The sequence below is a fragment of the Microbacterium sp. GW823-FHT02G05 genome, assembly GCF_058797175.1.
Genome location: NZ_JBXAJK010000001.1, coordinates 1584184 through 1691638 on the forward strand (window position 1 = coordinate 1584184; position 107455 = coordinate 1691638).

134 protein-coding genes and 5 tRNA genes (2 of these 139 running past the window's edge) are annotated in these 107455 nt (G+C 66.5%); 100 read left to right on the forward strand and 39 right to left on the reverse strand.

All coding sequences use genetic code 11. The features are described from left to right. From AC1REM_RS07580 to AC1REM_RS07595, 4 genes are all read left to right on the forward strand, one after another. Positions 1-1144, forward strand: the 3' portion of a protein-coding gene (locus AC1REM_RS07580; RefSeq protein WP_492514071.1) for a DNA polymerase III subunit delta'. Its footprint begins 14 nt before the window's first position; 1144 of the gene's 1158 nt are visible here — the last part of the coding sequence; its start codon lies off the left edge, out of view; its stop codon occupies positions 1142-1144. An 8-nt stretch (positions 1145-1152) separates the two neighbouring features. Continuing rightward, positions 1153-2685, forward strand: coding sequence for an alpha/beta hydrolase (locus tag AC1REM_RS07585; protein WP_492514480.1), 1533 nt, complete (start codon positions 1153-1155; stop codon positions 2683-2685). A gap of 69 nt (positions 2686-2754) precedes the next feature. After that, positions 2755-2830, forward strand: a tRNA-Thr gene (locus tag AC1REM_RS07590). A 126-nt stretch (positions 2831-2956) separates the two neighbouring features. Continuing rightward, a complete protein-coding gene (locus AC1REM_RS07595) occupies positions 2957-4231 on the forward strand; it encodes a tyrosine-type recombinase/integrase (protein ID WP_492514072.1) in 1275 nt (424 codons plus the stop codon). Positions 4232-4274: 43 nt separating this feature from the next. On the opposite strand, the gene AC1REM_RS07600 is transcribed toward AC1REM_RS07595, so the two are convergent. Both AC1REM_RS07600 and AC1REM_RS07605 read right to left on the reverse strand, forming a co-directional pair. Further along, complete coding sequence (locus AC1REM_RS07600) at positions 4275-4721, reverse strand: ImmA/IrrE family metallo-endopeptidase (protein WP_492514073.1); 447 nt, start codon at positions 4719-4721, stop codon at positions 4275-4277. Positions 4722-4728: 7 nt separating this feature from the next. Continuing rightward, positions 4729-5199: a helix-turn-helix domain-containing protein gene (locus tag AC1REM_RS07605; RefSeq protein WP_492514074.1), complete on the reverse strand. Its 471-nt coding sequence runs from the start codon at positions 5197-5199 to the stop codon at positions 4729-4731. A 168-nt stretch (positions 5200-5367) separates the two neighbouring features. Between AC1REM_RS07605 and AC1REM_RS07610 the strand changes: the two genes are divergently transcribed. The 40 genes from AC1REM_RS07610 (at position 5368) to AC1REM_RS07805 (ending at position 26280) form a co-directional block, all read left to right on the forward strand. Beyond that, on the forward strand, positions 5368-5616 hold the full coding sequence (locus AC1REM_RS07610; protein ID WP_492514075.1) for a helix-turn-helix domain-containing protein: 249 nt from the start codon (positions 5368-5370) through the stop codon (positions 5614-5616). Continuing rightward, the gene (locus AC1REM_RS07615; RefSeq protein ID WP_492514076.1) at positions 5613-5819 is read left to right on the forward strand and encodes a hypothetical protein; all 207 of its coding nucleotides are present in this window, start codon (positions 5613-5615) and stop codon (positions 5817-5819) included. Before AC1REM_RS07610 ends, AC1REM_RS07615 begins: the two co-directional genes overlap by 4 nt. A 625-nt stretch (positions 5820-6444) precedes the next feature. Next, positions 6445-6579, forward strand: a complete 135-nt coding sequence (locus tag AC1REM_RS07620) for a hypothetical protein (RefSeq protein WP_492514077.1) — start codon at positions 6445-6447, stop codon at positions 6577-6579. 4 nt (positions 6580-6583) lie between these two features. Beyond that, complete coding sequence (locus AC1REM_RS07625; RefSeq protein WP_492514078.1) at positions 6584-7528, forward strand: SPFH domain-containing protein; 945 nt, start codon at positions 6584-6586, stop codon at positions 7526-7528. Between the two features lie 278 nt (positions 7529-7806). Next, complete coding sequence (locus tag AC1REM_RS07630; protein ID WP_492514079.1) at positions 7807-8229, forward strand: hypothetical protein; 423 nt, start codon at positions 7807-7809, stop codon at positions 8227-8229. Then, positions 8166-8750 (forward strand): hypothetical protein, encoded by a 585-nt coding sequence (locus AC1REM_RS07635; protein WP_492514080.1) that lies wholly within the window; start codon positions 8166-8168, stop codon positions 8748-8750. Before AC1REM_RS07630 ends, AC1REM_RS07635 begins: the two co-directional genes overlap by 64 nt. A 140-nt stretch (positions 8751-8890) precedes the next feature. Further along, positions 8891-9247, forward strand: coding sequence for a hypothetical protein (locus AC1REM_RS07640; RefSeq protein ID WP_492514081.1), 357 nt, complete (start codon positions 8891-8893; stop codon positions 9245-9247). Beyond that, entirely contained in the window at positions 9244-9501 is a 258-nt protein-coding gene (locus AC1REM_RS07645; protein ID WP_492514082.1) for a hypothetical protein, read from the forward strand. Before AC1REM_RS07640 ends, AC1REM_RS07645 begins: the two co-directional genes overlap by 4 nt. Beyond that, positions 9498-9680: a hypothetical protein gene (locus AC1REM_RS07650; RefSeq protein ID WP_492514083.1), complete on the forward strand. Its 183-nt coding sequence runs from the start codon at positions 9498-9500 to the stop codon at positions 9678-9680. The genes AC1REM_RS07645 and AC1REM_RS07650 overlap by 4 nt, the downstream gene beginning before the upstream one ends. Next, a complete protein-coding gene (locus AC1REM_RS07655; RefSeq protein ID WP_492514084.1) occupies positions 9670-9819 on the forward strand; it encodes a hypothetical protein in 150 nt (49 codons plus the stop codon). Before AC1REM_RS07650 ends, AC1REM_RS07655 begins: the two co-directional genes overlap by 11 nt. A 50-nt stretch (positions 9820-9869) precedes the next feature. After that, complete coding sequence (locus AC1REM_RS07660) at positions 9870-10379, forward strand: hypothetical protein (RefSeq protein WP_492514085.1); 510 nt, start codon at positions 9870-9872, stop codon at positions 10377-10379. Continuing rightward, a complete protein-coding gene (locus AC1REM_RS07665; RefSeq protein WP_492514086.1) occupies positions 10376-10546 on the forward strand; it encodes a hypothetical protein in 171 nt (56 codons plus the stop codon). Before AC1REM_RS07660 ends, AC1REM_RS07665 begins: the two co-directional genes overlap by 4 nt. Further along, on the forward strand, positions 10543-11442 hold the full coding sequence (locus tag AC1REM_RS07670) for a PD-(D/E)XK nuclease-like domain-containing protein (RefSeq protein WP_492514087.1): 900 nt from the start codon (positions 10543-10545) through the stop codon (positions 11440-11442). Before AC1REM_RS07665 ends, AC1REM_RS07670 begins: the two co-directional genes overlap by 4 nt. Before the next feature lie 50 nt (positions 11443-11492). Beyond that, on the forward strand, positions 11493-12146 hold the full coding sequence (locus AC1REM_RS07675; RefSeq protein WP_492514088.1) for a helix-turn-helix domain-containing protein: 654 nt from the start codon (positions 11493-11495) through the stop codon (positions 12144-12146). After that, entirely contained in the window at positions 12143-12304 is a 162-nt protein-coding gene (locus AC1REM_RS07680) for a hypothetical protein (RefSeq protein WP_492514089.1), read from the forward strand. The genes AC1REM_RS07675 and AC1REM_RS07680 overlap by 4 nt, the downstream gene beginning before the upstream one ends. Next, positions 12301-12678 carry a hypothetical protein gene (locus AC1REM_RS07685; protein ID WP_492514090.1) on the forward strand — a complete coding sequence of 126 codons (378 nt, stop codon included), beginning with the start codon at positions 12301-12303 and terminating at the stop codon, positions 12676-12678. Before AC1REM_RS07680 ends, AC1REM_RS07685 begins: the two co-directional genes overlap by 4 nt. Before the next feature lie 30 nt (positions 12679-12708). Further along, positions 12709-13605, forward strand: a complete 897-nt coding sequence (locus AC1REM_RS07690) for a phosphatase domain-containing protein (protein ID WP_492514091.1) — start codon at positions 12709-12711, stop codon at positions 13603-13605. Further along, positions 13605-14666: a hypothetical protein gene (locus AC1REM_RS07695; protein ID WP_492514092.1), complete on the forward strand. Its 1062-nt coding sequence runs from the start codon at positions 13605-13607 to the stop codon at positions 14664-14666. Before AC1REM_RS07690 ends, AC1REM_RS07695 begins: the two co-directional genes overlap by 1 nt. Then, the gene (locus AC1REM_RS07700; RefSeq protein ID WP_492514093.1) at positions 14663-14995 is read left to right on the forward strand and encodes a hypothetical protein; all 333 of its coding nucleotides are present in this window, start codon (positions 14663-14665) and stop codon (positions 14993-14995) included. Before AC1REM_RS07695 ends, AC1REM_RS07700 begins: the two co-directional genes overlap by 4 nt. After that, the gene (locus tag AC1REM_RS07705; protein WP_492514094.1) at positions 14995-15579 is read left to right on the forward strand and encodes a hypothetical protein; all 585 of its coding nucleotides are present in this window, start codon (positions 14995-14997) and stop codon (positions 15577-15579) included. The genes AC1REM_RS07700 and AC1REM_RS07705 overlap by 1 nt, the downstream gene beginning before the upstream one ends. A gap of 2 nt (positions 15580-15581) precedes the next feature. Next, positions 15582-16283, forward strand: a complete 702-nt coding sequence (locus AC1REM_RS07710) for a hypothetical protein (protein WP_492514095.1) — start codon at positions 15582-15584, stop codon at positions 16281-16283. A gap of 73 nt (positions 16284-16356) precedes the next feature. Further along, positions 16357-16599, forward strand: a complete 243-nt coding sequence (locus tag AC1REM_RS07715) for a hypothetical protein (RefSeq protein ID WP_492514096.1) — start codon at positions 16357-16359, stop codon at positions 16597-16599. Next, positions 16596-17351, forward strand: a complete 756-nt coding sequence (locus tag AC1REM_RS07720; protein ID WP_492514097.1) for a hypothetical protein — start codon at positions 16596-16598, stop codon at positions 17349-17351. The genes AC1REM_RS07715 and AC1REM_RS07720 overlap by 4 nt, the downstream gene beginning before the upstream one ends. Further along, a complete protein-coding gene (locus AC1REM_RS07725; RefSeq protein ID WP_492514098.1) occupies positions 17348-18661 on the forward strand; it encodes a DNA methyltransferase in 1314 nt (437 codons plus the stop codon). The genes AC1REM_RS07720 and AC1REM_RS07725 overlap by 4 nt, the downstream gene beginning before the upstream one ends. A gap of 38 nt (positions 18662-18699) precedes the next feature. Then, the gene (locus AC1REM_RS07730; RefSeq protein ID WP_492514481.1) at positions 18700-20661 is read left to right on the forward strand and encodes a DNA cytosine methyltransferase; all 1962 of its coding nucleotides are present in this window, start codon (positions 18700-18702) and stop codon (positions 20659-20661) included. Next, positions 20658-21194 (forward strand): hypothetical protein, encoded by a 537-nt coding sequence (locus tag AC1REM_RS07735; RefSeq protein WP_492514099.1) that lies wholly within the window; start codon positions 20658-20660, stop codon positions 21192-21194. The genes AC1REM_RS07730 and AC1REM_RS07735 overlap by 4 nt, the downstream gene beginning before the upstream one ends. Beyond that, complete coding sequence (locus AC1REM_RS07740; RefSeq protein ID WP_492514100.1) at positions 21191-21487, forward strand: hypothetical protein; 297 nt, start codon at positions 21191-21193, stop codon at positions 21485-21487. Before AC1REM_RS07735 ends, AC1REM_RS07740 begins: the two co-directional genes overlap by 4 nt. After that, on the forward strand, positions 21487-21978 hold the full coding sequence (locus tag AC1REM_RS07745; RefSeq protein ID WP_492514101.1) for a single-stranded DNA-binding protein: 492 nt from the start codon (positions 21487-21489) through the stop codon (positions 21976-21978). The genes AC1REM_RS07740 and AC1REM_RS07745 overlap by 1 nt, the downstream gene beginning before the upstream one ends. Then, positions 21978-22163 (forward strand): hypothetical protein, encoded by a 186-nt coding sequence (locus AC1REM_RS07750; RefSeq protein WP_492514102.1) that lies wholly within the window; start codon positions 21978-21980, stop codon positions 22161-22163. Before AC1REM_RS07745 ends, AC1REM_RS07750 begins: the two co-directional genes overlap by 1 nt. Positions 22164-22233: 70 nt before the next feature. Beyond that, positions 22234-23079, forward strand: coding sequence for a hypothetical protein (locus AC1REM_RS07755; protein ID WP_492514103.1), 846 nt, complete (start codon positions 22234-22236; stop codon positions 23077-23079). Beyond that, entirely contained in the window at positions 23076-23768 is a 693-nt protein-coding gene (locus AC1REM_RS07760) for a hypothetical protein (RefSeq protein WP_492514104.1), read from the forward strand. The genes AC1REM_RS07755 and AC1REM_RS07760 overlap by 4 nt, the downstream gene beginning before the upstream one ends. A 64-nt stretch (positions 23769-23832) precedes the next feature. After that, positions 23833-23973, forward strand: a complete 141-nt coding sequence (locus AC1REM_RS07765; protein ID WP_492514105.1) for a hypothetical protein — start codon at positions 23833-23835, stop codon at positions 23971-23973. A gap of 79 nt (positions 23974-24052) precedes the next feature. Continuing rightward, positions 24053-24250 (forward strand): hypothetical protein, encoded by a 198-nt coding sequence (locus AC1REM_RS07770; protein ID WP_492514106.1) that lies wholly within the window; start codon positions 24053-24055, stop codon positions 24248-24250. After that, positions 24247-24459 carry a hypothetical protein gene (locus tag AC1REM_RS07775; RefSeq protein ID WP_492514107.1) on the forward strand — a complete coding sequence of 71 codons (213 nt, stop codon included), beginning with the start codon at positions 24247-24249 and terminating at the stop codon, positions 24457-24459. The genes AC1REM_RS07770 and AC1REM_RS07775 overlap by 4 nt, the downstream gene beginning before the upstream one ends. Further along, entirely contained in the window at positions 24456-24695 is a 240-nt protein-coding gene (locus tag AC1REM_RS07780) for a hypothetical protein (RefSeq protein WP_492514108.1), read from the forward strand. Before AC1REM_RS07775 ends, AC1REM_RS07780 begins: the two co-directional genes overlap by 4 nt. Continuing rightward, positions 24688-25077, forward strand: a complete 390-nt coding sequence (locus tag AC1REM_RS07785; RefSeq protein WP_492514109.1) for a hypothetical protein — start codon at positions 24688-24690, stop codon at positions 25075-25077. The genes AC1REM_RS07780 and AC1REM_RS07785 overlap by 8 nt, the downstream gene beginning before the upstream one ends. Continuing rightward, on the forward strand, positions 25070-25531 hold the full coding sequence (locus tag AC1REM_RS07790) for a DUF4326 domain-containing protein (protein ID WP_492514110.1): 462 nt from the start codon (positions 25070-25072) through the stop codon (positions 25529-25531). Before AC1REM_RS07785 ends, AC1REM_RS07790 begins: the two co-directional genes overlap by 8 nt. Continuing rightward, complete coding sequence (locus AC1REM_RS07795) at positions 25528-25776, forward strand: hypothetical protein (protein ID WP_492514111.1); 249 nt, start codon at positions 25528-25530, stop codon at positions 25774-25776. The genes AC1REM_RS07790 and AC1REM_RS07795 overlap by 4 nt, the downstream gene beginning before the upstream one ends. Then, positions 25773-26021 (forward strand): DUF3039 domain-containing protein, encoded by a 249-nt coding sequence (locus AC1REM_RS07800; RefSeq protein WP_492514112.1) that lies wholly within the window; start codon positions 25773-25775, stop codon positions 26019-26021. Before AC1REM_RS07795 ends, AC1REM_RS07800 begins: the two co-directional genes overlap by 4 nt. Beyond that, positions 26011-26280 carry a hypothetical protein gene (locus AC1REM_RS07805; RefSeq protein WP_492514113.1) on the forward strand — a complete coding sequence of 90 codons (270 nt, stop codon included), beginning with the start codon at positions 26011-26013 and terminating at the stop codon, positions 26278-26280. Before AC1REM_RS07800 ends, AC1REM_RS07805 begins: the two co-directional genes overlap by 11 nt. Positions 26281-26517: 237 nt before the next feature. On the opposite strand, the gene AC1REM_RS07810 is transcribed toward AC1REM_RS07805, so the two are convergent. Both AC1REM_RS07810 and AC1REM_RS07815 read right to left on the reverse strand, forming a co-directional pair. Then, positions 26518-26886, reverse strand: a complete 369-nt coding sequence (locus tag AC1REM_RS07810) for an antitoxin HicB (protein ID WP_492514114.1) — start codon at positions 26884-26886, stop codon at positions 26518-26520. Position 26887: 1 nt separating this feature from the next. Continuing rightward, entirely contained in the window at positions 26888-27082 is a 195-nt protein-coding gene (locus AC1REM_RS07815; protein ID WP_492514115.1) for a type II toxin-antitoxin system HicA family toxin, read from the reverse strand. 68 nt (positions 27083-27150) lie between these two features. On the opposite strand from AC1REM_RS07815, the gene AC1REM_RS07820 reads away from it, so the two are divergent. Next, positions 27151-27279: a hypothetical protein gene (locus tag AC1REM_RS07820; RefSeq protein WP_492514116.1), complete on the forward strand. Its 129-nt coding sequence runs from the start codon at positions 27151-27153 to the stop codon at positions 27277-27279. Positions 27280-27619: 340 nt separating this feature from the next. On the opposite strand, the gene AC1REM_RS07825 is transcribed toward AC1REM_RS07820, so the two are convergent. From AC1REM_RS07825 to AC1REM_RS07850, 6 genes are all read right to left on the reverse strand, one after another. Further along, positions 27620-27835 carry a helix-turn-helix transcriptional regulator gene (locus AC1REM_RS07825; protein WP_492514117.1) on the reverse strand — a complete coding sequence of 72 codons (216 nt, stop codon included), beginning with the start codon at positions 27833-27835 and terminating at the stop codon, positions 27620-27622. Positions 27836-28172: 337 nt separating this feature from the next. Beyond that, a complete protein-coding gene (locus AC1REM_RS07830) occupies positions 28173-28478 on the reverse strand; it encodes a hypothetical protein (RefSeq protein WP_492514118.1) in 306 nt (101 codons plus the stop codon). A 113-nt stretch (positions 28479-28591) separates the two neighbouring features. Beyond that, positions 28592-29164, reverse strand: a complete 573-nt coding sequence (locus AC1REM_RS07835) for a hypothetical protein (RefSeq protein ID WP_492514119.1) — start codon at positions 29162-29164, stop codon at positions 28592-28594. After that, the gene (locus tag AC1REM_RS07840; protein ID WP_492514120.1) at positions 29161-29451 is read right to left on the reverse strand and encodes a hypothetical protein; all 291 of its coding nucleotides are present in this window, start codon (positions 29449-29451) and stop codon (positions 29161-29163) included. Before AC1REM_RS07840 ends, AC1REM_RS07835 begins: the two co-directional genes overlap by 4 nt. Before the next feature lie 99 nt (positions 29452-29550). Beyond that, complete coding sequence (locus tag AC1REM_RS07845) at positions 29551-29979, reverse strand: hypothetical protein (RefSeq protein WP_492514121.1); 429 nt, start codon at positions 29977-29979, stop codon at positions 29551-29553. 2 nt (positions 29980-29981) lie between these two features. Next, complete coding sequence (locus AC1REM_RS07850; protein WP_492514122.1) at positions 29982-30311, reverse strand: hypothetical protein; 330 nt, start codon at positions 30309-30311, stop codon at positions 29982-29984. 522 nt (positions 30312-30833) lie between these two features. On the opposite strand from AC1REM_RS07850, the gene AC1REM_RS07855 reads away from it, so the two are divergent. The 25 genes from AC1REM_RS07855 (at position 30834) to AC1REM_RS07975 (ending at position 53881) form a co-directional block, all read left to right on the forward strand. Continuing rightward, complete coding sequence (locus tag AC1REM_RS07855) at positions 30834-31121, forward strand: hypothetical protein (protein ID WP_492514123.1); 288 nt, start codon at positions 30834-30836, stop codon at positions 31119-31121. 9 nt (positions 31122-31130) lie between these two features. Next, positions 31131-31202, forward strand: a tRNA-Gly gene (locus tag AC1REM_RS07860). A 150-nt stretch (positions 31203-31352) separates the two neighbouring features. Then, positions 31353-31424 (forward strand) — tRNA-Asn (locus AC1REM_RS07865). Between the two features lie 61 nt (positions 31425-31485). Then, on the forward strand, positions 31486-31983 hold the full coding sequence (locus AC1REM_RS07870; RefSeq protein ID WP_492514124.1) for a phage terminase small subunit: 498 nt from the start codon (positions 31486-31488) through the stop codon (positions 31981-31983). Positions 31984-31986: 3 nt separating this feature from the next. Further along, a complete protein-coding gene (locus AC1REM_RS07875) occupies positions 31987-33741 on the forward strand; it encodes a terminase TerL endonuclease subunit (RefSeq protein WP_492514125.1) in 1755 nt (584 codons plus the stop codon). A gap of 19 nt (positions 33742-33760) precedes the next feature. After that, positions 33761-35191: a hypothetical protein gene (locus AC1REM_RS07880; RefSeq protein ID WP_492514126.1), complete on the forward strand. Its 1431-nt coding sequence runs from the start codon at positions 33761-33763 to the stop codon at positions 35189-35191. Further along, on the forward strand, positions 35181-36272 hold the full coding sequence (locus AC1REM_RS07885; RefSeq protein ID WP_492514127.1) for a hypothetical protein: 1092 nt from the start codon (positions 35181-35183) through the stop codon (positions 36270-36272). The genes AC1REM_RS07880 and AC1REM_RS07885 overlap by 11 nt, the downstream gene beginning before the upstream one ends. A 78-nt stretch (positions 36273-36350) precedes the next feature. Beyond that, complete coding sequence (locus tag AC1REM_RS07890; protein ID WP_492514128.1) at positions 36351-37139, forward strand: hypothetical protein; 789 nt, start codon at positions 36351-36353, stop codon at positions 37137-37139. 14 nt (positions 37140-37153) lie between these two features. Continuing rightward, the gene (locus tag AC1REM_RS07895) at positions 37154-37558 is read left to right on the forward strand and encodes a head decoration protein (RefSeq protein WP_492514129.1); all 405 of its coding nucleotides are present in this window, start codon (positions 37154-37156) and stop codon (positions 37556-37558) included. A 3-nt stretch (positions 37559-37561) separates the two neighbouring features. Beyond that, positions 37562-38557: a major capsid protein gene (locus AC1REM_RS07900; protein WP_492514130.1), complete on the forward strand. Its 996-nt coding sequence runs from the start codon at positions 37562-37564 to the stop codon at positions 38555-38557. 71 nt (positions 38558-38628) lie between these two features. After that, the gene (locus AC1REM_RS07905; protein WP_492514131.1) at positions 38629-39099 is read left to right on the forward strand and encodes an SAP domain-containing protein; all 471 of its coding nucleotides are present in this window, start codon (positions 38629-38631) and stop codon (positions 39097-39099) included. 4 nt (positions 39100-39103) lie between these two features. Further along, positions 39104-39508 (forward strand): hypothetical protein, encoded by a 405-nt coding sequence (locus AC1REM_RS07910; protein WP_492514132.1) that lies wholly within the window; start codon positions 39104-39106, stop codon positions 39506-39508. Continuing rightward, positions 39508-39858 (forward strand): hypothetical protein, encoded by a 351-nt coding sequence (locus tag AC1REM_RS07915; RefSeq protein WP_492514133.1) that lies wholly within the window; start codon positions 39508-39510, stop codon positions 39856-39858. Before AC1REM_RS07910 ends, AC1REM_RS07915 begins: the two co-directional genes overlap by 1 nt. A gap of 2 nt (positions 39859-39860) precedes the next feature. Continuing rightward, the gene (locus AC1REM_RS07920; RefSeq protein WP_492514134.1) at positions 39861-40202 is read left to right on the forward strand and encodes a DUF5403 family protein; all 342 of its coding nucleotides are present in this window, start codon (positions 39861-39863) and stop codon (positions 40200-40202) included. Continuing rightward, positions 40202-40624 carry a hypothetical protein gene (locus tag AC1REM_RS07925; RefSeq protein ID WP_492514135.1) on the forward strand — a complete coding sequence of 141 codons (423 nt, stop codon included), beginning with the start codon at positions 40202-40204 and terminating at the stop codon, positions 40622-40624. Before AC1REM_RS07920 ends, AC1REM_RS07925 begins: the two co-directional genes overlap by 1 nt. Positions 40625-40677: 53 nt before the next feature. After that, entirely contained in the window at positions 40678-41451 is a 774-nt protein-coding gene (locus AC1REM_RS07930) for a phage tail tube protein (protein ID WP_492514136.1), read from the forward strand. Positions 41452-41538: 87 nt separating this feature from the next. Further along, the gene (locus AC1REM_RS07935) at positions 41539-41973 is read left to right on the forward strand and encodes a hypothetical protein (RefSeq protein WP_492514137.1); all 435 of its coding nucleotides are present in this window, start codon (positions 41539-41541) and stop codon (positions 41971-41973) included. Between the two features lie 71 nt (positions 41974-42044). Beyond that, positions 42045-42362 (forward strand): hypothetical protein, encoded by a 318-nt coding sequence (locus AC1REM_RS07940; protein ID WP_492514138.1) that lies wholly within the window; start codon positions 42045-42047, stop codon positions 42360-42362. Continuing rightward, positions 42359-45886: a hypothetical protein gene (locus AC1REM_RS07945; protein ID WP_492514139.1), complete on the forward strand. Its 3528-nt coding sequence runs from the start codon at positions 42359-42361 to the stop codon at positions 45884-45886. Before AC1REM_RS07940 ends, AC1REM_RS07945 begins: the two co-directional genes overlap by 4 nt. Positions 45887-46724: 838 nt before the next feature. Further along, positions 46725-50231: a fibronectin type III domain-containing protein gene (locus AC1REM_RS07950; RefSeq protein ID WP_492514140.1), complete on the forward strand. Its 3507-nt coding sequence runs from the start codon at positions 46725-46727 to the stop codon at positions 50229-50231. Then, a complete protein-coding gene (locus AC1REM_RS07955; RefSeq protein WP_492514141.1) occupies positions 50224-52170 on the forward strand; it encodes a DUF859 family phage minor structural protein in 1947 nt (648 codons plus the stop codon). The genes AC1REM_RS07950 and AC1REM_RS07955 overlap by 8 nt, the downstream gene beginning before the upstream one ends. 10 nt (positions 52171-52180) lie before the next feature. Beyond that, entirely contained in the window at positions 52181-52378 is a 198-nt protein-coding gene (locus AC1REM_RS07960; RefSeq protein ID WP_492514142.1) for a hypothetical protein, read from the forward strand. Then, positions 52378-53226 carry a hypothetical protein gene (locus AC1REM_RS07965; protein WP_492514143.1) on the forward strand — a complete coding sequence of 283 codons (849 nt, stop codon included), beginning with the start codon at positions 52378-52380 and terminating at the stop codon, positions 53224-53226. Before AC1REM_RS07960 ends, AC1REM_RS07965 begins: the two co-directional genes overlap by 1 nt. Further along, on the forward strand, positions 53226-53519 hold the full coding sequence (locus AC1REM_RS07970; RefSeq protein WP_492514144.1) for a hypothetical protein: 294 nt from the start codon (positions 53226-53228) through the stop codon (positions 53517-53519). The genes AC1REM_RS07965 and AC1REM_RS07970 overlap by 1 nt, the downstream gene beginning before the upstream one ends. 8 nt (positions 53520-53527) lie before the next feature. Further along, entirely contained in the window at positions 53528-53881 is a 354-nt protein-coding gene (locus AC1REM_RS07975; protein WP_492514145.1) for a hypothetical protein, read from the forward strand. 54 nt (positions 53882-53935) lie between these two features. On the opposite strand, the gene AC1REM_RS07980 is transcribed toward AC1REM_RS07975, so the two are convergent. Beyond that, complete coding sequence (locus AC1REM_RS07980) at positions 53936-54211, reverse strand: hypothetical protein (protein ID WP_492514146.1); 276 nt, start codon at positions 54209-54211, stop codon at positions 53936-53938. A 9-nt stretch (positions 54212-54220) separates the two neighbouring features. After that, the gene (locus AC1REM_RS07985) at positions 54221-54547 is read right to left on the reverse strand and encodes a hypothetical protein (protein WP_492514147.1); all 327 of its coding nucleotides are present in this window, start codon (positions 54545-54547) and stop codon (positions 54221-54223) included. A 68-nt stretch (positions 54548-54615) separates the two neighbouring features. Between AC1REM_RS07985 and AC1REM_RS07990 the strand changes: the two genes are divergently transcribed. The 3 genes from AC1REM_RS07990 to AC1REM_RS08000 all read left to right on the forward strand — a co-directional run bounded on the left by AC1REM_RS07990 (position 54616) and on the right by AC1REM_RS08000 (position 56272). Next, positions 54616-54939: a hypothetical protein gene (locus AC1REM_RS07990; protein WP_492514148.1), complete on the forward strand. Its 324-nt coding sequence runs from the start codon at positions 54616-54618 to the stop codon at positions 54937-54939. 209 nt (positions 54940-55148) lie between these two features. Continuing rightward, a complete protein-coding gene (locus tag AC1REM_RS07995) occupies positions 55149-55736 on the forward strand; it encodes an isochorismatase family protein (protein ID WP_492514149.1) in 588 nt (195 codons plus the stop codon). Then, a complete protein-coding gene (locus AC1REM_RS08000; RefSeq protein ID WP_492514150.1) occupies positions 55733-56272 on the forward strand; it encodes a DUF1697 domain-containing protein in 540 nt (179 codons plus the stop codon). Before AC1REM_RS07995 ends, AC1REM_RS08000 begins: the two co-directional genes overlap by 4 nt. Before the next feature lie 15 nt (positions 56273-56287). On the opposite strand, the gene AC1REM_RS08005 is transcribed toward AC1REM_RS08000, so the two are convergent. The 3 genes from AC1REM_RS08005 to AC1REM_RS08015 all read right to left on the reverse strand — a co-directional run bounded on the left by AC1REM_RS08005 (position 56288) and on the right by AC1REM_RS08015 (position 58636). Then, entirely contained in the window at positions 56288-57679 is a 1392-nt protein-coding gene (locus AC1REM_RS08005) for a pyridoxal phosphate-dependent decarboxylase family protein (RefSeq protein WP_492514151.1), read from the reverse strand. A 106-nt stretch (positions 57680-57785) separates the two neighbouring features. Continuing rightward, positions 57786-57861 (reverse strand) — tRNA-Lys (locus AC1REM_RS08010). Positions 57862-57973: 112 nt separating this feature from the next. Further along, entirely contained in the window at positions 57974-58636 is a 663-nt protein-coding gene (locus tag AC1REM_RS08015; RefSeq protein ID WP_492514152.1) for a fasciclin domain-containing protein, read from the reverse strand. A 141-nt stretch (positions 58637-58777) separates the two neighbouring features. Between AC1REM_RS08015 and AC1REM_RS08020 the strand changes: the two genes are divergently transcribed. The 5 genes from AC1REM_RS08020 (at position 58778) to AC1REM_RS08040 (ending at position 63660) form a co-directional block, all read left to right on the forward strand. After that, positions 58778-60496 carry a cytochrome c biogenesis protein DipZ gene (locus tag AC1REM_RS08020; RefSeq protein ID WP_492514153.1) on the forward strand — a complete coding sequence of 573 codons (1719 nt, stop codon included), beginning with the start codon at positions 58778-58780 and terminating at the stop codon, positions 60494-60496. Positions 60497-60540: 44 nt separating this feature from the next. Next, entirely contained in the window at positions 60541-61140 is a 600-nt protein-coding gene (gene sigK, locus AC1REM_RS08025; protein WP_492514154.1) for an ECF RNA polymerase sigma factor SigK, read from the forward strand. After that, positions 61137-61961 carry an anti-sigma factor gene (locus AC1REM_RS08030; RefSeq protein ID WP_492514155.1) on the forward strand — a complete coding sequence of 275 codons (825 nt, stop codon included), beginning with the start codon at positions 61137-61139 and terminating at the stop codon, positions 61959-61961. Before sigK ends, AC1REM_RS08030 begins: the two co-directional genes overlap by 4 nt. Before the next feature lie 33 nt (positions 61962-61994). After that, positions 61995-62624: a DNA-directed RNA polymerase subunit beta gene (locus AC1REM_RS08035; RefSeq protein ID WP_492514156.1), complete on the forward strand. Its 630-nt coding sequence runs from the start codon at positions 61995-61997 to the stop codon at positions 62622-62624. Positions 62625-62778: 154 nt separating this feature from the next. Continuing rightward, complete coding sequence (locus tag AC1REM_RS08040; protein ID WP_492514157.1) at positions 62779-63660, forward strand: aminodeoxychorismate lyase; 882 nt, start codon at positions 62779-62781, stop codon at positions 63658-63660. Between the two features lie 133 nt (positions 63661-63793). Here the strand turns inward: AC1REM_RS08040 and AC1REM_RS08045 are convergent, their stop codons facing one another. The 8 genes from AC1REM_RS08045 to AC1REM_RS08080 all read right to left on the reverse strand — a co-directional run bounded on the left by AC1REM_RS08045 (position 63794) and on the right by AC1REM_RS08080 (position 72899). Further along, on the reverse strand, positions 63794-64642 hold the full coding sequence (locus AC1REM_RS08045) for an endonuclease domain-containing protein (protein WP_492514158.1): 849 nt from the start codon (positions 64640-64642) through the stop codon (positions 63794-63796). Between the two features lie 192 nt (positions 64643-64834). Further along, positions 64835-65614 carry a phosphate ABC transporter ATP-binding protein PstB gene (gene pstB, locus AC1REM_RS08050; RefSeq protein WP_204939335.1) on the reverse strand — a complete coding sequence of 260 codons (780 nt, stop codon included), beginning with the start codon at positions 65612-65614 and terminating at the stop codon, positions 64835-64837. A gap of 40 nt (positions 65615-65654) precedes the next feature. Next, positions 65655-66755: a phosphate ABC transporter permease PstA gene (gene pstA / locus AC1REM_RS08055; protein ID WP_492514159.1), complete on the reverse strand. Its 1101-nt coding sequence runs from the start codon at positions 66753-66755 to the stop codon at positions 65655-65657. 1 nt (position 66756) lies between these two features. Then, entirely contained in the window at positions 66757-67701 is a 945-nt protein-coding gene (gene pstC, locus AC1REM_RS08060) for a phosphate ABC transporter permease subunit PstC (RefSeq protein ID WP_204939337.1), read from the reverse strand. Positions 67702-67785: 84 nt separating this feature from the next. Further along, positions 67786-68889 (reverse strand): phosphate ABC transporter substrate-binding protein PstS, encoded by a 1104-nt coding sequence (locus AC1REM_RS08065; protein WP_492514160.1) that lies wholly within the window; start codon positions 68887-68889, stop codon positions 67786-67788. A 141-nt stretch (positions 68890-69030) separates the two neighbouring features. Beyond that, a complete protein-coding gene (locus AC1REM_RS08070) occupies positions 69031-69969 on the reverse strand; it encodes an NUDIX hydrolase (RefSeq protein WP_492514161.1) in 939 nt (312 codons plus the stop codon). Beyond that, a complete protein-coding gene (locus AC1REM_RS08075; protein WP_492514162.1) occupies positions 69966-72134 on the reverse strand; it encodes an RNA degradosome polyphosphate kinase in 2169 nt (722 codons plus the stop codon). The genes AC1REM_RS08070 and AC1REM_RS08075 overlap by 4 nt, the downstream gene beginning before the upstream one ends. 69 nt (positions 72135-72203) lie before the next feature. Further along, the gene (locus AC1REM_RS08080) at positions 72204-72899 is read right to left on the reverse strand and encodes a winged helix-turn-helix domain-containing protein (RefSeq protein WP_492514163.1); all 696 of its coding nucleotides are present in this window, start codon (positions 72897-72899) and stop codon (positions 72204-72206) included. A 72-nt stretch (positions 72900-72971) separates the two neighbouring features. Here AC1REM_RS08080 and AC1REM_RS08085 point away from each other — a divergent pair, with 72 nt between their 5' ends. From AC1REM_RS08085 to ygfZ, 3 genes are all read left to right on the forward strand, one after another. Further along, positions 72972-73262: a hypothetical protein gene (locus AC1REM_RS08085; RefSeq protein WP_204939342.1), complete on the forward strand. Its 291-nt coding sequence runs from the start codon at positions 72972-72974 to the stop codon at positions 73260-73262. Positions 73263-73440: 178 nt separating this feature from the next. Beyond that, positions 73441-74046: a heme-binding beta-barrel domain-containing protein gene (locus AC1REM_RS08090; protein ID WP_492514164.1), complete on the forward strand. Its 606-nt coding sequence runs from the start codon at positions 73441-73443 to the stop codon at positions 74044-74046. Next, positions 74046-75173, forward strand: coding sequence for a CAF17-like 4Fe-4S cluster assembly/insertion protein YgfZ (ygfZ, locus tag AC1REM_RS08095; protein ID WP_492514165.1), 1128 nt, complete (start codon positions 74046-74048; stop codon positions 75171-75173). The genes AC1REM_RS08090 and ygfZ overlap by 1 nt, the downstream gene beginning before the upstream one ends. 2 nt (positions 75174-75175) lie before the next feature. On the opposite strand, the gene AC1REM_RS08100 is transcribed toward ygfZ, so the two are convergent. Continuing rightward, positions 75176-76000 carry a class I SAM-dependent methyltransferase gene (locus AC1REM_RS08100; RefSeq protein WP_492514166.1) on the reverse strand — a complete coding sequence of 275 codons (825 nt, stop codon included), beginning with the start codon at positions 75998-76000 and terminating at the stop codon, positions 75176-75178. 78 nt (positions 76001-76078) lie between these two features. Here AC1REM_RS08100 and AC1REM_RS08105 point away from each other — a divergent pair, with 78 nt between their 5' ends. Next, positions 76079-76828, forward strand: coding sequence for a phosphoglyceromutase (locus AC1REM_RS08105; protein ID WP_204939346.1), 750 nt, complete (start codon positions 76079-76081; stop codon positions 76826-76828). A 91-nt stretch (positions 76829-76919) separates the two neighbouring features. Here AC1REM_RS08105 and phoU read toward each other — a convergent pair whose 3' ends face one another. Beyond that, the gene (gene phoU / locus AC1REM_RS08110) at positions 76920-77606 is read right to left on the reverse strand and encodes a phosphate signaling complex protein PhoU (RefSeq protein WP_204939347.1); all 687 of its coding nucleotides are present in this window, start codon (positions 77604-77606) and stop codon (positions 76920-76922) included. Between the two features lie 194 nt (positions 77607-77800). Between phoU and AC1REM_RS08115 the strand changes: the two genes are divergently transcribed. Together AC1REM_RS08115 and AC1REM_RS08120 are read left to right on the forward strand one after the other, a co-directional pair. Then, complete coding sequence (locus AC1REM_RS08115; RefSeq protein ID WP_492514167.1) at positions 77801-79063, forward strand: sensor histidine kinase; 1263 nt, start codon at positions 77801-77803, stop codon at positions 79061-79063. Continuing rightward, positions 79060-79743 carry a response regulator gene (locus AC1REM_RS08120; protein WP_492514168.1) on the forward strand — a complete coding sequence of 228 codons (684 nt, stop codon included), beginning with the start codon at positions 79060-79062 and terminating at the stop codon, positions 79741-79743. The genes AC1REM_RS08115 and AC1REM_RS08120 overlap by 4 nt, the downstream gene beginning before the upstream one ends. A gap of 9 nt (positions 79744-79752) precedes the next feature. Here the strand turns inward: AC1REM_RS08120 and AC1REM_RS08125 are convergent, their stop codons facing one another. Together AC1REM_RS08125 and AC1REM_RS08130 are read right to left on the reverse strand one after the other, a co-directional pair. Next, positions 79753-80673 (reverse strand): endonuclease/exonuclease/phosphatase family protein, encoded by a 921-nt coding sequence (locus AC1REM_RS08125; RefSeq protein WP_492514169.1) that lies wholly within the window; start codon positions 80671-80673, stop codon positions 79753-79755. Between the two features lie 120 nt (positions 80674-80793). After that, positions 80794-81261 (reverse strand): DNA modification methylase, encoded by a 468-nt coding sequence (locus tag AC1REM_RS08130; RefSeq protein WP_492514170.1) that lies wholly within the window; start codon positions 81259-81261, stop codon positions 80794-80796. A gap of 149 nt (positions 81262-81410) precedes the next feature. On the opposite strand from AC1REM_RS08130, the gene AC1REM_RS08135 reads away from it, so the two are divergent. From AC1REM_RS08135 to AC1REM_RS08155, 5 genes are all read left to right on the forward strand, one after another. Then, the gene (locus tag AC1REM_RS08135; RefSeq protein ID WP_045273462.1) at positions 81411-81893 is read left to right on the forward strand and encodes a CarD family transcriptional regulator; all 483 of its coding nucleotides are present in this window, start codon (positions 81411-81413) and stop codon (positions 81891-81893) included. Between the two features lie 92 nt (positions 81894-81985). Continuing rightward, a complete protein-coding gene (gene ispD, locus AC1REM_RS08140; protein WP_492514171.1) occupies positions 81986-83167 on the forward strand; it encodes a 2-C-methyl-D-erythritol 4-phosphate cytidylyltransferase in 1182 nt (393 codons plus the stop codon). A 58-nt stretch (positions 83168-83225) separates the two neighbouring features. After that, positions 83226-84629 carry a cysteine--tRNA ligase gene (cysS, locus tag AC1REM_RS08145; protein WP_492514172.1) on the forward strand — a complete coding sequence of 468 codons (1404 nt, stop codon included), beginning with the start codon at positions 83226-83228 and terminating at the stop codon, positions 84627-84629. After that, positions 84622-85623 (forward strand): 23S rRNA (guanosine(2251)-2'-O)-methyltransferase RlmB, encoded by a 1002-nt coding sequence (rlmB, locus tag AC1REM_RS08150; protein WP_492514173.1) that lies wholly within the window; start codon positions 84622-84624, stop codon positions 85621-85623. The genes cysS and rlmB overlap by 8 nt, the downstream gene beginning before the upstream one ends. 98 nt (positions 85624-85721) lie before the next feature. Then, complete coding sequence (locus AC1REM_RS08155) at positions 85722-86366, forward strand: NAD(P)-dependent oxidoreductase (protein WP_492514174.1); 645 nt, start codon at positions 85722-85724, stop codon at positions 86364-86366. Positions 86367-86373: 7 nt separating this feature from the next. Here AC1REM_RS08155 and AC1REM_RS08160 read toward each other — a convergent pair whose 3' ends face one another. Further along, positions 86374-87678, reverse strand: a complete 1305-nt coding sequence (locus AC1REM_RS08160; RefSeq protein WP_492514175.1) for a DUF4032 domain-containing protein — start codon at positions 87676-87678, stop codon at positions 86374-86376. Positions 87679-87756: 78 nt separating this feature from the next. Next, on the reverse strand, positions 87757-88860 hold the full coding sequence (locus AC1REM_RS08165) for an ABC transporter ATP-binding protein (RefSeq protein ID WP_492514176.1): 1104 nt from the start codon (positions 88858-88860) through the stop codon (positions 87757-87759). Between the two features lie 209 nt (positions 88861-89069). On the opposite strand from AC1REM_RS08165, the gene AC1REM_RS08170 reads away from it, so the two are divergent. Both AC1REM_RS08170 and AC1REM_RS08175 read left to right on the forward strand, forming a co-directional pair. Continuing rightward, positions 89070-90017: a DsbA family protein gene (locus AC1REM_RS08170; protein WP_492514177.1), complete on the forward strand. Its 948-nt coding sequence runs from the start codon at positions 89070-89072 to the stop codon at positions 90015-90017. A gap of 54 nt (positions 90018-90071) precedes the next feature. Next, positions 90072-90144, forward strand: a tRNA-Thr gene (locus AC1REM_RS08175). A 49-nt stretch (positions 90145-90193) separates the two neighbouring features. On the opposite strand, the gene AC1REM_RS08180 is transcribed toward AC1REM_RS08175, so the two are convergent. Continuing rightward, on the reverse strand, positions 90194-90841 hold the full coding sequence (locus AC1REM_RS08180) for an SOS response-associated peptidase family protein (RefSeq protein WP_492514178.1): 648 nt from the start codon (positions 90839-90841) through the stop codon (positions 90194-90196). A gap of 68 nt (positions 90842-90909) precedes the next feature. Between AC1REM_RS08180 and AC1REM_RS08185 the strand changes: the two genes are divergently transcribed. After that, a complete protein-coding gene (locus AC1REM_RS08185; RefSeq protein WP_492514179.1) occupies positions 90910-91857 on the forward strand; it encodes a DMT family transporter in 948 nt (315 codons plus the stop codon). Here the strand turns inward: AC1REM_RS08185 and AC1REM_RS08190 are convergent. Continuing rightward, a complete protein-coding gene (locus tag AC1REM_RS08190) occupies positions 91854-92489 on the reverse strand; it encodes a nitroreductase family protein (RefSeq protein WP_492514180.1) in 636 nt (211 codons plus the stop codon). The genes AC1REM_RS08185 and AC1REM_RS08190 overlap by 4 nt on opposite strands. Continuing rightward, positions 92486-92899, reverse strand: coding sequence for a peptide-methionine (R)-S-oxide reductase MsrB (gene msrB / locus AC1REM_RS08195; RefSeq protein ID WP_204939361.1), 414 nt, complete (start codon positions 92897-92899; stop codon positions 92486-92488). Before msrB ends, AC1REM_RS08190 begins: the two co-directional genes overlap by 4 nt. A 113-nt stretch (positions 92900-93012) precedes the next feature. Here msrB and AC1REM_RS08200 point away from each other — a divergent pair, with 113 nt between their 5' ends. From AC1REM_RS08200 to groL, 3 genes are all read left to right on the forward strand, one after another. Then, positions 93013-93270, forward strand: a complete 258-nt coding sequence (locus AC1REM_RS08200; protein WP_492514181.1) for a DUF3263 domain-containing protein — start codon at positions 93013-93015, stop codon at positions 93268-93270. Between the two features lie 46 nt (positions 93271-93316). Further along, positions 93317-93925: a LytR C-terminal domain-containing protein gene (locus AC1REM_RS08205; RefSeq protein WP_492514182.1), complete on the forward strand. Its 609-nt coding sequence runs from the start codon at positions 93317-93319 to the stop codon at positions 93923-93925. A 130-nt stretch (positions 93926-94055) separates the two neighbouring features. Then, on the forward strand, positions 94056-95675 hold the full coding sequence (gene groL / locus AC1REM_RS08210; protein WP_492514183.1) for a chaperonin GroEL: 1620 nt from the start codon (positions 94056-94058) through the stop codon (positions 95673-95675). A 91-nt stretch (positions 95676-95766) separates the two neighbouring features. On the opposite strand, the gene AC1REM_RS08215 is transcribed toward groL, so the two are convergent. The 6 genes from AC1REM_RS08215 to AC1REM_RS08240 all read right to left on the reverse strand — a co-directional run bounded on the left by AC1REM_RS08215 (position 95767) and on the right by AC1REM_RS08240 (position 102545). After that, entirely contained in the window at positions 95767-96054 is a 288-nt protein-coding gene (locus tag AC1REM_RS08215; RefSeq protein WP_204939364.1) for a WXG100 family type VII secretion target, read from the reverse strand. Between the two features lie 118 nt (positions 96055-96172). Then, positions 96173-97882 carry a sensor histidine kinase gene (locus AC1REM_RS08220; protein WP_492514184.1) on the reverse strand — a complete coding sequence of 570 codons (1710 nt, stop codon included), beginning with the start codon at positions 97880-97882 and terminating at the stop codon, positions 96173-96175. Positions 97883-97884: 2 nt separating this feature from the next. Continuing rightward, entirely contained in the window at positions 97885-98577 is a 693-nt protein-coding gene (locus AC1REM_RS08225) for a response regulator transcription factor (RefSeq protein WP_204939366.1), read from the reverse strand. 253 nt (positions 98578-98830) lie between these two features. Beyond that, on the reverse strand, positions 98831-100474 hold the full coding sequence (locus AC1REM_RS08230; protein WP_492514185.1) for a DNA repair helicase XPB: 1644 nt from the start codon (positions 100472-100474) through the stop codon (positions 98831-98833). A gap of 36 nt (positions 100475-100510) precedes the next feature. After that, positions 100511-102244: a helicase-associated domain-containing protein gene (locus AC1REM_RS08235; protein WP_492514186.1), complete on the reverse strand. Its 1734-nt coding sequence runs from the start codon at positions 102242-102244 to the stop codon at positions 100511-100513. Between the two features lie 25 nt (positions 102245-102269). Next, positions 102270-102545 (reverse strand): multidrug ABC transporter ATPase, encoded by a 276-nt coding sequence (locus AC1REM_RS08240; protein ID WP_204939369.1) that lies wholly within the window; start codon positions 102543-102545, stop codon positions 102270-102272. Between the two features lie 114 nt (positions 102546-102659). Between AC1REM_RS08240 and AC1REM_RS08245 the strand changes: the two genes are divergently transcribed. Both AC1REM_RS08245 and AC1REM_RS08250 read left to right on the forward strand, forming a co-directional pair. Beyond that, positions 102660-103040: a cold-shock protein gene (locus AC1REM_RS08245; RefSeq protein WP_204939370.1), complete on the forward strand. Its 381-nt coding sequence runs from the start codon at positions 102660-102662 to the stop codon at positions 103038-103040. After that, the gene (locus tag AC1REM_RS08250; protein WP_492514187.1) at positions 103024-103581 is read left to right on the forward strand and encodes a DUF3027 domain-containing protein; all 558 of its coding nucleotides are present in this window, start codon (positions 103024-103026) and stop codon (positions 103579-103581) included. The genes AC1REM_RS08245 and AC1REM_RS08250 overlap by 17 nt, the downstream gene beginning before the upstream one ends. Before the next feature lie 84 nt (positions 103582-103665). Here the strand turns inward: AC1REM_RS08250 and serC are convergent, their stop codons facing one another. Beyond that, positions 103666-104778, reverse strand: a complete 1113-nt coding sequence (gene serC / locus AC1REM_RS08255; protein WP_492514188.1) for a phosphoserine transaminase — start codon at positions 104776-104778, stop codon at positions 103666-103668. Positions 104779-104878: 100 nt separating this feature from the next. On the opposite strand from serC, the gene AC1REM_RS08260 reads away from it, so the two are divergent. The 3 genes from AC1REM_RS08260 to AC1REM_RS08270 all read left to right on the forward strand — a co-directional run. Then, positions 104879-105586: an iron-dependent transcriptional repressor DtxR gene (locus AC1REM_RS08260; protein ID WP_204939373.1), complete on the forward strand. Its 708-nt coding sequence runs from the start codon at positions 104879-104881 to the stop codon at positions 105584-105586. A gap of 250 nt (positions 105587-105836) precedes the next feature. After that, a complete protein-coding gene (locus AC1REM_RS08265) occupies positions 105837-106709 on the forward strand; it encodes a M23 family metallopeptidase (RefSeq protein WP_492514189.1) in 873 nt (290 codons plus the stop codon). Positions 106710-107017: 308 nt separating this feature from the next. Then, a protein-coding gene (locus AC1REM_RS08270; protein WP_204939374.1) for an HNH endonuclease crosses the window boundary here: on the forward strand, positions 107018-107455 show its 5' portion. Its footprint extends 60 nt past the window's final position; only the first 438 of its 498 coding nucleotides appear in the window; its start codon is at positions 107018-107020; its stop codon lies beyond the right edge, outside the window.

The window sequence follows — 107455 nt, forward strand, 5'->3', positions numbered from 1 at the left end:
GACCGCCCCGTTTCCGTGGACGGACGTCTGGGGACAGGACGCCGCAGTCGAGATCCTTCGGGGGGCCGCATCCGACCCCGCATCGCTCTCGCATGCCTGGCTGATCACCGGGCCGCCCGGATCCGGCCGGTCGACCCTCGCCTACGCGTTCGCGGCAGCGCTGATCGCTCGCGATGCCGGCGATGAGGCGACCATGCGCCAGGTGCTCGCCCGGACGCATCCGGATGTCACGGCGCTGCGCACTGACAAGGTGATCATCACGATCGCCGAGGCGCGCGCGCTGGTGGAACGCTCCTACTTCTCGCCGTCGGCGGGGCGCTATCGGGTGATCGTCGTGGAAGACGCCGACCGCATGGTCGAGCGCACATCGAACGTTCTGCTGAAGGCCCTCGAAGAGCCGCCGGAGCGCACGGTCTGGATTCTCTGCGCGCCGAGCGAGGCCGACCTGCTGCCGACCATCCGCTCACGCGTGCGGTCACTGCGCCTGCGCGAGCCCGACGTGGAAGACGTCGCACGTCTGATCGCGCATCGCACCGGCGTCGACGATGCCACCGCAGAGCAGGCGGCGCGGCACGCGCAGCGACACATCGGCATGGCTCAGCGTCTGGCGACCGATGAGGCGGCACGACGACGTCGCGACACGACGCTGCGCGCCGTTCTGCGCGTACGCGGTGTGGGTGATGCGGTGACCGTGGCCGGCGAGATCGTCCAGGCTGCGACCGAAGACGCCAAGGCGCTGACCGTCGAGCGCGATGCAGCCGAGCGCGCCGCGCTGCTGCGCACGGTGGGGTTGGCCGAGGGCCAAGCGGTGCCGCAGGCGCTGCGCACGCAGTTCTCGGCGCTCGAGGACGACCAGAAGAAGCGGGCGACGCGAAGCCTGCGCGACGGCATCGACCGCGTCCTCACTGACCTGCAGTCCCTGTTCCGCGATGTCGTGATGCTGCAGTACGGGCGCGGAGAAGAATTGATCAACCGAGAACTCGCTGACGATCTGCGCGCGCTCGCCGCTGCGTGGGATGTGCCCCGTACGCTGAGAGTTCTTGACCATCTGGCCGAGACACGGGAGTCGTTGGAACGCAACGTCGCCCCGACCCTTGCCCTCGAGAGCTTGCTCGTCACCGTGACGAGCGGGAGGACACCGTGAAGACTCGTATGCGTCGCGTGATCGCGGCCGTGGCCGGAGTGGCTGTGGCATCCCTCACCCTTTCCGGATGCTTGTACGCGATGATCCCGGAGAGCGGCGCGCCGCTTCCCGAGCGCACGACTGAACCCGACACGTCCGGCGTCTCGCCCGACCTTCTTCCGTTCTACTCCCAGACTCTCGAATGGCAGCCCTGCGGGATGGGCATGGAGTGCACCGACGTCGCCGCTCCGCTCGACTGGGAGAATCCGGCCGTCGGAGAGATCTCGCTCTCCGTCGTCCGGTCGCAGGCGACCAACACTCCGCTCGGCTCGCTCCTCACCAACCCCGGCGGCCCGGGTGCGAGCGGTGTCGAGCTGATCCGCGACAGCCTGAGCTTCGCCGTCGGCACCGCCCTCATCGAGAACTACGACGTCATCGGCTTCGACCCGCGTGGTGTCGGAGAGTCGACCGCCGTGACCTGCTTCGATGCGGCCGCGATGGACGACTTCCTCTACAGCCTGCCCAGCGCTCCCCGGGGAACGCCCGAGTGGGAGGCGGAAGGCGAGGCGCAGGCGGCCGAGTTCGCCGCGGCCTGCGAGGCGAACAGCGGCGGGATCCTCCCGTACATCACGACTGTCAACTCGGCGCGTGACATGGATCTGCTGCGCGGAGTGCTCGGAGACAAGAAGCTCAACTACCTCGGATACTCGTACGGCACGTTCCTCGGCGCGACCTATGCCGAGCTGTACCCGGATCGCGTCGGACACCTCGTGCTCGACGGCGCCATCGACCCGTCGATCCCGGGTCGCGACGTCGGCACGACGCAGGCACTCGGGTTCGAGTCCGCGCTTCGCGCCTACATGCAGGACTGCATCGACACCCGCGGCTGCCCGTTCAGCGGCACGGTCGACGAGGCGATGGCAGACCTCAGTGCGCTTCTCGCGAGCGTCGACGCGGTGCCGCTGAAGAACGGAGACGGCCGGATGCTCGGCGCGGACTCCCTCATGACGGGGATCATCGCGGCGCTCTACGCGCAGGACAGCTGGCCCTACCTGACCGATGCGCTCGCCGGTGCCCTGCAGGGGGATCCGTCGACGGCGTTCTTCCTCGCAGACTTCTACAACGGCCGCGAGGGCGGACGCTACCTCGACAACTCGACGGAGGCGTTCACGGCGTACAACTGCATGGACTACCCGCTCGAAGTGGACGAGGCCGCCGACGAAGCAGCGCGGGCCAAGGTGCGAGAGGGCGCGCCCACGATCGCCCCCTACTGGGAGGGCGTCGACGTGTGTGCGTCGTGGACGTACCCGGCGACGGGCACCCGCTCCGCCCTCACGGCGGAAGGCTCCGGCCCGATCCTCGTGATCGGCACGACCAACGACCCCGCGACGCCTTACGAGTGGTCTGTCGCGATGGCAGAGCAGCTCGACGGCGGTGTCCTCATCACCCGTGTGGGTGAGGGGCACACCGGCTACAACAAGGGCAACATGTGCGTGGATGACGCGGTCGAAGCGTTCTTCCTCGACGACGTCGTGCCTGAGAACGGCCTCCGCTGCGAGTGAGTCGCGCTCGATTCGCGGTGGACGCTCAATCAATGTAATATCGTTTCTCGTGCCACTGATGTGGCACAGGCCGCTTTAGCTCAGTCGGCAGAGCGTTTCACTCGTAATGAAAAGGTCGTCAGTTCGATTCTGACAAGCGGCTCCACCAAACCCCCGGAAATCCTCGTGATTCCGGGGGTTTCGCCGTAAATGTCGGATGCACCCGCAAACATAGAGATTGCAGGCGCATGTGTGCACCTATGTGTGCACCGGCTCGACAGGAGGAAATGCCATGCCGAAGAAGCGTGGTCACGGCGAAGGCGGACTGTACGAACTCAAGGGGCGCGGACTCTGGCGTGGAGTGATCTACGTGGGCTACCACGCTGACGGTCGTCGCAAGCAGAAGTCCGTCACCGCGAAGACGAAGACCGCGGCGCGCGCGAAGCTCGACGCGTTGAAGTCGGAGATCGCCGAGTACGGTACACCGCTCGACAAGGCGATGACCGTTGAGCAGTGGGCGGACCACTGGTTGCGCACCGTCTGCGAGCCGAACATGAAGCCATCCACACTCGCCGGCTACGAATCCGCGGTCAACAAGTGGATTCTCCCGAAGCTCCGGCGCAAGAAGGTGGCGATGTTGAAGCCATCCGACGTGCGCGAGGTCACCCACGCTGTGACCGAGGCAGGGCGATCGCTCGCGTCCGCTCAGAAGGTCTACGCCGTGCTGTCGTCGATGCTCGAATCCGCGCGGCTCGATGGCGTGTGTGCCCGCAACGTCACGACGAACGTCACGCCACCAGGAACGAGCGACCAGGTGGATCGCGCAGCCTTCCCGACTGAGATGGCCCTTCGCATCCTGCAGGTCGCGCTACGCCGCCCGGACGGGGTGCGCTGGTGGTTCGCAATCCTCACAGGCATGAGACAGGGAGAGAGGTTGGGCGCGACGATCGACAGCATCGACGTCGACAACCACGAGTTCACGGTGCAGTGGTCGCTCTCCGAAGTTCGGTTCCAGCACGGGTGCGACGAGCCCTGCGGCAAGAAGCGCGCTGGAGCATGCCCGCAGCGCTCGCTCCGCGTCCCCCCGAAACTGGTGCACAAGCCGCTCGACGGGCGCCTGTGCATTGTTCGACCCAAGTCGGGGAAGCCTCGCACATTCCCTCTCATCAAGGCGCTCGAGATCATGCTCACCCAGTACCTCGAGTCGAACACTGCACCGAACCCCCACAACCTCATCTGGCGCAACAGCGACGGCTCACCCATCACTGCCGAGCAAGACCAGGCCGAATGGCGCTCCGTGCTGCTCGAAGCGGGCGTCATCACGCCGGAGCAAGCCCTGCCACCGCGGGAACGCCCGGAAGGCACCGAGGATACGCCGACGACCCACTTCGCACGCCACACGACCGCCACGGTGCTGATGGAGTTGGGCGTCGATGCGAAGGTCATCGGCGAGATCGTCGGCCATGTTGCTACCCGCACTACACGCGGCTACCAGCACGTCAGCAGCTCGGCCGCACGTCATGCGCTGGAAGCGATCGGCGACCATTTTCAGATCCCGGATGTCTAGAGAGAAACCGCCCTGCGCTCCCCAGCGCAGGGCGGTTTTTTGTTTAGGCGTGCGCCATGTGCGCCCACTGCCCCAGGCCCATTCGCGCCCGGGCATACGTGGCGTTCGTCAGACGGGTGAGGCAGTAGAACTCGTACGCGAAGATGCAGTCGACGGAAACGCCGAACTCTTCCGCGAGCCAGTGCTGATCGGAGTTCAGATGCTCCAGCCTCGCGTACTCCGCGGGGTCGATCAGAAGCTCAGCGGCGTACTTGTCAGCCTGTCGTTCGGCTCGGTCGTATGCCCGTGAACCGTGGCAGGCGTGCCCGTAGAAGGCGTGCCCGATCTCATGCGCCAGAATCCAGCGTCGCTGCGCGCGCGTCATCCCCAACCGTACGACGATGCGGTGGAACATTGGCGAGTAGTAGCCGAGCAGGTCGGGGTCATCGTCGATATGCGCGAAGTGAACGCTCGCGCCCAACGTTGCGGCGTGGCGAATGAGATCGCGCATATGACTCCTACTCAGCGTGTTCGACGTCTGCTTCGTTCCGGCCGCGCTTCGCGGCAAGGGCGTGGTCTGCCTGGCGAAGCGCTTTCTCCTCTTCGCGCGACAAGACAGGCACATCATCGTCGTAGCCGCCGACATTCGAATCGATCGCGAGCTCTCCGGTGAGGGCTTCGCCGGCCGTCTCGTTCTCTAGACGGCGCACAATCTCGCGGGCCAGCTCGAGGTCTGTGAACGTTGTGAGGCCGACGCTTGCGCCAAGGCGCTCGGCTTCCTGCTCTGTGATGAAGCCGACCTCGACGAACGCGTCGGCAAGGTCAAGGTCGAACGCGCGGCAGATCGCGACGACAACCTCGACGGTGAGCGTTGTGCGCCCGGTCAACTGTCGGTTGAGTGTCGTGGAGTCCACGTCCAGCTCCTGCGCGATGGCGCGTGCGCTCTTGCCTGTCACTCGCCGGAAGTAGTCGCTCACATTCGTTCCCATGCGGACAGTTTGATGCATTTCTGCATCATCGTCAAGTCGCATCATCCCGAAATGACGCGAAATCGATGTGCACTTCTGCTCTAGTGGTGCAGATTTGCCCCAAAGTGTCCTTCCCCTGTGGCATAGTTGCTTCAACACGAGGCAGAAACGCCACACCGAAGGAGAGAGATGACAGCCGCAATTCGACTCAAGCCCGGTCTCATCGATCGGCTTCGCGAGACCCGCGGACTCCCCTCAGAGGAAGCGGTCGCGCGGCTGATCGGTACTGACCGGACGACCCTCCGCCGCATCGATCGCGGGGCGCAGCCATCAGGCGGTTTCATCGCGAGCTTCTGCGACGCGTTCGGCCTGGGGATGGGAGAGGCTTTCGAGATCTACAGCCTCGAGCCGCTGGCGAGCGAACGGGGCGCGGCATGAGCGCGGGCGTCGTCCAGCGAATCGAGTTCGCCCCCAGACTCTTCACCCGCGAACTCACCGCCTTCTACCTTTCGAAGTCACTCCGTGAAGTGGACGAGCTTCGCGCGAAAGGCGAGTTGATCCCTTCCGGAGACGGCAAGCGCGTCCTCTTCAAGAAGGAAGAGCTCGACCGCTACGTCGACAGCCTGCCGGAGCGGCCGTGATCGCGCTCGAGGTAGCGCAGTTCGCACTCACCCTCGGCGCCGGCTACGGCATCTACCGCTTCGCGTGCTGGTTCGACGCCGTTCAAGAGCGTCGACAGAACCGCTAAGCGACACCCTTCGCAACCCCGTCACGACATGGGGTCTAGCGACGCTTTTGCCTCCCGCCAGGGGGAGCGCGCCCGTTCGAGTCGGGGCGAAAGCACTCACCGGGATACGTCCCGGACGAACACGCACCACTGACAACTCCACAGCAGACCAATCCCGCACAGGGATACGAGGGGCCAGTCGCAACCACGATGCTGCGACCCCTCACACTTTCGACGGGAAGGCCGTGGTGGCCGAGTGACGTCGGGAAGGACGACTGTGTGGGGGAGATAGCGCACCCAAGGCAAAGCCGAGAACGTGCGCTCGAGCGGAGAAGGCGCTATGTCGCGCCGAAGGGTCCGCCGCAGGCACGTGTGACGCGAACGCCGAACACCCGGGATGCCCGGATGCCTGCCAGGGAATCCATCGAAGGGAAGCCCAAAGACATTCCGACCGGCGACGAGTTATCGCCGGAGCCCGCGCGTGCGCTCACAGATCGGCGCGCGGGCACGCAGAACCACTGCGCAGAGAAGGGGGCGTCATGGCGCTCGCACTCATCGGCATCACAGCGACCGCAGCCCTCGTGGGCGGCATCGCCGTGCTCGTCATCATCACCATCGCCGCAGCAAACCGGAAGCTCCGGAAAGCGCAGCGAGAGAACGAAGGGAAGCAGTAACCGAATGTTCCTGTTCATCGTGTCGCTCATCGCGGCACTCGTCCTGTTCATCGCGATCCTCGTCGCGATCTTCGCCCGGGATGCCCGCGTCCCGGCCATCATCACCGCGATCATCACGTTCATCGTCGGCGGCATCTGCTTGTTCTTCTCCATGTTCTACGCCAACGGCGTGGGTGAGGCGAAGGTGCAGGTCAACTCGATCGACCGGACTGTCGTCGGCACCATCGAGGAGCCGGGGAGCGGTTTCCGTGCACCGTGGGTCGACTTCGTCGAGTTCGACCTGTTCTCCCAGGAGCTCGTCTACGCGGGCAAGAGCGGCGACGCCCCTTCCTACTCGGGCGGCTCTGTCAACGGCGCTGAGGTGACCGTCGCGGTGGGCGGTTCGTCGGGCGGCTCCACTCAGGGCAACGTCGACATCTCCGTGACGTACAGCCTCGACGCCGGCGCGGTCGCCGACATCTACGGCGACTACCGCAGTCAGGAACGCTTCACGAAGCAGGTCATCGAGAAGACCATCCTCTCGGCGATCCGCTCCGTTCCGTCGCAGTATTCGGCGACCGAGTTCCGCGGCTCCAAGCGTGCTGAGGCCGCAGAGAAGATTGCCGAGGCTCTCACCGAGAAGCTCAAGCCGCTTGGCGTGGAGGTCGACTTCGTCAACATCCAGGACGTCCGCTACCCCGAAGAGGTCGAAGCGGCGCTCAAGGATGTCGAGGTCGCGAACCAGAAGCAGCAGAAGGCCGAGGCAGAACTGCGTGCGGCGACGACTGCGGCACAGCAGAAGGTCGTCGAAGCGCAGGCTGAGGCTGACGCGAATGCAGTGCTCGCCGCGTCTCTCACGGAACCGGTGCTCCAGCAGCGGTATCTCGACACGCTCGCGCAGCTCGGGAAGGGCGGAAACCTCGTCGTCGTCCCCGAGGGCTTCAACGGCCTGGTGAACGTCACCAAGTAGCAAGCGGCGGATTCCTGCCGTATCGAAGGGAAGAACGGCCCGGGCGTGTGAAACCGCCCGGGCCTCCCACATCATCGCCCCCGCGTCCGAGAGGTCAGGGAGTGCGCGCTTGCGAGTAGCGCCGGGGGCACTGGGTTCGGGTTCTGAGCGTGAGCGGGATGGAGATCCTGCCCCTCCCGAATGCCCAACGGGGCCGGTGCACCACCACCGGCCCCTCTTCCAACCATCAGCCCCAGGCATCACGCCCTGGGGCTTTGTCGTTTCCGAAGGAGCCAGGAGTGGAACGTAGAACAGTCCTCAAGGCCGGGGCGTGGGCGGTGCCTGTGATCGCCGCGGCGGTCGCGGTCCCCGCGCAGGCGGCATCGACTGCAGCGCAGCAGGTCGTCCTCACGAACAAGACCGCAGGCCAAGGCGGCAAGCCCAACACGATCTTCGTCAACTACAAGGTGAAGGCCACCGACGGGCGCACAGGCGTCGTGACCGTGCTGGTCAACGGCGAACGCGACGGTCAGGCGGTGTTCGAAGACCGCCGCGAGTGGGCGCAGCTCACCCATCGAGGTGACACGACCGCGCTCATCGAGCTCGAGTTCCCCGGCGTCACCAAGGGTGCACCCGTGACAGTGACGGTCATCGTCACATGCGACGGCGTCTACCAGGACGGCTACGTGAAGACCGTGACGACGCCGAGCTGGTGGACCTGATGGGCTCGGAGTTCTTCAAGCACCCTGCGAAGCGCCTCGACAAGGAGTTCCGTGCGATGGGCGCACGCCGCAAGCGTGAGTCGAGCGGGGCGACGGCGTACATCTTCCCCGACGGTGGGCAACTGCTCGTCCTGCGGAACATCGGCCCTGCACGCGCACGAATCATGCTCAACAGCGCCCAGCAGCGGTACGGCCCCGTCCGCGATCCGCTCGGCCGGACCGAGAAGCGGTCGGGCGCGCCGACGATCGACTTCGACCGCCTGCAGGCGTCGAGGCATGCCCTCGAACGGCTGACACTCATGCAGGGACAAGCCGACCTCACCTATCCCGAACTGCTCCACGCGCTGCGGATTCCCGAGCGCGTGCTGTGGTCACCAGATCACGGCGCATGGCTGTGGGTCGGCGCCCGCGTCGCGATCGCGATGTCGTTCACGCCCGAGGGCGTCGCAGTGATCCGCACCCTGCTCTGGACGACGCGTGAGCTGTGGGACAAGAACCCGCGGCCGGAGGTGCGCCGATGAGCAGCCGAACGAACCCCGCCGCGAAAGACCCCTGCCCGCACTGTCGCGGGTGGGGCTTCTACCGCGTCTCGCACGACCCCGACGAAATCGCCGACTGCGTCCCCTGCCGGGGGAGCGGCGAACGACGAAAGGAACCTCCCGTGACCATCAAAGGACTGTCCCACTCTGGCGACCCGCTGACCAGCGGACTCGCCGTGATCCAGCTCGACCCCGACGGGCGCGCCTCGCTCAAAGACGCGCTGCTGCTGATGCTCGGGGAGAGGCCGATGACAGCCGACGAGCTCACGTCGGCGTACGTATCGCGCGCCGAGACGAACCAGTGGCCGATCTACGTCGACCACCACAACGTGAAGCGTCGCCTGTCGGAGCTGCACACGAAGCACCATGTGATCCGCGAGTCGGGGGAGACCCGCCCGTCCCGGATGGGGCGCGCCTCGACCGTCTGGACGCTGTCGGTGCCGCTCGACGAAGCACGCGTGATCGTGAGGGCGTCATGAAGCCGACTCTCACCCGTCGCACCTTTCGTGAGCGTCCGGTTCAGCGCGGTTTCGTCGGGCCGAACTCGCCCGTTCAGCCGGCCGTCGGCGACAGGTTCCTCAGCGTCGTCGCCGGCAAGGTGCAGATCTCTGTCGGGCACGCGTCGCGCATCGCCCGTATCACTCACGACGTCGACGTGACCATGTACGTCCTCGCCGACAACACCATCATCACCGCACCTGCGGGTGCCCGAATCACCTGGGAGCAGGCATGAACCCTGTCGACATCATCCTCTGGTCGCTCGCTGCCGTCGCCGTGGCGCTGGCGATCGCGATCATCATGGTGATCGCCATCATCGTCGCCGACGCGGTGCGCGCGCAGAAGGCGAGGGTCGGCGAAACGCACATCGTGATCAACAACCCCGCGACCGGAGGGAAGAACGATGACCGATGACCCGATCTCCGAAGAGCCGATGGAGTGGACGGAAGAGCGCATGAACCGCACTCAGGTCGTCGCGCTCGGCGTCATCATCCTCTGCCTTCTCGCGATCATCTTCATGGTCGCCTACTACCTCGCCGGAGGTGCCTGGTGACGTTCACAGCAAGCAACGGCGGAACAGTCGACGTGTTCGCGTCGGGACGTATGACCGTCACCGACCGCACACGTGTGGAAATCAGCGAGAACGTCACCCGCACTTCACGTACGACGCACATCGACGCTGAAATGGTTCCAACTCTGCGCGAGTTCTTCCAGGCTGAGCGTGACAAAGAACTCGGACGGTGGCGGTGGCCTAAGAACCCCGACTACGTGGTTTACCGGTCTGCTGACGGTTCAGCCGTCGTCATGGACGAGTCGGGTGTTTCGAAGAGCAACGACCGGATCTACAGGAAGTGGCTCGATGACCCCGTGGGGTCGCTTGGTTGGGGGGAGCACGCGGCTCGCGCGTTCTTCGAGGCTCACCCGGAGCGGAAGCCGTGGCGTGACGCAAAGGCGGGGGAAGCCTGGCTGCTGACGCTCGAGCACGGTGAAGTCTCGCCGCAGGTGGTGGACGCGTACAGGAAGTTCATGCCGTGGGGGGTCTCCACGGAGAGCGACGGCAACCAGCGAGGCACGATCGTCGACGCCCGTCGTATCTGGCCGGAGGCGTCATGACCCGCACCTACCGGGTGACGAAGACCCGCCAAGCGAAGCCGAAGGTCACCCTCTACGAGAACGGGCAGGTCATGCTCGCCCGACCCGTGTCCACCGACTCTGCAGGACACACTCTCGGCCACGCATGGGCAGCGACCGCACCAACCAACGAAGGAGCCACCAAGTGACCGACACAGCGTACGAGGGTCTCGTCCACGGACTCGACGAGACCCTCTACCACTCACTGCCCGGGCTGAGTTCGACCGGCGCGAAGAAGATCCTCAAGTCGCCCGCGCACTTCCACCACTACATCAACCACCCGCAGCCGCCGAAGGCGGCGTTTGATGTCGGGTCGGCGGTGCACTCGAAGGTGCTCGGCGTCGGCGCGCAGGTCACCGTCTACCCCGACGGCACAGGGGACGAGACCTTTGTGTTCGAGGACGAGGAACTCACGACGGTGCTCGGGACGAACGGGGCGGCGAGCACGAAGGCGGCGAAGGCCTTCGAAGCGTCGGCGCGCGCGTCCGGCCTGATCCCTTTGAAGCGCGACAAGTTCGAAGAGATCAACGCGATCGCCGCGTCCGTGCTGGCGAATCCCATCGCCCGGAAGCTGTTCGAGGTGGGCGACCCGGAGGTGTCGATGTTCTGCGACGACCCTGAAACCGGTGTGCCGCTGCGCGGACGGCTCGACTGGCTCGGACGTCGCATCGGCGACTTGAAGACCACCTCTGACGAGGCGTCGGAGGAGGAGTTCGGGAAGGACGCCTTCAACCTCGGCTACGACATCCAGTTCGCGCACTACGAGCACATCTACCACGTCATCACAGGCGACACGCTCCCGTATCTGTGGGTCGTCGTCGAGACGAAGGCTCCCTACCTCACCAACGTCCACGTGCTCGGCAATGACGAGATCCTCATGGCGCGGCGACGAGCACGGGAAGCTCGCGAACGGTACGCGCGCGCCCTCGAGACGAACGAATGGCCCGGGTATCGAAACCGTGGCGGCGGGGCCATCGGCATCCTCCGCGCTCCGGCGTGGAACGTCAACCAGTTCATCGACGAGTACGAAGCAGGGGCGGCATGACCTCGTCCCGCGAGCGGCAACCGTCACCCCATCGGAAAGAGAGCAGCACAGTGTCCACCGACGACATCACCATCCCCGAAGACCCCCGCGAGTCCCGGCTGCAGCGACCCGCGCGGGCTCCGCGTCCGGAGCACACCGACGACGCGACCACTGCCGCCGACCGGATCGAAGCGTTCTGGCAGCGCTACCCGAACGGGAGCATCCTCACCGAAGTGGAGGAACGCGAGGTCGTCCTTGAAGGGCACGACCCGTACTCGGTGTTCACCGTGCGTGCCTACATCCGGAGGGACAGCGGATCGGAGCGCCCAGACGCTGTCGCCCACGCCACGCGTGGCGAGAACGACCCCGACGAGGTGACCGCCCAGTTCCCGCAGGAGACCGCCGAGACGTCTGCGGTCTCGCGGGCGCTTCGCTACGTCGGCATCCTCACTGGGGTGGCGCCTGCGCCCCAGCCGGAGCCCGCACCCGCTGAGCGCGCGTACCGCGTCAAGTCGGAGCATCCGGTCGCGGCAGCTCGCGCCGCCGCCAAGCTGTCGCAGCGCACCCTCGCCGCGCGCATGCGAGAGCACGGCATCGAATGGTCGCAGAGCATCGTCAGCAAGACCGAATCGGGGCACCGCGAACTGACGGCCGACGAAGCACGAACGCTCGATGTGATCCTCGATACGCGGCTTGCCAACAGCCTCACCGTGGTCGAAGCGTGACCGTGCGCCCCTTCATCTGGCAGGGGCGCTTGACCGGACGCTGGTTCGTCGATGTGGGGAAGCGCGACAGCACGCCCATCGGCTCACCTTGGGGCTATGCCATCTGGCGTGAAGCGCGCGACGTCGCACTCGGCGCGATCCCCTCCGAACCGTCATGAGTCACTTCACCCCGAAAACTCGGTGGCTCATCATCCGCCGAGACTCCGACGACAACGACAACCCCGTCTGCCAATGGTGCGGCGGGGTTGTCCGCGTCGAGTGGGGCGAATACTCGCTCCAACATCGCCGCGCGCGCGGCATGGGTGGCTCGAAGCTCAAGGACACCGGGAGCACCCAGAACGGTGTGCTCGTGCACGGCTCCGCGACCACCGGATGCCACCACTACATCGAGTCCCACCCGGACGAAGCCGCTGAGCGCGGCTTCCGCATCCGTCAGGGACAGAACCCACTCACCGTGCCGCTCATCGACGCGAACGGCACCACATGGTGGCTGCGCGCCGACGGCACCCGCACCACCACGCCACCACACTGACCCGGGGATGCCCGGGAGAACGGGCATCCCATGCCAACCATCCACATGACCCGAGGCATCCCCGCATCTGGAAAGAGCACCTTCGCGAAGAGATGGGTCGCGGAGTCGCCCGCCGACAGGGTGCGCATCAACCGCGATGACATCCGCCGCATGATCACCGGCACCAGCAGCACAAAGCTCGGATTCGAGATGGAGCGCTTCGTCTCCAAGATCGAGAAGCAGGCAGCGCTCGCCGCATTGCGCACCGGACGCGACGTCATCATCGATGCGACGAACCTGCGCGCACGCTACGTGCGACCGTGGCTCAGCCTCGGATACGACGTCGTCTTCCACGACTTCCCGGTCAGCCTCGACCTCGCTCTCGCCCGGAACGAAGCGCGCGGTGGGCACGTGCCCGAGCACGTGATCCTCGACATGCACGCTCGCCTCACCCGAAACGGCAAGCTCCCCGCGCCTCCCGAACCAGCCCATCAGAGCATCGCCGGAGCGCCGGATGCCTATGTGCCGGACGAGTCGCTCCAGACAGCGATCATCGTCGACATCGACGGCACTCTCGCCCACATGGACGGGGAGCGTGGGCCATTCGAGTGGGACAAAGTCGGCGGCGACCGCCTCGACCGCCCCGTCGCCGAGCTCATTCATCGGATGAGCAAGGTGCACCGCGTCATCCTCGTGTCCGGGCGCGACGCGTCCTGCCGTTTCGAGACGCAGGACTGGTTGCGCGAGCACGGAGTGCAGCACGACCGCCTCTACATGCGCGCCGAAGGCGACAACCGGCCCGACACCGCCGTGAAGGTCGAGATCTTCGACACCCACATCCGCCACCACTACAACGTCCTCTTCGCCGTCGACGACCGGAACACGGTCGTCGCGCAGTGGCGAGCAATGGGCATCAAGTGCCTGCAGGCACAGGAGGGAGCATTCTGATGCTCATCGACGACATCATCGACATGGACGCGGTTGCCGCCGAGATCGAGGCTGGCTACGTCGCCGAGCGCACGCACCCGGAGTTCCCGGAGCTGCGCATCCTGAACTACACCGAACGGTGCCAGTTCGACCGCCACTGGAACGACGTCACCCGTCTCACTCGCGGGCTGATCTACAACGCCGACACCCGCAAGCTGCTCGCCCGCCCGTTCCCGAAGTTCCACAACTACGGAGAGCCGGAAGTCGGCGCGATCGACCTCGACGCCCCGATCTTCGGCGCATGGGACAAGATGGATGGCTCGCTCGGCATCCAGTACATGCGCCCCGACGGGAAAGCCGCGATCGCCACTCGCGGGTCGTTCAGCAGCGACCAAGCGATTCACGCGACCAAGCTCCTGCACGCATCCGAGTATGCGATCCCATCCGGCTCGTTCACGTGGCTCTGGGAGATCATCTACCCTGACAACCGAATCGTCGTCGACTACGGCGCGCGTGACGAGCTCGTCTACCTCGGTGCGATCCACCGAGCCACGGGACGGTTCTTCCCGCTGACTTCGACCATTCCTGCGGGCTTCGCCTACGCCGCGCCTTTCTCCGCGTCGACATTCCGGGAAACGCTCGACCTCCCGTCGCGACCTGGAGCCGAAGGTCTCGTCGTTTGGCTCGATCCCGACCGTGCGGTGAAGATCAAGCAGGCCGACTACGTCGCCCTGCACCGGATCGTCTCGAACCTCACGGTCAAGGAGGTTTGGCGTCAGCTCCGGGCTGGCACGTTCAACGAGTTCGTCGTCGCGCTGCCTGATGAGTTCCACACATGGGCGATGGAGACGGCAGAGCCGATCGTTGCGAGCCACGAATGGACGGTGCGCGGCGCGCAGGCATGGCTCACAGCGATCCTCGCGCGAGGCCTGCCGACACGGAAGGCGCAGGCGCTCTTCATCGCTCGAGAGGTTCTGCCAGAGACCCGCGGCCTCGTGTTCTCCCTCCTTGATGGGAAGGACATCACGGACGCAGCGTGGCGAATGGTCGAACCGAAGTCCGCGGCACCGGAATCGGAATGAGCGCCGTCCATCAGGTCGGCGACACGTGGCGGTGCTTCACGGCGATCCGCGCCGGACGCTACAGCGGCGGGTATGGCACCTACTACACGGGTATGCGTTGGCGGTGCGACGAGTGCGGCACGAGCTACTACGGCGACGAACCACACCGGTACATGGCCGAGCACGCCGACAAAGGCCATTCCCCGTGCAAGCGGTGCGGAGTCGTCCTCCTCAACAGGAAGGACGGCACGCCCCGCGAGCACGCCCACAACCGATGCCGCGGCAAGACGCCGGGGCACAAGATCGAGCGGGAGTTCGTGAAGAACATGACCCGCAGAGAGGTGGCGTGATGCCCTTCGAACTTGCCTCAGACGACGCGGCGCCGAAGCTCACTGAGCGCCATATGCTCGACCGGCTGAACGTGCGCTACGGCACTGTCAATGCCAACGGTTTCCGCTACGCGCGCGCCGAGCACGTCCGCGTTACAGCAGGGTTCGACGCCCGACGCACCTGCGACTATATGGCACTCGACCTGTGGCCAGGTGGCTACGGCCCGAATCGTACGGGGCCAATGCTCCACGGTCACGAAGTAAAGGTGTCCCGAGCCGACTGGCTCACGGAACTCCGCGACCCGGAGAAGGCCGAAGCGTTCCGGCGCTTCTGCGACTACTGGTGGCTCGTCGTGGCCAAGCGAGAGATCGTAAGAGTCGGCGAGCTCCCGGACGGCTGGGGGCTGATCGTCGCGGCTGGCAGCTCGGCGCGCGTCGCCGTCCGCGCTGCACGGAACAACACAGTCGAGCCGATGAACCGAGATCTGCAGGCGACCTTCGCGCGTGCTGTCACGAAGACGACGATACGACTGTCACATCACGGACGCGACCCGGCGATCGAGCACGCCGCACGTCGCATGAACCTGCTCGAGATACGAGAGTAGAAGTGCCTTGGTTCAAGGTTGATGACGCGCTCGCGATGCATCCGAAGGCGTTCATGGCGGGAAACGCTGCGCTCGGCCTGTGGGTGCGTGCGGGCTCGTGGGCGATGCAGCACCTCACCGACGGGCACATTCCGTCTGGTGTGGTCGCGGCGCTCGGCGGCACGTGGGATGACACTGCGGCTCTGCTGAACGCCGGCCTCTGGCACCAAGCAGAGGGAGGTTTCCAGTTCCATGACTGGGCGGAGTATCAGCCAACGCGGGCGCAGATCGAGGCCGAGCGGGCGAAGACGAAGGAACGGGTCGAGAAGCACCGTGCGAACAAGCGAAGTAGCGACGTTGGTAACGCCGTTACAGCGCCCGACGTACAGGTGCCCCAGTCCCAGTCCCAGTCCCGTCCCCTGACTCCTACTTACGTTACAGAGAGTCAGTCACTAGATAACCGTGCGCGCGACGCGACGGACGAACTGTCACAGGTTCAAAAGCAGATGGCGGCGCAGCGCGGGCTCTCGCCCGAACGCATCCGCGAGAAGGTGCACGCCCAACTCGGCATCACCCTCACCCTCGTCGACGCGCTCGCCGTCGGCATGCACGTCTGCTCGAAGACGAAGGAGTGGCCGCGCACGCCGACACCGTACGTGCTCAGTTCGATCAGCAGAAACCCCGCGGAGATCGAGAAACACATCTACGACTCAGGTCTCGCCTGAGTCCCACCCATTCAAAGCCACGCCCCGATCGTCGGGAGCGTGGCCATCGTCGTTGAAGGAAGGCACCCATGCCATGAGGCAAGAAGACCGGCGACTCGCCCAAGTCCTCGAAGCGCACGTGCGACGGCACAAGCGAGCTGTCGCACGTGCAGACGCCGTGCTCATCGACGCACTTCAAGAGGCCGGGTTCCCCCAAATCCACAGCGCCCGCGCCGCCTACGCGCGCCTCGACGCCCAACGCCGGCTCCCCGGCCTCACCCAGATCCAGATCGACGCCGTCATCGACTACGAGACAGCGCAGAAAGTCCGAGAATGACCTCCACCATCCTTCACGACCCGACGTTCCCTCACGGTGCGCCCGACGGCTACCAGCAGGGATGCCACAGCTCCCAGTGCCCCGCGCCCGTCACCTGCCGTGACGTCCAGACCCGCTACCGTGGCGACTTCGAGTTTCGCCGACGCATCGACGCGGGTGAAACCGCCGCCTCCATCGTCGCCGTCGAGGCGCAGCGCGCCGCAAACACGAAGCGCGCGGAGGCGACCGCGGCGCGCGCAGCACGACTCGCTGTGAAGAAGACGAAGGCCAAGCCCACGCAGCCGCCGAAGCCGCGCACGTGGTTCCCGTACGACACGCTCCGAACGCTGCACGCGGAAGGGCTGACGGACAAGGAAATCATGGCGCGGATGGGTAAGTCCCGACAGAGCGTCGGCGACGCACGCCGAAATCTCGGCCTCCCCGCGAACACCAAGCGCTCCTCCCGCATCACGGAACAGTATCCGGCGCTGCACGCGGAAGGCCTCACCGACCAGCAGATCGCAGAACGACTCGGTGCACACCCGCAGTACATCAACAGGGTGCGCCGCGACCTCGGCCTGAAACCCAACCCAGTTCCGCGCCCCACCCAGACTCCCGCGATCCTCGCGCTGAGTGCCACAGGCGCATCGCCGGAAGCGATCGCCGCCGAACTCGGCCTGACCACGAAGTACGTGGAACGCACAGTCCGAGCCGCGAGCAAGACAGAAGCCCCCGTCGAGACGGGGGCTTCTTCATTCCAGGAGGCGGCGTGAGCCTGCACTACGAAGATCAAGGGCTGCGCCTGTTCCACGGTTCGAACAAGGACGTCCTGCCGACGCTCCCCGACGCATCGTACGACTCCATCATTACCGACCCGCCCTACGAGCTCGGTTTCATGGGCAAGGGGTGGGACTCCACCGGCATCGCCTACGACGTCGACGTGTGGCGTGAGTGCTTCCGTGTGCTGAAACCGGGCGGGTATCTGCTCGCGTTCGGCGGCACCCGCACATGGCACCGCATCGCCGTCGCCATCGAGGACGCCGGGTTCGAGATCCGTGACTCCATCGCATGGATGTATGGGTCTGGGTTTCCGAAGTCGATGAACGTCAGTGCGCAGATCGACAAGACGCTCGGCCGAGAGCGGGAGGTGGTCGGCGTCGCCGCAGACTTCGCGCGGGACGGATCAAGACGGAAGATCGACGGCACCCACACGAGGCCTCACGCCGAGCAAGGAGGCCATGGCTACGGCGATCGTTGGTCAGCGCCCATCACTGCACCGTCCTCGGACGAAGCGAAAGCGTGGGAGGGCTGGGGCACAGCGCTCAAGCCCGCCTTCGAGCCCGTCGTCGTCGCACGGAAGCCGCTCGCCGGCACTGTCGCGGCGAATGTGCTCGCCTACGGCACCGGAGCGATCAACGTCGACGCATGTCGCGTGGGCTGGGGTGCTGACGGCGACAAGTCCTCGGCGCGTAAGGCAAAGGGATACTCGGAGGCGGCGAAGAAGGCCGTTGGTCGCGTGGCGGCTTCGGAGAACGCGTCAGGGTTCGCAGGTGAGGTAGTCGGCACCGATTCGTCGGGGGGAAGGTTCCCGTCGAACGTGCTGCTCGATGAGTCGCAGGCCGCTGCGCTGGACGCCCAGACGGGTGTGCTGACGAGCGGGAAGATGCTCGCGGGTACTCGGCCGAAGGGCGAGCGGAAGACGTACGGACAGGACGCCGCAGGAGGGTACGAGACGATACGTGACACCCCGGGTGACTCGGGTGGAGCGTCGAGGTTCTTCCCGACGTTCCGGTATGAGGCGAAAGCCCCTGGTTCGGAACGCCCCGAGGTTGATGGTGTCGCGCACGCGACGGTGAAGCCGCTCGAGCTGATGCGGTGGCTCGTCCGGCTCGTCACCCGCCCGGGTGGGCGCGTGCTTGACCTGTTCGCGGGCTCCGGCACGACGGGGGAGGCCGCGCTGCTTGAGGGCATGGAGGTCGACCTGGTCGAGCTCGAAGCTGACCACCTGCCGCTGATCCTGCAGCGGGTGCGGAAACCACTACAGCCGCCGATGTTCGGCGGTTGGGAAGGAAGTGCATCGTGACGCCGTCACTCGTCGCGCTCGATTCGCCACATCAGTCGATGACCAATGCGTTCATCGCAGGGCACCAGACGTCGAAGTTCAAGGGCTACACGCACCCCACGGTGCCGTGGAACGGGCTCACGGTCACCGATCTGTTCTGCGGTGCGGGCGGTTCATCTTCCGGCCTCGTCGAGGCGGGGTACAAGGTCGTGATCGCGGCGAATCACTGGGCGCTCGCTATCGAGTCGCACCAGATCAACCACCCGGACACGGAGCACTCGCAGGCCGACATCAGTCAGGTGGACCCGCGGTACTTCCCGAAGACGCATGTGCTGTGGGGGTCGCCGGAGTGCACGAACCACTCGATCGCGAAGGGCGTCAAGCGGCAGCGGCAGCAGGACCTCGCGCTGTTCGAGATGGACGGCACGCGTCCTCTGCCTGATGAGGCGGCGAACCGGTCACGGGCGACGATGTGGGACATCCCGCGGTTCGCTGAGCACCACCGGTACATGGCGATCATCTTGGAGAACGTTGTCGACGCGTACCGGTGGGATCAGTTCCCGGCGTGGCAGCTGGCGATGGAGAAGCTCGGCTACCGGATGCAGATCGTGTGGCTGAACAGCATGCACGCGCAGATCGGTGGGCTCCCGGCCCCGCAGTCACGGGACCGCATGTACATCGTGATGTGGCGCGAGGATCTCGTGTCGAAGAAGCACCGCGGCCCGAACATCGGGAAGTGGACGCGCCCGATGGCGTTGTGCTTGGAGCACGGCGAGATCCAGGCTGTGCAGGCGTTCAAGAAGGCGGAGCAGTGGGGCCGATACCGTGCGCAGTACCTCTACCGGTGCCCGGAGTGCTTCCAGGTCGTCGAGCCGGGATGGTTGCCGGCGTCGAGCATCATCGACTGGTCCCTGCCCGCGCAGCGCATCGGCGATCGCACGAAGCCTCTCGCGGAGAAGACCCGCGAGCGCATCCGTCGCGGCATGGAACGTCACTGGGCGCCGATCATCGCGAAGGCTGCGGGGAACACGTACGACGGCGTGAACACGGGCTCGAACTACCTGCGGGTGTCGGACCTTGATTCGCCCGCTCCCGTGCAGACGGGCACCGCTGAGCATGGGCTGGCGTTGCCGCCCGCGTTCCTCGCGCAGTTCCGTGAGCGCGCGCGCACGCAGACGCTCGATGGTGCGTTGCCGACGGTTGTCGCGGACGGCGCGAACCACGCGCTGATCGTGCGCGGCGAGGGCAACACCGTGCCGGCTAAACCCGCGTCGGAGGCACTCGGCGCGCTCACCGCGTCGGGCTCGATGTTCGTCGCGCAACCGCTGATCGTGAACAACGTGAGCGGTGCGGATGCGTCGCGGTCGGAGCCAGTGTCGCGGGTTCTCCCGTCGATCGTGGCGGGCGGCACACACGCGTCGCTGCTGATCCCCGTCGAAGGGCGTGAGGGGAAGTCCGCGGCCTCCGTCGATGACCCGATGCGCACGCAGTCGACGCGCAACGAGACTGGCTTGCTGATCCCGCTGCGCAATCACGGTGTCGCAAAGCCGAGCACGCACCCGATCGACACGGTGAGCGCGGAGGGTAACCACCACGCCCTGGTCCTGGCTGATCTGGAAGAGCAACGGCAAGCGGCAATGAAGTGGCACCGCGAAGGTGACTTCGATGGGCGCTGGGTCGACACAGCGGAGTCCAGGCGGATCGACGCGCTGATCATGCGGAACAACCAGGGCGGCGCGGAGATGTCCACGCCGATCGCTGAGCCGATCCGCACGCTCACCACCGGCGGACACCAGTCGCTCATCGAACCGGGTATGCCGATCAGTCTCGACGTCGAGGACGCCGGATTCCGGATGCTCGAGCCGCACGAGATTCAGGCAGGCATGGGCTTCGCCCGCGACTACCTGCTGCTCGGATCGAAGCGGGACAAGGTCAAGCAGGCAGGGAATGCGGTCACGCCGCCCGCCGCGCGCGACCTCGGTCACGCGGTCGCCGAGTTCCTCCTGGCGGTGCTGGCATGATCCTCGGCGTCGACTTTTCACTCCGATCGACTGGCCTCGCCGTCCTGTGCGACGACGGAACGACAGACACATGCACGATCACCGCACCGAAGGACGACGGCACCGTCAAGTCGGTTGTCGAACGACTCACGTCGATCGCCGACCAGATCGAAGCATGGGCGGATCTCGGCGCCGACGACACCATCGTCTTCGAAGGTGTCCTCCACCACGCCCCGGGCGCACGTCGCGACGTGATCGCCGCGGGGTGGTGGTGGGTCGCAGGTCGGCTCGCGCCGCTCGTCGACGACCCGGTGATCGTCGTCCCGCCAAAGACCCGAGCGAAGTACGCGACGGGCAACGGGAACGCGGGGAAGCAGGCGGTGCTCGAGCAGGTCACCGCCCGCTACCCACAGTTCGCGATCGACGGGAGCGACGACATCGCTGATGCCGTCGCTCTCGTCGCGATCGGCGCACGAATGGCCGGCCGACCAATCGACCCGACCCTGCCCGAAACGAACCTGTCCGCACTGCGGACCGTGAAAGGAAAACCATGAGCGACGACACTGTCCGCGCGACCGTGTACCTGCAGGTGCAGCCTGAGTACAAGCGATGGATGAGCGACCACTCGAAGCCCGAGTCGATCGACGGAGCGAAGGTCATCCGTTCGACTCAGAAGCGCTCTGCGGCGCCTGAGCCGGGGACTGTCGAGGTGAAGCTCACGATCGAGCTTCCGAAGAGCGCGTTCACGCCGCTCGCGCCCGAGGCGATTGTCGTGATCCCCGAGACGCTGACCCAGCCGCACCCCGTCGTCGTCGAGGCCGAGGACGCGAACGAGGTGAGTAACTGATGGCCGGCGAAACCGTCATCACCGTGGTGGGAAACCTCACGGCCGACCCCGAACTGCGTTACACGCAGAACGGGCTGCCGGTGGCGAACTTCACCATCGCATCGACGCCTCGGAACTTTGACCGTGCGGCGAACGAGTGGAAGGACGGCGAAGCGCTGTTCCTCCGCGCATCCGTGTGGCGCGAGTTCGCCGAGCACGTCGCCGGGAGTCTGACGAAGGGCATGCGGGTCATCGCGACCGGGCGTCTGCGTCAGCGTTCCTACCAGGACCGCGAGGGCAACCAGCGCACGGCGATCGAGCTGGAGGTCGACGAGATCGGCCCTTCGCTCAGGTATGCGACAGCGCAGGTCACGCGGGCGGCGTCTCGGAATGGTCAGCCTGCCGCGCAGGCGCAGTCGCACGACGACGGCGCGTGGTCGACCCGCCAACCAGGCGCCGCCGAAGAACCGTGGTCGACGCCTGGTTCGTTCGGCGACGATACGCCGTTCTGATGGGCGTCTATCGGAAAGAAGTGCTGACCATCGAATCAGGCACGACGCCTCTGCAGATCATCGATGCGATGCAGGAGATCCCGATCGGCGCGGCTCTCGTGAGTGTCGAGTTTGAAGACCCCGTCATGTTTCGGGACGGCTCGCGCGCCACGTTCGTTTTCGAGCGGCCAATTCAAAGCGACTAGGTCGCGTTTCGCCAACGGGGCGGTTCCCATCAGGGGAGCCGCCCCGTGCTGTACCCAGGAGGGCTTCAACATGACCGGTGACCGGTTCTGCATCACTGTCGACAGGGAATGGTGGGAGGGCGTGCCGCGCGCGGATCGTCCCGCCCCGTGCCACCGCCGCGGCATCCGCGACGGAGTCCGCGTCCCCACGGCGCACTACGCGTCCTGCGACGAGAACAGCGAATGCCGCGGGTGCGTCCCCCGCGGCGCGGTCCACGGCACGATGCTCTGCGGCGTCTGCCTGTGGAAGTTCAAGGACGCACTCGGACGCCTCGGGTGGCTGATCGCCCACCTGCGAAGCATCGAACGTGCAGGGGCAGCCGTGGGGGAGCGGGTGCACACATCGATGGACATGTCGATCCTCCTCCCGGACTCGTGGGATGCCGCCGACGAGCTCATGGTCGCGCTCGGCGCACCGAAGTTCCGTGCGACGGACTCGATCGACGACGCGATCGCGAAGGCCCACGGCGTTGTCGCCTCATGGGAGGCCGACCTCGACGCCCGCCTCAACACTGCCGAAGGGGCATCCCAGGCCGTCGTCACCGTCCGCCGCATGCAGCGCGCGCTCGCCCGCTATAAGGACGCAGAGGTGGAACGCCGGCCGATCCCGGAGGTGCTCTGCCCGAAGTGTCGGAAGCGCGAGCTCTACCGACACGCGCCCCTGCAGTACCTCGACGACATCTACGTGATGTGCAACGCCGACGGGTGCGACTACCGGCTGTCGTGGTTCAGCGAAGGCCCGCCAGGGGTGAACGGTGAACCGAACCCCGACCATCCCGACTACGTCCGCGGGTGGGTCGACATCTACGCCCCGATCTTCGAGGGCATCCAGAAGGACATGGCGCGTCGAGAGCGCGAGAAGGCGAGGACAGCATGACCAGCAAGCGTGAAGAACTGATCAAGGCCGTCAAGCGGCTTGAGGTGCTACTCGACGAGGGTGAACGCTGTCTATGCGCGACGCCGGGCGGCGAGGCGTTCGCGGATCTTCGGACGGTGCTCGACTCATTCGAGCAGGCTCTCACCCCAACCGACGACGAGCGGAAGATCGCTGCGCAGGTGATGCTCCCGGTGTTCGATCAACTGGCGGTTTCGGTGCACCACGAAGGTCCGTACTCGGAGGCAGAGTCAGCGCTTGAAGCCGCTGATCTTCTGATCGCCGCTGGCTTCCGCCGTCCCGTACAGGGCGACGAAGAAGAACGCGTGGCGCGTGATCTGATTCGGCGGGCAGTGGGCGGAGTGCTCTTCAACGCTTCGAACTTCCCCGAGAAGGTGCAGGTCGCCATCCTCGGCCAGAACATGGGGCCACTGAACGAGAAGATCACCGATGCAGTGTCTGCCGCTCTCCGCCGCCCCGTACAGGGCGAACCGACCGACGCGGCGATCCGGTCGGCAATCGAAGTGCTCATGAGCGAGCTGACTGCCTGGCGGAAACACACGGGCGACACGGCTCTCGCCAACTTGCTCGGACGTGCCGCGTCGGTAATGGGACGTTCCCAGGTGCAACTCGAAGCGATGACCGCCGAGAAGGCGAATCCGGTGCGCGGAGGAGACCATCGCGTGGGCTGACGAGGCGACCGAAAACCGGCGACTGCTCGGGCCGGAGCCACAGGGCGAACCGTCCGACGCGCAGGTGCTCGCCGCGCTGAACGGCTTCTACCCGCACGCCACGACCTCGCATCTGAGCGACTGGTCCGTGCCCAATCGCGAGGCCCTGCGTGCCGCTCTGCGTGCTGCTGCCGTCGTCACCGAACAGGGAGAGAACCGTGGCTAAGGACAAGGAACCAAAAGCGACTCGTTACGACCGTGAGGTGCGGAGAGTCGCATTCCGAACCGAGAACGACTACCGAGACGTGAACTTGGGGCATCTGCGTCAGGTTGTCGCCGCCGCAGAGGGCATGGGTGATGACGCAGAGGTGACCGTCGAGAAGCTGCACAAGCACTACTCGCGCGTAGATGAGTGGCGAGTGAGAGTCGTCCGCGTGACGGAAGAGCTTGTCGCGCCACCCGCCGCCACCGCGGGAGAGAACCGAAAGGAGCAGAACCGATGAGCACCGACAAGCGGATGAAGGCCGTGCAGCCTTACCCGAACGTCTGTCTTCTCGCGTGCACTATCTGCGGCGTCCTGGTCTGGGACTTCGACGCGCACTACGCCCACGCACACCAGGACTGCGGTCATCCGAACCACGGCGCGAACGATCACGACTGCACGCCGTTTCTCGTTGCCGCAAGTCAGAACCGAGAGGAGCAGAACCGATGAGCGAGATCGCCGAGTTGCGGGATCTGCAGCGTGAGTACATCGCGAAGCGGAACCACTGCTACGTACTCATCCGCCAACAGGACAACGACCTGGGCAACTGCATGCCGAGCGCGTCCACGATTCGTGCGTGTCGGGAGCGCGAAAGCCGCCTGCGTGCTGATGCGGACGGATGGCAGAAGCGGATCGATGCGATCCAGAAGAAGCTCGACGAAGCGATCGGAGTCGATGATGTCTGAGCGCACGCCGAAGCTGAGCACCATTCGCCACGCGTGGGCGAAGGCGCACCCATTTCCCCTGACCACCGATGTCGAGGAACGCTACGCCGAGTTCGATCGCTGGCTGGCCGCTCATGATGCCGAGGTGCGTGCTGCCGCCCTGGCTGAACAGGGCGATCGAGCCGCTGGTGACGGATGCTCTGAGGCGACTTCGCCGTCCACCGCTCCGGTACGTGGTCCTGGAGCGAACGCTCGTGGAGGCGGCATGAGTGCCGCTGACCGTTCCGCCCGCCAATCCACCCATGACAACACCACCCGCCCCGAAAGGGTCGAGGCCGTCACCCGCGACCTGTGGGCAGACGTCGAACACTACACAGACACCCAGGAGGACGCCGATGCCTGAACGCATCCAACTCTCACGCAAGAAGGGATGGCGGAAGCCAGAGAACACGGTCGTCGTCGCCCGCCCGTCGAAATGGGGAAACCCGTTCGTGATCGGCGGGTTGGCGCGCTTCACGACCATGCACGGAACCTTCGCTGGCCGTATCCCAGATCGTGAGACTACGGTGAAGTTCTTCCGGGAGTGGTTCCTGTACTCCGACTCGGAGAACGGGCGCGCCGCACGCGACAACGCGCGCCGCGAACTCGCTGGGAAGAACCTCGCCTGCTGGTGTCCATCCGATCAGCCATGCCACGCAGACGTGCTGCTGGAGATCGCCAACCAGGAAAGCGCTCGATCGGTGATCGGCCCTGATTGCCGTGAGGGGAAGCACCCAGCGTGCGACGGGCGCGCATGGGACGACAAAGCCGACGACATCACCAACTGCACCTGCCCATGCCACAAGGAGCACACATGACGAAGGAGCGACGCCACGCCGGCCGCGCGATCCGCAAAGCGCGACGAGAACAACGTGAAGCGATCGCCGCCATCGCGGCGATGGACTTCACGGGACTCTTCAACGCGATGGCGGAAGCGTTTGCGAACGCCGCCCGCGTGGTCGTCGACGCGATCACGCAGATGGCTCAGGCCATTGCCGAATACGAAGCCCAGCAGTACCGCATGGCCCACCGGGCACTCACCACAGGAAAGGAACCCACATGAGCGCCGACGTGCTCGAAGACACCGATAGCACAACCACGACCACGACCAGCGACGGCGATCATGACAGGTTCAGTCACTACGTCCGCAAGACGGCGATCCTCGACGCGCAGGTGAACGGCGTCCCGGCGCGGGCGCTTTGCGGCAAGATCTGGACGCCGAACTCCGACCCGGAGAAGTACGGCGTCTGCCCTACCTGCAAAGAGATCTACGAAGACGACCAGAGGTTCCTCGACAATGACGCCTGACCGCCAATCCGACTTCATCCGTTCCGACGAGATCGCCGACATGCTCGTCCCCATCGAGAACCTTCCAGCGCTGTTCGATGTGGGGGAGCGGACGATCCGCAACTGGATCAAGGTCGACAGTATCGACCTCCATACCTACCCGCCATCGCAATTCGGTCACCCGCACGGCAAAGCCGTCCGATTCGGCGACTTGCCTACCGACGGGCCGACGACACGCTGGAAACGCAAGAGCGATTCCGGTCGCTCTGATAGTGTGTAACTAGGTTCGAGAACCCATAACCCCTGGCAACGCCGGGGGTTTTCTTGTGCCCAAATCCGCGGCCCCAGCCCCAGGCTTGCAGCCGCAACATCCCGCCGAATGAAGACGATCCAGTCTCCGAGCACGTCAGCCGACCTCAGTCCTGGCAAGCCTCGTCGAGCCGATCGCTATCGGCGGGCACAACTGAACACGCTCGAGCCGCGTCATGGCGAGGCGAGCACTTCAACACCCCTTCGGTCAGCCGTTGGCGAGCTGAGAGACCCGACCGCGCGAAACTCCGAGGATCGCCGCCGAGTCGGTGACAGAGAAGCCAGCATCCCGAAGGTTGCGCACAACAGCGCGCGACTGTGCTGCAGCGGCAGTCGAAGCCTCAGCAGCCTTCTCGGTCGCAACGCGCGCCGCCGTCACCACGTCATTGAGCGCCCCGATGTCGGGAACAACGTTGATCACCCAGGCGTCGTGATCGACGCCAGGGGCTTCCGTGTCGAGGTAGTCGCGCACCTGCTGTGCCGCCTTGTCGAGCGTGGAAACCTGGGTAGCGACCTCGTCGCCGATCCAGAGCTCCCACCCCTGCTCCCACTTGCGAGCTGTGACGGTGAGTTCCATGTCAGTCCTCCTTCGATGCTTCGATGGTCTTTAGTGCCTTGCGGACGAGGCCGGGGGAGATATCGCGCGTCTGCGTGATCGTCACCCGGTGGCGTCCCTTCAACCACACTTCGTGATCGCCCTTGCCCTGTCGGGAAACGAATCCCGCTTCCTTGAGCAGAGCGGCGAGTGCGGTATGTCTCATCGGCTTGACCATGACTCTAGTTTAGCCCCCCTAAACTGTCAATGTCAAGCCCCCCTAAACACTGATGTTGGGAGAGGGTCGTGAGCGCTGACACCCCATCTGCCCAGTACATCTGCGAAGGGTGCGGCGACGCCTACCCCAGCATCCGTGCCGCGCTGCTCTGCGAAGACGAAGACATCGCCGCAGACCGCGCCGCGCGCCGGCGCTAGCGCTCGGAGGTGCAAATTGGCATGGTCGTCGTCGAACCGCAAGGCGCAACTTCCGGCTGACTGGCCGCAACGTGCAAGCTTCGTCCTCGACCGCGACGGGCGTCGATGTCAGCACATCCGCTACGACACCGGCCGCAAGTGTGGCGCGTATGCGAACCAGTGCGATCACCGCGACCAGTCGCGCTCATGGGATCATTCGCCGGAGAACCTGCAGGCGCTCTGCGAGTATCACCACAAGGTGAAGAGCTCAGCGGAAGGCGGCGAAGCGGCCGCGAAAGCCGCCGCACGCCGGAAGGCTGCAAAGAAACGCCGACACCCCGGTCTGCTCCCGTAGCTGCAACTATGCGTCGGCCTTCGGAGCAAGATCGGTGCGCGCGCCCCGCCCTGGACGATTCGCCTTCCACGCGTCGATCGACGCCTTCGACCATCCGCCGACCGCGCCAATGCGGACATCGGGCTCAGGAAGCCGCCCGTCAGCCGCATAGTTGCGGATCGTCTGCGCCGAGAGCCCCACATAGGCGGCGATCTCCGAAGCGCCCATGTACTCAACCGTCATGGTGCAATCTTCCCACGCCGCAGTAGAATCACTCATGCTGCAATTCCCTTCGGTATTCAGCAACGCCCCGGCTCGGGTTTCACCCTGCATCGCAGGTCGAGCCGGGGCATCTTCGTTCGTCACCACGTCTGCAATTCCCCGCCGTCGGCGACGTCGAACATCGCAACCTGCCCCGGCATGACCGAGAGCGCCGCACGCCGCGGCCACGCAATACCTTCGAGCGGTTGCAACTTCCGCTCATACACGACAGGTGCAGGGCGCGGCGTCAACAGCGGACGCAACCGTGCTGCAACACGCGCCGTCATCGCAGGTGCAACTACCGGCACCGCCTGGCGCCTCACAACTCCACCTCGAACCGTGCAAGAAGCTCGGCCGGCGTCGCCGGGGCGATCGCTTCCGCCGCCGACTCAGCGTCGTTCGCATCGAGCCACGCACGCACGACAGTCGATGCAACTTCTCCGCATCCCGCCGAGTGCAACACGATCGCGAGCGGTGCAACTTCCGCCCACGCCATCGCCGCGTACATGTCCTCCGCGAACTCGGTGTGCTTCCACACGGACGCGAGCGCCCCGACGGCCTCGAACAGATCCGGCAGGGCTTCGCCTTCCACCGCCACCGCGTAGGCCTCTTTCATCTTCCCCATGACGCAACTTCCCTTCGATTCATCCCGCCGTTTCACAAGCGGGATAGGTGCAATTCACCCGTGCGCGTTCAGGTCATGAGCCTGACGCCGGCCTACGCCGGTACGCGCTGCAACTAGATCAGTACGCCCCACACGTCCGCTTCGACCGGCGCAACTTCCGCCGCCCACTCGTCGAATGGTGCAACATCCGGGACGGGTGCCAGCTCCGCAGCGGACACGATCGTGTGCACCTGCTGCCGTGACAGGCCGACCGCCTGAGCGATAGCAACCTTCGTCGCGCCCTTCTGGGATGCCGCGACGATCAGCGCGTCACGCTCTGCAATGAGGCGTCGCAGGGTTGCAAGTTCCCCTAGTGCGAAGTCTGCCGACTCGCGCCATTCGACGGCGTCGCGCTCATCCTTCGACCGCTCACGCCACTCGGAGAACGTGACCCGCTCAGTACCTTCGTACTCTTCGACCCACTGTCGGAACTCGGTTGTCACAAGCCCGCGCACGACGTGCCACGCGCCCGTGAATGCCGCCTGTTCCGACGACGTGCCGCGCGCCGCGCAGCGTGCAAGATAGCGCGCCGCCTTCGGCGTATTCGCGAAGATGTAAGTTACGCCGTCGGTATGCGCATAGAACCGCTCGCATTCCCCTGCAACATACGTTGCCCATGCGTCGAACTCGACGCCCCGCACGCTCACAGCGCACCGCCGTTCGCCTCAACGACGACCGGCGCAAGCATGTACGCCTGACCGTCGATCCACACGGCCGGAACGCCGCCAACCTCACCGGCTGCAAAGTCATCCGTCATCGGGTAATCGTCGCGCTCGGGTGCGTCGTCCCATTCGGAGCGACGCACGATGATCGAACGGCGCTCAACAGTCGCGCCCGCGTCGCGTGCAATATCACCCGCATACTCAGTGAGCGTGTCGCCGTCGAGCGTCGCACTGTACGGCGTGAATCCGTCTTCCCATTCAAATACTCGCATGACCTGTTCCCTTCGATTGCTCCACTGTTTCACCCGTGGAGGTTGTCCCGCGCTCCCGTCGTGATCGGGTGCCGCCTACGCGGTGCGCGGGTGTGCGAGTTACTCGCCGTGCATCTTTGCGGTCCAGTACTCGCCCCAGTGCGCGAGATAGCCCGTGCCATTCTCGGTGTCTCCGCCGCTCTGCTCGAACGCCTCGAATTGATCCGATCCGGGATAGCGTCGCTCCAACTCGTTCTCGATCACGTTCGAGCGCTCCGCGTTGAGCTTGGTTTCCGGGTCGATGTAGAACGCACCGTCATCCGTGAGTGTCTGGTGCTCCGCAATCAGGTCCGACGTGGACATGGTCGCGATACGTGCCCTGTATCGCTCAGAGAAGGCGAGCGACAGCCCGAGCGCGACCGCGCGCTCGTCCTCGGTGCGCTGCTTGCGCTCGGGGAGCTCTGCGTGCAATGCCTCGATCTGAGCCTCACTGAGGTTGTCGTCCAGCACTCGGGCGCGTACCACCTGCGCGGCATCGTAATAGGACATGGTTAGCGCTCCCCACGAATCGCGGCGATAGCCTCACGCGGGTACGCATAGGCGACGCCCAGCGCGTCCAGTGTTGCCCGCATCGTTTCCTGCATGACATTGAGCGTCTGGAACGCCTCACGCGCCGTCCCGCCGATGATGCCGAATGCGCGGGTGCCAGGGAATGACGAGCGGTTAGAACCGCCCGCGGGGATGATGTGCAGGTAGTGACCGCTTGCCGACTTGTCGATGCTGAGGCGGTCGCCTGTCTTCGTGATTCCTGCCGCCTCTGAGTAGGCGTGGAGGATAGCCGCCTGTACGGCGATGTCTGCGCGGGTGATTCGTTCGCTCATGGTGTGTTCCCTTCGGTGTGGGTCGGGGTTTCACTTCCGACACTCATAACCATAGGTACATCTGTACTCAATGTCAAGTGGTGTGACCATGACGGCGTGTCGCCACGACAGCACGCCACTGTCAACCCACACGACACACACCACACGTCACACCGCGCCCGACACCCGCCGAACGTCAAGTGACTTGACGCCCAATGCACACACAGGGGCACCCACCCCCTACCCCCGTCTTCTCCCGGCCCGCAAGCGTTCTGCCTCTCGCGGTGCGCGCGGGTCTGGGGGGTCATAATCCGGCCCCGATTGCGCCCGAAGGAGTCCGATGGCCGTCTACCCGCATCCCCGTCACCCGAGGGTGCTCGTCGCGTACACGTGGTTGGGGTCGCGGATGCCGACGCCTCGATGGTTCGACGACGAGGACTGGTCGTTCCAGCAACGTCATCCGCGGCTTGGGCGCAAGCTCTTCATGGCGTGGGCGCGGTGTCGAGGGTGTGGAGTCGTTCGACTTCGACTGTGGGGGAGAGCATGAGCGATACTCCGCTTGAGCGGCTGGGGGCCGCGATCAATGCGTTCATGGAAGAGACCGAGTCGTTTCCTCCGAGCGCGATGATGACGGGCTGGGTGGTCGTGGCGACGCACTCGCGGGTGCAGTCGGACGATCCCGCAGCGCTTCCGCTCGTGTCCGGCGCGCAGTACGCGATCGGCCCGACCACGTCGACTGTGGAGGCGGCGGGAATGGCGCGCTTCCTTGACGTCGTCGTGGAGCGCGCCACGTGGGGCATGCTTAACGGCAGCTCTGACGACGACGAGTAGTTGTCGTACGCGATCGAAGTCCAACGGTTGGACACCTGACTTCCAATCAGGAGGCTGCGGGTTCGAATCCCGTCGATCGCTCGAGGTGGAGGTTCCGAGTCGGTACAAGGGCATGTCCTGTTGCGCGACTAGGTACGTCGAATGGTCACCGGTCAGGGAGGCATCCCCGGACAGACGTTCGCTTGCTTGGAACCTAAGAACGAGGCGTCGCTACACGCCTACTCCACCCATTCCCGGGTAGCTCAGTGGCAGAGCGGCCGACTGTTGATCGGATGCGCGCAGGTTCGAACCCTGCCCCGGGAGCTTCATCATCACCGTCTGCGGCCGATTCGGCGCGCGGCTTCCGTTTCGGGAGAGGGCACACATGGCTGGCAAGGGTCCGGCGCCGAGTGAACGGCGCTCACGCGGTCGGGACACTCCGACGCGCGACATCATCAAGTCCGACGGCAAGCTTGGCGGCTTCCCTCTCCCGGACGACGTCCTGCCGCTGATTCCTGAGAAGGATCGCGACCCGGACTACTGGGAGGGCGAGGACCAGCGCGAGGAATGGCACCCGCAGACTGTGCGGTGGTGGCAGAACTGGCGTGAATCTCCGCAGGCAGCGAAGATGCTCACCGCGCCGGACTGGGACTACCTGCTCGACACGGCGCTCTTGCATCACCAGATGTGGATGAGCGGCGGGAAGAACTCGGAGCGCGCCGCGGAGATCCGCATCCGTGTGAACTCCTTCGGCGCGACTGTCGCCGATCGCCTGCGTCTGCGTCTCGAGGTCGAAGTTCCCGAGGACTACCCGGTGGGCAACGCTGCGAGCTCGAATGTGACCAGCATCGACGACCGTCGGCGACGAATCGCGGGGGAGTGACCGATGCCCCGGCGTCTGATTCGCAGCCCGGGGCACGACAGGAACCGCTCGCTCGGGTGGGTCGCGACGTGGTGGATCGAGACGTTTGTCGTCCACGGTCGCGGTGGCGCTCAGGGCATGCCGATCAAGTACGGCGACGAGTACACCGGCTTCATCGTCGACTGCTACGCGCACGACAAGGCCGGGAAGCGCTACTACAACTCGGCGTTCTTCTCCCGACCGAAGGGCACCGACAAGTCGGGGCTCGCTGCGGCGCTTGTGCTGTTCGAGGCGTTCGGCCCTGCCCGGTTCGCCGGGTGGGCGAAGGGTGGCGAAACCTACGAGTTCCTCGGGCGTACGTACACGTACGTCAAGGGTGAGCCGATGGGTAAGCCGGTTCGATCGCCGGTCGTCAAGATCATGGCGACCGAAGAGGGTCAGACCGGCAACGTCTACGACAATGTCTACTACAACCTCACGAACGAGGACGCCCCGCTCTACGCGCTGAAAGCGGTCTACGGCGTGGACGCCGGCAAGACGCGCGTGCTGATCCCGCACAACGGCGGGACGATCACCCCGTCAACGGCTGGTGCCGCGTCGAAGGACGGCGGGCTCGAAACGTTCGCGGTGTTTGACGAGACCCACCTGTACGAGACGGACACGCTGCGGTCCATGTACGACACCGTCGTCCGAAACCTGTCGAAGCGACGCAAGGAAGGCACGTGGTTCATCGAGACCACGACGATGTACGAGCCTGGCGCCGAGTCGGTTGCTGAGGACACGTACTTCCTCGCGGACCAGATCGAAGACAAGAAGGCGCGCCGGCCGCGTCTGCTGTTCGATCACCGCTGGGCGAATGTCGAGTCCCTCGACAAGATCAAGGTGCCCGATCCGACGAAGCGCGGCGGCATGCGGCTCGAGACCGAGAAGGAGTACATCGAGCGGCTCACCGAAGCGTTCCTGGAGTCCTTCGGTGATGCGATCGCGTGGAACGACGTCGACGGCATGCTCGATGACCTGTTCGACCCGCGCCGCTCCGAGGAAGACACCATCCGGTATTTCTTCAACGCGGTCGTCGCGGGCAAGAACGCGTGGTTGAAGCTCGCGGACTGGTCGAAGATCGGCCTGCAGGCGTTGCTCGCCGAGGCGAAGGCGAACGGCGAGAAGCTCGGCTTCCGCCCGCCGATGCGGGGCGACAAGATCGCGCTCGGGTTCGACGGCTCGCTGAACTCCGACGCGACAGTGCTCATCGCCTGCCGCATCGACGACGGCTACGTCTTCCCAATCGGCATCTGGGAAGCGCCCGACTCGAAGGAAGCGAAGCACTGGCAGGTCGACCACCAAGAGGTCGAAGCCGTGCTCGACGCGACGTTCAAGAAGTTCAAGGTCGTCGCGTTCCTCGCTGACCCGCCGCACTGGCGTGACTACGTCGACCGCTGGGAGACGAAGTACGGGCCGGAGCTGGTCGTCAAGGCGACGGACGTGAAGCCGATCTCGTTCGAGACCTCGCGTCACACCGAGATGGCAAAGCTCGTCGAGCGCACGGAGACGGCGATCAAGTCGGGCGAGCTCCGACACGGCAACCACCGTGTGCTGAGCCGTCACGTAATGAACGCCCACCGCTGGAAGCGCTCTGCCGGCGACGTCATCGGCAAGGACCGCAAGGGGTCACTCAAGAAGATGGACGCCGCGATGGGCATGTGCCTCGCGGTCGAGGGGCGCGCCCGATACAAGAAGCAGTTCAAGAAGCGGACGGGTACGGCTCGCCGGGTTCGATGATGCAGGAAAGAGGTGGAAAGTGCTGCTTGACACCCACATTCCAGGCTCAGATGACTGGTGGCTTATGCGCCTTGCGCGGCAGCTCGGAAGCGGGCTGCCGCGCATGGAGAAGCTGCGGTCATACCGCGACGGCGACGCCCTGCTTCCCACTGACACGTGGGATCAGGCGATCAGCCAGCAGTACCTCCGGTTCATGCGTCGCTCGCGCCTGCACGTTGCCGAGACGCTGCGCGACGCACGCACGGATCGTCAGGAGGTCGTCGCGTTCCGCACTGCGGCTCCTGGAGATGCGAACGGCGACCTTGCCGCGCAGGCGATCTGGGATCGGTCACGCATGGACGTGCAGTCGGTGTCGCAGTTCAACGACGTCGGCGACTACGGACGCGCGTACATCATCACGACGCAGAACGCCGAGCGCAAGGCGATGTGGCACGTCGCGAACGAGTGGACGACGATCAGCGAACAGGACTCCCGCTACCCGTGGATCACCCTCGCCGCAATCGAGGTCGGCTACAACGCCCTGCTCGGCACGGAAGAGATCACCCTGTACCGTCCCGGCTACTTCCGGATCGCCTACCGAGTGACAGCCGTTCCGACGCTCCCGAACGACGGCAGCGAATGGTCGATCACGTCCGACTGGACGTGGGCTGGCCCGCCCGTCGCGACAGGCAACGTCACCGAATCGCTGGTCACGAAGCACTCGACGCCGGACGGTTTCGGCATCTATGAGAAGCACCTGGACTCGCTCGATCGCATCAACGAGATCACCCTCAACGGCCTGACGCTCATCGTCATGCAGTCGTTCCGGCAGCGCGCCGTGATGGCTGACCTGGACGACGTCTACCCCGAGGATCACCCGAAGGCCGGCCAGGTCGTCGACTACGACGAGGTCTTCCGCACCGGCCCAGCGGCGCTGTGGACGCTTCCGGCGTCGGCGAAGATGTGGGAGTCGTCCGCAACCGACGTCCGACCCATCTACGAGGCGCGCAAGGACGAGCTGAAAGACCTCTGCACGATCACGCGCACGCCGCTCAGCATCTTCGACTCGTCGTCGGCAAACCAGTCCGCCCTCGGGTCACAGATCTCGCATCAGCCGCTCATCAATGCGGTCAACCGCATGAACCGAATCGCCGCCGCATCATTCGCACAGGCGATGTCGACGTCGTTCCTCATCGAGGGTGAGTCGGCACGCGCGGAGTACACCGGCATCGAGGTCGAGTTCGCGAAGGTCAACCCGGCAACGCTCGCCGAGAAGGCCGAAGCGGCACCGAAGTTCAAGTCGGGTGGTGCGACGCAGGCATGGATCGACGCGGAGGTGTTCGAGATGTCGCCTGAACAGCGCCGCGCTGCGGCAAGCGATCGCGCCGAGGAGGCGTTCACGCTCGCTCTCAGCGGAGCTGCGACGCCGTCGCAGGCGTTGACAGCCACAGGCGGCGATGGTGGCGACTGACGACGAGAAGTACACGCTGCTTGTCGACACGTACGCGCGGGAGCACGCATCGATCGTGGAAGCCCTCGTTCGGGCACTGTTGCAGCTCTGGCTCCCGTTCTCATGGTGGGGGCGACCCGACATGGTGAACGCCGCCGCGGCGGCATCCGCTGTGCACGTCGACGCCGCCACGCGCCGCGCACGCCGCCTGTCGCGGGCGTTCATGATCCGGCAACTTGAGCTGCTGCAGGCGATGCCTGAAACGCTCCCGCCGATCATCGACACCTACGAACGTGGCGGTACGCCGATCATCGAGGTCTACAAGCGGCCAGCACGCCAACTCGAACACCGCATCCGCGAGGACCGCAAGAAGGTCGAACGCGAGACGGGGGAGACCCCGCCCTGGCCGGAGCGGGTATCGGACGAACAGTGGAAGAGCTTCACAGACCGACTCACCTCGGTCGTAGAAGACGACCTTGCCGCTACTGCGAGAGACGAAGCGCAGAAGGTGCTCTGGTCCGCACCGAAGGTCGTCGGGTATCGACGGGTGATCCACCCGGAGTTCTCGAAGACCGGAACCTGTGGGCTCTGCGTCGTCGCGTCGTCGCGGTTCTACACGAAGTCCGAGCTCATGCCGCTGCACGACAAGTGCAAGTGCACGATCTCACCGATCACCGCGAAGCAGGATCTCGGCCTGCGCCTCAACCGTGAAGACCTCGACGCGCTCTACAAGGCCGCAGGCAGCAACTATGCCGAAGACCTCAAGCGCATCAAGGTTCAGATTCGTGAGCATGGCGAGCTCGGTCCCATCCTGACCGAGCGTGGCGGCGCGTTCCGCGACGTCCGCGAAGTGAACCGACAGTCGAAACGCCAGAAGTTCACTCCGTTCGAGCGGATGAACGACGAGGCGCGACAGAAGATGTGGCGCGCCCACCTCGCAACATCGACCCGCAGCATCGACATCCTCCTTGACGCGAAGGCCCGAAACACCAACCTCGTCGACATGACGGGCAGCGGTCGGGCCGTGCCGGTCAAAGACATCGACAAGGCGATCGAGTGGCACCGGCTACTCATCGCCCGCGCCGAAGCCAACTTGGCGTGACCACCTTCCCGCTACGGCGGGTCCGCACGTCCTGATTCGGGGCGCGCATTCCACTTCCGATTCGGAGGCTCATCCACCATGTCCGCACACAAGCCCACCCGCGTGCTCGGCCCCCAGTTCGCTCCGTACTGGCACCGGCCCCAGTTCCGCTACATCGACCCGGTCCCTGGTGCCGAGGCAGGCACGCCGCCAGCTTCGGACGAGGTGGAGTTCCTGCCAGCCGACGACCAGCTCTCCGACGAGGAGTTCCTCGCCAAGCGGGGTTTCCCGCGTGGCGTCAAGCGGGACGACCTGCCGGTGGAGCAGCAGCTCACATCGCTTCGGTACGAGGCGCGCAAGTGGCAGTACCTCCGCGACATCGACAAGCGCACGGTGACGCAGTACGCGCAGCTCGGCACCGTGGAAGAGCTGCAGACCGCCAAGGACGCGGCCGAACAGGCACGCCTTGACGCTCTCGGCGACAACGAACGAGCCATCGAAGAGGCGAAGAACGCTGGTCGCGCCGAGGGCATCGCCCAGAGCAAGAACCAGAACCTCGACATTGCCGTGAAGGGCATGCTCATCGCGCTCACCAGGGGTGCAGACGAGTCCTTCGACGACGCGACCTCCCGTGTGGATGGTCTCGTCGAGTTCGCCGACATGACGAAGTTCATCGGCGGCAACGGAGAACTGGACGCCGCAAAGGTCCAGACGTTCGCACAGTCCATCGGTTCGGCGGGCGGCAACGATCCTGGCTCGCAGTCGTCCTGGGGCGCGCAGTACCAGCGCGCCCATGAAGGACGCATCCCGCCTGCGCCTGGCGCGACCGGTTCGGTCGCGGCGGCACAGCAGGCGGCACGCGAGCGCCTCAACAAGAAGAACGCCTGAAAGGAAGGCTCATCATGACCGATTTCTCGATCACCAAGAGCGCAACCGGCGTGAAGCAGGACACCCGTTGGCGCATCTCTGCCCACGGTGAAGACTCTGCTCGCCCCGGCCAGCTCGACATCTCCACCCTGACCGCCGCTCACAAGGTTGACGGTCGTGCCCCGTCCGGCCTTGCGCTCGGTCAGATCACCGCGTCGAAGCTGTACGGCCCGTACGACGTCGACGCCACCGATGGTCGCCAGACCCTCGCCGGCTTCCTCAACGACAACGAGGGTGTCGAAGTTCCCGCAGGCTCCAAGCCGACGATCGCCGTGTTCAAGCACGGCATCGTCAAGCCCTCGGTCCTGCCCGTCGCAGCACAGCGCGCCGCCGTCCTCACGGCCACCGCTTCGTGCTCCATCACCTACGTGGAGGACTGACCTATGGCGTTCACCAAGAACCACCGCACCCCCGTCCAGCTCACCGGCACCGCGCGCGCCGCGTTCGAACTGCACGTCGAGGCGTTCGAGACGGCTGATCTGCTCCCGATCGAGGCGTCGCCGACGCTTCACTACTCGGTGAACATCGGCCAGTCTGTGCTCCCCGCGGCCGCGTCGTTCCGTGCGTTCAACACCGAGTCCGAGGTCGGCACGCTCGACGCCGGGCAGACCGCGTCGGGCAAGCTCCCCCCGATCTCGATCCGCATCCCGGTCGACGAGCACCAGGAGCTCGTCATGGCCGGCATGGAAGACGCGATCGGCGCGGCATTCGACAAGCGCGCCGAGCGCACCGCGCAGGCCGTCGGCTCGCGCTTCGTGCTCGCGCAGGTCGAGGCGATCGTCGACGGCAAGGTCACGATCAAGGAGCGCCAGATGGACTTCGTCGTCGACTTCGGTCGGAAGGCGAGCCACAGCGCAACCGCCGGCACCCTCTGGGGCGCTGTGGGAGCCGACCCGCTCGCGGACCTCGAGGGCCTGCGTGCTGCGATGGACAAGGGGATCTCGTCGATCCTCCTGTCGCGCACGATCATGTCAGTGCTCCAGGCGAACCCGGAGATCATCAAGCTCGTCGTTGGGCGCGGTTCCGACCTGCCCTCGCGGGTCAGCGAAGATGACGTGCGCTCCGTGCTCCGCTCGTGGGGCTTCGGCGAGGTGCGCGTCAACGAGCAGACGATCGTCAACCGTCAGGGCGTGGAGCAGAAGCTGTTCCCGGCCGACAAGGTCATCCTGCTCTCCGGCTCCCAGTTCGGCAACACGCTGCTCGGCGTCACGGCCGAGTCGATGTCGTCGGAGAACGGCATCAGCCGCGCAGAGGCCGCGGGTCTCTTCTCGGGCGCGACGCACACGCACGACCCGGAGGGCTTCAACGTCCTCGTGTCGGCGATCGGCCTGCCCGTGCTCCAGGCGCCGGACAACACGGCGTCCCTCAAGGTCGCGTAGCGACTCACGCCAACGCGGGGCGGTTCCCTTCCGGGGAGCCGCCCCGCTCTGCATCGAAGAGAAGGTCTGCCATGAGCAAGAAGAACATCCTCACGGGACACGTCTCCCGCGTCATCAACGGTGTCCCCGTCGTCCTCGGCCCGGGCGACCCCGCCCCCGACTGGGTCACGAACCCTGCACTTCTCACGCCAGCGGGCAAGGGCGAGACCGAGGTCACGGCGAACACTCCCACTCCCGCACCGCCCACGAAGAGCGTCGAGGACGCCGCTGACAGCGGCGCTGCTGATGGCCTCGATGTGCTCAAGATCAAGGAACTGCGCGACGTCGCCGAGAATGCCGGCATCGCGAAGTCGGGATCGAAGCAGGAACTCATCGACCGCATCCGCGCGAAGCGCACCGCCGATGCCCCGGAGACCAACACGCACCCCGACGGCGACGGCGACCGCGATCAGATGCTCGCAAAGGCAGCCGAGCTCGGCATCGAAGACGCCGACGAGCTCACCGACGCCGAACTGCAGGCCGCACTCGAGAACGAGGAGTGACCAGATGGCGACGCTCCCCGAAGTGACTCACGACGAGATCCCGACCTACTCGCGCGTCGACGTCTCGGACTTCGACCCCAACTACCTTGACGGGAAGTTGGGCGAAGTCGTCGATCAGATCAAGAGCCGCTGGGGGAGCGTCGTCGCCTCACGCCTCGCATCCGGCATCCTCACTGAGCGGCTCTTCAAAGCCGTCGTCGTCCGTGTCGCCGCACGAGAGTTCGGCAACGAAGACGGATTCAAGTCCGAGAGCGAAGGGCAGTACAGCTACGAGCGAAACGCGCTCGTAGCGTCCGGCTACCTCTGGTTCTCGGACATCGACGAGCGCGACCTGACCGGCCGCGTCGCGCCGAAACGCGCAGGGCGCGCCGGCACCGCCACCGTGCGACGACAGCCCGGGTGGCCGTAATGTCGCTGCTTCGGCGCAAAGCGCCCCACACCGTCAAGGTGCAGAACCGGGCCATGCAGCGCAACGAGCGTGGACAGCAGGCATTCGAACCCGTCGGGCCGCTCGTCGACGTCCGGTGCATGGTTGAGCCCGTGCGCGACTGGTCGCAGGCCGAAGAAGCGCAGACGCTCGGCCTGCAGGTCATCGACCTCATGGTCATTCGCTCCGCACTCTGGCCAGGCGACATCCACTCGCACGTTCTCTGGAACGGCAACTGGTACGAGACGGTCGGTGCTCCACAGCACCACTCCGTCTCGAAGCGCACCGGCCACTACCGGGTGACGATCAAGTGGCTCCGGAAGGAGGCGTGACGGTGTCTGATGTCTACGTTCGCGAGGACGCGCGACTGGTCGCGGCGATCATCGCCGGGAATCATCCTGAAATGGACCGTGCCGCTGCGCGAGTCCACCGCTCGGTTCGCTCGGTAGCGGTCGGCCACCGGTTGACAGGCAGCTTCATTGACGGGCTGACGGTACAGACCGTACCGGGCGAGATTGGTGTCGGTCGACGGGTGAGCGACCGTGTGATCAGCTCCACCGACCCGGGAACGCTGTCGATCGAGTACGGGCACTTCGTCCGCTACAAGAACGCGCGACGCGTGCGATGGATTCCCGGACAGCACCCGATGGCCCGCGGCATGGCGGCGGTGCATTGATGGGCCGATTCGAAGTCGACCTGCTTGACGCGGACATGCTCTTCCAGAAGCTCCTCCGCGCGGCATCTGCTCCCGAGGTCACAATCGTCGGTGACCTCGACACTGGCTCATACGCCGAGATCCCGATCCTCACCCACTACTCATCCATCGCGCAGCATCCGAGCGGCAACGGCCTGTGGGTCGTCACGCTCACCGGCACCGTGATCGCCGAGACCGCCGACGCATTCGATATCGCTCGCGCCATGTACAAGACCGTCTGGTCGTGGGACTCGCCGCTCGAGGGGATCGTCCCCGGCGTCGGCGCCGTCGAGAGCGTCGAAGACATCAGTGCTCCCTCCCGCGTCGGCGGCGAAGCGCAGATGGAAGCGAAGACGGTCGTCCAATACACCGGCTCATGGAGCATCACGGCCCGCAACCACTAACCACCCTGGGCTCGCCACGGCGAGTTGGTCTGCACACCAACCAGGAGGCAATCGTGTCTGTTGACAAGACCAAGCTCGTTATCCCCGGCCACGGAACCGTGTTCAAGGCTCCGAAGGGCACCAAGCCGCCGCTCGACCCGATGACGGCGTTCTCGCTCACCGCAGAGAACGTCGCCGCCGCGGGCTCGGGTGGCGCGAAGTGGCTGAACCTCGGCCACACATCCAAGCAGAACACCATCGCGTTCACGAAGGAGGGCGGCGACAAGGAGTCTCTTGACTCGTTCCTCGCCGACGGCGTTCGCACGTCGACCAGTTCGACGCAGTGGGGCGTGAACGTCGCCGCTCTGCAGATCGACCCGACGACTCTCGACCTCGCCTTCCAGGGTGCGTTCGACCCCGCCACGGGCGGCTACACCGTCGCGGGTTCGTCCTCGACCGAGGTCGCGCTGTTCCTGTACTTCCAGGACACCACGGGCTCGCTCGGCTTCTGGATTCCGAACGTCGACACGTCCATCGGTGACGCTCCGACTGTCGACACCGCGAACTTCTTCGAGCTCCCGCTGTCTGGTTCCATCCTCTCCGCAGACGCGTCGGTCATCCCGCCCGTCAACGGGCGCGCTGGTATCTACCAGATCTTCTCGTCCGCGCTCTCGCTCGGCACGTGGACGGGTACGACCGACTACGCCGCGGGCAACCTCGTCGCGCTCCCGGGCGGCGAGATCCTCGAAGCCACCACGGCCGGCAAGTCGGGAGCATCCGCACCCACCGCCCCCGCGGTCGGCGCGACGGTCACCGACGCCACCGTCACCTGGCGCCGCATCCAGTAGTCCCAAGCCACCCCCGAGGGCGCATCATGTGCAGACCCGCCCTCGGGGGTCTTTCTCGTACCCGGTCTGCGCGCTGAAAGGTCTGCCATGACTACTTCCCCGAAGGTTCCCCAGGACCGCAAGCCGAAGGCTCCCAAGCCCTCCGAGATCATCGACGAGCAGGCGGAACGCGCCGCGCTTTACGAAGAGCTGCTGGGCGACATGCCTGCGCTGCTCCCGGTCCACCGGTTCCGCATTTCCCACCGCAACGACTTCAACAACCTCATGCTTGACGCGGCCAAGTCTGGCGCGTTCGACGGCAATGACGGTCCACTCGAGTACGACATGAGCAAGCCGGACGACATCGAGCGATTCCAGGCGCTGCAGCAGTTCGTTGCGTCGATCGACCTGTGGGCTGAGCGCATCGCCGAGAACCCCGACGACTACGCCGTCTGGGCGGAGGGCAAGAAGGAAGAGCACTTCATGGCGCTCTTCACCCACTACCGGGACGCACTGGGGGAATCCTCCGGCTCCGAGAACTGATCGACGAACTCGACACTCTCGGGGCGCTCCGCGCCGACCTCGCGCAGTTCTACGGGCTGAACATCGATGACGTGTGGGCGGGCACCCTGTCCGCCCACCACGTCATCGCACTCACCGAACATCTCAACCTCAACCCGCACTCGCGCGTCTTCGCCGAGCGCGGGGGTACACCGGAACTCCAAGGCTGGGACGCCTCGACGGTCATCGCCGCACGCACCCACAACCTCATCGCATCCCTCATTCAAGGGCTGTCCGGTGCGGAGCATCCCGAGATGTTCATCGACTACCCGGGCGCACCAGTCGAACCGGTCGAGATCCGGCCGGCCACACTCGCGGAGCTCACACCCGCCAAGTTCGACCGATTCATGTTTGGGGGTGATCCGGGATGACCTTCAACCCTGGACGCAACATCGGCCGGCTCTCGATCCGAGTCGTTCCCGACACCACGAAGTTCCGCAAGGAACTCGTGAAGAAGCTCGAGACGATCGGGCGCACGACGAAGATGACCGTCAACGTGAACAAGGCGAAGCTCGACAACGCCGCGATCCGTGAAGACATTCGTCGACAGATGAGCGGCATCGATCTCGCGGCAGTCCACGCCACGGTGAAGGCCTCGGTCAAGCTCGACGAGCGTTCGAAGGAAATCGCGAATTTCAAGCCGACCCTCGATGCCATCGCTATCGAGCGGATGCGCCGCGACATGAAGAAGATGCTCTCGAGCATCGAACCGACTCTCGAGCCCACCCTTGACGACCGTATGCTCCGTCGGCAGATGGATGTCCTGGCTGCGGCATTCGACAAGGTCTCAGGCCGACTTGAGAACGAGATCCTTTCTCCGGTCGAAGCCGAGAAGCTGCGGCATCGCCTCTCTGAGATCAACGACCAGATCGACAAGGTAGCAAAAGACCGCCAGTCACGCATCGACGCGAACGCGTTCACTGCGGTCGCGTCGCGTCAGCTTTCCTATGCTGCGCGGGATCGGATCGTCAACCTCTTCGTAAAGGTGAGCAAGACGTCTGTTGCGTCGGCGCTCACGACCCTGTCCGCCTTGTCTGGCGCTCGTCTGTCGTGGAAGTGGATCGACTCCCTGGCCGAGTCGATGAAGAACCTTGACCGCGCGCTTCCGAGCATCGTCGGATGGACCTCTGGCATCACGTCGATGATCGCGGCCGTCTTCTCGGCGACGTCGGGACTTGTCGGCATCGGGCAGGGGCTCGTGTCGATCACGCCGGCGTTCCTCGTCCTCCCCGGTCTGCTCTTGAACGCACTCGGCTCGGCCACTGCTCTGATCGTTGCGCTGCGCAACGCAGGGACAGAGCTCGCCCCACTCAAGAGCGACATGCAGGAGCTCGGCGACATCATCAACGAGACGTTCTGGGGGCGCGCGCGACAGCCGATCCTCGACCTCGTCACGGGGCTGATGCCGCAACTGCGGAACTCGTTCCGCGACATCTCTGCGGGCATCGGCGACTTCACGGCGGCGCTGTCGAACGCGTTCGCCGTTGAGCTGTCCGGTGGGCGCATGGAGTCGATCTTCAAGGGCATCGCCGACGGATGGCGCATCCTCGCGACGGGCGCTCCGGCGTTCGCAGGAGCGATGACCTCACTGTCTCAGATCGCCGCGACGTACACGCCACGCCTCGCGTCGTGGTTCGTGCGCCAGGCCGACACGTTCGACAACTGGCTCAACGCGATCTCCAACGACGGGCGCCTCGGCGAGTGGATGGAATCTGCCATCGACTCGATGTACGACCTTTGGGATGCCACGACTGGCATCGCGGGCATCTTCGAGGGGCTCTGGAAGGCTGCGGAAGCCGCTGGCTCGCAGGGACTCGACGGATTCGCGAAGACCATGCAGTCCTGGGAGGGCACCGTCAAGGGAGCCGACTTCCAGCGCGGCATGACGGCTGTGTTCCGCGGGTCGAACACCGCCATGAGCTCGTTCGGCGATGCGTTCAAGGCCATCGGGCGGCTTGTGTCAGACCTCGACAAGACCACGGAGCGATTCATCGGTTCGGCCGGGAAGTTCCTTGGCGGTCTGATCGAAGCATCCGCAAACGCCCTCAACTCGCCTGTGTTCTCGCGGGGCGTCGATGATTTCTCGCTTGGGCTGCTCCGCGCCCTTGAAGGGATCAAGCCGAGTCTGCAACCGATCGCCGACACCTTCGGCAACTTCCTCGGGCTGCTGGGCGACCTCGCCGGGACGCTGTTGCCGACGGCGGCGAACGTGCTCGCTGAGCTCGCCCCGGCGTTCGATGCGCTCGCCGCCGCGATCCGCCCGATCCTGCCCGACCTCGCTGCCGGAGTGGGGCGGTTCGCCGAAACCGTGGGACCCGCCCTCAAGAGCTTCGTCGAAACGGCCATGCCTACCATTGGCGATCTGCTCGTCGTCGCGTCAGAGCTCCTGGCTGAGATAGCGCCCGCCCTGCGGGAAATCGTCATCATGCTTGGCGAGCTCATCCGCGGTCTGGGTGACGTACTCGGGCTCGACCGAGAGGCGATGGTTCGTAAGGGGGAGTTCGATCGTTCTGGGCTGGCCCCGGACCCAGCGGACTACGCCAATCCGTACGAGTACATCAAGGACTACCAGGCCGCGGCGCAGAAGTGGATGGATGACAACCGGCTCATCGTCTCCTCCGAGTTCGAGCCGCCCGACGGCGCTTCCGCAAAGGCTATCGCTGAGGGGTACGTGGAGCGACTGCGTACGACCTTCGAGAACGAGGGACAAAGCGCCGCGCACGCACTGTGGGCGAAGATCAACGCGGCTGGAATGCGACCTGAGGTGCGCGATGAGCTCACTCGTCAGCTCGGCGGGTGGGCGAAGCAGATCATCCCACCAGAAGGGTACGTCGCTCCGATCATTCCGAAGGTGCAGCTCAAGCCTGGCATCGAGAACGATCTCAAGTCGGAAGCAGATCGCGTCACCAACGCGCTTCGCACGTCGTTCGAGTCTGGTGGGATCACTGCGGCTCAGGCTTTGTGGGACAAGGTGGCCGCTCCGCTCCCATCAGAACTGCGATCTCAGATTCTCTGGGATGTGCAGCAGCTTGGGATCGACATCGAGGCCGGTGCCGGTGGCGCAGGCGGCGGGTTCTCGCGGGGGCTCGCCAACGGCATGACGATCGCGTACCCAGCGCTCGACCAGGCCGTTGCAGGTGCGAGGGACACAGTCACATCCGCACTGTCAGACGTGAGAACGTGGCTTGGCCCAGGTGGCGCGGCGGCTGTCGAAGGATTCGCCGAAGGCGCGATTTCGGCGTGGGGCACGGTCTCTGCGTGGTTCGCGACGACCTTCCCAGGGGTAGCCACGGCCTTCACGGATGCGATCTCCTGGCTGAGAGGCCCGGGCACTCAGACCATCGCCGGGTTCCATGGCGGACTCGCTGATGGCTGGGGGGCGGTCACTGAATGGCTCGGTGGAATCCGAACCGCTGTGACGTCGGCGTTGGGCGACGCAGGGGGCTGGCTATGGAGTTCCGGGCGCTCGGTCGTCCAAGGATTCATTGGCGGGCTCAACTCCATGTGGAGCAACCTAAGGAATGCGGCGAGCAACATCATGAGCGTCGTAGCCGACTTCTTCCCGCACTCGCCCGCTAAGCGCGGCCCATTTAGCGGCGCTGGGTGGACACGAGTCGAGACATCCGGTGCCGCCCTTGGCGAACAGTTCACGGACGGCTTGCGTCGGTCCATGTCGTCGTCAATGCCGAACGCAATGCGAGCCGGCCAGGTCCGTGCCTCGATGGTTGGCCCGGTCCCCATGGCCGGTCTGTCCGGGGGGTCAGGGCGCGCTCAGGGAGCATCCGGGTCAGGTGCAGGCCGAGCGGTCGTTCTCAACATCCACAACCCCACGGTCCGGGACTTGAAGAATGAGGCGCGAGAAGCCGCAGACATGGCGGGGGTGATGCTCGGATGATCGTCAACGGTGTCTCCCTGGACAACTCCGAGATGGGATGGGTATTCCGGGCCGGGTCAGTCCCGTACTCGTCGTTCGAGGCGAATCTCTCACAGATCAACCTCGAGGGGCGAGACGGGGTTGTCCCGATGCCCTCCGCTTTCGGGGCGCCACTGTGGTCGTTGACCGTGAACACTCCACCGTCGGGGTGGGAAGCGCTGCAGGCGTTGTTCCTCACCCCGACGCTGGTGCTCACAGACGTCAACGCACCAGGCCGACAAGCAATCGGCCGTTTGGCGAGCTCGTCCGTGGATCGCGTCTTTGATCGAAATGAGTGGATCGACGTAACGTTCTTCGTTCAGATCCCAGGAGGGTACTGGCGTGACAAGGTCGCATCTGTGGCCTCCGCGCCTCTCACCTCGGCGTCGGTCAGCCTCACGATCGCGCCTGGCGGGTCGGCGCCGATCAGCGACGCTGTCGTGCGAGTGCGAGGAAGCGCCACAGGACTGCGCGTTCAGGACGCAGGCGGCTCATGGGTAGCCCTTCCTGACGTCGACGCTGGGCAGTGGGTGCGCTTCGAGTCCGCAAGTGGACGGTGCTTCGCGACAACTACGGAAACGTGGGTCGGTGGCGCCGAAATCTCCGGTCAGGTCGATTTCGGTGGCCCGCGAAACCGGTTCGAAATCACTCCGGTGATGCAGTCCGATAGTCCTGCGGTGCGTTCATCCCGCTTGACCATCACATCGGCGACGCGCTCATCTGCGCTCATTGAAGTCAGCTCTCGCGCCGCCTACGCGCGCTGAGCGCACCGGGTCGGGGTCGCCTGCAATGGCGACCCCGACCGCGAAGGAGGACATGAATGTTCGACGTCCGAGTACGCCTTGCAGAGCCCAACGGAACGCGCGGACGCTCGATCTCCACGAGTAGCGTGTCCGTCGCCACGACCGAGTCGGGCACCCCGCGCATCGAATTTGCGCTCTCGGAACTGACCGAAGGGCACCTCCCCGTGCCGTTCACGGTGGGCATCGAGTACTCCGTCGGCGACCGGTACGTTTCGCCGCGCGACAACCTCTTCTGGGTCACCGAACGCGACGAGGACGACGCCGACCCCACGCAGACCGTGAAGTTCACCGGCCTCGGACTCGTCCCTGACCTCATGGCTGATATGCATGTGCAGTCCAGCTGGGAGACGATCGAGGGTCAGCGTCGCTGGCCGAACGCGACGCCCGGGCACCTGCTCAAAGTTCTTCTCGACGAGGCAAAACACAACGGGTGGGGGACGTACGTAAGCTACGACTTCACGGCGACTCACGACTCGTTCGGCACGCCGTGGCCAGAACGCCAAGACTGGGCATACAACCTGATGACGCCCATGACGCAGGTGCTGCAGGGGCTATCCCAGCAGGGCTTCGTCGAATGGTGGACCGAAGGTACGAAGCTTCGTGTCGTCGTTGCGGGGACAGGCGTCGACCGCAGTGACGGCGTCGTCTTCGGTGGGCCGGGGTTCGAACGCGTGCCGCACAAAACAACCGCGCAGGACGTCTTCTCGAACATCACCATTCGCCTTTCCGGGAACGCGCGATGGGCTTGGCTCATCAACGAGGGAGTCGACCTTACCCACGGACGGCGATGGGCGACCATGACGCAGTCCGACGTCGAGAGCGTCGAAGAAGCAACACGACGCGCTCAGCCAGTGATGACCGAAGGCAAGGCGCCGAAGCAAGAACTCGGCTACGACTGGACGACGGGCTGGACGCCCGTCCCCTACATGGCGGCGCTACTTCCAGCGCCGTGGTCCGACTTCAACATCGGCGACCTCGTCACAGCGATCACGCGACGCGCTCGACTGACGCTCCGAGTTATCGGCCTCGTGGTGGAAAAGCATGATGGCGTCGTATCTGCACGCGCAGTCGTCGGCGACAAGTTGCTCTCTCAGCAACTCAAGCTGGCGAAGCGCGCATCCGCCGCCGTCATGGGGCAGATCATCTCGGGTAGCGGCGATGCCTTCCCGGCCACGCGTGATCCGGCCGGCGACAAGCCACAACTCCCGACTGGACTGCACGCGACGGATGCCCCGTACTGGAAGCAGGACGGCTCTGCGGCGTCGAAGGTCACCCTGGGGTGGAATGCGGTTGCGCAGTCCACCGACGGCACGGCCGCGGACGTCGCGCTCTATGAGGTGTGGTCGCGGGTGTCGCCGGCCGAGTCGGCGATGTTCGTTCAGACGGATGCGCTGTCGACGGTCACTGACCTGTGGGAGCCGGAAGTCACGCGCCTGGTGAAGGTGCGGGCGCAGTCCCGTGGCGGGGTGTGGTCGGAGTTCTCCGAGGAGATCGCGGTCACCCCAGGCACGCCGGCGTCGATCGTGCCGAAATCACCTGTGGGCCTCTCGGTGACGTCCAACGTTGCCGCGTTCCGGCCTGATGGGTCGGCGGTCGCGACGGTCGCGTTCACGTGGGCTGCGGTCACGCAGTCGACAGATGACGTGCCGGTGTCGATCGTCGCCTACGAGGTGTGGGAGGGCACTGCGACTGATCCGGGAGTGACGTTACTCGCCACGAGCACGCCGGGTGCGTCGCAGCAGTGGGATTCCGGAGCGGTGCGGCACCTGCGGGTGCGGGCTCAGTCGGACATGGGTGTGTGGTCGGACTTCTCTGACCCCTGCGAGATCGATCCGGCGACGCCTGACGTGATCTCGGGGGTGCCTACGAAGCCTGTGCTGGCCACGGGCAACGGAGTCGTCGCGTATGCGTGGGGCGGCATGCTGACCACGGGCGCCCCCGGTATCGCTCTCAACGGTGTGATCACCGAATGGGGGCTCGCTGCTACGGGGCCGTGGACACCCGTGGGCGGGATGATGCCCGCCATCGGTGGCGGCGGTGTCGTGCAGGGGCTTGCGGGTCAGGAGATCTGGGTTCGCTACCGCACCGTCGACAAGCTCGGCCGAGTGGGTGCCCCGTCGGAGGCTGCCTCGATCGTCGTCGCCGCGGTTACTGCGGGTGACATCGACCAGGCGATCATCGACGCGATCGCCCAGGCGCAAGCCGACGCGGAAGCAGCGCAGTCAACCGCGGACGGGAAGATCACCATCTCCCCGGATGCTCCGACTGTCGAGAACGGTGCGGGCAAGCCTGTCGGCGCTCTCTGGTTCCGTCGCACGGCAGGCGGGCTGTTCAACGCACAGTGGGAGTGGACCGGGGCGGCGTGGGCTTCGCGGACGATCGACAACGCGGTGATCGCGAACCTCGACGCCGCGAAGATCAACGCCGGCATCCTGAACGCGGCACGTATCGGCGCGAACAGCGTCGGCGCTGAGAAGCTCATGGTCGCCGACATGGCGAACATGGCCACCCTCAACGAGCAGGTGCCGGGGACTGTTGTCTACGCGAACTGGACGTCGACGATCGTGGATGGCTGGTCCGCACGGTCAGCCATCACGGATCAGTACTTCATGTTCCGTCGTCAGCACGGCCCCCTCCCGTTCAAGACCGGCGACCGCATCCGGGTCACCTTCGATGCATACGCCGACACTGCGGGTTCCGCCGAGCTCCGACTGTGGACCTACGGGAACGCATCCCTAAGCCAGGCGTTCCCGGGGGCGATCGCGCTCACCACGACCCCGCAGGGGTTCGAGCGTGAAGTCACGGTCACGATCGACACCACGGGCAAGACGACGTTCCTGCTCGGCCTCCACGGAACCGGCGTGCAGGGCAAGGACGTCCGGGTGCGGAACGTTCGCGGCTACCGCATGGGTGCCGGAGAGCTCATCGTCGATGGCGGCGTGAAGGCCGTGAAGCTGGACGCTCAAGAGATCTGGGCGAACAGTGCGTGGGTCGACCAGGCCACGGTGAACGTTCTGAAAGCGGGCGTGGTGCAGGCAGACATGCTCGCACCGAACGTCGGCGAGGTGCTCAACCTCAGCGCCAACGGTGCCGTGCAGACGATCATCAACACGCAGAGCTCGCAGAGCACGCAGATCACAGCGGCACAGTCCGCGGCCAACCAGGCGGCACAGACGGCTCAGCAGGCCGCGCAGGACGCGGCGACCGCGAACGCGGGTGTCAGCACTGTGCAGGGCCAGGTCGGCACGCTGCAGGGCCAGCAGGCCTCTACGGCGGGCGAGGTCGCGACGATCCAGACCTGGTTCCGGGTCGACGCCGAGGGCGGTCACATGGGCCGCTCTGACAGTTCCTTCCAGTCGCACATCAAGCCCGACCGGTTCGAGATCACCCAAGACGGTGTTCCGCGCGCATGGCTGGAAGCGAACCGTCTCGTCGCACCGGAGTTCGTCGGCATGACCGTTGTCCTCTCCAACCACAAGCTCGAGCAGTTCGGAACCGGAACGGTGGTGAGGCGACTTGGCTAGTGTCAGCAGCGGATTCCCGAACCGGTACTACCGCATTCGTGCGGAGACGTGGATCGATTCACAGAACACAGCCACGAACAAGTCGGGGCTGATGTTCGCCGTGTGGGTCGACGTCACCTCGGGTGCCGGCCAATCGCACGACGGGTCCGGCACGTCGTCGTGGGAGTTCTGGGCGGACGGCGCGATCCGCGGCCAGGGGTCGGGGCTGAGCTTCGACTTCCAGGGCGCGGGGCCGTGGAAGATCGGCGATGGCTACTACGAGGTCGACCACACCGCGGATGGGACGAAGACCATCGGCCTGGCAGTCGTCGGCCGGTACGCGATCCTCGGCAACACCCAGGGCAACGGCGAGATGGTGCTGCCACCGATCGCCCGCGCATCCGTGGCGACGTTCACGGGCGGCGCGAGCCTGACCGCTGACGCCGCCGTGACCGTGCAGACGAACCGCGCGGTCGGGACGTGGACGCACGACATCACCTGGCACTTCGGCTCCGCGACCGGAAGCGTCGGCTCGGCTGTTGGAGCGTCGGTGTCGTGGACGCCGCCGCTGTCGATGCTCGAGCAGATCCCGAACGGCACCTCCGGCAGCGGGTTCATCCGCGTGGTGACGAAGAACGGCACGGCCGTCATCGGCACCCGAGACACCCCCTTCACGCTGAACGCCGGCGCCGGGATTGTCCCGACGATCCCGAACATCACCGCGTCCGACGACAACGCCACCGTGGCGAGCGTCGTCGGCACATACGTGCAGGGGCTGTCCGCGATCCGCGCGACCGTGAACGCCCAGGGCGTGCACGGCTCGACGATCACGCAGCGCTCGTTCTCCGTCGACGGCATGACCGCCCCAAGCGGTGGAGCCATCGCCTTGAACACGTCGGGCACACGGCAGGTCACCGCCGAGGCGACCGACTCGCGCGGCCGCAAGGGCGTGTTCTCCGCGAACATCAACGTCCTCGCCTACGCACCACCTTTGGTGACCGCGGCGACCGTGAAGCGCTGCACCGCAGCGGGCGTGCTCGACGAGAACGGCACCAGCCTGCGCGTCGACCTGACCGCGGCCGTGCAGTCGCTCATCAACGGCACCCAACGCAACACGATGACGATCCGCGCATTCACCCGACCCCGCGGCGGGTCGGCATGGACAGCACGCAACGTCATCAACCACGGGTCGCTCACCTACGGCAGCTACTTCGTGATTTCCGGTGGCGCGAACTACCCCATCAACGGGTCGTTCGAAGTGCGCGTCGAGGTGGCAGACAAGTTCGTCACCGCGCTCGCGCTCGTCGACGTCGCCACCTCCGAGGTGTACATGCACTGGGCGGCGCAGGGCGTCGGCATCGGCAAATATTGGGAACGCGGCGGGCTCGACGTCCTCGGCACCGTCTACGCCGAAGGGCTCCAACTGCTCGCCGGGGCGACCGACGCGGAAACGGCGCTAGGCCTGATCCGCACACGAGCCGTCACGCCCGCGTCGCTCGCTGCCCGTGTGGCGACGGAGACGCGGACAGGACTCGCAGCGATCGCCACCCAGGCGCAAGTGAACACGGGCACGGATGACGCCACGTTCATCACGCCGAAGAAGCTCGCAGCGTTCGACGGCGTATGGACGAACCTCACGATGTCCACCGGCTACACCACCGCTCTCGACGGCATCACCACCGCGGTGAAGGTCGTCGGGAAGACCGCATGGCTACGGATCTCGATCGGCGCATCCATCCCCACGGGGCTGTCCTTCATCACGACCGCTCTCCCAGCGTCGATGCGCCCGGCCGCAGGCCTCGGCATCGTCCGAGCACCCGTCGCTCTGACGAACGATTTCACCGGCTGGTTGAGCATCTACCCGATCGGGCACGCCAACGCAGGGCAACTTGCAATCCAGAACGGCACAGGCGCCGCGCGCGCGTGGGCCTCCGCCGTCATCTCATACCCACTGGCATAGGGAGTTCTCGATGAACGCAACCGCACAGCAAGCGCTCGAAACGGCGCTCGCGAACGACACAGCCGCGCTCGCCCAGCACGAGCAGCGCCGTCAGGAGATGGCCGTCGACCTCGCCGGGGTGGATGCCGCGATCGTCGTCCTGCAGGACCGGTGCGCCGACCTGCAGGCGGCGCTCGCGGCTCTCACCCCAGCGGAGGTGACGCCCTGATGTCCTACAAGAACGGTCGATGGCCGCTCGACATGTTCGTGCACCTGGGCGGCACGCACTACCTCCCACCGGGCACCGCGGCGCGGTGGCGGTGGCTGCAGCAGCTCGCATGGGAGAAGTACGGGGTCTGGCTTCTCATCACCTCTGGGTGGGACGCCTACCGGCCCTACGACATCCAGGTCGCCTACAAGCAGGAGTTCGGCCGGTGGGCTGCAGCTCCCGGGTTCTCCTCCCACGGCGGGGACTTCGAGGGTCGCGTCGCGTTCGCGATCGACGTCTCCAACTGGGGGCTTCTCGGATGGGCGCGGTTCGCCGCCCTGTGCCGTCTCGCCGGTTTCGCCGTCGGAGTCATCGACGACGAAGAGTGGCACATCATCGACTTCAACGACCCCTGGACCGTGCCCGACGGCGCGAACATCATCCCGCCCACCAACCAGAACACCACCCGTCGCACCATTCAGGAGGACGACATGCGTCAGATTCAGATCGGGACGACGATCTTCTCGATCGCCCCCGGATACATCAAGGCAGAAACCAGCGGTGAGGCCGCATCCATCACCCGTGCGGTGATCGGCCAGCCCGACCCCGTCGACGCGAACGCACAGCCCGGGGGCATCAACAAGCCCGACGCTGTGTGCAACTCCTACGGCATCCCGTGGGAGAAGGTCGAGATGGTCCGCGAGGGCCGCGGCTACGACCTGCAGGGCCGGCTCGGCAAGGGCACCATCTGGTCGCTGCAGCACGACATCCTGCACGCCATCCGCAACGGCGGCGCCCCGGGCAGCACTGGCGACAGCCTGACAGCGTCCGAGGTCGCCGACGAGTTCGCAAAGCGCCTGGCCAGCTGATGCCGCCCGAATCCGACTACTCCCTGCCCGAGGTAGTGCGCCTGCTCACATCGCTCACGGGCGACGTGCAGAACCTCCGCACCGACGTGCACAACCTCGGCACACAGTTCGTCACCCGCGGGGAGTTCGAAGCGTGGCGCACCGCCTACGACCGGGAGCTGAAAGAGCACAAGCAGTCGACCGCCCCGGTGCGGACATCCCCGTGGACGATCGCCGGGTTCGCTGTCTCCGCGATCGTCGGCCTGGGCTCCCTACTCGGCCTCACCATCACCCTTATCAACGTCCTCCCGTAAGGAGCACCATGAAGGCCCTGTTCGATTCTCTCGTCCGCACCTACGTCCCCTGGCTCGTCGGCGTGATCGTCGGATGGCTCGTCTCGCTCGGCGTGCCGCTCGATCCCGAGGTGGAGGTGTCGCTGACGCTCGTGCTCGTCACGGCGGCCGCGTTCCTTTACTACTTCCTCGCCCGCGTGTTCGAGCTCTACGTCTCCCCGAAGCTCGGATGGCTCGTCGGCCTCCCGAAGCAGCCGCTCTACGACAAGCAGGCTGTACAGGACGACGCGCTCGCTCGGCTCTCGACCCTCGATCCTGACGAGGCGAACACCGACGTTCAGGCCGCGACGACCCGCGCCGAACTGCGCCGCACGCGACGCTGACATGACGATGCCCCTCACCTCTTCGGAGGTGAGGGGCATTTCATCGTTTGTGGGTCAGTGAGCCCGGACGGACAGCATCCGCCATCCGACCGGCACCTGCGCCTCGAGCGCGGCCATGTCGGCGGCATCGATCTCGCGCTCGCTGTCGACGCGCCGATAGGTCGCAGTCGTCTCGATCGACGTTGAGCCCTTGATCATCCGGGCGGGCGCGGATGCGATGTGGAAACCGGGCGGGGTGTTTGCGGCGATCTGCTGCTGCAGGTGTTCGAGCGACTCCCCGGTGAGCTCGACGGTGACGGATTCGACGGGGCGGATCACAGCAGAGAGCATCGTTCCAGCCTAGGACTGATCCTGGCGACGCGAGGCCACGGGGAGACCGGTGGCAGGGTCGAGGCCGTGTCCCCGCGCGCGCATCCGCGCCTCGGCGGCGAGCTCTTCCATGCACCAGGCTTTCGCGGCCTCCAAGCCGTCGTGGACGGACAGCACGGGGCGGGGAGTGAGTGGGTTCCAGAGCTCGACGCGGTGCATGACGTGCGTCTCGCGAGTGCCCTTGTGCACGAGTGGTCCTTCGACGATGAGCCAGCGGGCGGTGACCACGGAGTCGAGGACGAGCCAGGATGATGCGCTGAGCCGGACCACGTGGATCAGGGCGGGGTCGTTCGGCATGCGGTGAGACTACGCCTCGCCTCAGACACGATCTACCCCAACGCGAGCTCGTCGCTATGATCGCGACCATGACCGACACTCATGAAGAGCCGGAAGCAACAACCGCACCGGTTCGCATTCCATCCACCGCGGCATCGCTTCACATTCATGCCCTCGCCACGGCCGCGGCGGCGCTGACGCTCGCGTTCATCGCGTCGCCCACGATGGCACCGTTCGCCCAGGCTCTCGCGGTCGCCTGTGGCGTCTACTCGATCGCAGCGCTGGTTCGACGCGGCGCACGGTCGATCGAACAGATCCTTGCGGTCGTAGCCCTGATCGCAGGCATCGTCGCATTCGCGCAGGCGGGCATCGTCACGGACGCCGCGAACCTCTGGCAGACCTTCCGCTCCTGAAACTCGATGTGTGCACCTGTGTGTGCATGGATCGGCTGGGGGCGGGATACACTGTTGAAAACTCAAGGGTTTGGGGAGTGCGAACTGGCTTCACCGTTTCACTCGTAATGAAAAGGTCGTCAGTTCGATTCTGACAAGCGGCTCCACAAGCCCCGTGATGTGAGAACATCACGGGGCTTTCTCGTTCCGGAGAAGCGTAGGCTCGAAGCATGAGCAGAGCACTCCTGATCATCGACGTGCAGAACGATTTCACCGAGGGTGGGGCGCTGGCCGTTGCTGGCGGCGACGCCGTGGCATCCGGAATCACCGCATTCCTCTCGGCCCACGCGGCGGACTACGCGCTCGTGCTGGCGTCGAGGGACTGGCACGACGCCGACAACGACAACGACGGGCATTTCGCGGCGGGTGAGCCGAACTACGTCGACTCCTGGCCGGTGCACTGCGTGGCCGACACGCCCGGAGCCGCCTACGATCCGCTGTTCGAGACGACGGCCGTGACGCACCATGTGCGCAAGGGTCAGGGGGCGAACGGGTATTCGCTGTTCGAGGGCGCCACCGACGATGGTGCACAGCCCGGCGTCGTGCTGACGCAGGCGGGAATCCTCGACGTGGATGTCGTCGGGATCGCCACTGACTACTGCGTGCGAGTGTCTTCACTTGACGCGATCTCCCATGGCCTGCGGGTGCGGGTGCTCACGGATCTCATCGCAGGAGTGGATGCGGACGCCAGCGAAGCCGCACTGGCGGAGCTCGCGCACGCCGGAGCGAAGCTCGCCACCTCTGAGCGCGGCGCATGAGTCGCAGTGCCCTGCTGCTGCGCGCCGTGAACGTGAGTGGACGCAACCGTGTGCCGATGGCGGAGCTTCGTGCCCTGCTCGCGGAGCGCACCGAACTGGAGGACATCGCGACCTACATCGCCAGCGGCAACATCGTGTGCGAAACACCGCCGGACGTGACGGCGGTGTGCGCGACAGTGCGTGCGCTGATCGCCGAGAGCTTCGACGTCGATACCCCGGTCATCGCCCGTTCGCACCGCGAGATCGAGCGGATGCTGCAGCGCAATCCCTACGTGCACTCCGACATCGCCGAGAAGCTGCTGCATGTCATGGTGCTCGAGGGAACCCCGAAGCCGGGCGCGCTCGATCTCCTGCGGGAGAGACTCGTCCCGGGCGAAGAAGTGGAACTCGTGGGGGATGATCTCTGGATTCACTACTCCGCGGACGGCGTGCATGCGACCAAGCTCACGAAGTCCGTGCTGGATCGTGCGCTGGGCGTGTCCGGGACGGCACGCAATCTCCGGACAATGACGAAGCTCGCGGAACTCACCGCGTGACGCCGCGCAGCGGGCTCAGCGGGTCGATGCGAGCGTACGACGCACAGCATCGACGGTGCGCTGCGCCTGGGTCGCATCCGTCCTCCAGTTGCTGACGGAGAAGCGCACGACGGTGCGTCCCGCCCACTGCGAGGTCATCGCGAGCACCTCTCCCTCCTCCCACAGCGCCGCGCTCAGCCGCGCAGTCGCCTCGTCGCTCTCGAGGGCGATGCACACCTGTGTGAACACGACCTCGTTGAGTACCTCGATGCCCGGGAGCTCCGCGAGACCCTCGGCGATGATGCCCGCGGAAGCCGCGAGTCTGTCGATCAGAGCGATCACGCCCTCGCGGCCGAGCGCGCGCAGCACCGCCCAGGTCGGCACCCCGCGTGCGCGCCGGGAGAGCTCGGGAGCTTTCTCATGCGGGTCAGCGCCCACCATGGTCGCCTGCAGATAGCTCGCGTGCATGCCGAGCGCGCGGTGCATCGCGGCCGGGTCGCGCACGATCGCGATCCCGCAGTCGTAGGGGACGTTGAGGGTCTTGTGCGCGTCGGTCGACCAGGAGTCCGCGCTCTCGAAGCCCGCCGTGAGATGCCGAAGCGAGGGGGAGGCCGCCGCCCAGAGCCCGAAGGCGCCGTCGATGTGCACCCAGGCGGATGCGGCGTGCGCGACGGCGATCGCCGCGGTGAAGTCGTCGTAGGCACCGGAGTGGATGTTGCCGGCCTGGAGTGCGACGATCGCCGGCCCTTCACCGGCATCGAGCACATGGCGGAGGGCATTCACGTCGATGCGACCCTGGCCGTCGGCGGGGACGACCAGCGGACGCCCGAGACCCAGATAGCGGGCGGCGAGGTCCATCGTCGCGTGCCGTTCCTCCCCGGCGATGTAGCGGACCCGAGGCGCGCCGGAGAGCCCGTCGGCCTCGACATCCCACCCCACCGCGGCCAGCACCTCGTTGCGGGCGGCGGCAAGGCAGGAGAACTGGGCCATCGTCGCCCCTGTTGTGAAACCGACCTCGCACTCGGCGGGAAGGCTGAGCAGATCGAGGAGCCATTCCCCGGCGAGTTCCTCTGCGGCGACCGCTCCGGGGGTGATCGCACGCAGCCCTGCGTTCTGATCCCAGGCGGACACCAGCCAGTCGGCAGCCAGCGCCACCGGCTGCGTGCCTCCGATCACCCATCCGTAGAAGCGCGGCGAGCCGATCGCGATGAGCCCCGGCTCGACGTTCTCGACGAGATGCTCCAGCACAGCGGCATCCGCTGTGCCCTGCATCGGCAGCTCGCGTCCCAGTCGGTTCTTGATGTCATCGGGGGAGGCGCGCGGCGGAATCGGTCGTTCGTCGACCCCGGCGAGCCACGCGAGGGCGTGTCGGCGTGCGAGCGTGAGTGCGCTCTCGTAGATCTCGGCGTTCGGCTCTTCCCTGACCATGGCACACCTGATTCCGCGCGCGACGCGCACATCTCAGATTGTCCGCTTCGTGAGCGGTGAGGTCAACGCCCGGTGCAGGCGGACAGCTCAGCGTGAGGGGGAAGACTGGTGGGCCCGGAGGGGCTCGAACCCTCGACCCGCGGATTAAAAGTCCGATGCTCTGCCAACTGAGCTACAGGCCCTACCTCTCTAGTCTATGGGGTCGCAAAGGGGCCGCCGACGAGGTGAATCGTCGACGGCCCCTTTGCCCGCTCGCCCCGAAGCCCCAGCCGAGCGCGGCGCATTGAGTGGTGCTTACTGCGCAGGAGGCATGAGCACCGAGTCGATCAGGTAGACGACGGCGTTCGCGGTCTGCACGCCACCGCAGATCACCGTGGCATCGTTCACCATCCAGTTGTCACCGCTGCCGGTGACCTCGAGCTCGGCCCCCTGAACGGTCTTGTGCATGCCCGCGATGTCGGCCGGTTCGATCTGGCCGGGAACGACGTGGTAGGTCAGGATCGATGTCAGCGTCGCGGAATCCGTCTTGAGAGCCTCGATGGTTGCGGGATCGATCTTGCCGAAGGCCTCATCGACCGGGGCGAAGACGGTGAACTCGTCGCCGTTGAGCGTGTCGACAAGGTTGACGTCGGGATTGAGCTGACCGCTCACCGCGGCCACGAGCGTCGTCAGCAGCGGGTTGTTGGACGCGGCGACAGCGACAGGGTCCTGCGACATGCCCTGAATCGAGCCGGCGCCGTCAGGCACCTGGTCGGCGTAGGCGGAACATCCGGGGCCGACCAGGTTCGCCGCCGGATCCATCATGTCCGGTTCGGATGCTGTCGTCTCCGGCGCCTTCGGCGGGGTGGTCGTCGTCTCTGCGGTGCCTCCGCCGCCCATCGTGCACGCCGACAGCGCGAATGCGCTCGCCAGTGTCAGCGTGAGGACTGCGGTGGCCTTCTTCGTGGTGCGGAACATCTCAACCTCCGGGAATCGGTGTCACGGTTTTCCGTGGCGTTGACAGGTGTTCGGCGCGCAACGGAGAACGGATTGGATGAATTTCTCTCCCATCCGAAGCGCGGCCTGCGCCGAAGAACTCGCAACAGAAGCGAGGACACCATGGATCTCATCGTCATCGGCCTGCTGGGCGGCCTCATCACAGGAATCTCGCCGTGCATCCTTCCGGTGCTGCCGGTCATCTTCCTCACTGCGGGCGCGCAGTCCGCCCGGTTCGAGGGCGGCGAGGGTGTCGTTCCCGCGCGGCGCAGCCGCCCGTATCTGGTGATCGCAGGCCTTGTGCTGAGCTTCACGCTCGTCACGCTGGTGGGCTCGGTGGTGCTGGGACTGCTGAACCTGCCGCAGGACATCATCCGGTGGGCAGGAATCGTCGTGCTCCTCGTGATCGGCATCAGCCTGCTGATCCCGCGATTCGAGCAGCTATTGGAGAAGCCGTTCCAGTGGCTTCCGCGTAAGGAAGTCGCCAACAGGGGCAACGGCTTCGGCGTGGGGCTCGCGCTGGGCGCGGTCTTCGTCCCCTGCGCAGGCCCCGTGCTGGCCGCGATCATCGTCGCCGGAGCGACGGGGCAAATCGGTGCCGGAACGGTGCTGCTCACGGTGTCGTTCGCGGTAGGAGTGGCTGTTCCACTGCTCGTGTTCGCCCTGGCGGGGCGGAGCGTGGTGGAGCGCATCCGTGCCTTTCGTGCGCGTGAGCGCGGGCTGCGCATCGCTGCGGGCATCGCGATGATCGCGCTTGCGGTGGGACTGGTGTTCAACGTTCCGCAGGCGCTTCAGCGTCTCCTGCCCGACTACACGGCAGGACTTCAGACGGAACTCACCGAGAGCGACCAGGCGGAGCGGGCGCTGGGACTCGGCGGTCTGGTCACCGACGAGAATCGCGAACTGGAGAACTGCACGAACGGCGCGACCGTTCTGGAGTCGTGCGGGACGGCGCCCCAGATCCGCGGCATCGACGCCTGGCTCAACACCCCGGACGGTGCAGCGGTCACACTCGAAGATCTGCGGGGGAAGGTCGTACTGATCGACTTCTGGGCGTACTCGTGCATCAACTGCCAGCGCTCCATTCCGCACGTCGTCGCCTGGGATGAGGCCTATCGCGATGCCGGGCTGCAGGTGGTCGGCATCCACTCGCCCGAGTATGCGTTCGAGAAGGACGCGAGCAACGTCGCCGCGGGTGCCCGCGACTTCGGCATCGAGTATCCCGTCGCGCTGGACAACTCGCTCGCCACCTGGACCGCGTACCGCAACAGGTACTGGCCCGCGCACTACCTGATCGATGCGGAGGGCACCGTGCGGCACATCTCGTTCGGTGAGGGCAATTACGCGGCGACGGAGAGCATGATCCGCGAACTGCTGAAGGATGCCAACCCCGGCGTCGATCTTCCCCCGGCCACCGAGGTCGCGGATGAGACGCCGGATCTCGGTTCGACGACCAGGGAGACATTCCTCGGCTCGTCCAAGGACGTCAATTACGGAGGAACGGATGCCTACCGTGCGGGGGAGCGCGACTTCGCGCTGCCCGAGGACCAGCCGGAGGACACCTTCGCGCTCGACGGGCGTTGGCAGGTGGAGACGCAGTACGCGACACCGCAGGAGGACTCCGCGCGCATTCGACTCAACTACCACGCGGCGGAGGTGCGCATCGTCGTCTCCGGTTCCGGATCGCTCGTGCTCCGCGCCGACGGCGAATCGCCGCGCACGATCACGGTGGATGGCACCCCGCGCTCCTACAGCCTCCTCGACGCCGCTGAAGTGGGGGCAGGATCTCTCACTGTCGAGGTGACCCCCGGTGTCAACGTCTACTCGTTCACCTTCGGTTGAGCGTGTCGCAGGTGAAGGCGCATACGGGAGAGCGGGGATGAGGCATGCTGGAGGCGATGGTCATCGACGGTATCGATACAGCGGAGGACGGCAGCGCGGGCGACCTCGCGGCCGAACTCCTCGCTCGTGTGGCTTCCGGTGACCAGGACGCGTTCGCAGAGCTCTATGATCTGCTCTCGGCGCGTGTCTTCGGACTCATCCTCCGCATCGTCGTGAACCGGGCGCAGAGTGAAGAGGTGCTGCAGGAGGTCTTCTTCGAGATCTGGCAATCCGCTGCGCGCTTCGCTCCGAACAAGGGGCAAGGACGATCATGGATCCTCACGATCGCCCACCGCCGGGCGGTCGACCGGGTTCGCGCCTCGCAGTCCAGCAGCGACCGGGACGTGCGGGTGGGGATACGGGACATCGAGGTCGCCCACGATTCGGTCGCAGAGCAGGTGCAGCTGTCGATCGAGGGAGAACGAGTCGGTCGCGCACTGACCCAGCTGCCCGAGGCGCAGCGCGAGGCGATCGTCCTCGCCTACTACGGCGGATACAGTCAGAGCGAGATCTCCGTGCTGACGGGGACTCCACTGGGCACGATCAAGACGAGAATGCGCGATGGGATGTCGCGCCTGAGAACCGCAATGGGGGTGACCGCATGATCGATCTGAACAGGAACTCCGCCGAGTTCGCAGAGTTCGAGGAGCTTTCCGCAGGGCACGCCGTGCGGGCGCTCTCGGCGACGGAGGAGCAACGGTTCACCGAGCTGCGCGCAGCGCATCCGGAATGGGAAGCAACCGCCCGCGCGGATGCCATTGTCGCCGCACAGCTGGGCGAGGCCGTCGTGCCTGTCGATCCGCCGGCGGCCATCCGTGCGCAGCTGCTCGCTCAGATCGCCGGCTCCCCGCAGGTGCCCTCGCAGGCGGATGGCGCGCCAGCCGAGGGCATCCAGACCGGTGGCGCGGTCTCGACGACTGCACCCCTCTCCGCGGATGCTGCCGCAGCCCCGCAACAGGCGCACCGGGGTCGTTCGCGTCGAGGGCGCCTCTTCGCGCTCGCTGCGAGCCTCGTGCTCCTGGGGGGCATCGCGCTGGGCGCCGTCACACTCACGCAGTATCTGACACGGCCCGCGGCGGTCGTGGCGCTCGATGAGGTGCGGGCGGCTCCGGATGCGCAGAGCGCGAGCGTCGATGCGGCCGGGGTGGCTGCCACCGCCTACTGGTCGGCCGAGAAGCAGAAGGCCGTGCTGGTGGCAGAAGACCTTCAGCCCTTGAGCGCGCAGCAGTCCTACGAGCTCTGGTTCGTCCGCGAGGGTGTGCCGATCTCGGCGGGTGTCTTCGAGGTGGAATCCGGTACGACGACCGCCCTGCTCGACGGCGATATGCACAGCGGTGACGTCATCGCCGTCACGGTCGAGGTCGCCGGCGGCTCGCCTACAGGGCAGCCCACAAGCGATCCGGTGATCGCGATTCCGACCGCCTAGCTGGGTGCGCGCGGGACGGCGTAGCCTGGAGGGATGCCTGAGCCCTTTCCGCGCCCCGTCCGCCTGCCACCGGTGTCGTTCGACCGTGTGATCGGCGCGCATGATCCGGCGGAGGAGACGCGGATCGCGCACGCCACGGCGTCCGGGCTGCTCGCACGTGTGCGCGCGGACGACAGCGGTGTGAGCGCGGAGCGTCTCATCGCCTTCACCGCAGAGCATGGCATCGACGAGATCGCGGAGCTCTGGTCGAAAGCCCCGGCGCGTTCGCTGCCGGGTGCGCTCTGGGAGTTGTATCTCCTGCAGCTCGCCATCCACACGGATGCCCCAACCGCGGCGTTCCTCTATGAGCGCGGTCGCTCCGAACTGGCGACGGCGGACGCGGCGATCGCGGGTGCCCCGGCCCCGGCGAGCCCCGAAGAGCTCGTCGTGCTGATCGACGCGATCCTGCGCGGAGTGTTCCGCGGGGACTTCGCCGTCGCACTTGAGCGAGCAGCCGCCTTCTGCCGTGTGCAGGCATCGGGCGCGACGCACGCGGCAGATGACTACGAGCTCACCGAGCCGACCCGGGCGAGTGAACTCACCGCGCGCGCACTGCGCCTGTCCACCTACGCGGAAGACCTCGCTCAGTCTGCGGTGCTCTGGCGGCGCGGCGCACTGGTCTGAGGTCTTCGGGCATGAGAAAGCCGGGCCGCAAAAACGCCTCTCGGCGGAAGGCCGCTCGCAGCGGCGAAAAATGGAGCCCGGGGTTATGCGGCCCGGCACATCAAGTGTAACGCGTCGACGCCGGGCCTATTCCCGTGCGCCCTATGCTGTGGACATGGCCCAGCGCTTCGCCCTTCTGATCACCCCGGTCGCCGCGGATGACACTCGCGCCGACTACGCCGATACGTTCCGCGCGATCGATGTGACCGCCCCGGCGCTCAGCGTCGGCGAGCTCAGCACGCAGCGTGGCGACGGCGTCTTCGAGTCGATCGGCGTGATCGACGGTCATCCGAACGAGGTCGAGGCGCATGTCCAGCGGTTGGCGCACTCTGCGGCGCTCTGCGACCTGCCGGCCCCGAACCTCCCACAGTGGCGCGAGGCGATCGCCGCTGCGGCGACCCACGCACCCGCCGGCGAAGCCGTCATCAAGCTCATCCTCAGCCGCGGCGTCGAGCACGGTCCCGCGCCGACCGCGTGGGCGACGGTCTCGCCGGCTGCGGACAACAGCGTCGTGCGCGAGAAAGGCGTGCGTGTTGTCACGCTGGACCGTGGATACGATCTCGAGGCGGGCGAGCGGGCGCCGTGGCTGCTCCTCGGAGCCAAGACGCTGTCGTATGCCGTGAACATGGCGGCGCTGCGTGAGGCGCGACGACGGGGTGCGGACGACGCGATCTTCGTCACCCGCGACGGCTTCGTGCTGGAAGCGCCGACGGCGTCGCTCGTCATCCGTACGAACGGTCGCTTCCTCACACCGTCGCCGTCGGGGGGCATCCTGCACGGCACCACGCAGCTGAGTGCCTACGAGTTCCTCACGGCCCGCGGGAACGAGGCCGACTACGCGACGCTGCGTTTGGAAGACCTGCAGTCCGCGGATGCAGCGTGGCTGCTGTCCAGCATCCGCCTTGCCGCTCCGATCACCGCGGTCGACGATGTCGAGATCCCCATGGATGCCGCGCTGACGCGTGAGCTCAACGCGTTCCTGCTGTCGCCGCGCTGAGCGTTCCTTCCGGCGGGAGTTCCGTGCGGGGCACGGCGTGGCGGTGTGCGACACGCGTGATGCGGTGCACTCCGTCCGCAGGGCGACACACCCCGTGCGGTTCTGGCGCATGCGGAGTTGAGGCGGTGCGGAGTCAGTGTGACGGACGCAGGTGAGAACCAGCCCTGATCTTGGCCAGGATCGCCGCCTCGGCCCGTGGCCAATCGTGCACGATCAGCGCATAGTCGAATCGGAGCGTCTCGTACCCGCGTTCGGCGGCGGCCGCATCGCGGCGCAGATCCTTGTGCCGAAACGATCTGCCGTCGTGATTCTCGCGGCCGTCGGTCTCGATGATGAGTCGATCGCCGACCAGGATGTCGGCCTCTCCGACGTCGTCGATGAGGACCTGGGTGCGCACGGTGATTCCGAGCTTGTGCAGGCGCAGTCGCACGAGTGATTCGAGCCCGCTGTCGGCGTCCGAACGGGCGAAGGCGATGAGCCACTTCAACGCAGGGGGGATTCTTCGCCGTAGCCAGTTCACACGGCCTGGCGGGAGCAGGTTCTGACGCAGTGCGGATTCCAACGCGGCGAAGAACACCTCTTCCCCTGCGCAATGGGCAATCTGCAGCAGCACGTTTGCGATAGGGGGCAAGCATTCGAGCTCGACGACACCGGCGTCCCAATGGATGACACACTGATCATCGACCTGGGCCTGATGCCCGGCACCGCCCAGCCAGACGTGGAGTGCACCCGCGTGCAGCATCCACAGGCCATGCAACCGACCTGCAACGGTGCACGCGGGGGACCCGCCGTGGGCGGCGGCATGCAGAAAAGCTTGGTCGGTATCGGTCGTGGCGTAGACGCCCCTGCGCACCCTGCGAATGCGGCCTTCACGTGCGGCACGGGAGATCTCACGGGCCGTGATTCCGGCGGCGCGCAGCTGCGTGGTGCGCGCGATCGGACCGATCCGCGCGAGAGCGGCATCCGCAGTGCTGAAGGTCACCCGTCGAGAGTGTCGACTTCGTGCGGGGCACGGCGGTGGCGGGAACGCGATTGTGCAGAAGGCGCGCCGCGGTGGCATCCGTGCAGGAATCGGATCAGCGTGTCGTCGTGCGGGAGCCCTGACGACTGTGCGGCGTGTCGATTCCGACACGCCGCACATCAGGGCAGAGCTCCCGCAGGAGCGAACCCGCCGTTATCCGAAACGGCCGGAGACGTAGTCTTCCGTGGCCTGCACGGACGGCGTCGTGAAGATCGTCGCGGTGTCGTCGTACTCGATGAGCTTTCCGGGCTTGCCGGTGCCGGCGATGTTGAAAAACGCCGTCTTGTCGCTCACACGCGACGCCTGCTGCATGTTGTGGGTCACGATCACGATCGTGTACTCGTTCTTGAGCTCGGCGATCAGCTCTTCGATCGCGTAGGTCGAGATCGGGTCGAGGGCCGAGCAGGGCTCGTCCATGAGGAGCACCTGCGGCTCGACGGCGATCGCACGGGCGATGCACAGACGCTGCTGCTGGCCACCGGAGAGACCCGAGCCGGGACGGTCCAGGCGATCTTTGACCTCGTTCCAGAGGTTCGCGCCGCGCAGCGAGCGCTCGACGAGGTCGTCGGCGTCGGACTTCGCCATGCGCGTGTTGTTGAGGCGCACACCGGCGAGCACGTTCTCACGGATCGACATCGTGGGGAACGGGTTCGGCCGCTGGAACACCATGCCGATCTGGCGGCGCACGAGCACGGGGTCGACGCCGGGACCGTAGAGGTCGTCGCCGTCGAGCAGGACCTTGCCCTCGACGCGGGCGCCCGGGATGACCTCGTGCATGCGGTTCAGCGTGCGCAGGAATGTCGACTTGCCGCAGCCCGACGGGCCGATGAACGCGGTGACGCTGCGCGGTTCGATGTCGAGGGCGACACCCTCGACGGCCAGGAAGTCGCCGTAGTAGACGTTGAGGTCATTGACTTCGATGCTCTTGGACAATTCGGGTTCCTCAGATCTGTGAGTCGAGAGAAGTGGGCGCTCAGCGGCTCGTGGCCGGAGCGAAGAACTTGGCGATGAGGCGGGCGACGAGGTTCAGCAGCATCACGATGAGGATGAGCACGAGCGCTGCCGCCCAGGCGCGGTTGACGTACGCCTCGGCCGGGAGGCCCTGGTTCATGTACTGCGTGTAGACGAACACCGGGAGCGTCATCATGCGGCCGTCGGTGAGGTTGTAGTTCATCGACGCGGTGAATCCGGCGGTGATGAGCAGCGGAGCGGTCTCGCCGATCACGCGGGCGATGGCCAGCATGATGCCGGTGGTGATTCCCGCGATCGAGGTGGGGAGCACGACCTTGAGGATCGTCAGCCACTTCGGCACACCCAGCGCGTAGGACGCCTCGCGGAGTTCGTTGGGCACGAGGCGCAGCATCTCTTCGCTGGAGCGCACCACGACCGGGATCATCAGCACGGCGAGCGACAGAGCGCCCATGATGCCCATGCGGACGCCGGGGCCGAGCAGCAGAGCGAACAGCGCGTAGATGAAGAGACCCGCGACGATTGAGGGGATGCCGGTCATGACGTCCACGAGGAACGTGATGCCGCGTGCGAGCGGACCGCGACCGTATTCGATCAGGTAGATCGCGGTGAACAGGCCGATCGGGATCGAGATGACCGCGGCGGCCAGGGTGATGAGGACCGTGCCCATGATGGCGTGCAGAGCGCCACCGCCCTCGCCGACCACGTTGCGCATAGAACTGCTGAAGAACTCGGCCGTCAGACCCGCGACACCGTTGGAGATGACCGTGAAGCCGACGGAGATCAGCGGCACGAGCGCGATCGCGAAGGCGGAGGTCACCAGGCCCGTGACCAGGCGGTCGGTGGCCTTGCGGCGTCCCTCGACGACACCGGAGATGACCGTGATGAGCACAAGGTAGAGCAGAACGCCGATGACGGTCGCGCCCACGACGTTCGGGCCTTCGCCGGCGGTCGCCCCCAGCAGGGTGAAGACCGCGAAGGAGATCGCGAGCGACAGGCCGAGCAGTGCCCAGGGAGACCACTCGGGGAGGCGTCCGCTGGTGAGGCGCGTCGGCGGCGAGAGCACGACGGCCGACGGAGTAGGGGTGAGGTCGGTGAGAGTCATGTCAGTTCGCTCCCGAGAAGTCCTTGCGACGGTTCACGATCATGCGCGCGATGGCGTTGACCAGGAATGTCACGACGAAGAGGATGAGGCCGGTCGCGATCAGCACGTTGACGTTGACGCCGTAGGCCTCGGGGAACGTCTGCGCGATGTTGGCCGGGATCGTGTTGGGGTTCTCAGCGGTGAACAGGCGGAAGTTGATGCCGCCGGAGGCCGACAGCACCATCGCGACGGCCATGGTCTCGCCGAGGGCGCGGCCGAGGCCGAGCATGGCGGCCGAGACGATGCCGCCGCGGGCGAAGGGCAGAACTGCCATGCGGATCATCTCCCAGCGCGTGGCACCGAGGGCGAGAGCGGCTTCTTCGTGCAGACCAGGAGTCTGCAGGAAGATCTCGCGGCAGATGGCGGTCATGATGGGCAGCACCATCACGGCGAGGACGATGGCGGCGGTGAAGATCGTGCGGCCGGTGCCCGAGACGGGGCCGGCGAAGAGCGGGAACCAGCCGGCGTTCTCGACGAGCCAGGAGTATGCGGGCTGGACGGCGGGTGCGAGCACGCCGATGCCCCACAGGCCGAAGACGACCGAGGGGACGGCCGCGAGCAGATCGACGACGTAGCCGAGCGACTGCGAGAGCTTGCGGGGCGCATAGTGCGAGATGAAGAGCGCGACGGCGACCGAGAGCGGCACGGCCATCAGGAGCGCGAGTGCCGCGGCCCAGACGGTGCCGAAGGCAAGGGGGGCGACGTAGTCCCAGAAGTTCCCGTCACGAAGGACGCTGGCGTCCTCGCCGGTCGCGGTCATGCCCGGGATCGACTGGACGACGAGGAAGACGGCGACCGCTGCGAGGGTGACGAGGATCATCGAGCCCGCGAAGAGCGCGGAGCCGGAGAACCAGCGATCGCCGGCGCGCTGCTTCGCCTTGGCGGGGGCCGGGGCCGTGGTTGTCATCTCGGGGCTTTCCCTCATTCAGGTCGGGTGGAGCGGGAGGGTGGTGGTGGGCTCGACAAGATGCCGTCGAGCCCACCGGGTGGCTTACTTCGCCGAGATCAGGTCGATCGCGGTCTGTGCCTTGGTGCGGATCGTGTCCGAGATCGGTGCGCTGCCGGCGGCGGCTGCGGCGGCTTCCTGGCCCTCGGTGCTGATCGCGGTGGTGAAGAAGCCCTTCACGAGGTCAGCCTGGGCTGCGTCGGCGTAGGTCTCGCACGCGATGAGGTAGCTCACCAGGACGATCGGGTACACGCCGGCCTCGGCAGAGGTGCGGTCGAGCTTGACGGCGAGGTCTCCCTCACCGCGACCCTCCTCGAGCGGCGATGCGTCGACGATGGCCGCTGCGGCCTCGGGGGAGTACGGGACGAACTCGTCGCCGACCTTGATCGAAACGGTGCCGAGCGAACCGGCGCGCGAGGCGTCGGCGTAGCCGATCGTGCCGGCGCCACCCTCGACGGCCTGCACGACACCCGAGGTGCCCTGCGCGGACTCGCCCGAGGCGATGGGCCACTCTTCGACGGAACCGTGGGTCCAGACGTCTCCCGCGGCAGCCGCGAGGTAGTCGGTGAAGTTGCCCGTGGTGCCCGACTTGTCGGCGCGGTGGACGGGGTTGATGGCGAGGTCAGGGAGCTTCGCGTCGGGGTTCTCCGCCACGATGGCCGGGTCGTTCCACTTGGTGATCGTGCCGGCGAAGATGCCTGCGACGGTCGCCGCGTCAAGGTTGAGCGATTCGACGCCCTCGACGTTGAAGATGATCGCGATCGGCGAGATGTAGGCGGGGACCTCGACGATGCCCGAATCTGCCGCGCAGCCCTCGAACGTCAGCTCGTCCAGCTCAGAGGTCTTGAAGGCGCGGTCGGAACCGGCGAAGGCGAAGGCACCTGCGGCGAAGGATTCGCGGCCCGTGCCGGATCCGGCCGGGTCGTAGTCGACGGTCACATCGGGGTTCGCCGTCTGGAAGGACTTCGTCCACGCGGCCACGGCGACTTCCTGCGAGGAAGCGCCACCACCGACGAGGTTGCCGGAAAGCGTGGGGCCCTCGGGGGCGGTGCTGCCCTCGGGGGCTGCCTCGTTCGCGGCACAGCCGGCGAGTGCGAGAGCGGCCACCGCGCCGATGGCGGTGATGCGAGCAATGCGAGAGATCTTCACTGTGGATCCGTTCGATTCAGTGGATGGGTTAGGCCCGGTGCAGGGCACTCACTGACGTTAGAAGCGTGTGTTAACCAGAGTGATCCCCCCGGGTAAACGGAAGGTGAACGGCAGGCGGCGAAGCAGAGACGCCCCGCGGATTCACGCGTTGGGCGCGTGCGTCTCGATCGAGATGATTCCGGATCCGGGGTTCGTCGCCGACAGATGCACGACGCTGAACGCTCCGACGGGGAGATCCGCGGCGCTGCTCAGATACGAACCCTGCAGCGTGCCGGTGGCGAGGGCGATCTCTCGAAGGATGTCGGGGAGGACCGGGCCGTGACTGCAGACGACCGCGGCCTTGCCGGATCGGATGCGCTTGCCGATGACCGCGCGGACATCGGATGTGCCGTCTTCCCAGGCATCCTGACTGAGGAGCGCTGTCTGCCGGGGCGTGCGCGAGAGCCCGCGGGCGAGAGGCGCGACGGTCTCCACACAGCGGACGGCGTCACTGGTGACGATCCGTCGCGTGCCGAAGGAACGGAGCGCGCCGACGATGTTCTGGGCCTGTGCCTGCCCGCGGGGCGTCAGCGGACGCGAGGCATCCGCGCCGTCCCACTCCGAGCGCGCAACCGCCTTCGCATGACGCAGCGCGATGATCGGGAAGGTGTGCAGGATGCCATCGGCGATGAGTCGTTCGAACTCGTCGAGGATCTCGACATCGACGGGGTAGCTGAGCCGGGCACGTGCCTTCTTGAGGCTGACCCACTCGATCGCGGCGATCTCGCGGTTCGGCACGAACGCCGACTGCCGGATCGCCTGATCGGTCGCCTCGGCCGACCAGTAGTGCACGACCTTCGTCTTGCGATTGGTCATCTGGTAGCGCGAGACGCCGACCGGAACGCCGAGGATGACGCGGATCCCGGTCTCCTCGAAGATCTCTCGCGCTGCGGTCTGCGCGAGCATCTCGCCGGGGTCGACCTTGCCTTTGGGGAGGGTGACGTCGCGGTACTTGGTGCGGTGGATCAGCAGCAGCCGCAGCTTGCCGTCGATGAGCCGCCAGACCACCCCGCCTGCGGCGTAGACCGCAGATTCGCTCATCGCACCGACCGCGTCCGACGACGCCGCTGGATCTGCGACATCGTGCGGTTCTGCAGATCGGCGAGTGGCTTGCCGGTGGCGCTGACCGTGTGACGTTCCCACACGCCGCCTGCGCCGAGTCGCCAGGCGAGCGTGTTCTCATCGAATGCGCCGTCGAAGAAGGACAGCAGCTCTTCGACGTGGGCGGGCGCGGAGACCCGGACGAGTGCCTCGATCCGGCGGTCGAGGTTGCGGTGCATCATGTCGGCGCTGCCGATGTACACCTGTGGGTCGCCGTCGTTGTCGAACGCGAAGATGCGTGAGTGCTCGAGGTAGCGGCCGACGATGCTGCGCACCGTGATGTTGTCGGTCACACCGGGGAGGTCGGTGCGCAGGCTGCAGATGCCGCGCACCCAGACGTCCACGCGCACGCCCGCTTCGCTGGCGCGGTAGAGCGCGTCGATGATCTGCTCGTCGACCATCGAGTTGACCTTGATGCGGATGTGGGCGGGTTTGCCGGCGATGGCGTGCGCCCGCTCGCGGTCGATCAGGCGCAGGAGGCCCTTGCGCAGGTGCAGCGGCGCGACGAGAAGCCGCTTGAACTTCTTCTCGATCGCGTAGCCGCTGAGCTCGTTGAACAGCCGGGTGAGGTCTTTTCCGACCTGCGGGTCGGCGGTGAAGAGCCCGAGGTCCTCGTACACGCGGCTCGTCTTCGGGTTGTAGTTGCCCGTCCCGACGTGCGAGTAGTGGCGCAGCATCCCGTCTTCCTGACGGATGACGAGTGCGAGCTTGCAGTGCGTCTTCAGCCCGACAAGGCCGTAGACGACGTGCACGCCCGCCTTCTCGAGCTTGCGCGCCCAGACGATGTTGTTGGCCTCGTCGAATCGGGCCTTGACCTCTACGAGTGCGAGGACCTGCTTGCCGGCCTCTGCCGCGTCGATGAGCGCCTGCACGATGGGGCTGTCGCCGGAGGTGCGGTAGAGCGTCTGCTTGATGGCGAGCACGTGCGGGTCGCGTGCGGCCTGCTCGAGGAACGCCTGCACGCTCGTCGTGAACGACTCGTACGGGTGGTGCACGAGCACATCCGCCTTGCGCAGCGCGCGGAAGATGTCGCCGCGCTCGCGGCCGTCGCCGGGCTGGAACGCGACCGCTGTCGTGGGGACATGCGGGGGATAGTGCAGGTCGGGACGGTCGATGCGCGCGATGTCGAAGAGGCCGCCGAGGTCGAGCGGGCCGGGGAGGCGATAGACCTCCTGATTGGTGATGTCGAGCTCCTTGATCAGCAGATCGAGGGTGACGTCATCCATGTCATCGGTGATCTCGAGGCGGATCGGCGGACCGAAGCGCCGACGCAGGAGCTCGGCCTCAAGAGCCTGGATCAGGTTCTCGCTCTCGTCCTCTTCGATCTCGACGTCCTCGTTCCGGGTGAGGCGGAAGGCGTGGTGATCGAGCACCTCCATGCCGGGGAAGAGGTCGCCGAGGTGATTGGCGATGAGCTCTTCCAGGCGGATGAAGCGCAGCCCGCCATCACTGCCCGGCACCTGCACGAAGCGGGGGAGCATGGGGGGAACCTTGAGACGCGCGAACTCCTGGCGGCCGGTGCGTGCGTTGCGAATGCGAATCGCGAGGTTGAGCGAGAGACCGGAGATGTAGGGGAACGGATGCGCCGGGTCGACCGCGAGCGGCATGAGTACCGGGAACACCTGCAACTGGAAGTACTCGGTCAGCGTCTCGCGTTCGTCGTCGGCGAGCTCGTTCCACTCGCAGACCTGGATTCCGGCATCGACGAGGGCCGGGCGGACGAGGTCGGTCCATGCTGCCGCGTGGCGGAGCTGGAGCTGGTGCGCCTCTGCCGAGATGTCGGCGAGGGCGTCGGCCGGTGCGCGACCGACGTTCGTCGGCACCGCGAGCCCCGTGATGATGCGGCGCTTGAGCCCCGCGACGCGCACCATGAAGAACTCGTCAAGGTTGCTCGCGAAGATGGCGAGGAAGTTGGCGCGCTCGAGCACCGGGATCGTCGGGTCCTCGCCGAGTTCGAGCACCCGCTGGTTGAACGCGAGCCAGCTCAGCTCACGGTCGAGGTAGCGGTTCTCCGGCAGATCCGAATCCGGTGCCTCGAAAGCCACATCGAAGTCGTCATCCTCAGCGTCGCCGAGGCCGGAATCTGCGAGTGCGGGATCCATCATGTGATTCATCATGGCACCCGTCGGTGACGCGCGAGTGAACTCGGTCGCGTTGCGTCGGTCGCGCGCGGCTCAGTCGGAAGCCCGCGCCGTGGCATGACTGTCATCGTCGTAGACATTGAAGCGGTAGCCGACGTTGCGCACCGTGCCGATGACCTGCTCATGGTCGCCGAGCTTGGCTCGCAGGCGGCGCACATGCACGTCGACCGTGCGCGTGCCGCCGAAGTAGTCGTAGCCCCAGACCTCGCTGAGTAGCTGCTCGCGCGTGAACACGCGAGAGGGATGCGTGGCGAGGAAGTGCAGCAGCTGGAACTCTTTGTAGGTCAGATCGAGCGCGCGGCCGTGGAGCTTCGCCGAGTAGGACTGCTCATCGATCGTGATTCCGGATGCCTGGACGCGCACGGGCTCGTCGTCCGTGGCGACTTCGCGGGAGAGAGCGAGGCGGATGCGGGCATCCACCTCTGCGGGGCCTGCGGTGTCGAGGATCATGTCGTCGATTCCCCAGTCGCCGTTCACCGCGCTCATGCCGCCCTCGGTCACGACCAGGAGCAGCGGTGCACGATGGCCCGTGGTGCGGATGAGCGTGCAGAGCGACTTCGCGGCGACGAGCGCCGTGCGGGCATCCACGATGACGAGGTCGGCATCCGGTGCCGTGACGAGTTCTGCGGGCTGCGCCGGAATGGTGCGGACCTGGTGGCTCAGGAGTTCGAGCGCGGGCAGGACACTCTCCGTGGTCGGAGATGATGTCAACACCAGCAGGAGAGCCAAGCGAGTCCTTTCGTGCGCCCCATGATAGCGCCGGCATGCCCACGGCCTCGCGCCATGAGTCACAATGGACACATGTCTGAACCGGCTCTCGCTCCGCGCAACGCCCTCGGCGGCATGGCGATCGTCTGGGTCGTGGGTGCTGTTGCGGCTGTCGCGATCGGGCTCTTCGTCCCGGAGGCCCTCGTCATGCCCTGGATGGTGATCGCCTTCGGCGGGTGTCTGCTGCTGTCGTTCGGCGTGCAGCTCGTCTACGGACGCACGCAGGGCTTCATCGTCCGCGTGGCGGGCAGCGCGCTCGGGGCTCTGCTTCTCATGGGGCTGTCCTCGGTGGGTTTCGCGCTCGCGACGATCCTGCACGTCTGAAACCTGCGATCGGCACGTCGCAGGCGCGGGAAAGCGCGGTAGAGTGGCCGTATGGACCTCGTCGCGCTCGAACTCTTCTTCGTTGGCCTGCTCGGCCTCGCCGGCCTCGCCATCGCCTTCGTCTCGGGCGCTGTGCTCGTCAACCTCTTCCGCGGCCAGCGCTGACCGGAGGATCGGCATGATCGACCTTCCGACCGATCTGCCCGCCGATCTCGCTCCTCTCTCGTGGCTCCTCGGTGTCTGGGAGGGCACGGGTGTCATCGAGTACGAGGCGGGCGGACACCATTTCACGGGTGAGTTCACGCACCGCGTGAGCTTCAGCCATGACGGTGGTCCCTTCTTGAACTACGCGGCGACCGCGTGGATGGCCGCCGAGGAGGGCGAGGCATCCATTCCGCTGGTCGCCGAGTCCGGCTTCTGGCGTCTCAGCCGCCCCGCGCTGCCGACCGATCCCGGTCCTGCGCTGCTTCCGCCGATCGGCACCGCCCCCGTGCGCACGGTGCACGATGTGGAAGAGCTGCGCAGCGAGCGCGGGGGGTTCCCGATCGAGGTCTCTATCGCGCATTCCGATGGCGGGCTCGAACTGTACCTCGGCGAGGTCAACGGACCGCGCATCGACATCGCCTCCGATGCGATCGTGCGCGCCGCGAGCGCCAAGGTCTACGGGGCAGCCAGCCGCATGTACGGTCTCGTCGACGGTCACCTGCTGTGGGCGTGGGACATTGCGGCGCTCGGCACCGAGATGCGCTCGCACGCCTCGGCGCGCCTGGCCCGGATGCCCTGATGTCCGCCTTCTCGCACATTCCCGGCGCGGTTCTCGATGACGATGTGGTGAGCCACTTCGGCGACCCGACGCGCGAACAACGCGCCCTTGATCGCGGTACGGCCCTGTCCCCACTCGGTGATCGGACGGTCGTCGAGGTTGAAGGTGCGGACCGCCTGACGTGGCTTGACTCGATCACGTCGCAATCGCTGCTTCGTCTGCAGCCCGGCGAGAGCACCGAGCTTCTCGTGCTGGATCCGCAGGGGCGCGTCGAGCACGCGGCCGGCGTCGTCGACGACGGTGTGAGCACCTGGCTGATCGCGGATGCGGGGGATGCCCCTGCACTGGCCGCGTGGCTGACGCGAATGGTGTTCCGCGCACGTGCGGTCGTGACGGTGCGCGACGACCTGAGCGCTGTCGGCGTCATCGCCGGCGGCGTGGCGGACGAGCTCGCGGTGGGCGCGGCCATCACCCCGCACGAGGTGCCTCTGGTGTGGAGCGACCCCTGGAGCACCGTGCAGCCGGGTGGTCACCAGTACCACCTCGGTGAGGATCATCCCGGTGCGGAGTATGCCTGGCGGATCGCGATCGTCGACGCAGACGCCACCGCGGCGCTGGTCGCGCGCGTCGATGCGCGCGAGGATGCCACGTGGGCGGGCACTCTCGCCGCCGAAGCGCTGCGTGTGGCCGCCTGGCGTCCGCGCTGGGCGCGTGAAGTCGATGACCGTTCGATCCCGCATGAGACGGATTGGATCCGCAGCGCCGTGCACCTGTCGAAGGGGTGCTACCGCGGGCAGGAGACAGTCGCGAAGGTGCACAATCTCGGGCACCCGCCGCGTCGGCTGACCGCGTTGCACCTCGACGGCAGCGACAGCATCTTCCCCGCGCCCGGTGACGTCGTGATCGCAGGGGACGACGAGGTCGGGCACATCACCTCGGTCGCCCGGCACTACGAGCTCGGGCCGATCGCGCTTGCGATCCTCAGCCGGCGTGCACCTGCCGATGCCCTCGTCGTGCGCACCGCAGACGGCGACGTCGCGGCCTCGCAGGAGATCATCGTGCCCGCAGAGGCGGGCGCGACCGCGAACGTTCCGCGTCTGACGCGTCTTTCGCGACGCCCCACCGCACCCGACCCGCGCGACGTTTGACGTCAGGGGAGCGGAGCCACCGCTTCCCACGGAACGGTGAGTTCGCCGAGACGCCAGCGCGTGCGCCCGCCGAGGATCGGCCAGCCCTGTGCGCGCAGCGCGGTCACGACCGCCAGGTAGCGCTGCACCGGCCCGAAGGTGCCGACGCCGGCGGCGCGATTCCACTCGCGGTCGAGGTCGCCCAGCAGCGCATGCACGCGCTCGCCGGGCACATTGCGATGGATCAGCGCCTTCGGCAGCCGTTCGGCGACGACGCTCGGCTGCTCCAGCCCGCGCAGACGCAGGGAGATCGTGAAACGCTGCGGCGCCGCATCCGCCCCCACATCCACCCAGCTGGACACCCGACCGATCTCATCACAGGTGCCCTCGATCAGCAGCCCGTCTGGTGCGAGACGCGAGGCCATCTGGGCCCACGCACCCGGAACCTCCGCCTCGTCGTACTGCCGGAGCACATTCATCGCGCGGATGATCGCCGGGCGCCGTCCGGCGGGCGCGGGCACCTCGAAACCGCCCCGGGCGAAGGACACCGGAAGATCCTGCGGAAACGGCCGTCCGCCGGTGCGGATCTCGGCCAACTGCTCACGGGCGACGCGCACGCGGTCCGGATCGAGCTCCAGCCCGAGCACCTCCGCGTCCGGACGCACGCGCACAAGCCGCGCGGCGAGCTCGAACGCGGTCACGCCGCTCGCTCCGTAGCCGAGATCCACGACGAGAGGATCAGCGGCGCGGCGGAAGGCCCCCGAGGCGGCGATCCACCGGTCATTGCGGCGGAGCCGATTCGTGCCCGTCGTCCCCCGGGTGGGGTGACCGAGAGGGGAGGGCGCCATTGCTCCATTCTTCCGCACGGCGCCCGGACGGATCGTCACGGGAGCATCGCTGCCAGCGGCCGTCGATAAGCTGGAGGCATGACTTCTCCGCGTACTCTCATTCTGCTCCGCCACGGCCGCAGCGAATGGAACGAGCTCAACCTGTTCACCGGCTGGGTCGACGTCCGCCTCAACGAGCAGGGCCGTGCCGAGGCCCAGCGCGGCGGTGAACTGCTGGCCGAGTCGGGCATCCTGCCCGACGTGCTGCACACCTCCATGCTGAGCCGCGCGATCCAGACCGCGAACATCGCGCTCGACGCGGCCGACCGCCTGTGGATCCCGGTGACCCGCAGCTGGCGCCTCAACGAGCGTCACTACGGTGCGCTGCAGGGCAAGGACAAGGCGCAGACTCTCGAAGAGTTCGGCCCCGAGCAGTTCCAGCTGTGGCGCCGCTCGTTCGACGTTCCGCCGCCCCCGCTCGACGACGACAGCGAGTTCAGCCAGGTGAACGACCCGCGCTACGTCGGCATCGACGGCGAGGTGCCCCGCACCGAGTCGCTGTCGATCGTCATCGATCGTCTGCTGCCGTACTGGAACGACGCGATCGTCCCCGATCTCGAGGCGGGCAAGACCGTCCTCGTCACGGCGCACGGCAACTCGCTGCGCGGTCTCGTCAAGCACCTCGAGAACATCAGCGATGAAGACATCGCCGAGCTCAACATCCCGACCGGCATCCCGCTGGTCTACGAGCTCGACGAGAACAACGTGCCGCTCGCCCCGGGTCGCTACCTCGACCCGGAGGCCGCAGCCGCCGGTGCCGCCGCGGTCGCCTCACAGGGCAAAAAGTAGTCGGCTAGACGGCCGAACAGACGAAGGGGCGGATGCTGCAGCATCCGCCCCTTCGTCATCTCTCGCCTCACAGCGCGAGAGATGACGCGTCCTACGCCTGGTCCTTGGTGATCGCGATGTCGATGGCGTCCGTGTCGGCGGCCCAGTCGCCGGTCGCGAGGTAGACGACCTTCTTGGCGACGGACACCGCGTGGTCGGCGAAGCGCTCGTGGTAACGGCTGGCGAGAGTCGCATCGACGGTCGCGGTTGCCTCGCCGCGCCAGTTCTCGCTCAGCACCTTCTCGAAGACGCGGGCGTGCAGCTCGTCGACGGCGTCATCCGCGTTGCGGATCTGGTCGGCGAGGCGCAGGTCCTGTGTGCGCAGCAGCTCGGACAGCGTGCGCGCGATCTCGACGTCACGCTCGCCCATGCTGACGAACGTGCTCTTCAGGCCCTTCGGAATCGCGCGCTCCGGGAAGCGGTAGCGAGCGAGCTGTGCGATGTGCTCGGCCATGTCGCCCATGCGCTCCAGCGACGCGCTGACACGCAGCGCGGTGACGACGATGCGCAGGTCGCGAGCAACCGGCTGCTGACGGGCGAGGATCTCGATGGCGATCTCGTCGAGCTCGAGAGCGCGCTCGTCGATGTGAGCGTCGTCGGCGATGACCTCCTCGGCCAGCGCGACGTCGCTCGTCGCGAAGGCGCGGGTGGCCTTGTCGATCGCGACGGCGATGAGGTCGGCGATCTCGACAAGGCGGGACTGCACGTCCTCGAGGGACTGATGGAAGACCTGGCGCATGGTGACGAACCTTTCTCGTCTAACGCCTCGCACATGCGCGAGACGCGGCGGATGAGCGGCACTCGACCGCACTCAGCGATTCTGTGCGCCGAAGGTTAACGGATGGTGCCGTGCACGTGAATACTAGGCCTCGACCTGCCTGATCCCGGGGCTACCCGCCGTTCATGTGCCGTTTCGACGCCTACGCTGGAGGCATGAACACCACGCAGCTGGCGCTGCTCGCCCTGATTCTCGGGGTGGCGATCGGGGCAGGGGTCACGGCGATCATCGTGGCCGCGTTGCGCGCCCGCGCACAGGCGCTCGTCCAGACGAGCTCGGAGCTGCCGGACGGCCTCGCCGCCGTGCTCTCCGGAATGGATGACGCCGCGTGCGCTGTGGATTCCTCCGGACTCGTGGTTGCGACATCCGCGGCGGCGTCGCATTTCGGGATCGTCTCGGGAACCACCCTCGAGAACCCCGACCTGCGCGCGCTCATCCGCGCGGTCCGCACCACCGGCTCGACCGACTCGCAGACGCTCCGGCTCGCCCGCGGCGGCATCAGCGTGGACTCGCGTCTCGTGTCCGCCCGGGCCAGCACACTCGGGCCGCGTCTCAGCCTTCTGATCGTGCGGGATGTCACGGAGCAGGAGCGTCTGGACCAGATGCGCAATGACTTCGTCGCGAACACGAGCCATGAGCTCAAGACGCCCGTGGGCGCGGTCACGCTGCTCGCTGAGGCGATCGAGATGGCCGCGGACGATCCCGCTCAGGTGCGCCAGTTCGCCTCCCGCATCACCGCGGAGGCCGGACGCCTGAACCAGCTCACCGGGCGCATCATGAGCCTGTCTCGGCTGCAGGCCGCCGACGGGCTCGGCGAGTTCGGTCCCGTCGCGCTCGACGAGGTCATCGCCGCCTCCGTCGAGGCGCATTTCGTGCAGGCCGATGGTGCGGGCGTCGAACTCTCCCGGGGCGGTGACCGCGGTGTGTGGGTACGCGGAGACGCGCAGATCCTCACCGAGGCGGTCGGCAACCTCATCACGAACGCGATCGCCTATTCGCCGCGCGGTTCCCGTGTCGGCGTCGGCGTCCGCTCCGACGGCGACATCGTCGAGATCGCTGTCACCGATCAGGGCATCGGCATCGCCGAGAGCGATCAGGAGCGCATCTTCGAGCGCTTCTACCGTGCCGATGAGGCGCGATCGCGCAGGACCGGTGGAACCGGGCTCGGGCTGTCGATCGTGAAGCACGCCACGCAGCGACACGGCGGCGAGGTGCGCGTGTGGTCGCGCGCCGGCCGCGGCTCCACCTTCACGATGCGGCTGCCTCAGGTCGACGCACCCGCGGCCGATCCGCATGACAAGAAGAAGCACAAGCGGAAACGACGCGACGAGCGCAAGACCGCCAAGGACGCGAATCGCACTGGATCCGCCCGCTCGAACAAGAAGAAGTCCCACCCCTCTAACGGAGATCAAGAATGACGCGCATCCTCCTCGTAGAAGACGAACCCGACCTCGCCGATCCGCTTGCATACCTGCTGCGCCGAGAAGGCTACGACGTCGAGATCGCAGAGGACGGGCCGTCCGCGATCGCCGCCTTCCGTGACAACGGCGCGGATGTCGTGCTGCTCGACCTCATGCTCCCGGGCGTTCCCGGCACCGAGGTGTGCCGCCAGATCCGCACCACCTCGAACGTGCCGATCATCATGCTCACAGCGAAGGACACCGAGGTCGACATCGTGGTCGGTCTCGAATTGGGTGCGGATGACTACATCACCAAGCCGTACTCGTCGCGTGAGCTGCTGGCGCGGATGCGCGCTGTGCTGCGCCGCGTCGTGCAGGCGGATGACGAGGTCGACGAGCGTGTGCTGGAGGCCGGCCGTGTCACTCTCGACATCGACCGTCACACCGTCGCCGTGGACCGCGAGGTCATCAACATGCCTCTCAAGGAGTTCGAGCTTCTTGAGGTGCTCATGCGCAACGCGGGGCGTGTGCTCACGCGTGGTCAGCTCATCGACCGCGTGTGGGGGAGTGACTACTTCGGCGACACCAAAACGCTCGATGTCCACATCAAGCGCATCCGGTCGCGCATCGAGCAGAGCCCGAGTGAGCCCGTCATGCTCGTGACCGTGCGCGGGCTCGGCTACCGGTTCGAGGGCTGAGCGCTCGCGTCAACCGATGGTGAGGGTGGCGAGAACGGCGAGATGATCGCTGGTGCCGGCGCGCAGCGTGTCGGAGCTGGCAACGGCGAAGCCTCGCTGGAACACGTGGTCGATGCGCACGACGGGGAACGTGGCGGGCCAGGTGAATCCGGTGCCGCCGTCTGTCGACCGTGCCCGAGTGAGCTCTGCGGACAGCGGCAGCAGCGCCGGGTCTGTCGTGGCGGCGTTGAAATCGCCGAGAGCGATCACTCGTGGAGCGTCGTCGTCGGCGATCGTTGTGGCCAGTTCTGCGAGCATCTCGTCTCGGGCGTCCTGCGCTCCGGGGCGCACCGACGCCGCGTGCACCAGGTAGACGGCGGTATCGCCCGCCGGTGCCTGCACAGTGACTCGCAGGGCGCGGTTCCAGCCCAGTCCGAGGTCGAGCGGCTCGCCGTCGGTGAGGGGAAGCGTGCTCCATATACCCACGGTGCCGACCGCGTAGGAGTAGGGGTATGACTCTGCGAGGACATCGGCGGCGGCGGTGCGGCTCTCCGCATCGAGCTCGGTGAGGGTCACGACATCTGGATGCTGCGCCATGAGGTCCTGCGCCGACGCGGCACCGCCGCCCGACTGCGCGCGCACGTTCTGGCTCGCGATCGAGATCGACGTCGTGCCGGGAGCGCTGGCGAACGCGGGCATCGCCGGAGCCGCGGCGATCAGGAACACGACGACGGCCGCGGATGCCGCGATCGCCGCGCGACGCACGAGGAGGAGGGTGGCGAGGGTCACGGCGATCGCGATGACGCCGAGTCCAGGCAGGAGCACGGCAACGGCCGTGCCGACGGGCCCGGGAATCCACCCGCAGAGCATGAGTGCGGCGAGGGCGAGATTGACACCGACCAGCACGCGCGCACCGCGGCGGCGCTTCTGGCGAATCGCAGGCGTCGACATAACTCTCCTCTCAGGCGGGTTTCATCATGGCGCACGGCAGCTGTGCGTCACCCGAGGCTCCGGACACATCGACGAAGGGCCCGTGCACAGTGCACGGGCCCTTCGTCGTGAAGTCTGGTGTTACTCGCTCGGAACGAGGTCGGCGTACTGCGCGAGCGATCCGTCGAGCACGGGAACCTGCACGAGCTGTCCCTCGGCGTCGCCGGTCTGGAAGTAGACCGCGACCGTCGAGCCGGGCATGACATCGAGGCCCTCGAGCAGCAGCGGCTCTGCGCTGGCGCCGAGGCTGACCGGGTTGCCGGGCTTGACCTTGACGGTCGCGGGTGCGAGGCCTTCGACCTCGATCGTGATGCTGGCCGTCTCCTGGGTGTCGTTGACGAGAGCCGCGACGAAGTTGCCGAGGGTGCCGTCTTCGCTGGCCACGATGAGTGCGTTGCGCACGAGCACGGGGCCGTCACCGGGAACGTTGACGCCGTCCGATGCCGAGTACTGGATCTGAGTCGCCACAGGCGAGATCATGGAGCAGCCGGTTGCGCCGACGATGACGGCAGCGCTGATGGCGAGAGACGCTACAAGGCGCGATTTCACGGGTCCTCCTGAGGTGCGGCGTGACAGTCCTCGACCATTCTAGGCCTTCCGCAGAGCCCGACTGTGTTGCACCTCCGCGCGATGTGCTCGGCAAACCCTAGTGCATGCCCGCTGTGGTATCCTGGAGATTGCCGAAAGGACACGACTTTATGCTTTTTGAGGTTGGCGAAACAGTCGTCTACCCGCACCACGGGGCCGCCACGATCATCGAGGTCAAAGACCGCGTGATCAAGGGTGAGACGAAGAAGTACCTGAAGCTCAATGTCACCCAGGGTGACCTGATCATTGAGGTTCCCGCCGAGAATGTTGATCTCGTCGGTGTCCGCGATGTCATCGGCCAGGAGGGTCTCGACCGCGTGTTCGAGGTTCTGCGCGCCCCCTTCACCGAAGAGCCGACCAACTGGTCGCGTCGGTACAAGGCGAACCTGGAGAAGCTTGCTTCGGGTGACGTCATCAAGGTGAGCGAGGTCGTCCGCGACCTCTGGCGCCGTGATCAGGATCGCGGTCTCTCCGCGGGTGAGAAGCGCATGCTGGCGAAGGCTCGTCAGATTCTGACGTCCGAGCTCGCTCTCGCCGAGAAGACCGACGAAGAGAAGGCCGGAGCGCTTCTCGACGAGGTGCTCGCTTCCTGAGCGACGACACGATTCACGAAAGAGGCGGATGCTCCGGCATCCGCCTCTTTCGTGTTGTGGGCACGAGCCGCGACCGCGGGTAACGTGAGAGCGTGACTCTCCTCGCTGTGCCGCAGACCGCGATCATCATCGTTGCCGGAGGCTCCGGCACTCGCCTCGGTGCTGGAGTACCCAAGGCCTTCGTCGGTATCGATCAGCGCAGCATCCTGCGGCACGCCCTCGACGGCGTCTTCGCCGCCGAGACGGCGCAGGTGATCATCGTCGCGCCCGCCGGATACGAGGGCGAGGCGGAGGCGGAGGCGCAGACGGCCGCCGGGGATCGGATGCCCCTGGTCCGCGTCGTCACAGGAGGCGCCACACGGCACGATTCCGTCGCGGCAGGGCTTGCGGAGGTGTGGGCGGACATCACGACCGTTCTCGTGCATGATGCTGCGCGCGCGCTCACGCCACCGGAGCTGATCAACGCCGTCGCCGCCGCGGTGACACCCGACTCCGGGGTGATTCCCGCGCTCGCCGTGATCGACACGCTCAAGCGGGTAGAAGCTGACAGCGTGACCGCGGCGGTGGACCGCTCAGTGCTGGTCGCCGCACAGACGCCGCAGGGGTTCCCGCGGGCGCTTCTCGTCGCTGCGTTCGCCGCGGCCGAGCCGGGCGTCGAGTACACCGACGACGCGCAGCTCTTCGCCGCGTCCGGCTACCCGGTGCGTCGTATCGAGGGCTCCGAGAGGGCCTTCAAGATCACGACGCCGGCTGATCTGGAGCGCGCGCGGATGCTCTTGGCCCCGCGTGTTCCGGCTGCGGCAATTCCTCGGGTGGGCATCGGCACCGATGTGCACGCCTTCGGCGGCGAAGGCTCGCTGTGGCTGGCGGGGCTGGAATGGCCGGGGGAGACGCCGCTGTCCGGGCACTCCGACGGTGACGCCGTGGCGCACGCGATCGTGGATGCGCTTCTCGGCGCGGCGGGGCTCGGTGACATCGGTCAGCACTTCGGCACGGCGCATCCGGAGTTCGCCGGCGCGCACGCCGATGTCTTCCTGCGGCGCACGCGCGAGCTGCTGCACGAGGCCGGCTTCACGATCGGCAACGTCTCGGTGCAGTTCCAGGCGAATCGCCCTCGTTTCAGTGCCCGTCGGGCCGAAGCCGAAGCCGTGCTCTCGGCCGCGCTCGGTGGCGCACCCGTGGCTGTCGGGGCGACCACGACGGACGGGCTCGGCTTCCCGGGGCGCAGCGAAGGCATCTCCGTGACCGCGGTTGCCGTCGTTTTTCCGATCTGATCTGGGTCGCGCGCGACACGCTCAGGGGAAGCGGCGGCGGGCAAAGTAAGCTTGAGCGGTGACTCTCCGCCTCTACGACACCCGCGCGCAGCAACTGCGCGACTTCGTGCCTCTCGATCCCGAGAACGCCACGATGTACGTGTGTGGACCCACGGTGCAGTCCGGCCCGCATATCGGGCATGTGCGCGCGGCGCTCAGCTTCGACATCCTGCGCCGCTGGCTCACGCACCGGCACGGTCGCGTGACCTTCGTGCGCAACGTCACCGACATCGACGACAAGGTGCTGGCGAACGCCACCGATACCGAGCCATGGTGGGCGCTTGCCTACCGCATGGAGCGGGAGTTCACTGCTGCGTACGCTGCCGTCGGAATCCTCGCCCCGACGTACGAACCACGGGCCACGGCCTCGATTCCGCAGATGCAGGAGCTCATCACGCAGCTCATCGAGCGCGGGCACGCCTACCCGGCCGCGGACGGCTCGGGCGATGTCTACTTCGACGTGCGCTCGTGGAGCGCCTATGGCTCGCTCACTCGACAGTCGGTCGACGCGATGGAAGCGGCAGAAGACGCGGATCCCCGCGGCAAGCGCAGCCCCCAGGACTTCGCGCTGTGGAAGGGTGCCAAGGCCGGCGAGCCCGCGGACGCGACCTGGCAGTCGCCGTGGGGTGCGGGTCGTCCGGGCTGGCACATCGAGTGCTCGGCCATGGCCAAGCGCTACCTCGGTGCAGAGTTCGACATCCACGGGGGCGGCCTCGATCTTCGCTTCCCGCACCACGAGAACGAGCTGGCCCAGTCCACCGCCGCAGGCGACGGCTTTGCACAGTACTGGATGCACAACGGTCTTGTGACCGTGGGCGGACAGAAGATGTCGAAGTCTCTCGGAAACTTCACGCTCGCCGCCGATGTGCTCGCCGAACATGACCCGCTTGTCGTTCGCTACGCGCTTGCCGCCGCCCACTACCGCTCCAGCCTCGATCTCACCGAAGGGTCTTGGCAGGAGGCAGAGGCGGCGCTCGGTCGCATCCGCTCGTTCCTGGAGCGCGTCGCCCGCGCTGCCGGTGCCAGTGCGGGCGACGGCTCGGTTCCGGATGCGTTCGCGGCGGCGATGGATGACGACCTGGGCGTCCCGCAGGCACTCGCCGTCGTCCACGAGACCGTGCGCGCCGGCAACTCGGCACTCGACGCCGGAGACAGTGCGACAGCCCTCGGACACGCGGTGTCGGTGTCGCGCATGCTCGGCGTGCTCGGACTCGACCCCGCCGCCCCCGAATGGGCGCACGCACAGGGAGGCGCCGAAGCATCCGCTCTCGACGTCCTCGTGCAGACCATGATCACCCAGCGCGCCCAGGCGCGCGCAGACAAAGACTGGGCCGCAGCGGATCGCATCCGCGATGCGATCGCCGCAGCGGGCATCGTGCTCGAAGACGGCCCCGACGGAACACATTGGAGCATTGATGGCTAAGTTCGGAAACCCCTCTGCGGGCAAGAAGAAGAAGGGCCCTTCGAAGGGCACGGGCGGCCTCGGCCGCAAGGCGCTGGAGGGTCGCGGCCCGACCCCGAAGGCTGAGGATCGCGCCTGGCACCCGGCAGGCAAGCGCAAGGCTGCGGCCGAGCGTTTCGCGGCAGCCGGTGGAAAGGGCAAGCCCGGTCAGCGTCCGCAGTCGGGCAGCAACCCGAATCGTCAGGTGCGCGCGAAGGATGCGGCTGCTGACATCGAGACCGTCACCGGACGCAACTCTGTGCTCGAAGCACTGCGCACGAAGATCCCCGCGACGGCGTTGTACGTCGCGCAGCGCGTCGAGATGGACGACCGTGTCAAGGAGATGCTCTCGATCGCCACCAACCGGGGTATTCCGGTCATGGAGGTCACGCGCCAGGAGCTTGACCGCATGGCGGGCTTCGACGGCGTGCACCAGGGTGTTGCCATCAAGGTGCCGCCCTACGAGTACGCCCACCCGCAGGACCTGCTCGAGAAGGTCATCGACCGCGGCCAGGTTCCGCTGTTCGTCGCACTCGACGGCATCACCGATCCGCGCAACCTCGGCGCGATCATCCGCTCGACGGCAGCCTTCGGCGGACACGGCATCATCCTGCCGCAGCGTCGCTCCGCCGGCGTCAACTCCGCCGCATGGAAGACCAGCGCCGGCGCTGCTGCGCGTCTGCCTGTCGCTCTCGCCCCGAACCTGACGACCACGCTGAAGGAGTTCAAGAAGCAGGGCGTCTTCGTGCTCGGGCTCGACGGTGACGGTGATGTCTCCCTTCCGGCGCTCGAACTCGCTGACCGCCCCGTCGTGATCGTCGTCGGCTCCGAGGGCAAGGGTCTCTCGCGCTTGGTCACCGAGACCTGCGACCAGATCGTCTCGATCCCGATCTCCACCGCGACCGAGTCGCTCAACGCCGGTATCGCGACCTCCGTCGCGCTGTACCAGGTCGCGACGACGCGGGCGGCGAAGTAAGACACGGAAACGTTGTGAGAACGCCGCGGTCGGCTCGGGAATACCCGATTCGACCGCGGCGTTTCGCTTGATATTGCGCCCGATCGGAAGGACACCACATGGCTCGCATCGTCGTCATCGGAGGAACCGGCTATGCCGGAGGACACATCGTCGCAGAGGCGGTGCGGCGGGGGCATGAGGTCGTGGCGTTCTCCCGCTCTGTCCCTGAGGCTCCGGTGGAAGGGACGAGCTACGTGCAGGGTTCGGTGCTCGACGCTGAAGCCGTACGTCAGGTCGTCGATGGTGCGGATGCTGTCATCTCGTCGCTCTCTCCTCGGGGAGACATGAGCGACCTGGCTGTCGACGCCCTCGGCGGAGTCGCCGCAGCGCTCACCGGCACGTCGGCTCGACTGGGCGTCGTGGGCGGTGCGGGCGGAAGCCTCACCGCACCAGGCGGCCCGCGTCTGTTCGATCTCGACTTCCCCGAGGAGTACAAGCACGAGGCGCAGGCCGGAATCGACGCACTGGCTCTGCTTGAGGCATCCGACCCGTCGCTGGACTGGTTCTTCGTGCACCCCGCTGAGGTCTTCGGTCCGTGGGTCGAGGGCGAGCGCACCGGGCACTACCGCCGTGGTGACGATGGCGTGGTGATCCGCGACGCAGACGGCACCTCCACGATCTCCGGCGCCGACTTCGCGATGGCGATCGTCGACGAGATCGAGCGCCCCGCGCACCACCGTGCGCGTTTCACCGTCGGCTACTGAGCTCCGTTCAGACCAGATCGCGCCAGTCGACCGCATCCGCGTCGTCGTCGAGATCGATCATCCCGGTGATCACAGGCAGAGACATCGTCTCGGTCGGCGGTCCCATGATCGTCGCCTCATCTCGACGGTGGCGCAGTACCTGATCGATGTATGACGTGAGCACCTCAGCCAGCGCCACGGAGCGCCCCTGCGCCTGCGAGAGGTACCAGCGGTGCTCCAGCACCTGGTGGAACACCTCCGCCGGTTCGAGCTTCGCCCGCAGATCGTAGGGAATCGCGCGAACAACCGGCTCGAAGACTCGCGTCAGCCACTCGTGCGCGTACATCTCCTCGTCGACCCAGTCCTTGGTGGAACGGGCGCGGAACTCGTCGAGATCGTTCAGCAGGCGGCGCGCCTGGTTCTCCTCGACATCGAGACCTGTGAGGCGGATGAGGCGTCGCTGGTGGTGCCCCGCGTCGACGACCTTCGGCTGGATCTGTACGCGCGTGCCATCCGCCGTCGTCTGAATCGACATCTCGCCGATGTCGAAGCCGAGCGCGTTGAGCTTTTCGACGCGCTCGGTGATGCGCCAGGTCTCACCCGCGGCGAAGGACTCATGCGCGGTGAGTGCCGCCCACAGCGAGTGGTACGAGGAGACGATGCCATCGGCGATCGCGACGGCGTCCACGCCGTGCTCCAGCCGACCGCCCGCGGCCAGGTCCATGATCTCCCCGGCGATGTTCGTGCGGGCGACGTCCAGGTCGTGCAGGCGCTGTCCGTCGGTGAGTCCGCTCTCATGCAGCTCGCCCGTCTCCGCGTCGACGAGGTACGCGGCGAATGCACCGGCGTCGCGACGGAAGAGGGCATTCGACAGGGAGACGTCGCCCCAGAAGAACCCGACGTTGTGCAGGCGCACGAGCAGGAGTGCGAGGGCATCGACGAGGCGGGTGGCGGTGTCCGGGCGCAGCACCTGAGTGAACAGGGCGCGATACGGCATTGAGAAGCGCAGGTGCGTGGTCACGAGAGCTGCAGGCAGGGGAGTGCCGGAGGCATCCGCGCGACCGGCGATCACCGCGACCCGCTCCACACACGGCACCGCAAGGCGCGCGAGATTGCCGAGCATCTCGTACTCGCGCCGGGCCATCTCCTCCGTCGTCTCCTTGACGGCCACGACGCGACCCGACAGATCCGCGAATCGGACGAGGTGCCGGGACAGGCCCTTCGGAAGCGACACGATGGTCTGGGAGGGCCACTTGGCCAGTGGCGTCGACCACGGCAGCGCCAGCAGTCCGGGATCGACCGTGCTCGCCGTGATGCTCAACGACTTCTGCATCCGAGACCTCTCGTTCTCGCGGACGAAAAGAGCGCGGCACGGGAGACCGAGGTCTGCCCGTGCCGCGCTCTGTGAAAGTTACGCCGAAACGATCGGCGCGGCGTTCAGGCGGCTGCCGGACTCGATGTCGAACGCGTGCACGTGACCCGGGTTCGCAGCCAGCGTGACCGTCTCGCCCGCGTTCGGGTGGTTGCGGCCATCAACGCGCGCGACGATCTCGGTGCGCTTGCCCGCGACCTCGGCGTGACCGTAGAGGTAGCCGTCTGCACCGAGTTCCTCGACGAGGTCGACCGTGACAGACAGGCCCTTGCCGTCGGCGGGGCCGACCGTGATGTCTTCCGGACGCACGCCGATCGTGACCTGGCTGCCGTTCGCGCGACCCGCGGTGTCGCGGTCAAGCGGGACGACCTCCGAGCCGAACTGCACGCCGCCATCGACGAGGTCGGTCGCGAACAGGTTCATCGCGGGCGAGCCGATGAAGCCGGCGACGAAGACGTTCTCGGGCTTCTCGTACAGGTCGCGCGGGGTGCCGACCTGCTGCAGCAGACCGTCCTTGAGCACAGCGATGCGGTCACCCATGGTGAGAGCCTCGGTCTGGTCGTGCGTGACGTAGACCGTGGTGACGCCCAGGCGGCGCTGGAGCGACGCGATCTGCGTACGGGTCTGGACACGGAGCTTCGCGTCGAGGTTCGACAGCGGCTCGTCCATGAGGAACACCTGGGGCTGACGCACGATCGCGCGACCCATGGCGACACGCTGACGCTGACCACCCGAGAGGGCCTTCGGCTTGCGGGTCAGGTAGTCCTCGAGGTCGAGGAGCTTCGCGGCCTCGAGCACGCGAGCGGCGCGCTCGTCCTTGTTGACGCCGGCGATCTTCAGGGCGAAGCCCATGTTCTCGGCGACCGTCATGTGCGGGTACAGGGCGTAGTTCTGGAAGACCATGGCGATGTCGCGGTCCTTCGGCGGAACGTCCGTGACGTCGCGGTCGCCGATGAGGATGCGTCCGGCGTTGACCTCTTCGAGGCCGGCGAGCATACGCAGCGAGGTGGACTTACCGCAGCCGGAGGGGCCGACCAGGACGAGGAACTCGCCGTCGCCCACTTCGAGGTTCAGCTTGTCGACAGCCGGGCGGGTGCCGCCGGGGTACAGGCGGGTTGCGTCGTCAAAAGTGACAGATGCCATGGCATTTCTCCTTCACCGGCGGTACGTGCCGGGCGATCCTTCGTGATGGAAGCGGCGGTGCGATCCGCCGTGGCCCGTCTTTGGGCCAGATTCAGTATGGCATGACCGGCCGTGTCTGGGAATTTCTCAGCCTGTCTCGTTAACATCGATCTATTGCTTCGCGCAATCCACTGGGGGAAACCCATCCCCGCAAACTCTCAAGAGGAACGATGTCGAGCGACGAGACGCCGAACGTCCCCACCACCCGCAATTCGCGCGAGGCGGTCCGGGAAAAGGCCCAGCAGGTGCATGCCCAGCAGTCCAGAGCCCGCGTCATCCGACGCTCGGTGCTCGGGATCGTGGCGGTTCTCGTTGTCGGTGGCATCACAGCCGGAGTCGTGTGGGCCGTCAGCTCCTCGGCGTCCAAGCCCGAGCTCACACCCTCGAACATGAAGGACGACGGCGTTGTGCTTCGTGCGGTCAGCGCGGAAGACACGGGTGAGATTCCGGCGACGCCGACCCCGGATGACGCGACTGCCACGCCCGCTCCCACGGCGTTGCCGACGGTGGCCGCGGGTGCGGTCGACATCCATGTCTATGTGGACTACCTCTCGCCGGGTGCCGGCCAGTTCGAGCGCGCCAACGCGCGCCAGCTGGCGAGCTGGATCGACCAGGGCGCGGCGACCGTCGCGTATCACCCTGTCGCTCTCCTGACTGCCAACTCCAGCGGTACCAAGTACTCGCTGCGTGCGGCTGCGGCATCGGCCTGCGTGGCCTCGCTGTCGAATGACAAGTTCGCCGCGTACAACCACGAGCTGCTGCTCAGCCAGCCGGAGCTCGACACCGCTGGAAAGAGCGATGAAGAGCTGGCGGACATCGCGGTCGCCGTAGGCGTGGAACGACCGAAGGACGTGCGTGCCTGCATCCAGGGCAAGGATTTCGCCTCCTGGGCGAAGGACGCCACGGCCCGCGCCCTCGAGGGGCCTCTGCCCGGATCCAAGGATCTCGTTCTGAACGGCGCCCCGACGATCGTCGTGAACGGCCGCGCATACGTGGGCGCGCTCGACGACCCGGCGGAGTTCTCGCAGTTCGTCCAGGACATCGCCAGCGATGCGTACTTCTCCACGCCCACGCCGACGCCCACGCCGAGTCCGACCGAGACTGTTCCGGCGAGCTGAATCTGCCCCGTAGACTGGGGGCGACCCCGCACCGTCATCGGAGCGGACGGTCTCGCCGACTTGGCGCAATTGGTAGCGCACCGTACTTGTAATACGGGGGTTGCAGGTTCAAGTCCTGTAGTCGGCACACATCAGGAATCTCCCTCGTTCTCTGCGAAGAGCGAGGGAGTTTCTCGTCAGAACAGAGTGTGATTCTGCTGTTGCGGTCGCTGCGGCTGCACTTCGATGCGCGATGCCACGCCGGCGGATGCCCCGGCAGCGGCGCTGATCAGCTCGGCCGCAGGTGCATCGCTGGAGAGCCACTCCTCGGCGAAGCCCGCGGGGATGAGCAGGGGCATCCGATCATGAATCTCGCGCACACGGTCTCTGGCGTCTTCCATCACGATGCTGAAGCAGGTGACCTCGAGCCCGTCTGCGGTGCGCCCCGGGCGCGCGACGGCGGCGAGGCCGAGCATCTCGTCGCCGGGGAGTGCGAAGTGCTGCCAGATGCGCGAGGGCTTCTGCATCTCGCGCCAGTACGACGCGGGGACGATCGCGCGCTCGGGAAGGCCGCCGCGCGCCGATGCCAGTCGCTCGGAGCGCGTGTTGATGGAGGCGAATCCCGCGGGTACTCCGTTCACGAGATACCCCCACCAGCCGAGTTCCCAGCGATCTGAGCCGCGGATGATCGGATTCAGGTTGCGGAGGTTCTTGCCTGTGGGGAGAAGGACCTCGCCCGCGTTCTCGCGAGACCAGGCGCGCAGACCCTCGAGCATGTTCGCCTCGAGGGCAGCGCGGTACTCATCGTCGTTGTAGCGGGGGTCCAGCCCATAGCTCGCGCACATGACGTCAGAGTACGCGCGGCCGCCGACATCCGACAGGACATGCGGCGACCAGCGGTACCCTTGGACGAGTGACCGAGAACTCCGCCGCCCGCATGCCCACGATCATCGCGGTCGGCAGTGCGGTGTCGATCGGCGTGATGACGGCCATCCAGGCGCGGATCAACGGCGTCCTGGGCGTCACGCTCGACGACGGGATCCTCGCCGGTTTCGTCTCCTTCAGTGTCGGCCTGATCGCGCTCTTCGTTCTTGTGCCCCTCATGCCGCGTGCGCGACGCGGAGTCGTCACGCTGTGGAACGGGTTGCGCAACCGGGCCATCCCGTTCTGGATGCTCCTTGGCGGCGCCTGCGGCGCGCTCACCGTCTCGACGCAGGGGCTGGTCGCCGGAGCCCTCGGTGTCGCGCTCTTCACCGTCGGCGTGGTTGCCGGTCAGACCCTGCACGGCCTCGTGCTCGATCGCATCGGCTTTGGGCCGGCCGGTGTCGTCGCGGTGACACCTGGTCGCGTCATCGGCGGGGCTCTCGTGCTCGTCGCAGTGGGGATCTCGCTCGGTGGTGACGTGCTCTCGCAGGCGCCGCTGTGGATGCTGCTGCTGCCGTTCGTCGCTGGCGTCGGCATCGCCTGGCAGTCCGCCGCGAACGGGCGTCTGGCGCAGCGGGTGCAGTCCCCGATCGTGGCGACCTTCGCCAGTTTCTTCGGCGGTGCGATTCTGCTCGCGGTCGCCGCGATCGTGAACATCGCCGTCACGGGGCCGCCCGCGCCGTTCCCGACCGAGCCGTGGCTGTACGTCGGGGGCCTGATCGGTGTCGTGTACATCCTGCTCGGCACGTTCATCGTCGCCAGGATCGGTGTGCTCCTGCTGGGGCTCGGCTCCGTGCTCGGTCAGCTGCTGACGTCCGCGATCATCGACCTCATCTGGCCCGCGGCGGCAGGTCCCGCCGTATGGCAGATCATCACGATGGTGCTCGTCGGGCTCGCGGCCGTGTTTGCGGCGATGCCCCGTCGTCGCCGCGGTTAGGACTTCTTCTTCGCCTTCTTCGGCTTGTCCTTCTTGTTCTTCTTGTCCTTCTTCGCGGGCGCCTCGACGGGCGCAGCATCCGCGTCCTTCTTCGGCTTCGGCGCGGGCATTCGCGACATCAGCTCGCGGGCTTTGATCTCTTTGCGTCGCCCGGGCTTGCCCGCGGGCTTTCCGCCCACGTACAGCCAGCCGAGCAGCTGCTCGTTCTTGCCGAGACCGTGCGCCTTCGCGACAGCTCGCGAGCGGGTGTAGTGGCCTGTGCGCCAGATGACGCCCCAGCCGGCCTCGTCAAGCAGCAGGCTGAGCATATGGGCGACGCCGGATGCGACAGCCTCCTGCTCCCACATCGGAACCTTCTCGCTGGGGCGATAGCTGGCGACCACCGCGATCAGCAGGGGTGCGCGCAGGGGCTTGCTCGAGGGGGACTTGTCGCCCTGCGCTTTCGCGATCGCCGCGCCCAGGACGAGGCGATCGTCACCGCGCAGCTCGATCAGACGCCACGGGCGCAGCGAGGAATGATCCGCGACGCGACCGGCCGCAGCGACCAGGGTGACGAGATCCTCGTGCGAGGGGGCGACATCGGTGACTTTGGATCGGGACTGGCGTGCGCGGATCGCGTCGAGTGCGGTCACGACTCGGGAGCGGCGTCGGGCTGGAAGTTCAGCGCAACCGAGTTCATGCAGTAGCGGTCGCCTGTGGGCGTGCCGAAACCGTCGGGGAAGACGTGGCCGAGGTGTGAACCGCACGCGGCGCAGCGCACTTCGGTGCGCACCATGCCGAGGGTCGTGTCCTCGATGAGCTCGACGGCCTCCGGGCGAATCGACTCGTAGAAGCTCGGCCAGCCGCATCCGGAATCGAACTTCGTGCCACTGCGGAACAGCTCCGCGCCACACGCGCCGCAGGCGTAGAGGCCTGCACGTTCTTCGTCGAGAAGTGCGCCGGTCCAGGGGCGCTCGGTCGCGGCCTGGCGCAGGACGGCGTAGCTGGACTCGTCCAACTCGGCGCGCCATTCGCTATCGGTCTTGTTCACGCGGTACGACATGGATCCTCCTGTGTTGCATCTATTCTCAACCCATTTCGGCCGGGCGGGGGCATGCGGATGCCACGCGAGCGCGCCTGCGTGGATGCGAGCCCTGCCCGCCGTAGCCTGGAGGTATGACGGAGGAGCTGAGCGAGCGCGAGCGCGAGATCCTCATGATGGAGGCGCGCTGGCCGCAGCACAGCGGGGCGAAGGAGCAGGCGATTCGCGTCGAGCTGGAGCTTGCGCCCGCCCGCTACTATCAGCTGCTCGCGCGACTGATCCTCACCGAGCGTGCCCTCGCTCACGACCCGATGCTCGTTCGTCGCCTGCGCCGACGCGAGGAGCAGAGCGTCGAGCGGCGCGTCGCCCGAAGTGCGGGCTACCGCGGCTGAGAGTCTGATCGTCACGCGCACAGGTCGGTGCGGATAGCATCGAGGGGTGCCAGCACCCGTAATTCGTGATCGATTCGATGATGTCCCGCGTACGCAGGGACGCGTAGGAGCGCACCGCGCCGAGAACCCCGGCATGAACGGCGCTGTCGTCCTGCTGTGGTCGGCGGTCGCCGTCCTCGTCCTCGTCGTCGCCGGAATCTTCGGAGCGATGATCGTCATGGGCAAGGTATCGCTGTTTCCGCAGGCGGTCGAGACCGTGGCGCCGCAGCCGAAGGAGACCGGCGTCGTCGATACGACGTACTCCGTCTTGGTGCTGAATGCGACCACGACGCCGAACCTGGCAGCGACGACTCGCGACACGATCGTGAATGCCGGATGGCCCGCGGCCGCGGTCATCGCGGGAGACGCGAACGCCCAGGACTTCGCGACGACGACGATCTACTACGTCGCCGATGCAGACCGCCCTGCGGCGCTCGGACTTGCCGAGGTCCTCGGGGGAGTGCCGGTTGCGCAGAGTGATGTCCATGCGGGTGATGTCGCCGAGGGCGGCAAGCAGCTGACGGTCGTGATCGGACTGGATCGGGCGCCCGAGGCACCCGCGGACGCTCCGGAAGACGCGCCGGAGGACGCGCCGGAGGACGCCCCGGCGGAGTAGTCCCGTCCCGTTTCGCCAGGAGCGGAGTTGGCTTGCACTCGGTAGGGTCGAGTGCCAGAATGGCATTAGCACTCGCTATCAGTGAGTGCTAAATCCTCAACTTCCACGTCCAGGAGGGACGACAAGACTCATGGCAAAGATCATCGCTTTCGATGAGGAGGCCCGTCGCGGCCTCGAGCGCGGCCTGAACATTCTGGCTGACGCTGTCAAGGTGACGCTCGGCCCGCGTGGCCGCAACGTCGTTCTCGAGAAGAAGTGGGGCGCCCCCACGATCACGAACGACGGTGTTTCGATCGCCAAGGAGATCGAGCTCGACGACCCGTACGAGAAGATCGGTGCGGAGCTCGTCAAGGAGGTCGCGAAGAAGACCGATGACGTCGCCGGTGACGGTACGACCACGGCGACCGTTCTCGCTCAGGCGCTCGTGCGCGAAGGACTGCGTAACGTTGCAGCCGGCGCCGACCCCATCTCGATCAAGCGCGGAATCGAGAAGGCTGTCGCCGCCATCACGGCCGAGCTCCTCGCCAGCGCGAAGGAGATCGAGTCGAAGGAGCAGATCGCCGCGACCGCATCGATCTCCGCGGCAGACGCCGCGATCGGCGAGCTCATCGCCGAGGCGATTGACAAGGTCGGTAAGGAAGGCGTCGTCACCGTCGAGGAGTCGCAGACCTTCGGCACCGAGCTCGAGCTCACCGAGGGCATGCGCTTCGACAAGGGCTACCTGAACCCCTACTTCGTCACCGACCCCGAGCGTCAGGAAGCGGTCTTCGAAGACCCGTACATCCTGATCGCAAACCAGAAGATCTCCAACATCAAGGACCTTCTGCCTGTCGTCGACAAGGTGATCCAGGACGGCAAGGAGCTCGTCATCATCGCGGAGGACGTCGAGGGCGAAGCTCTCGCGACGCTCGTGCTCAACAAGCTCAAGGGCATCTTCAAGTCGGCTGCCGTCAAGGCTCCCGGCTTCGGCGACCGTCGCAAGGCGCAGCTGCAGGACATCGCGATCCTCACGGGTGGCCAGGTCATCACCGAAGAGGTCGGCCTCAAGCTCGAGAACGCCACGCTCGACCTGCTCGGTCGTGCACGCAAGGTCATCATCACCAAGGACGAGACCACCATCGTCGAGGGCGCCGGTGACGCCGACCAGATCGAGGGTCGTGTGACCCAGATCCGCCGCGAGATCGACAACACCGACAGCGACTACGACCGCGAGAAGCTCCAGGAGCGCCTCGCGAAGCTCGCCGGTGGCGTCGCCGTCATCAAGGCGGGCGCGGCCACCGAGGTCGAGCTCAAGGAGCGCAAGCACCGCATCGAGGACGCCGTCCGCAACGCGAAGGCAGCAGTTGAAGAGGGCATCGTCCCCGGCGGTGGCGTCGCGCTCATCCAGTCGGGCACCAAGGCGCTGGACGCGCTGGAGCTCACGGGTGACGAGGCCACGGGCGCGAACATCGTTCGCGTTGCCATCGAGGCTCCGCTCAAGCAGATCGCGCTGAACGCCGGTCTCGAGCCGGGTGTCGTCGCACACAAGGTGGCATCGCTTCCCGCCGGCCACGGCCTCAACGCGGCCACGGGCGAGTACGGCGACCTCTTCGCACAGGGCATCATCGACCCGGCGAAGGTCACGCGTTCGGCTCTGCAGAACGCGGCGTCGATTGCTGCGCTGTTCCTGACGACCGAGGTCGTCGTCGCCGACAAGCCCGAGAAGGCCGCCGCTCCGATGGGCGACCCGACGGGTGGCATGGACTTCTGAGTCTGAAGAGACCCACGGTCTGAACACGAGAAGGGCCCCGGCACTGCGCCGGGGCCCTTCTCCGTTCGCGCGGCGAGCGCCGCACCATTCGTCAGCGGAAGAGACCCGCGGAGTACTGGTCGGCATCGGCATACTGCGTGGCCGCATTCGCCATCGCCACGCTGATCGAGGCGAGCGCCTGCTCCAGGTGCGCCTGCGCGCCTCGCCACTCTTCGACGCACGCCTGGAAGGCGTTGGCGGCGGTTCCGGTCCAGGAACTCTGCAGCTGTGTGAGCTGCGCCATCATGGCGGTGGATTCGGCCTGCATCCGGTCGGAGGTGCCTCGCACCGAGTTGGTGGTGGCGATGACGGCATCGGTGTCGACGGTGAAGACGGTCATGAGTGCTCCTTTCGCGAGTACCTCGACGCTACGGATGTCATTCTGCGGCGCCCGTGGTGCGCACGGCAGTCGTGCAGAGTCTCCACGGAACGCGTGCTGTGCAGGAAACGGATCGCCGTCAGCGGGTGAGCGGTGCCAGCGGCTGGGTGTCTTCGTAGAGATGGCTCGCCGTCGCGAGCGGTGCCAGCGGGAACGAGACCCGGAAGGTCGCACCTCCGCCGGGGGTCTCATCGACCTGCACGGAGCCGTTCAGGGCGTGCACGATCGATGCGACGATCGCCAGGCCCAGACCCGAGCCGCCCGTCTCGCGGGCTCGGGAGTTGTCCGCACGCCAGAAGCGCTGGAAGATCTGCTCACGAATCTGCTCCGGGATGCCCTCGCCGTGGTCGACGACCGAGACCCAGCCGATGCCAGCGCGACGGTCCGCGCCGAGAACGATCTCGATCGGCGACTCCTCGGGAGAGAACCGGCGGGCATTGCCGAGCAGGTTCGCGATCACCTGACGCACCTTGTTCTCCTCGCCGAGGATGATCGGCGGCGTCAGCACCGGCACGACCTCAGCCTCCGAGAAGTCGATCGTCGGAACGGCGGGAGCCTCACGTGGACGACGCAGGAGACGGCCGAGCGCATTGCCGGGGCGCCCACGCGGCGGGATGGGGCCGGCGGGGCGCTCCGGGCTCAGCACGGGGTCTGAGGGCGGCGGAGGCGCGGTGTCGGCTGTCGTGTCGATCACCGTCACGATGCGTCCGGGCGAGGCGGCCCGGACATCGAGGGCCGCATCATTGGCCAGCGGCCGCAGATCGAGCGGAGCGATCGTGAGGGGACGCTGTTCGTCGAGACGCGCGAGTGCCAGGAGGTCTTCGACGAGGACGCCCATTCGCACGGCCTCCTTCTCGATGCGCTCCATCGCTCGGGCCGTGTCCTCCTCACCGCGAATCGCGCCCATCCGGTACAGCTCCGCATAGCCGCGCACGCTCACGAGCGGGGTGCGCAGTTCGTGACTGGCGTCGCCGATGAATCGGCGCATGTGCTGCACTGTCCGCTCGCGTTGCGCGATCGAGCGATCCAGCCTGTCGAGCATCGTGTTGATCGCGGCGTTGAGGCGCCCCACCTCCGTTGTGGGTTCGAGGTCGGTCAGGCGCTGGCTGAAGTCACCCGCTGCGATCGACATCGCGGTGGATTCGACCTGACCCAGACGGCGGAATGTGAGCGTCACCAGCCCGCGAGTGAGTAGAGCCGCCACAAGGATCGTGATGAGTGCGATCGTCGTGAACACCCCGAAGTAGGTGCCGATGATGTGGTCGACCTCGGTCAGCGACATCGCGGACATCTGCGTGTACGTGACATTCGAGCCCAGTGTCTCCCGAACTGCCACTGCCGCGCGGAACTCGGTCCCGTCCGTGCCCTCGAGCACATGGATCTTGCCGCGTTCGGCATCGACGCTCGCCTGCGCGAGCGTGTACGTCGTCGGGAAGATCGGCGATTCGGCGCCCGCGGGCCCGCCGGCGGTCGCCCTGAGCACTCCCTGCGCGTCGTAGATGGCGACGAAGTCGTCAGCGAACCGCGGTGCGTTCGGAGACGCCGTGGCGGTGAGGCCGCCAGCGCCGTCGCCTTCGATCGTGAAGAAGCGCTCCGCGCGATCACCGGCGGCGATCGACGCGACCTGCGTCTCCACGTTGTTGATGAGAGACGAGCGCAGGATCGGCACGGTGCCGATTCCCGTGACGATCAGCCCAAGGGCGAGAACAGCGACCGTGACGCCGGTGACCTTCGCACGGAGGCTGATGCGCCGCCACCAGCGGGTGACGGCATCGGGCTGAGAGGACATGCTCAGGCTGACTTGCCCACCTTGAGCATGTAGCCGAAGCCGCGCTTGGTCTGGATGACCGGCTCTTCCGTGTGCGGGTCGATCTTGCGACGGAGGTAGGAGATGTAGCTCTCGACGATGCCGGCGTCACCGTTGAAGTCGTACTCCCAGACGTGGTCGAGGATCTGCGCCTTCGAAAGCACCCGGTTCGGGTTCAGCATCAGATAGCGAAGCAGCTTGAATTCCGTCGGGCTCAGCTCGATCGACGTCGACCCGACCTGCACGTCGTGCGTGTCCTGATCCATGGAGAGCTCACCTGCGCGGATCATCGACTCTTCGTCGGCCTGCATCGTGCGACGAAGAATCGCCTGTGCGCGCGCGACGATCTCGTCGAGGCTGAACGGCTTGGTGACGTAGTCGTCGCCGCCGGCGTTGAGGCCCTCGATCTTGTCTTCTGTGTCGTCCTTCGCGGTGAGGAACAGGATGGGGGCGGTGAAGCCCGCGCCCCGGAGACGCTTGGTCACGCTGAAGCCGTTCATGTCGGGCAGCATGACATCGAGGATGATGAGGTCGGGTTCTTCTTCGAGGACGGCCGAGATCGTGGCCGCGCCGTTGCCGACCGTCTTCACCGTGAATCCGGCAAAGCTCAGGCCCGTGGAGAGCAGGTCGCGGATGTTGGGCTCGTCGTCGACGACCAGGATGCGCGCTTCAGTCATGACCCCATTATGGTGACTTCCGCCCTGTAACGGCTGAACTCTGTGTGACGTTGCGCGAATCCATCACTTCCGGAGGGGCGTGCCGGGGCGATGAGGGCGAGTCGACACGCCCGTGGGAGTAGCATCCAGCGCATGGATGACGACATCGGCTCCTCGGCATGCTGGTTGTCGCACGTGTGCCCCGAGTGCGGCGCGATGCTCGATGACCGCACCAGCCCGTGCTGGCGGTGCGGGATGAAGCCGGGCGTGGAGGCTACACCGAGATGAGCTCGTCGGCGTCCATGATCGTGTAGCTGTAGCCCTGCTCCGCGAGGAAGCGCTGTCGGTTCTGCGCGTAGTCCTGGTCGACCGTGTCGCGTGCGATGAGCGTGTAGAAGCTCGCGGTGTGCCCGGACTGCTTGGGTCGCAGGAGTCGTCCCAGTCGCTGAGCCTCCTCCTGTCGGGAACCGAAGGAACCCGACACCTGGATGGCGACGGATGCCTCGGGGAGGTCGATCGAGAAGTTCGCGACCTTCGACACCACGAGCAGTTCGATCTCGCCGTCACGGAACTGCTGGTACAGCTCTTCTCGTTCGTCGACGGGCGTCGCGCCGGTGATCTGCGGTGCGTTCAGAGCTTCGGACAGCGCGTCGAGCTGGTCGAGGTACTGGCCGATCACGAGCACCCGCTCGCCGGGGTGCTTGGCGATGAGATCGCGCACAGCTCCGATCTTCTGCGGGGCGGATGCGGCGAGGCGATAGCGCTCGTCGTCGGTCGCGGCCGCATACTCCATGCGCGCGTCCGGCGGCAGGTCCACGCGCACCTCGAAGCAGGCGGCGGGAGAGATGTACCCCTGTGCCTCGATCTGCTTCCAGGGGGCGTCGAAGCGCTTCGGTCCGATGAGGCTGAAGACGTCGCCCTCGCGGCCGTCTTCACGCACGAGCGTGGCGGTGAGGCCGACGCGGCGACGCGCCTGCAGGTCTGCCGTGAGCTTGAAGACGGGCGCGGGCAGCAGGTGCACCTCGTCGTACACGATGAGACCCCAGTCGAGCGCGTCCAGGAGCGCCAGGTGCGCATAGGCGCCCTTCCGCTTGGCGGTGAGGATCTGGTAGGTCGCGATCGTGACAGGCTTGACCTCTTTCGCCTGGCCGGAGTACTCGCCGATCTCCTCGGGGGTGAGTGAGGTGCGCTTGAGGAGTTCGTCGCGCCACTGGCGGGCAGACACGGTGTTCGTGACGAGGATCAGCGTCGTCGTCTTCGTGGCAGCCATGGCGCCCGCACCGACGATGGTCTTGCCGGCACCACAGGGGAGCACGACGACACCAGAGCCGTCCTTGGCGAACGCCTCGACGGCCTGGCGCTGGTACGGGCGCATCTCCCAGCCGGACTCGGCCAGGTCGATGTCGTGCGGCGTGCCGGGGGTGTAGCCGGCGAGGTCCTCCGCGGGCCAGCCGATCTTCAGCAGCTCCTGCTTGATCTGGCCGCGCGCCCACGCGTCGATGACGTAGGTCTCGGGGCTCGGGTGGCCGATGAGCAACGGCGAGATGCGCTTGTTGTGTGCGACCTGCGTCAGCACCGCCGGGTCGGACGAGCGCAGGATGAGCGTTCCCTCGTCGTCGCGTTCGATCACGAGCCGGCCATAGCGGTCGACGGTCTCGCGGATGTCCATTGAGACGCTCGGCGGCACGGGGAACCGGGACCAGCGATCCAGGGTGTCGAGCATGTCGTCCGCCGTGTGGCCTGCCGCTCGCGCGTTCCACAGACCGAGGCGAGTGACGCGGTAGGTGTGGATGTGCTCGGGTGCCCGTTCGAGCTCGGCGAAGATCGCCAGCTCGTGGCGTGCGGACTCCGCGTCCGCGTGTGCCACTTCGAGCAGCACGGTGCGGTCGCTCTGGACGATCAGGGGGCCATCAGACATAGCCCACCATTCTACGTGCCTCCGTCGGGGAAGGCGTCAGTCTTCCGCAGGTCGTGTGGATCGGATGCTGCGCACCGGCAGTGTGCGCTCGACGTCGGCTGCGCGGTCACGGCCTCGCAGGCGACCGCCGCCGAGGCCGGTGACTTCGAGCGTGAGCTCGCGCGTGGTCCCGTCCGGCATGCCGACTTCGACGATGAGTGCTGCGCGGCGTCGCACGGCGTTCTCGAGCTCGCGATCGAGCCAGGCCGCATCCGCATCCGCACCCTGTGCGGCCCGCAGCCGCGCGATGAGCTCTGCGAAGCGCTCATCGGGGCCGGGTGAGTCGGGGGAAGGTGTCTCGGTGACCCGCGTGCGCAGTGCGCGCGTGTCGTTTCCTTCGGCGTCGACCGCGGATGCCGGATAGCGCGCGTCGGTCAGCGCCCAGAAGACCGTGTCGCGCCCGACCTTGGTCGTGAGGTGATCGTCTTCGCGGACGAGTCCGAGCGGCCGCAGGCTCTGATCGACGCCCATCGTGTCGATGAGGTGCGGATCGGAGCTCGCGACCGTGGTGCGCCCCGTGTCGGGATCCGTGGCCACGCGGATGAGCCCGTGGCGCTGCGCGGATTGCGCGACCAGGTAGCGCAGCGGCTGCGGGACGCCGGTGAGCGAGATCTGACCCAGGAACGCCAGCACGCTCTCTTCGGTCTCGCCCTCGGCGAAGGCGAGTGTCAGAGACTCGGCGGTGAAGCGGTACGACGAGGCCTGTGTCGCCGACTCGCGGTGCGCGAGGCGGCGCAGGCGGAGGTCCATTGCCGGAACCAGCGGCCCCGGAGCGATCGCCGTCAGATCGTTCTGCAGGAAGATGCGATCGACCTCGACGGGAAGCAGCGTCCGCAGGGCGTCCACGTCGGCGGTTCCTGAGAGGCGCAGGGGCCGTGCCCACGCGGGCTCGCCTGACGCGGTCGTCAGACCGAGGAGAGCGGCGCGATGCTCGAGCTCGGCGCTGATCGCAGGCCAGTCCGGATCCCACGGATGGGCATTGGCCCACAGAGAGGGGGCGATCCATCCGCCGCTCGACGTGCGAAGGGCGGGAGCGAGGCGCGTGCGGAAGCTCTCGGCGAGAGCGGCCCATCGTTCGATGCCGGGCAGGCGAAGCCATCTGTCACCTCGAGCGGTGAGGTTCAGCGTGCGGTCAGAGGCGTGCAGCAGACCCGCGTCAAGCGCGAAGGAGATGAGCGCATCCAGATCGGCCGTATCGTCCAGGATGCTCCGCTCCGCGAGCCGCCTGCGCTCCGTCGCGCTGAGTGCGCCGGTGCTGAGCAGGGCAAGTGGTGTCTCTGCGGCCGTGAGCAGGACATCGGCGAGAGCGAGGACCACCGTGAAGGCGCGCTCGGCGGCACGGGCGGCATCGATGTCGGTCGACGACTTCACCGTATGCTCCGCAGCCGCGGCGGGCTCGAGCTGGCGGGTCGCGAGAGCGTCGGCGACCTCGGGGTAGGGAGTGCCGTCGCTGCGCAGGAGGGCTGTGTCTGCGAGAAGGTCGTCTGCGTCGGCCCGTGAGTCTGGGGTGGTCTGTGAGAATGACGACTCAAGCAGCGCCTGTGCCTCCGCGCGGGTCAGACGGGGGAGGAACCGCTCGATCGAGGCGGGTTCCAGCAGAGACTCCGCCGCATCGAAGAAATCATGCCACGAGACCTGCGTCGAGATACCGCGACGGGCGAAGAGCACGGCGAGGGCATCATCGCTCTGCGCGGCAAGCCAGTCGGCCAGGGGGCGCGCGTGCGTGCTCATGGAGTGACGTGCTCGACGGGCTCCGTCAGGAGCGTCGCGCCGCGCGTCCTCTCCGGACGAAGCTCGTGATGAGGAGAGTCAGGATCATGACCATGGCCAGCGGGAGGCCCCAGAGCGGGATGGCCCCGACGAGCGGCCACATGCCGACGGAGAAGTCCTCCTGGGACATTCCCATCGCGGAGGCGATGATGATCGTGAAGAAGCAGAGCACAGCCGCCGTGGCAAGGCCCAGTGCCGTCACAGCCAGGAATCGGTCGAGCCGACGGATCGGAACCTCAGGGGAGTTCTTCGGGGCGCTCATCCCTCCCAGCCTAGTCGCTCCCCGGGCGGTAGGCTGGATACGCGCATGCCCGGCATCCGCACTCTGTTTTCCACCTCGGCCCTCGGGTCGATTGCACATCCAGCGAGGTTCTCCATGCCCACCGGCAAGGTCAGGTTCTACGACGACGAGAAGGGGTTCGGCTTCATCGCCTCCGATGAAGGCCAGGACGTCTTCCTGCACGCCTCTGCCCTCCCCGCCGGCGCCACTGTCAAGCAGGGCGCTCGGGTGGAATTCGGCGTCGCCGACGGCAAACGCGGACTCCAGGCGCTGTCCGTGCGCGTGCTGGACGCTCCGCCGAGCCTCGCGAAGGCGAAGCGCAAGTCCGCCGATGATATGGCGATCATCATCGAAGATCTCGTGAAGCTCCTCGACACGATCGGCGGCGACATGCGCCGCGGCCGCTACCCCTCGTCGAGTCAGGGACACAAGATCGCAGCCGTGCTGCGGAAGGTTGCTGATGACCTCGACGCCTGACGCCGACGAGCGTCTGATCAACGCGCGTGATCTCGCGCTCGCAGCGCTGCACGAGATCACGCCCGCGACGACGGTGGGGCCGCCCGCGGGCTACCTCCTCGAGGACGACGGCTCGGTGTCGCTGCGGTTCGAGAACCGACTGCCCGGTTATCCCGGTTGGTTCTGGACCGTCACTGTCGCGCGCGTCGAGGGAGAAGAGCCGACGGTTCTCGAAGCGGAGCTGCTGCCCGGTGACGGCGCACTGGTCGCGCCCGAGTGGGTGCCGTGGGCGGAGCGACTCGCCGAGTACCGCGCCCACGCCGCCGAGCTTGCCGCACAGGCCAAGGCGGCTGAAGCCGATGGCGAGTCCGATGACGACTCGGATGACGATGAGGCCGACCTCGATGACGTCGACCTGGGTGACGAGGACTTCCTCGAAGATCACGACGAGCGTCAGCTGCACGCCGGTGACGTCGACGGAGTCGATATCGATGAGCTCGATGACGACTCGGATGACGACGACTCGGATGACGACGACCGCGACGCGGACGAAGAAGAATGACAGCACGAAGGCGGCTTCACTGCACAGAAGCCGCCTTCGGAGAGAACTGCCCCGCACGGATCACCGTGCGGGGCAGTTCTGTGTTCAGGACCCGCTGTTCTCGATCACGTAGTCGAGGGAGCGGATGAGCTGGCGCACATCGTCGGGCTCGACCGAGACGAACGTGGCGATCCGCAGCTGATTGCGGCCGAGCTTGCGGTACGGCTCGGTGTCGACGATGCCGTTGGCGCGCAGCGTCGCGGCGATCGCGGCAGCATCCACCGAATCGTCGAAGTCGATCGTGACGACGACCTGCGAGCGGTGCGTGGGATCCGCGACGAAAGGCGTCGCGATCGATGAAGCCTCAGCCCAGTCGTAGAGCGCCTGCGAGGACTCTGCTGTGCGCGATGCCGCCCAGGAGAGTCCGCCGTTGTCGTTGATCCACTGCAGCTGGCTGTCGAGCAGGTGCAGGGTCGTGAGGGCGGGCGTGTTCAGCGTCTGGTTGAGCCGTGAGTTGTCGAGCGCCTGCTTCAGGCTGAGGAACTCGGGGATGTAGCGGTCGCTCGCGGCGATGCGCTCGATGCGCTCGATCGCGGCGGGGGAGACGGCCGCGAACCACAGCCCGCCGTCCGAGCCGAGGTTCTTCTGGGGGGCGAAGTAGTAGACGTCCGTCTCGGTGGCGTCGAAGTCGATGCCACCGGCGGCGCTGGTCGCGTCGATCACCGTCAGTGCGCCATCCGCGGCCACGCGGCGGATGGGAGCTGCGACACCGGTGGAGGTCTCGTTGTGCGGCCACGCGTACACGTCGACGCCCTCGACGACCTCGGCATCGATCAGGGAGCCGGGCTCGGCGGAGCGCACATCCGGCGCCGTCAGCCACGGGGCAGCAGCCGCCTTCGCGAACTTGCCGCCGAACTCTCCGAAGACGAGGTTCTGGCTGCGCTGCTCGATCAGCCCGAAGGATGCCGCATCCCAGAACGCCGTCGAGCCGCCGTTACCGAGCACGACCTCATAGCCGTCGGGAAGCTGAAACAGCGACGAGAACCCCTCGCGCACGCTTCCCACCAGGTTCTTCACCGGCGCCTGCCGGTGGGACGTGCCCAGCAGGGACAAGCCCACGGCAGCCAGGGCTTCGACCTGCGCCGGGCGCACCTTCGAAGGACCGCAGCCGAAACGGCCGTCGACGGGCAGAAGTTCGCGGGGAATCTCGATCGCCATGGGTTGATTCTAGGGGAGCGCGACGGGCCGTTCCGCCGCGCGCGCCTCCGGAGGCGACACAGAATGTAGGCTTGCCTAAGCCCGTGACTAGGAGAACGCGATGACCGATCTGATCGACACCACGGAGATGTACCTCCGCACCATCCTCGAGCTCGAGGAGGAGAACATCATTCCGCTGCGCGCGCGGATCTCCGAGCGACTCGGCCACTCGGGGCCCACGGTCTCGCAGACGGTGGGCCGCATGGAGCGCGACGGACTCGTCGTCGTATCCGAGGATCGCACGCTGGAGCTGACGGATGCCGGTCGCCGCAAGGCCGTCGACGTCATGCGCAAGCACCGTCTCGCCGAACGCCTGCTCTCTGACGTCATCGGCCTCGACTGGGCGTTCGTGCACGAAGAGGCCTGCCGCTGGGAGCACGTCATGAGTGAGCAGGTGGAACTGCGCCTCATCGAGCTGCTCGGCCACCCCACGGAGTCGCCGTACGGCAACCCGATCCCCGGTCTCGACCAGCTGGGCAGCGCCACCGCCCGCACGTTCGATGAGGGTGTCGTCGGTCTCGTGGTGAAGCTCAAGGACGCGGACGGACCCATCGAGGGGACTGTTCGACGCCTCGCCGAGCCTGCGCAGGTCGATCCCGAACTGCTGCAGCAGCTGCGCGAGGCCGGCGTCGTTCCCGGTGCCCACGGCTCATACCGCTTCAGCGAGGGCTACGTGCTGATCGAGATGGACGGCCAGGACGAGGGCCTCGAACTTCCCGTTGAGCTCGCTTCGCACATCTTCCTCGTGGCGATTCCCGACGCCCAATAATCCGCGCAATTCCGCGGATTTTCGGTGTTCTGCGCGGATTGTCAGGTTCTGAGGGTGACATAAACGTTATCTTCCGGTAACGTCAAACCGTCATCAGCGAGAAGCCAGTTGATGATCACCGTGATGGTTGCCTCACCGGCTCGTCATCATTACGGAGACCAACGCACATCGTGCCCGAAGATCACGCGTGCCCAGAGAAACGAGTGACGAGCCTGCGCCACCCGAGCGCTGAGGTGCTGGAGGACCAGCTTTGGCTGTAGAGATCGCAACGCCCGAGAACGACGACAACCCGAATATCGAGAACACGCAGAACCACGGAGTCACCCGTCGGGGTCGCGCCAAGGGCGTGGCCATCCTGCGTGAGACGAAGACGTCGCGTCCGAGCGGTCGTTCGCTGGTCAAGCCCTTGCGCTCGATCGCGATCTTCGGTGCCGTCGGCGCTCTCGTCACGGCCATCGCCCTGCCGGCCTTCGCGGCCAGCAAGCCGAGCGATGCCGCTCCCGCAACACTGCAGCAGCTCGCGGCCGAGGACGCCCAGTCCATCGTCGTCGCTTCCGAGGCCACGGCCGCTCCCCTCGACATGGGCACGTTCAGCGCCACCACCCCAGAAGAGATCGAGAAGGCGAAGGCAGAAGCGGCCGCAGCCGCCCGTGCGGCCGCCGTGGCCAGCTCCGGCGGAGCCTCTCTTGCCGGCATCGATCTGTCGATGGTCGCTCCCGGCTCGGGTGAGGTCCGGTACCCGCTCGCTCAGGGATCCTTCACGTCCGGAGAGGGCCCGGGCTCGGGCCGCGGACACCAGGGCTGGGACATGCTCGCCCCGACCGGAACCCCGATGTTCGCTGCCGCTTCCGGCGTCGTTCGCGTGTCGAGCGAGGGCTACTACGGCTACGGTGTCGCGATCGTGATCGACCACGTCATCGGCGGACAGTCGGTCTCGACGCTCTACGGTCACATGGACTACGGCAGCCGCCTTGTCAACGCCGGAGAGACCGTCTCCGCGGGTCAGCTCATCGGAGTCGTCGGCAACACCGGCAACTCCTATGGTTCGCACCTGCACTTCGAGGTGCACATCGGCGACGGCATCGTCGACCCGGCTTCCTGGCTCGCCGCCAACGCCGGCTGATCCTCCCGGTTTAGGCGGACACGTTCATCTCAGATTCATCCATCTCCCACGAGGATGAGCTAGCCTGATTCCGTCGTCGTCAGGACGGAGGAAGCTGATGGAGCGAATACCGGGCATCCGAACCACGGATGCACTCGGACACTTCGCTCTGCAGCATTGCATGCAGGACTTTCACGGTGTCACCGTGCAGAAAGGCGCTGTCTTAGAGACAGCGCCTTTTTTCGTCCCTGCACGTCCCTCCGCGCTGCGCGGCGGCAGAGAAGTCGAGAGTGCCGGGAAGCCGTCCCGGCGGATCGAAGGGATGCAGGATGCGCACACTCGTGCTCAACGCGGGCTATGAGCCCCTCGCGATCGTGTCGTTCAAGCGCGCGCTCGTTCTCGTCATGAATGAGAAGGCGTCGGTGATCGAAAGCGTCATCGGCGATCCGGTCTGGACCACACGCGCGGTGTACGAGCGTCCCGCGGTGATTCTCCTGACCCGCTACGTGCGCATTCCGCAGGCGAGACGGGTCCCGGTGACGCGACGAGGGGTGCTGCGGCGCGACAATCACCGATGTGGGTACTGCGCGAAGCCGGCATCGACCATCGATCATGTGCTGCCGCGCTCGCGCGGTGGGCAGGACTCCTGGGAGAATCTGGTCGCCTGCTGCCTTCGGTGCAACAACACCAAGAGCGACAGGACGCCCCAGGAGATGGGGTGGGAGCTGCGGATGGCACCACGTGCCCCGCACGGCGCCGCCTGGACG

Excerpts from the sequence above, each read along its gene's own strand:
- AC1REM_RS08180 (WP_492514178.1), bottom strand. The coding sequence starts at position 90,841 with ATGTGCGCGAGCTATGGGCTGGACCCCCGCTACAACGACGATGAGTAC.
- AC1REM_RS07815 (WP_492514115.1), bottom strand. The coding sequence starts at position 27,082 with ATGGTCAAGCCGATGAGACATACCGCACTCGCCGCTCTGCTCAAGGAA.
- AC1REM_RS08245 (WP_204939370.1), top strand. The coding sequence starts at position 102,660 with ATGCCCACCGGCAAGGTCAGGTTCTACGACGACGAGAAGGGGTTCGGC.
- AC1REM_RS07960 (WP_492514142.1), top strand. The coding sequence starts at position 52,181 with ATGAACGCAACCGCACAGCAAGCGCTCGAAACGGCGCTCGCGAACGAC.
- AC1REM_RS07595 (WP_492514072.1), top strand. The coding sequence starts at position 2,957 with ATGCCGAAGAAGCGTGGTCACGGCGAAGGCGGACTGTACGAACTCAAG.
- AC1REM_RS07840 (WP_492514120.1), bottom strand. The coding sequence starts at position 29,451 with ATGCGAGTATTTGAATGGGAAGACGGATTCACGCCGTACAGTGCGACG.
- AC1REM_RS07790 (WP_492514110.1), top strand. The coding sequence starts at position 25,070 with ATGCCTGAACGCATCCAACTCTCACGCAAGAAGGGATGGCGGAAGCCA.
- AC1REM_RS07690 (WP_492514091.1), top strand. The coding sequence starts at position 12,709 with ATGCCAACCATCCACATGACCCGAGGCATCCCCGCATCTGGAAAGAGC.
- AC1REM_RS07715 (WP_492514096.1), top strand. The coding sequence starts at position 16,357 with ATGAGGCAAGAAGACCGGCGACTCGCCCAAGTCCTCGAAGCGCACGTG.
- AC1REM_RS07970 (WP_492514144.1), top strand. The coding sequence starts at position 53,226 with ATGCCGCCCGAATCCGACTACTCCCTGCCCGAGGTAGTGCGCCTGCTC.
- AC1REM_RS08105 (WP_204939346.1), top strand. The coding sequence starts at position 76,079 with ATGACTTCTCCGCGTACTCTCATTCTGCTCCGCCACGGCCGCAGCGAA.
- AC1REM_RS07645 (WP_492514082.1), top strand. The coding sequence starts at position 9,244 with ATGAAGCCGACTCTCACCCGTCGCACCTTTCGTGAGCGTCCGGTTCAG.
- AC1REM_RS07995 (WP_492514149.1), top strand. The coding sequence starts at position 55,149 with ATGAGCAGAGCACTCCTGATCATCGACGTGCAGAACGATTTCACCGAG.
- AC1REM_RS07750 (WP_492514102.1), top strand. The coding sequence starts at position 21,978 with ATGGGCGTCTATCGGAAAGAAGTGCTGACCATCGAATCAGGCACGACG.
- serC (WP_492514188.1), bottom strand. The coding sequence starts at position 104,778 with ATGGCGATCGAGATTCCCCGCGAACTTCTGCCCGTCGACGGCCGTTTC.
- AC1REM_RS07785 (WP_492514109.1), top strand. The coding sequence starts at position 24,688 with ATGTCTGAGCGCACGCCGAAGCTGAGCACCATTCGCCACGCGTGGGCG.
- AC1REM_RS07650 (WP_492514083.1), top strand. The coding sequence starts at position 9,498 with ATGAACCCTGTCGACATCATCCTCTGGTCGCTCGCTGCCGTCGCCGTG.
- AC1REM_RS07775 (WP_492514107.1), top strand. The coding sequence starts at position 24,247 with ATGAGCACCGACAAGCGGATGAAGGCCGTGCAGCCTTACCCGAACGTC.
- AC1REM_RS08240 (WP_204939369.1), bottom strand. The coding sequence starts at position 102,545 with ATGAGCGCCCCGAAGAACTCCCCTGAGGTTCCGATCCGTCGGCTCGAC.
- rlmB (WP_492514173.1), top strand. The coding sequence starts at position 84,622 with ATGGCTAAGTTCGGAAACCCCTCTGCGGGCAAGAAGAAGAAGGGCCCT.
- AC1REM_RS07980 (WP_492514146.1), bottom strand. The coding sequence starts at position 54,211 with ATGCTCTCTGCTGTGATCCGCCCCGTCGAATCCGTCACCGTCGAGCTC.
- AC1REM_RS07740 (WP_492514100.1), top strand. The coding sequence starts at position 21,191 with ATGAGCGACGACACTGTCCGCGCGACCGTGTACCTGCAGGTGCAGCCT.
- AC1REM_RS07660 (WP_492514085.1), top strand. The coding sequence starts at position 9,870 with ATGACCGTCACCGACCGCACACGTGTGGAAATCAGCGAGAACGTCACC.
- AC1REM_RS07735 (WP_492514099.1), top strand. The coding sequence starts at position 20,658 with ATGATCCTCGGCGTCGACTTTTCACTCCGATCGACTGGCCTCGCCGTC.
- AC1REM_RS08230 (WP_492514185.1), bottom strand. The coding sequence starts at position 100,474 with ATGTCTGATGGCCCCCTGATCGTCCAGAGCGACCGCACCGTGCTGCTC.
- AC1REM_RS07780 (WP_492514108.1), top strand. The coding sequence starts at position 24,456 with ATGAGCGAGATCGCCGAGTTGCGGGATCTGCAGCGTGAGTACATCGCG.
- AC1REM_RS07795 (WP_492514111.1), top strand. The coding sequence starts at position 25,528 with ATGACGAAGGAGCGACGCCACGCCGGCCGCGCGATCCGCAAAGCGCGA.
- AC1REM_RS08165 (WP_492514176.1), bottom strand. The coding sequence starts at position 88,860 with ATGGCATCTGTCACTTTTGACGACGCAACCCGCCTGTACCCCGGCGGC.
- AC1REM_RS07755 (WP_492514103.1), top strand. The coding sequence starts at position 22,234 with ATGACCGGTGACCGGTTCTGCATCACTGTCGACAGGGAATGGTGGGAG.
- AC1REM_RS07625 (WP_492514078.1), top strand. The coding sequence starts at position 6,584 with ATGTTCCTGTTCATCGTGTCGCTCATCGCGGCACTCGTCCTGTTCATC.
- ygfZ (WP_492514165.1), top strand. The coding sequence starts at position 74,046 with ATGTCCGCCTTCTCGCACATTCCCGGCGCGGTTCTCGATGACGATGTG.
- AC1REM_RS08085 (WP_204939342.1), top strand. The coding sequence starts at position 72,972 with ATGTCTGAACCGGCTCTCGCTCCGCGCAACGCCCTCGGCGGCATGGCG.
- AC1REM_RS08090 (WP_492514164.1), top strand. The coding sequence starts at position 73,441 with ATGATCGACCTTCCGACCGATCTGCCCGCCGATCTCGCTCCTCTCTCG.
- AC1REM_RS07600 (WP_492514073.1), bottom strand. The coding sequence starts at position 4,721 with ATGCGCGATCTCATTCGCCACGCCGCAACGTTGGGCGCGAGCGTTCAC.
- AC1REM_RS08040 (WP_492514157.1), top strand. The coding sequence starts at position 62,779 with ATGGCCCAGCGCTTCGCCCTTCTGATCACCCCGGTCGCCGCGGATGAC.
- AC1REM_RS07985 (WP_492514147.1), bottom strand. The coding sequence starts at position 54,547 with ATGCCGAACGACCCCGCCCTGATCCACGTGGTCCGGCTCAGCGCATCA.
- AC1REM_RS07950 (WP_492514140.1), top strand. The coding sequence starts at position 46,725 with ATGTTCGACGTCCGAGTACGCCTTGCAGAGCCCAACGGAACGCGCGGA.
- AC1REM_RS07635 (WP_492514080.1), top strand. The coding sequence starts at position 8,166 with ATGCGACGGCGTCTACCAGGACGGCTACGTGAAGACCGTGACGACGCC.
- AC1REM_RS07800 (WP_492514112.1), top strand. The coding sequence starts at position 25,773 with ATGAGCGCCGACGTGCTCGAAGACACCGATAGCACAACCACGACCACG.
- AC1REM_RS07895 (WP_492514129.1), top strand. The coding sequence starts at position 37,154 with ATGACCGATTTCTCGATCACCAAGAGCGCAACCGGCGTGAAGCAGGAC.
- AC1REM_RS08135 (WP_045273462.1), top strand. The coding sequence starts at position 81,411 with ATGCTTTTTGAGGTTGGCGAAACAGTCGTCTACCCGCACCACGGGGCC.
- AC1REM_RS07700 (WP_492514093.1), top strand. The coding sequence starts at position 14,663 with ATGAGCGCCGTCCATCAGGTCGGCGACACGTGGCGGTGCTTCACGGCG.
- AC1REM_RS08005 (WP_492514151.1), bottom strand. The coding sequence starts at position 57,679 with ATGGTCAGGGAAGAGCCGAACGCCGAGATCTACGAGAGCGCACTCACG.
- AC1REM_RS08250 (WP_492514187.1), top strand. The coding sequence starts at position 103,024 with ATGACCTCGACGCCTGACGCCGACGAGCGTCTGATCAACGCGCGTGAT.
- AC1REM_RS08000 (WP_492514150.1), top strand. The coding sequence starts at position 55,733 with ATGAGTCGCAGTGCCCTGCTGCTGCGCGCCGTGAACGTGAGTGGACGC.
- AC1REM_RS07915 (WP_492514133.1), top strand. The coding sequence starts at position 39,508 with ATGTCGCTGCTTCGGCGCAAAGCGCCCCACACCGTCAAGGTGCAGAAC.
- AC1REM_RS07745 (WP_492514101.1), top strand. The coding sequence starts at position 21,487 with ATGGCCGGCGAAACCGTCATCACCGTGGTGGGAAACCTCACGGCCGAC.
- AC1REM_RS08020 (WP_492514153.1), top strand. The coding sequence starts at position 58,778 with ATGGATCTCATCGTCATCGGCCTGCTGGGCGGCCTCATCACAGGAATC.
- AC1REM_RS08100 (WP_492514166.1), bottom strand. The coding sequence starts at position 76,000 with ATGGCGCCCTCCCCTCTCGGTCACCCCACCCGGGGGACGACGGGCACG.
- AC1REM_RS07695 (WP_492514092.1), top strand. The coding sequence starts at position 13,605 with ATGCTCATCGACGACATCATCGACATGGACGCGGTTGCCGCCGAGATC.
- AC1REM_RS07610 (WP_492514075.1), top strand. The coding sequence starts at position 5,368 with ATGACAGCCGCAATTCGACTCAAGCCCGGTCTCATCGATCGGCTTCGC.
- sigK (WP_492514154.1), top strand. The coding sequence starts at position 60,541 with ATGCTGGAGGCGATGGTCATCGACGGTATCGATACAGCGGAGGACGGC.
- AC1REM_RS08125 (WP_492514169.1), bottom strand. The coding sequence starts at position 80,673 with ATGTCGACGCCTGCGATTCGCCAGAAGCGCCGCCGCGGTGCGCGCGTG.
- AC1REM_RS07685 (WP_492514090.1), top strand. The coding sequence starts at position 12,301 with ATGAGTCACTTCACCCCGAAAACTCGGTGGCTCATCATCCGCCGAGAC.
- AC1REM_RS07585 (WP_492514480.1), top strand. The coding sequence starts at position 1,153 with ATGCGTCGCGTGATCGCGGCCGTGGCCGGAGTGGCTGTGGCATCCCTC.
- AC1REM_RS07805 (WP_492514113.1), top strand. The coding sequence starts at position 26,011 with ATGACGCCTGACCGCCAATCCGACTTCATCCGTTCCGACGAGATCGCC.
- AC1REM_RS08225 (WP_204939366.1), bottom strand. The coding sequence starts at position 98,577 with ATGACTGAAGCGCGCATCCTGGTCGTCGACGACGAGCCCAACATCCGC.
- AC1REM_RS07605 (WP_492514074.1), bottom strand. The coding sequence starts at position 5,199 with ATGGGAACGAATGTGAGCGACTACTTCCGGCGAGTGACAGGCAAGAGC.
- AC1REM_RS08260 (WP_204939373.1), top strand. The coding sequence starts at position 104,879 with ATGACCGATCTGATCGACACCACGGAGATGTACCTCCGCACCATCCTC.
- AC1REM_RS08030 (WP_492514155.1), top strand. The coding sequence starts at position 61,137 with ATGATCGATCTGAACAGGAACTCCGCCGAGTTCGCAGAGTTCGAGGAG.
- pstC (WP_204939337.1), bottom strand. The coding sequence starts at position 67,701 with ATGACAACCACGGCCCCGGCCCCCGCCAAGGCGAAGCAGCGCGCCGGC.
- AC1REM_RS08115 (WP_492514167.1), top strand. The coding sequence starts at position 77,801 with ATGAACACCACGCAGCTGGCGCTGCTCGCCCTGATTCTCGGGGTGGCG.
- AC1REM_RS08120 (WP_492514168.1), top strand. The coding sequence starts at position 79,060 with ATGACGCGCATCCTCCTCGTAGAAGACGAACCCGACCTCGCCGATCCG.
- AC1REM_RS07890 (WP_492514128.1), top strand. The coding sequence starts at position 36,351 with ATGTCCGCACACAAGCCCACCCGCGTGCTCGGCCCCCAGTTCGCTCCG.
- AC1REM_RS07730 (WP_492514481.1), top strand. The coding sequence starts at position 18,700 with ATGACCAATGCGTTCATCGCAGGGCACCAGACGTCGAAGTTCAAGGGC.
- AC1REM_RS07910 (WP_492514132.1), top strand. The coding sequence starts at position 39,104 with ATGGCGACGCTCCCCGAAGTGACTCACGACGAGATCCCGACCTACTCG.
- AC1REM_RS07665 (WP_492514086.1), top strand. The coding sequence starts at position 10,376 with ATGACCCGCACCTACCGGGTGACGAAGACCCGCCAAGCGAAGCCGAAG.
- AC1REM_RS08035 (WP_492514156.1), top strand. The coding sequence starts at position 61,995 with ATGCCTGAGCCCTTTCCGCGCCCCGTCCGCCTGCCACCGGTGTCGTTC.
- AC1REM_RS08015 (WP_492514152.1), bottom strand. The coding sequence starts at position 58,636 with ATGTTCCGCACCACGAAGAAGGCCACCGCAGTCCTCACGCTGACACTG.
- AC1REM_RS08075 (WP_492514162.1), bottom strand. The coding sequence starts at position 72,134 with ATGATGGATCCCGCACTCGCAGATTCCGGCCTCGGCGACGCTGAGGAT.
- AC1REM_RS07850 (WP_492514122.1), bottom strand. The coding sequence starts at position 30,311 with ATGAGCGAACGAATCACCCGCGCAGACATCGCCGTACAGGCGGCTATC.
- AC1REM_RS07720 (WP_492514097.1), top strand. The coding sequence starts at position 16,596 with ATGACCTCCACCATCCTTCACGACCCGACGTTCCCTCACGGTGCGCCC.
- AC1REM_RS07825 (WP_492514117.1), bottom strand. The coding sequence starts at position 27,835 with ATGACGGTTGAGTACATGGGCGCTTCGGAGATCGCCGCCTATGTGGGG.
- groL (WP_492514183.1), top strand. The coding sequence starts at position 94,056 with ATGGCAAAGATCATCGCTTTCGATGAGGAGGCCCGTCGCGGCCTCGAG.
- AC1REM_RS07975 (WP_492514145.1), top strand. The coding sequence starts at position 53,528 with ATGAAGGCCCTGTTCGATTCTCTCGTCCGCACCTACGTCCCCTGGCTC.
- AC1REM_RS07615 (WP_492514076.1), top strand. The coding sequence starts at position 5,613 with ATGAGCGCGGGCGTCGTCCAGCGAATCGAGTTCGCCCCCAGACTCTTC.
- AC1REM_RS07855 (WP_492514123.1), top strand. The coding sequence starts at position 30,834 with ATGAGCGATACTCCGCTTGAGCGGCTGGGGGCCGCGATCAATGCGTTC.
- AC1REM_RS07655 (WP_492514084.1), top strand. The coding sequence starts at position 9,670 with ATGACCGATGACCCGATCTCCGAAGAGCCGATGGAGTGGACGGAAGAG.
- AC1REM_RS07760 (WP_492514104.1), top strand. The coding sequence starts at position 23,076 with ATGACCAGCAAGCGTGAAGAACTGATCAAGGCCGTCAAGCGGCTTGAG.
- AC1REM_RS07990 (WP_492514148.1), top strand. The coding sequence starts at position 54,616 with ATGACCGACACTCATGAAGAGCCGGAAGCAACAACCGCACCGGTTCGC.
- AC1REM_RS07810 (WP_492514114.1), bottom strand. The coding sequence starts at position 26,886 with ATGGAACTCACCGTCACAGCTCGCAAGTGGGAGCAGGGGTGGGAGCTC.
- AC1REM_RS07905 (WP_492514131.1), top strand. The coding sequence starts at position 38,629 with ATGAGCAAGAAGAACATCCTCACGGGACACGTCTCCCGCGTCATCAAC.
- AC1REM_RS08160 (WP_492514175.1), bottom strand. The coding sequence starts at position 87,678 with ATGCAGAAGTCGTTGAGCATCACGGCGAGCACGGTCGATCCCGGACTG.
- AC1REM_RS08200 (WP_492514181.1), top strand. The coding sequence starts at position 93,013 with ATGACGGAGGAGCTGAGCGAGCGCGAGCGCGAGATCCTCATGATGGAG.
- AC1REM_RS08215 (WP_204939364.1), bottom strand. The coding sequence starts at position 96,054 with ATGACCGTCTTCACCGTCGACACCGATGCCGTCATCGCCACCACCAAC.
- AC1REM_RS07845 (WP_492514121.1), bottom strand. The coding sequence starts at position 29,979 with ATGTCCTATTACGATGCCGCGCAGGTGGTACGCGCCCGAGTGCTGGAC.
- AC1REM_RS07875 (WP_492514125.1), top strand. The coding sequence starts at position 31,987 with ATGCCCCGGCGTCTGATTCGCAGCCCGGGGCACGACAGGAACCGCTCG.
- AC1REM_RS07945 (WP_492514139.1), top strand. The coding sequence starts at position 42,359 with ATGACCTTCAACCCTGGACGCAACATCGGCCGGCTCTCGATCCGAGTC.
- pstA (WP_492514159.1), bottom strand. The coding sequence starts at position 66,755 with ATGACTCTCACCGACCTCACCCCTACTCCGTCGGCCGTCGTGCTCTCG.
- AC1REM_RS07830 (WP_492514118.1), bottom strand. The coding sequence starts at position 28,478 with ATGGGGAAGATGAAAGAGGCCTACGCGGTGGCGGTGGAAGGCGAAGCC.
- phoU (WP_204939347.1), bottom strand. The coding sequence starts at position 77,606 with ATGCGCCAGGTCTTCCATCAGTCCCTCGAGGACGTGCAGTCCCGCCTT.
- AC1REM_RS08235 (WP_492514186.1), bottom strand. The coding sequence starts at position 102,244 with ATGAGCACGCACGCGCGCCCCCTGGCCGACTGGCTTGCCGCGCAGAGC.
- AC1REM_RS08155 (WP_492514174.1), top strand. The coding sequence starts at position 85,722 with ATGGCTCGCATCGTCGTCATCGGAGGAACCGGCTATGCCGGAGGACAC.
- AC1REM_RS08070 (WP_492514161.1), bottom strand. The coding sequence starts at position 69,969 with ATGAGCGAATCTGCGGTCTACGCCGCAGGCGGGGTGGTCTGGCGGCTC.
- AC1REM_RS07965 (WP_492514143.1), top strand. The coding sequence starts at position 52,378 with ATGTCCTACAAGAACGGTCGATGGCCGCTCGACATGTTCGTGCACCTG.
- AC1REM_RS07870 (WP_492514124.1), top strand. The coding sequence starts at position 31,486 with ATGGCTGGCAAGGGTCCGGCGCCGAGTGAACGGCGCTCACGCGGTCGG.
- msrB (WP_204939361.1), bottom strand. The coding sequence starts at position 92,899 with ATGTCGTACCGCGTGAACAAGACCGATAGCGAATGGCGCGCCGAGTTG.
- AC1REM_RS07900 (WP_492514130.1), top strand. The coding sequence starts at position 37,562 with ATGGCGTTCACCAAGAACCACCGCACCCCCGTCCAGCTCACCGGCACC.
- AC1REM_RS07935 (WP_492514137.1), top strand. The coding sequence starts at position 41,539 with ATGACTACTTCCCCGAAGGTTCCCCAGGACCGCAAGCCGAAGGCTCCC.
- AC1REM_RS08170 (WP_492514177.1), top strand. The coding sequence starts at position 89,070 with ATGTCGAGCGACGAGACGCCGAACGTCCCCACCACCCGCAATTCGCGC.
- AC1REM_RS07620 (WP_492514077.1), top strand. The coding sequence starts at position 6,445 with ATGGCGCTCGCACTCATCGGCATCACAGCGACCGCAGCCCTCGTGGGC.
- AC1REM_RS07925 (WP_492514135.1), top strand. The coding sequence starts at position 40,202 with ATGGGCCGATTCGAAGTCGACCTGCTTGACGCGGACATGCTCTTCCAG.
- AC1REM_RS07705 (WP_492514094.1), top strand. The coding sequence starts at position 14,995 with ATGCCCTTCGAACTTGCCTCAGACGACGCGGCGCCGAAGCTCACTGAG.
- AC1REM_RS08220 (WP_492514184.1), bottom strand. The coding sequence starts at position 97,882 with ATGTCCTCTCAGCCCGATGCCGTCACCCGCTGGTGGCGGCGCATCAGC.